108 protein-coding genes, 2 tRNA genes and 1 riboswitch (2 of these 111 running past the window's edge) are annotated in these 115,343 nt (G+C 40.3%); of the genes, 60 read left to right on the forward strand and 50 right to left on the reverse strand.

Going from position 1 to position 115,343, the window contains the following annotated elements; translation table 11 throughout:
* On the forward strand, window positions 1-358 hold the final stretch of the coding sequence (locus tag BM192_RS09050) for a YihY/virulence factor BrkB family protein (protein WP_051759701.1). Its footprint begins 668 nt before the window's first position; 358 of the gene's 1,026 nt are visible here — the last part of the coding sequence; the start codon falls outside the window, past its left edge; it ends in the stop codon at window positions 356-358.
* Between the two features lie 62 nt (window positions 359-420).
* Here BM192_RS09050 and BM192_RS09055 read toward each other — a convergent pair whose 3' ends face one another.
* On the reverse strand, window positions 421-867 hold the full coding sequence (locus BM192_RS09055; protein WP_037439136.1) for a KTSC domain-containing protein: 447 nt from the start codon (window positions 865-867) through the stop codon (window positions 421-423).
* Window positions 868-1,066: 199 nt separating this feature from the next.
* On the opposite strand from BM192_RS09055, the gene BM192_RS09060 reads away from it, so the two are divergent.
* The 8 genes from BM192_RS09060 (at window position 1,067) to BM192_RS09095 (ending at window position 10,127) form a co-directional block, all read left to right on the forward strand.
* Complete coding sequence (locus tag BM192_RS09060) at window positions 1,067-1,228, forward strand: Sec-independent protein translocase subunit TatA/TatB (RefSeq protein WP_170844850.1); 162 nt, start codon at window positions 1,067-1,069, stop codon at window positions 1,226-1,228.
* Window positions 1,229-1,270: 42 nt separating this feature from the next.
* On the forward strand, window positions 1,271-1,948 hold the full coding sequence (locus BM192_RS09065) for a response regulator transcription factor (RefSeq protein WP_037439138.1): 678 nt from the start codon (window positions 1,271-1,273) through the stop codon (window positions 1,946-1,948).
* 5 nt (window positions 1,949-1,953) lie between these two features.
* A complete protein-coding gene (locus BM192_RS09070; RefSeq protein WP_037439139.1) occupies window positions 1,954-3,315 on the forward strand; it encodes a sensor histidine kinase in 1,362 nt (453 codons plus the stop codon).
* Window positions 3,316-3,384: 69 nt separating this feature from the next.
* Window positions 3,385-4,677: a TolC family protein gene (locus BM192_RS09075; protein WP_037439141.1), complete on the forward strand. Its 1,293-nt coding sequence runs from the start codon at window positions 3,385-3,387 to the stop codon at window positions 4,675-4,677.
* Between the two features lies 1 nt (window position 4,678).
* A complete protein-coding gene (locus BM192_RS09080) occupies window positions 4,679-5,785 on the forward strand; it encodes an efflux RND transporter periplasmic adaptor subunit (protein ID WP_074590525.1) in 1,107 nt (368 codons plus the stop codon).
* A 24-nt stretch (window positions 5,786-5,809) separates the two neighbouring features.
* Window positions 5,810-8,959, forward strand: coding sequence for an efflux RND transporter permease subunit (locus BM192_RS09085; RefSeq protein ID WP_051759703.1), 3,150 nt, complete (start codon window positions 5,810-5,812; stop codon window positions 8,957-8,959).
* Window positions 8,960-9,183: 224 nt separating this feature from the next.
* Window positions 9,184-9,432, forward strand: coding sequence for a hypothetical protein (locus BM192_RS09090; protein ID WP_037439143.1), 249 nt, complete (start codon window positions 9,184-9,186; stop codon window positions 9,430-9,432).
* The gene (locus tag BM192_RS09095) at window positions 9,432-10,127 is read left to right on the forward strand and encodes a YgaP-like transmembrane domain (protein WP_037439144.1); all 696 of its coding nucleotides are present in this window, start codon (window positions 9,432-9,434) and stop codon (window positions 10,125-10,127) included. The genes BM192_RS09090 and BM192_RS09095 overlap by 1 nt, the downstream gene beginning before the upstream one ends.
* Here the strand turns inward: BM192_RS09095 and BM192_RS09100 are convergent.
* The gene (locus BM192_RS09100) at window positions 10,124-10,612 is read right to left on the reverse strand and encodes a hypothetical protein (RefSeq protein WP_037439145.1); all 489 of its coding nucleotides are present in this window, start codon (window positions 10,610-10,612) and stop codon (window positions 10,124-10,126) included. The genes BM192_RS09095 and BM192_RS09100 overlap by 4 nt on opposite strands.
* Window positions 10,613-10,735: 123 nt before the next feature.
* Here BM192_RS09100 and ychF point away from each other — a divergent pair, with 123 nt between their 5' ends.
* On the forward strand, window positions 10,736-11,830 hold the full coding sequence (gene ychF / locus BM192_RS09105) for a redox-regulated ATPase YchF (protein ID WP_037439148.1): 1,095 nt from the start codon (window positions 10,736-10,738) through the stop codon (window positions 11,828-11,830).
* Between the two features lie 104 nt (window positions 11,831-11,934).
* Here the strand turns inward: ychF and mgtE are convergent, their stop codons facing one another.
* Both mgtE and BM192_RS09115 read right to left on the reverse strand, forming a co-directional pair.
* Window positions 11,935-13,308, reverse strand: coding sequence for a magnesium transporter (gene mgtE / locus BM192_RS09110; protein WP_037441721.1), 1,374 nt, complete (start codon window positions 13,306-13,308; stop codon window positions 11,935-11,937).
* A 250-nt stretch (window positions 13,309-13,558) separates the two neighbouring features.
* Window positions 13,559-14,095, reverse strand: coding sequence for a ClbS/DfsB family four-helix bundle protein (locus BM192_RS09115; protein ID WP_037441719.1), 537 nt, complete (start codon window positions 14,093-14,095; stop codon window positions 13,559-13,561).
* Between the two features lie 182 nt (window positions 14,096-14,277).
* Here BM192_RS09115 and BM192_RS09120 point away from each other — a divergent pair, with 182 nt between their 5' ends.
* The 6 genes from BM192_RS09120 (at window position 14,278) to BM192_RS09145 (ending at window position 19,413) form a co-directional block, all read left to right on the forward strand.
* Window positions 14,278-14,976, forward strand: coding sequence for a response regulator transcription factor (locus tag BM192_RS09120; RefSeq protein WP_037441728.1), 699 nt, complete (start codon window positions 14,278-14,280; stop codon window positions 14,974-14,976).
* Entirely contained in the window at window positions 14,960-16,321 is a 1,362-nt protein-coding gene (locus BM192_RS09125; protein WP_037441717.1) for a HAMP domain-containing sensor histidine kinase, read from the forward strand. Before BM192_RS09120 ends, BM192_RS09125 begins: the two co-directional genes overlap by 17 nt.
* Window positions 16,322-16,486: 165 nt before the next feature.
* Window positions 16,487-16,978 carry a hypothetical protein gene (locus tag BM192_RS09130; RefSeq protein WP_037441714.1) on the forward strand — a complete coding sequence of 164 codons (492 nt, stop codon included), beginning with the start codon at window positions 16,487-16,489 and terminating at the stop codon, window positions 16,976-16,978.
* Between the two features lie 21 nt (window positions 16,979-16,999).
* On the forward strand, window positions 17,000-17,926 hold the full coding sequence (locus tag BM192_RS09135) for a bestrophin family protein (protein WP_037441711.1): 927 nt from the start codon (window positions 17,000-17,002) through the stop codon (window positions 17,924-17,926).
* A gap of 254 nt (window positions 17,927-18,180) precedes the next feature.
* A tRNA-Arg gene (locus BM192_RS09140) sits at window positions 18,181-18,252 on the forward strand.
* Between the two features lie 621 nt (window positions 18,253-18,873).
* Complete coding sequence (locus tag BM192_RS09145; RefSeq protein WP_139218420.1) at window positions 18,874-19,413, forward strand: hypothetical protein; 540 nt, start codon at window positions 18,874-18,876, stop codon at window positions 19,411-19,413.
* Between the two features lie 437 nt (window positions 19,414-19,850).
* Here the strand turns inward: BM192_RS09145 and BM192_RS09150 are convergent, their stop codons facing one another.
* Complete coding sequence (locus BM192_RS09150; RefSeq protein WP_139218421.1) at window positions 19,851-20,324, reverse strand: hypothetical protein; 474 nt, start codon at window positions 20,322-20,324, stop codon at window positions 19,851-19,853.
* A gap of 151 nt (window positions 20,325-20,475) precedes the next feature.
* A complete protein-coding gene (locus tag BM192_RS09155) occupies window positions 20,476-22,425 on the reverse strand; it encodes an ATP-binding protein (RefSeq protein WP_037441701.1) in 1,950 nt (649 codons plus the stop codon).
* 220 nt (window positions 22,426-22,645) lie between these two features.
* On the opposite strand from BM192_RS09155, the gene BM192_RS09160 reads away from it, so the two are divergent.
* The 3 genes from BM192_RS09160 to BM192_RS09170 all read left to right on the forward strand — a co-directional run bounded on the left by BM192_RS09160 (window position 22,646) and on the right by BM192_RS09170 (window position 24,225).
* Complete coding sequence (locus tag BM192_RS09160; protein ID WP_234797532.1) at window positions 22,646-22,981, forward strand: nucleotidyltransferase family protein; 336 nt, start codon at window positions 22,646-22,648, stop codon at window positions 22,979-22,981.
* Complete coding sequence (locus BM192_RS09165; RefSeq protein WP_037441696.1) at window positions 22,968-23,309, forward strand: HepT-like ribonuclease domain-containing protein; 342 nt, start codon at window positions 22,968-22,970, stop codon at window positions 23,307-23,309. Before BM192_RS09160 ends, BM192_RS09165 begins: the two co-directional genes overlap by 14 nt.
* A gap of 88 nt (window positions 23,310-23,397) precedes the next feature.
* A complete protein-coding gene (locus BM192_RS09170) occupies window positions 23,398-24,225 on the forward strand; it encodes a hypothetical protein (RefSeq protein WP_074963958.1) in 828 nt (275 codons plus the stop codon).
* Between the two features lie 250 nt (window positions 24,226-24,475).
* On the opposite strand, the gene BM192_RS09175 is transcribed toward BM192_RS09170, so the two are convergent.
* The 8 genes from BM192_RS09175 to BM192_RS09210 form a co-directional block, all read right to left on the reverse strand.
* A complete protein-coding gene (locus BM192_RS09175; protein ID WP_074963959.1) occupies window positions 24,476-27,043 on the reverse strand; it encodes a M14 family zinc carboxypeptidase in 2,568 nt (855 codons plus the stop codon).
* Window positions 27,044-27,069: 26 nt separating this feature from the next.
* On the reverse strand, window positions 27,070-28,416 hold the full coding sequence (locus tag BM192_RS09180; protein WP_037441690.1) for a RagB/SusD family nutrient uptake outer membrane protein: 1,347 nt from the start codon (window positions 28,414-28,416) through the stop codon (window positions 27,070-27,072).
* A gap of 15 nt (window positions 28,417-28,431) precedes the next feature.
* Window positions 28,432-31,473 (reverse strand): SusC/RagA family TonB-linked outer membrane protein, encoded by a 3,042-nt coding sequence (locus BM192_RS09185; protein WP_037441688.1) that lies wholly within the window; start codon window positions 31,471-31,473, stop codon window positions 28,432-28,434.
* A 359-nt stretch (window positions 31,474-31,832) separates the two neighbouring features.
* The gene (locus BM192_RS09190) at window positions 31,833-32,825 is read right to left on the reverse strand and encodes a TlpA disulfide reductase family protein (RefSeq protein ID WP_037441686.1); all 993 of its coding nucleotides are present in this window, start codon (window positions 32,823-32,825) and stop codon (window positions 31,833-31,835) included.
* An 84-nt stretch (window positions 32,826-32,909) separates the two neighbouring features.
* Window positions 32,910-33,019: riboswitch (SAM riboswitch) on the reverse strand.
* A 114-nt stretch (window positions 33,020-33,133) separates the two neighbouring features.
* Window positions 33,134-33,859, reverse strand: coding sequence for an MIP/aquaporin family protein (locus BM192_RS09195; RefSeq protein WP_037441682.1), 726 nt, complete (start codon window positions 33,857-33,859; stop codon window positions 33,134-33,136).
* 47 nt (window positions 33,860-33,906) lie between these two features.
* Window positions 33,907-35,415, reverse strand: coding sequence for a glycerol kinase GlpK (gene glpK, locus BM192_RS09200; protein ID WP_037441680.1), 1,509 nt, complete (start codon window positions 35,413-35,415; stop codon window positions 33,907-33,909).
* Between the two features lie 9 nt (window positions 35,416-35,424).
* Complete coding sequence (locus BM192_RS09205; protein ID WP_037441677.1) at window positions 35,425-37,008, reverse strand: glycerol-3-phosphate dehydrogenase/oxidase; 1,584 nt, start codon at window positions 37,006-37,008, stop codon at window positions 35,425-35,427.
* A gap of 29 nt (window positions 37,009-37,037) precedes the next feature.
* Window positions 37,038-37,586 (reverse strand): acyl-CoA thioesterase, encoded by a 549-nt coding sequence (locus BM192_RS09210; RefSeq protein ID WP_074590369.1) that lies wholly within the window; start codon window positions 37,584-37,586, stop codon window positions 37,038-37,040.
* Window positions 37,587-37,704: 118 nt separating this feature from the next.
* Here BM192_RS09210 and BM192_RS09215 point away from each other — a divergent pair, with 118 nt between their 5' ends.
* From BM192_RS09215 to BM192_RS09225, 3 genes are read left to right on the forward strand one after another with little or no spacing between them, the layout of a single operon-like run.
* Window positions 37,705-38,199 (forward strand): TspO/MBR family protein, encoded by a 495-nt coding sequence (locus BM192_RS09215; protein WP_037441675.1) that lies wholly within the window; start codon window positions 37,705-37,707, stop codon window positions 38,197-38,199.
* Window positions 38,200-38,222: 23 nt separating this feature from the next.
* Window positions 38,223-40,541, forward strand: coding sequence for a patatin-like phospholipase family protein (locus BM192_RS09220; RefSeq protein ID WP_280513388.1), 2,319 nt, complete (start codon window positions 38,223-38,225; stop codon window positions 40,539-40,541).
* Between the two features lie 12 nt (window positions 40,542-40,553).
* Window positions 40,554-41,084, forward strand: coding sequence for a hypothetical protein (locus tag BM192_RS09225; RefSeq protein ID WP_037441672.1), 531 nt, complete (start codon window positions 40,554-40,556; stop codon window positions 41,082-41,084).
* Window positions 41,085-41,097: 13 nt separating this feature from the next.
* Here BM192_RS09225 and tamL read toward each other — a convergent pair whose 3' ends face one another.
* Complete coding sequence (tamL, locus tag BM192_RS09230; RefSeq protein WP_074963960.1) at window positions 41,098-43,473, reverse strand: translocation and assembly module lipoprotein TamL; 2,376 nt, start codon at window positions 43,471-43,473, stop codon at window positions 41,098-41,100.
* Between tamL and BM192_RS09235 the strand changes: the two genes are divergently transcribed.
* The 3 genes from BM192_RS09235 (at window position 43,464) to BM192_RS09245 (ending at window position 44,556) form a co-directional block, all read left to right on the forward strand.
* Complete coding sequence (locus BM192_RS09235) at window positions 43,464-44,213, forward strand: TrmH family RNA methyltransferase (RefSeq protein ID WP_037442664.1); 750 nt, start codon at window positions 43,464-43,466, stop codon at window positions 44,211-44,213. The two genes, tamL and BM192_RS09235, sit on opposite strands and share 10 nt — an antisense overlap.
* 48 nt (window positions 44,214-44,261) lie before the next feature.
* Window positions 44,262-44,332: transfer RNA gene (locus BM192_RS09240), tRNA-Cys, on the forward strand.
* Between the two features lie 38 nt (window positions 44,333-44,370).
* A complete protein-coding gene (locus BM192_RS09245) occupies window positions 44,371-44,556 on the forward strand; it encodes a spore protein (RefSeq protein ID WP_074590364.1) in 186 nt (61 codons plus the stop codon).
* Window positions 44,557-44,642: 86 nt separating this feature from the next.
* Here the strand turns inward: BM192_RS09245 and BM192_RS09250 are convergent, their stop codons facing one another.
* Window positions 44,643-45,671 carry a quinone-dependent dihydroorotate dehydrogenase gene (locus BM192_RS09250; RefSeq protein ID WP_037442666.1) on the reverse strand — a complete coding sequence of 343 codons (1,029 nt, stop codon included), beginning with the start codon at window positions 45,669-45,671 and terminating at the stop codon, window positions 44,643-44,645.
* 155 nt (window positions 45,672-45,826) lie between these two features.
* Here BM192_RS09250 and BM192_RS09255 point away from each other — a divergent pair, with 155 nt between their 5' ends.
* Window positions 45,827-47,743 (forward strand): ABC-F family ATP-binding cassette domain-containing protein, encoded by a 1,917-nt coding sequence (locus BM192_RS09255; protein WP_037442668.1) that lies wholly within the window; start codon window positions 45,827-45,829, stop codon window positions 47,741-47,743.
* Between the two features lie 29 nt (window positions 47,744-47,772).
* Here the strand turns inward: BM192_RS09255 and BM192_RS09260 are convergent, their stop codons facing one another.
* Entirely contained in the window at window positions 47,773-49,260 is a 1,488-nt protein-coding gene (locus BM192_RS09260) for an alpha-amylase (RefSeq protein WP_037442670.1), read from the reverse strand.
* Between the two features lie 82 nt (window positions 49,261-49,342).
* Here BM192_RS09260 and BM192_RS09265 point away from each other — a divergent pair, with 82 nt between their 5' ends.
* On the forward strand, window positions 49,343-49,864 hold the full coding sequence (locus tag BM192_RS09265; protein ID WP_051760061.1) for an acyl-CoA thioesterase: 522 nt from the start codon (window positions 49,343-49,345) through the stop codon (window positions 49,862-49,864).
* Window positions 49,865-49,925: 61 nt separating this feature from the next.
* On the opposite strand, the gene BM192_RS09270 is transcribed toward BM192_RS09265, so the two are convergent.
* Window positions 49,926-50,330 (reverse strand): EVE domain-containing protein, encoded by a 405-nt coding sequence (locus BM192_RS09270; protein WP_037442672.1) that lies wholly within the window; start codon window positions 50,328-50,330, stop codon window positions 49,926-49,928.
* A 99-nt stretch (window positions 50,331-50,429) separates the two neighbouring features.
* Window positions 50,430-51,455, reverse strand: a complete 1,026-nt coding sequence (gene holA / locus BM192_RS09275) for a DNA polymerase III subunit delta (protein WP_037442674.1) — start codon at window positions 51,453-51,455, stop codon at window positions 50,430-50,432.
* A 56-nt stretch (window positions 51,456-51,511) separates the two neighbouring features.
* Here holA and BM192_RS09280 point away from each other — a divergent pair, with 56 nt between their 5' ends.
* Window positions 51,512-51,973 (forward strand): type I restriction enzyme HsdR N-terminal domain-containing protein, encoded by a 462-nt coding sequence (locus BM192_RS09280; protein WP_037442676.1) that lies wholly within the window; start codon window positions 51,512-51,514, stop codon window positions 51,971-51,973.
* A 101-nt stretch (window positions 51,974-52,074) separates the two neighbouring features.
* Here BM192_RS09280 and BM192_RS09285 read toward each other — a convergent pair whose 3' ends face one another.
* The 4 genes from BM192_RS09285 to BM192_RS09300 all read right to left on the reverse strand — a co-directional run bounded on the left by BM192_RS09285 (window position 52,075) and on the right by BM192_RS09300 (window position 56,960).
* Window positions 52,075-52,782, reverse strand: coding sequence for a hypothetical protein (locus BM192_RS09285; protein ID WP_037442678.1), 708 nt, complete (start codon window positions 52,780-52,782; stop codon window positions 52,075-52,077).
* Between the two features lie 26 nt (window positions 52,783-52,808).
* The gene (locus BM192_RS09290) at window positions 52,809-53,489 is read right to left on the reverse strand and encodes a hypothetical protein (protein ID WP_139218422.1); all 681 of its coding nucleotides are present in this window, start codon (window positions 53,487-53,489) and stop codon (window positions 52,809-52,811) included.
* 214 nt (window positions 53,490-53,703) lie between these two features.
* Window positions 53,704-56,367, reverse strand: coding sequence for a valine--tRNA ligase (locus BM192_RS09295; RefSeq protein ID WP_037442682.1), 2,664 nt, complete (start codon window positions 56,365-56,367; stop codon window positions 53,704-53,706).
* Between the two features lie 47 nt (window positions 56,368-56,414).
* Window positions 56,415-56,960, reverse strand: coding sequence for a GNAT family N-acetyltransferase (locus tag BM192_RS09300; protein ID WP_037442684.1), 546 nt, complete (start codon window positions 56,958-56,960; stop codon window positions 56,415-56,417).
* Window positions 56,961-57,368: 408 nt separating this feature from the next.
* Here BM192_RS09300 and BM192_RS09305 point away from each other — a divergent pair, with 408 nt between their 5' ends.
* A complete protein-coding gene (locus BM192_RS09305; RefSeq protein WP_037442686.1) occupies window positions 57,369-59,411 on the forward strand; it encodes a M13 family metallopeptidase in 2,043 nt (680 codons plus the stop codon).
* A gap of 45 nt (window positions 59,412-59,456) precedes the next feature.
* Here the strand turns inward: BM192_RS09305 and BM192_RS09310 are convergent, their stop codons facing one another.
* Both BM192_RS09310 and BM192_RS09315 read right to left on the reverse strand, forming a co-directional pair.
* Window positions 59,457-60,146 carry an OmpW/AlkL family protein gene (locus tag BM192_RS09310; RefSeq protein ID WP_037442688.1) on the reverse strand — a complete coding sequence of 230 codons (690 nt, stop codon included), beginning with the start codon at window positions 60,144-60,146 and terminating at the stop codon, window positions 59,457-59,459.
* A gap of 85 nt (window positions 60,147-60,231) precedes the next feature.
* Entirely contained in the window at window positions 60,232-60,573 is a 342-nt protein-coding gene (locus BM192_RS09315; protein ID WP_037442690.1) for an MmcQ/YjbR family DNA-binding protein, read from the reverse strand.
* Between the two features lie 48 nt (window positions 60,574-60,621).
* On the opposite strand from BM192_RS09315, the gene mnmD reads away from it, so the two are divergent.
* The 4 genes from mnmD to mazG all read left to right on the forward strand — a co-directional run bounded on the left by mnmD (window position 60,622) and on the right by mazG (window position 64,472).
* Window positions 60,622-61,293, forward strand: a complete 672-nt coding sequence (mnmD, locus tag BM192_RS09320) for a tRNA (5-methylaminomethyl-2-thiouridine)(34)-methyltransferase MnmC2 (protein WP_037442692.1) — start codon at window positions 60,622-60,624, stop codon at window positions 61,291-61,293.
* A gap of 177 nt (window positions 61,294-61,470) precedes the next feature.
* Complete coding sequence (locus BM192_RS09325; protein ID WP_037442694.1) at window positions 61,471-62,427, forward strand: aldo/keto reductase; 957 nt, start codon at window positions 61,471-61,473, stop codon at window positions 62,425-62,427.
* A 92-nt stretch (window positions 62,428-62,519) separates the two neighbouring features.
* The gene (locus tag BM192_RS09330) at window positions 62,520-63,632 is read left to right on the forward strand and encodes an AI-2E family transporter (protein WP_037442696.1); all 1,113 of its coding nucleotides are present in this window, start codon (window positions 62,520-62,522) and stop codon (window positions 63,630-63,632) included.
* Between the two features lie 24 nt (window positions 63,633-63,656).
* Entirely contained in the window at window positions 63,657-64,472 is an 816-nt protein-coding gene (mazG, locus tag BM192_RS09335; RefSeq protein ID WP_074590340.1) for a nucleoside triphosphate pyrophosphohydrolase, read from the forward strand.
* A 68-nt stretch (window positions 64,473-64,540) separates the two neighbouring features.
* Here mazG and BM192_RS09340 read toward each other — a convergent pair whose 3' ends face one another.
* Window positions 64,541-65,845: a DEAD/DEAH box helicase gene (locus BM192_RS09340; RefSeq protein WP_037442700.1), complete on the reverse strand. Its 1,305-nt coding sequence runs from the start codon at window positions 65,843-65,845 to the stop codon at window positions 64,541-64,543.
* Between the two features lie 235 nt (window positions 65,846-66,080).
* Between BM192_RS09340 and BM192_RS09345 the strand changes: the two genes are divergently transcribed.
* Entirely contained in the window at window positions 66,081-68,489 is a 2,409-nt protein-coding gene (locus BM192_RS09345; RefSeq protein WP_037442702.1) for an alpha/beta hydrolase family protein, read from the forward strand.
* Between the two features lie 66 nt (window positions 68,490-68,555).
* On the opposite strand, the gene BM192_RS09350 is transcribed toward BM192_RS09345, so the two are convergent.
* Together BM192_RS09350 and BM192_RS20935 are read right to left on the reverse strand one after the other, a co-directional pair.
* On the reverse strand, window positions 68,556-69,785 hold the full coding sequence (locus BM192_RS09350) for an ABC transporter permease (protein ID WP_316931009.1): 1,230 nt from the start codon (window positions 69,783-69,785) through the stop codon (window positions 68,556-68,558).
* Between the two features lie 88 nt (window positions 69,786-69,873).
* On the reverse strand, window positions 69,874-70,191 hold the full coding sequence (locus BM192_RS20935) for a helix-turn-helix domain-containing protein (RefSeq protein WP_074590335.1): 318 nt from the start codon (window positions 70,189-70,191) through the stop codon (window positions 69,874-69,876).
* Between the two features lie 104 nt (window positions 70,192-70,295).
* Between BM192_RS20935 and BM192_RS09360 the strand changes: the two genes are divergently transcribed.
* The gene (locus BM192_RS09360; protein ID WP_394358816.1) at window positions 70,296-71,495 is read left to right on the forward strand and encodes an exo-beta-N-acetylmuramidase NamZ family protein; all 1,200 of its coding nucleotides are present in this window, start codon (window positions 70,296-70,298) and stop codon (window positions 71,493-71,495) included.
* An 11-nt stretch (window positions 71,496-71,506) separates the two neighbouring features.
* Entirely contained in the window at window positions 71,507-71,713 is a 207-nt protein-coding gene (locus BM192_RS09365; protein WP_037442707.1) for a hypothetical protein, read from the forward strand.
* Between the two features lie 38 nt (window positions 71,714-71,751).
* On the opposite strand, the gene BM192_RS09370 is transcribed toward BM192_RS09365, so the two are convergent.
* Window positions 71,752-72,807 carry a DNA topoisomerase IB gene (locus BM192_RS09370; RefSeq protein ID WP_037442709.1) on the reverse strand — a complete coding sequence of 352 codons (1,056 nt, stop codon included), beginning with the start codon at window positions 72,805-72,807 and terminating at the stop codon, window positions 71,752-71,754.
* Window positions 72,808-72,919: 112 nt separating this feature from the next.
* Between BM192_RS09370 and fmt the strand changes: the two genes are divergently transcribed.
* The gene (fmt, locus tag BM192_RS09375; protein WP_074963961.1) at window positions 72,920-73,828 is read left to right on the forward strand and encodes a methionyl-tRNA formyltransferase; all 909 of its coding nucleotides are present in this window, start codon (window positions 72,920-72,922) and stop codon (window positions 73,826-73,828) included.
* A 7-nt stretch (window positions 73,829-73,835) separates the two neighbouring features.
* Here fmt and BM192_RS09380 read toward each other — a convergent pair whose 3' ends face one another.
* Window positions 73,836-74,675, reverse strand: a complete 840-nt coding sequence (locus tag BM192_RS09380; protein WP_037442711.1) for an aminotransferase class IV — start codon at window positions 74,673-74,675, stop codon at window positions 73,836-73,838.
* 7 nt (window positions 74,676-74,682) lie between these two features.
* Window positions 74,683-75,711, reverse strand: coding sequence for an RluA family pseudouridine synthase (locus tag BM192_RS09385; RefSeq protein ID WP_037442713.1), 1,029 nt, complete (start codon window positions 75,709-75,711; stop codon window positions 74,683-74,685).
* A 116-nt stretch (window positions 75,712-75,827) separates the two neighbouring features.
* Between BM192_RS09385 and BM192_RS09390 the strand changes: the two genes are divergently transcribed.
* Window positions 75,828-76,742: a 1-aminocyclopropane-1-carboxylate deaminase/D-cysteine desulfhydrase gene (locus tag BM192_RS09390; protein WP_317040248.1), complete on the forward strand. Its 915-nt coding sequence runs from the start codon at window positions 75,828-75,830 to the stop codon at window positions 76,740-76,742.
* On the opposite strand, the gene BM192_RS09395 is transcribed toward BM192_RS09390, so the two are convergent.
* Window positions 76,739-77,194, reverse strand: coding sequence for a VOC family protein (locus BM192_RS09395; protein ID WP_037442717.1), 456 nt, complete (start codon window positions 77,192-77,194; stop codon window positions 76,739-76,741). The genes BM192_RS09390 and BM192_RS09395 overlap by 4 nt on opposite strands.
* Window positions 77,195-77,262: 68 nt before the next feature.
* Between BM192_RS09395 and BM192_RS09400 the strand changes: the two genes are divergently transcribed.
* The 3 genes from BM192_RS09400 (at window position 77,263) to BM192_RS09410 (ending at window position 78,878) form a co-directional block, all read left to right on the forward strand.
* A complete protein-coding gene (locus BM192_RS09400) occupies window positions 77,263-77,622 on the forward strand; it encodes a winged helix-turn-helix transcriptional regulator (protein ID WP_037442719.1) in 360 nt (119 codons plus the stop codon).
* 138 nt (window positions 77,623-77,760) lie between these two features.
* Complete coding sequence (locus BM192_RS09405; protein WP_051760062.1) at window positions 77,761-78,174, forward strand: MauE/DoxX family redox-associated membrane protein; 414 nt, start codon at window positions 77,761-77,763, stop codon at window positions 78,172-78,174.
* Between the two features lie 458 nt (window positions 78,175-78,632).
* Complete coding sequence (locus BM192_RS09410; RefSeq protein ID WP_037442721.1) at window positions 78,633-78,878, forward strand: hypothetical protein; 246 nt, start codon at window positions 78,633-78,635, stop codon at window positions 78,876-78,878.
* 46 nt (window positions 78,879-78,924) lie between these two features.
* Here the strand turns inward: BM192_RS09410 and BM192_RS09415 are convergent, their stop codons facing one another.
* The 10 genes from BM192_RS09415 to BM192_RS09455 all read right to left on the reverse strand — a co-directional run bounded on the left by BM192_RS09415 (window position 78,925) and on the right by BM192_RS09455 (window position 90,631).
* Window positions 78,925-80,331: a hypothetical protein gene (locus BM192_RS09415; RefSeq protein WP_037442723.1), complete on the reverse strand. Its 1,407-nt coding sequence runs from the start codon at window positions 80,329-80,331 to the stop codon at window positions 78,925-78,927.
* A 56-nt stretch (window positions 80,332-80,387) separates the two neighbouring features.
* Window positions 80,388-81,746: a RagB/SusD family nutrient uptake outer membrane protein gene (locus tag BM192_RS09420; RefSeq protein WP_037442725.1), complete on the reverse strand. Its 1,359-nt coding sequence runs from the start codon at window positions 81,744-81,746 to the stop codon at window positions 80,388-80,390.
* Between the two features lie 9 nt (window positions 81,747-81,755).
* On the reverse strand, window positions 81,756-85,310 hold the full coding sequence (locus tag BM192_RS09425) for a SusC/RagA family TonB-linked outer membrane protein (protein ID WP_074963963.1): 3,555 nt from the start codon (window positions 85,308-85,310) through the stop codon (window positions 81,756-81,758).
* Window positions 85,311-85,462: 152 nt separating this feature from the next.
* Window positions 85,463-86,152, reverse strand: coding sequence for a FecR family protein (locus BM192_RS09430; RefSeq protein ID WP_157282889.1), 690 nt, complete (start codon window positions 86,150-86,152; stop codon window positions 85,463-85,465).
* Window positions 86,153-86,251: 99 nt separating this feature from the next.
* Entirely contained in the window at window positions 86,252-86,635 is a 384-nt protein-coding gene (locus BM192_RS09435; protein WP_051760065.1) for a hypothetical protein, read from the reverse strand.
* Window positions 86,636-86,721: 86 nt separating this feature from the next.
* On the reverse strand, window positions 86,722-87,312 hold the full coding sequence (locus tag BM192_RS09440) for an RNA polymerase sigma factor (RefSeq protein WP_051760067.1): 591 nt from the start codon (window positions 87,310-87,312) through the stop codon (window positions 86,722-86,724).
* Window positions 87,313-87,426: 114 nt separating this feature from the next.
* Complete coding sequence (locus tag BM192_RS09445; RefSeq protein WP_074590307.1) at window positions 87,427-88,032, reverse strand: TetR/AcrR family transcriptional regulator; 606 nt, start codon at window positions 88,030-88,032, stop codon at window positions 87,427-87,429.
* 197 nt (window positions 88,033-88,229) lie between these two features.
* Window positions 88,230-88,391: a hypothetical protein gene (locus tag BM192_RS20940; RefSeq protein WP_157282892.1), complete on the reverse strand. Its 162-nt coding sequence runs from the start codon at window positions 88,389-88,391 to the stop codon at window positions 88,230-88,232.
* An 86-nt stretch (window positions 88,392-88,477) separates the two neighbouring features.
* Window positions 88,478-89,695, reverse strand: coding sequence for an FG-GAP repeat domain-containing protein (locus BM192_RS09450; RefSeq protein WP_081857534.1), 1,218 nt, complete (start codon window positions 89,693-89,695; stop codon window positions 88,478-88,480).
* Window positions 89,696-89,806: 111 nt separating this feature from the next.
* Window positions 89,807-90,631 (reverse strand): helix-turn-helix domain-containing protein, encoded by an 825-nt coding sequence (locus BM192_RS09455; protein WP_037442732.1) that lies wholly within the window; start codon window positions 90,629-90,631, stop codon window positions 89,807-89,809.
* Window positions 90,632-90,834: 203 nt separating this feature from the next.
* On the opposite strand from BM192_RS09455, the gene BM192_RS09460 reads away from it, so the two are divergent.
* From BM192_RS09460 to BM192_RS09475, 4 genes are all read left to right on the forward strand, one after another.
* Window positions 90,835-91,347: a papain-like cysteine protease family protein gene (locus BM192_RS09460; protein ID WP_037442734.1), complete on the forward strand. Its 513-nt coding sequence runs from the start codon at window positions 90,835-90,837 to the stop codon at window positions 91,345-91,347.
* A gap of 44 nt (window positions 91,348-91,391) precedes the next feature.
* The gene (locus BM192_RS09465) at window positions 91,392-92,831 is read left to right on the forward strand and encodes a hypothetical protein (RefSeq protein ID WP_037442736.1); all 1,440 of its coding nucleotides are present in this window, start codon (window positions 91,392-91,394) and stop codon (window positions 92,829-92,831) included.
* Window positions 92,832-92,855: 24 nt separating this feature from the next.
* On the forward strand, window positions 92,856-94,385 hold the full coding sequence (locus BM192_RS09470) for a hypothetical protein (RefSeq protein ID WP_037442738.1): 1,530 nt from the start codon (window positions 92,856-92,858) through the stop codon (window positions 94,383-94,385).
* 71 nt (window positions 94,386-94,456) lie between these two features.
* On the forward strand, window positions 94,457-95,035 hold the full coding sequence (locus BM192_RS09475) for a YdeI/OmpD-associated family protein (RefSeq protein ID WP_037442740.1): 579 nt from the start codon (window positions 94,457-94,459) through the stop codon (window positions 95,033-95,035).
* Between the two features lie 5 nt (window positions 95,036-95,040).
* Here BM192_RS09475 and BM192_RS09480 read toward each other — a convergent pair whose 3' ends face one another.
* Window positions 95,041-96,015, reverse strand: coding sequence for an NAD(P)H-quinone oxidoreductase (locus tag BM192_RS09480; RefSeq protein ID WP_037442742.1), 975 nt, complete (start codon window positions 96,013-96,015; stop codon window positions 95,041-95,043).
* A gap of 303 nt (window positions 96,016-96,318) precedes the next feature.
* Between BM192_RS09480 and BM192_RS09485 the strand changes: the two genes are divergently transcribed.
* Both BM192_RS09485 and BM192_RS09490 read left to right on the forward strand, forming a co-directional pair.
* On the forward strand, window positions 96,319-97,212 hold the full coding sequence (locus BM192_RS09485; RefSeq protein ID WP_037442744.1) for an SDR family oxidoreductase: 894 nt from the start codon (window positions 96,319-96,321) through the stop codon (window positions 97,210-97,212).
* Between the two features lie 51 nt (window positions 97,213-97,263).
* Window positions 97,264-98,187, forward strand: a complete 924-nt coding sequence (locus BM192_RS09490) for a helix-turn-helix domain-containing protein (protein WP_037442747.1) — start codon at window positions 97,264-97,266, stop codon at window positions 98,185-98,187.
* A gap of 12 nt (window positions 98,188-98,199) precedes the next feature.
* On the opposite strand, the gene BM192_RS09495 is transcribed toward BM192_RS09490, so the two are convergent.
* On the reverse strand, window positions 98,200-99,096 hold the full coding sequence (locus tag BM192_RS09495) for a helix-turn-helix domain-containing protein (RefSeq protein WP_037442749.1): 897 nt from the start codon (window positions 99,094-99,096) through the stop codon (window positions 98,200-98,202).
* Window positions 99,097-99,492: 396 nt separating this feature from the next.
* Between BM192_RS09495 and BM192_RS09500 the strand changes: the two genes are divergently transcribed.
* From BM192_RS09500 to BM192_RS09520, 5 genes are all read left to right on the forward strand, one after another.
* Complete coding sequence (locus BM192_RS09500; RefSeq protein ID WP_037442751.1) at window positions 99,493-100,035, forward strand: VOC family protein; 543 nt, start codon at window positions 99,493-99,495, stop codon at window positions 100,033-100,035.
* Window positions 100,036-100,393: 358 nt separating this feature from the next.
* The gene (locus BM192_RS09505) at window positions 100,394-100,882 is read left to right on the forward strand and encodes a MarR family winged helix-turn-helix transcriptional regulator (RefSeq protein WP_051760072.1); all 489 of its coding nucleotides are present in this window, start codon (window positions 100,394-100,396) and stop codon (window positions 100,880-100,882) included.
* 6 nt (window positions 100,883-100,888) lie between these two features.
* The gene (gene dapB / locus BM192_RS09510) at window positions 100,889-101,695 is read left to right on the forward strand and encodes a 4-hydroxy-tetrahydrodipicolinate reductase (protein ID WP_170844852.1); all 807 of its coding nucleotides are present in this window, start codon (window positions 100,889-100,891) and stop codon (window positions 101,693-101,695) included.
* 36 nt (window positions 101,696-101,731) lie between these two features.
* Window positions 101,732-102,643 (forward strand): EamA family transporter, encoded by a 912-nt coding sequence (locus BM192_RS09515; RefSeq protein WP_037442755.1) that lies wholly within the window; start codon window positions 101,732-101,734, stop codon window positions 102,641-102,643.
* Window positions 102,644-102,915: 272 nt separating this feature from the next.
* A complete protein-coding gene (locus BM192_RS09520; protein ID WP_139218424.1) occupies window positions 102,916-103,494 on the forward strand; it encodes a hypothetical protein in 579 nt (192 codons plus the stop codon).
* On the opposite strand, the gene BM192_RS09525 is transcribed toward BM192_RS09520, so the two are convergent.
* Window positions 103,470-104,450: a sulfite exporter TauE/SafE family protein gene (locus BM192_RS09525; protein WP_037442759.1), complete on the reverse strand. Its 981-nt coding sequence runs from the start codon at window positions 104,448-104,450 to the stop codon at window positions 103,470-103,472. The two genes, BM192_RS09520 and BM192_RS09525, sit on opposite strands and share 25 nt — an antisense overlap.
* 235 nt (window positions 104,451-104,685) lie before the next feature.
* Here BM192_RS09525 and BM192_RS09530 point away from each other — a divergent pair, with 235 nt between their 5' ends.
* Both BM192_RS09530 and BM192_RS09535 read left to right on the forward strand, forming a co-directional pair.
* On the forward strand, window positions 104,686-105,252 hold the full coding sequence (locus BM192_RS09530; RefSeq protein WP_037442761.1) for a Crp/Fnr family transcriptional regulator: 567 nt from the start codon (window positions 104,686-104,688) through the stop codon (window positions 105,250-105,252).
* A 73-nt stretch (window positions 105,253-105,325) separates the two neighbouring features.
* Window positions 105,326-106,063 carry an SDR family oxidoreductase gene (locus BM192_RS09535; protein ID WP_037442763.1) on the forward strand — a complete coding sequence of 246 codons (738 nt, stop codon included), beginning with the start codon at window positions 105,326-105,328 and terminating at the stop codon, window positions 106,061-106,063.
* Between the two features lie 28 nt (window positions 106,064-106,091).
* On the opposite strand, the gene BM192_RS09540 is transcribed toward BM192_RS09535, so the two are convergent.
* Window positions 106,092-106,772 (reverse strand): hypothetical protein, encoded by a 681-nt coding sequence (locus BM192_RS09540; RefSeq protein WP_037442765.1) that lies wholly within the window; start codon window positions 106,770-106,772, stop codon window positions 106,092-106,094.
* Between the two features lie 211 nt (window positions 106,773-106,983).
* On the opposite strand from BM192_RS09540, the gene lat reads away from it, so the two are divergent.
* The 4 genes from lat to BM192_RS09560 all read left to right on the forward strand — a co-directional run bounded on the left by lat (window position 106,984) and on the right by BM192_RS09560 (window position 109,973).
* A complete protein-coding gene (gene lat / locus BM192_RS09545; RefSeq protein ID WP_037442766.1) occupies window positions 106,984-108,315 on the forward strand; it encodes an L-lysine 6-transaminase in 1,332 nt (443 codons plus the stop codon).
* 3 nt (window positions 108,316-108,318) lie between these two features.
* Window positions 108,319-108,732 carry a hypothetical protein gene (locus BM192_RS09550; RefSeq protein ID WP_037442767.1) on the forward strand — a complete coding sequence of 138 codons (414 nt, stop codon included), beginning with the start codon at window positions 108,319-108,321 and terminating at the stop codon, window positions 108,730-108,732.
* A 173-nt stretch (window positions 108,733-108,905) separates the two neighbouring features.
* Window positions 108,906-109,202: a hypothetical protein gene (locus tag BM192_RS09555; RefSeq protein ID WP_037442768.1), complete on the forward strand. Its 297-nt coding sequence runs from the start codon at window positions 108,906-108,908 to the stop codon at window positions 109,200-109,202.
* Between the two features lie 384 nt (window positions 109,203-109,586).
* On the forward strand, window positions 109,587-109,973 hold the full coding sequence (locus BM192_RS09560; protein WP_037442769.1) for a hypothetical protein: 387 nt from the start codon (window positions 109,587-109,589) through the stop codon (window positions 109,971-109,973).
* A 156-nt stretch (window positions 109,974-110,129) separates the two neighbouring features.
* On the opposite strand, the gene BM192_RS09565 is transcribed toward BM192_RS09560, so the two are convergent.
* On the reverse strand, window positions 110,130-110,579 hold the full coding sequence (locus BM192_RS09565) for an ankyrin repeat domain-containing protein (protein WP_037442770.1): 450 nt from the start codon (window positions 110,577-110,579) through the stop codon (window positions 110,130-110,132).
* A gap of 519 nt (window positions 110,580-111,098) precedes the next feature.
* Here BM192_RS09565 and parS point away from each other — a divergent pair.
* On the forward strand, window positions 111,099-111,557 hold the full coding sequence (parS, locus tag BM192_RS09570; protein ID WP_074590268.1) for a type II RES/Xre toxin-antitoxin system antitoxin: 459 nt from the start codon (window positions 111,099-111,101) through the stop codon (window positions 111,555-111,557).
* The gene (locus BM192_RS09575; RefSeq protein WP_037442771.1) at window positions 111,558-112,016 is read left to right on the forward strand and encodes an RES family NAD+ phosphorylase; all 459 of its coding nucleotides are present in this window, start codon (window positions 111,558-111,560) and stop codon (window positions 112,014-112,016) included.
* 156 nt (window positions 112,017-112,172) lie between these two features.
* Here the strand turns inward: BM192_RS09575 and BM192_RS09580 are convergent, their stop codons facing one another.
* The 3 genes from BM192_RS09580 to bshB1 all read right to left on the reverse strand — a co-directional run.
* Window positions 112,173-113,306 (reverse strand): TlpA disulfide reductase family protein, encoded by a 1,134-nt coding sequence (locus tag BM192_RS09580; protein WP_037442796.1) that lies wholly within the window; start codon window positions 113,304-113,306, stop codon window positions 112,173-112,175.
* Between the two features lie 138 nt (window positions 113,307-113,444).
* Entirely contained in the window at window positions 113,445-114,806 is a 1,362-nt protein-coding gene (locus tag BM192_RS09585; protein WP_037442772.1) for an acyl-CoA dehydrogenase family protein, read from the reverse strand.
* 47 nt (window positions 114,807-114,853) lie between these two features.
* Window positions 114,854-115,343, reverse strand: partial view of a bacillithiol biosynthesis deacetylase BshB1 gene (bshB1, locus tag BM192_RS09590; RefSeq protein ID WP_037442773.1) — the 3' portion only. The gene runs 230 nt beyond the window's last position; only the last 490 of its 720 coding nucleotides appear in the window; the start codon falls outside the window, past its right edge — the gene reads right to left on this strand; it ends in the stop codon at window positions 114,854-114,856.

The following is a 115,343-nucleotide window of genomic DNA, read 5'->3' on the forward strand; positions in this document are numbered from 1 at the left end:
CGGAGCACTGGTCACCGCAGTTCTATTTATGATAGGCAAATTTGCTATCTCAATTTATATCGGTAAAACTGATGTCAGCGGAACTTATGGAACTGCAGGGTCGCTGGTTGTATTGCTGCTCTGGACCTATTATTCTTCAATTATCTTATTCTTTGGCGCAGAGTTCACCAAGGCCTATGCAATCAATTATGGTTCCGAGATTAAACCGAACCATTATGCAGTTACCACGCGTGAAATTGAGGTGGAGACTGGAAATCAATCGATCCAGGAAAATGAAGCGAAGCCAAGCCTGCTCAAAGAAGAGAACGATAAACTTGTTGTTCATCCGGAAGATAAAAAAGATAAACCCATTACCTGAGAAGGTCATGGAAATTCATTAATAACAAAAAAGGCCTCATTTAAAACGAGGCCTTTAATAATTTAGGCTGTTTCCAGCTTTACAATATTCCTGTAAGGGAATGAATTGAAAATATGACGTCTGGCGAAGCGGCCAGGAGAATCTGCATTAACTAATTTAACATAAATCGCCTTAGGCACTTCGAAGTATTCATAAGCACTACCATCCAGGAAGTGAACAGTTAATACCAGGCCAGCCCAGTTATAGTCTGCAATTCCGCAAGATGAAATCGTATTGGTATATTCTTCAATAAAACCTTCTAATGTTTCCGGTGCGATACTTACCAGAAAATGGTATGCTTCAATAATTTCTTTACTTTTTACTTCAGCTGCTGTTTTGGCTTCGTCGCTTTCCTGAAATTTATCCGGATGATATTCCTTCATTAAATTTCTGTAAATCGTTTTTAATTCTTTAAGCTCGGCATCTTTTTGTACTCCCAGCAACTTTCTGTAATCTACAATCTTCTTCATAAAATTCTTTGTGTATTTGTTTGTGATTAACAGACTGAATAACAGGATTGAGCTGCGCCACAGGCAAACATTTTCGCAAAGGTACTATTTTTAAAATAATTTTTAGGTTAAGGAGTGATTAGCTTTATGTAATCATATTTTAATGTCGTTTTAATTTGCCTTTTTATAGATTTACCGCCTCATTAAAAACGGAAGAGAAATGATAAATACAACATTACTTGCTGCATTGGGCACACCAGAAATTTTAGTTATTCTGGTGGTAATTATGTTATTGTTTGGCGGAAAAAAAATACCAGAACTGATGAAAGGACTAGGTCAGGGTATCAAAGAATTTAAAGACGGGCAAAACGGGAAAGAATAGTTCCGGCGGATCTTTATCTTTGTATAAATCAATCGAATTGGTATGTACAGAATAGGGATTGCAGAAGATGACATTAAAATAGCTTCGCTGATTAAATCGGGTCTGGAAGAACATGACTATTCTGTTGAAACTTTCCCCGATGGAATTACTGCTCTCCAGGCTTTTCTGGAAGAAGAGTTCGATCTGATCATTCTGGACGTGATGATGCCGGGTATGAACGGAATGGAGATTTGCCGTAGACTCAGGAAAGTGAATACAGATGTTCCGGTAATGCTGCTGACGGCTCTTGGGACGGTTGACGATAAAGTTGCCGGATTGGAAACCGGAGCAGATGATTATCTGGCTAAACCTTTTCATTTCCGGGAGTTGCTTGCCAGAATCTCTGCCCTGCTCAGAAGAAAAAAATCTGCAGAACCGAAAAAGGCTACTAAATTAAGTTTCGAAGATATCGAGCTGGATCTGGACAGTAAAACTGTACAACGTTCTGGTACGGATATCAGACTAACAGCCAAAGAGTTCGTCCTATTGGAATTATTCCTTAGGAATACCAATAAACTATTGTCCAGACAATACATTGCAGAAAATGCCTGGGATATCAATTTTGATACCGGCACGAATGTTATCGACGTCTATGTGAATTTCCTTCGGAATAAAATAGATAAAGGATTTGAAAGGAAACTGATTCATACCAAAATAGGTATGGGTTATATAATGAAATAAAGCTGATGAAAATCAAAGACCGCCTGGGACTCTATTTCACGCTGATCAGCACATTAACATTATTAGGAGTTCTGACAGTAGTCTATTTCACTTTTCTAAAGGTGATGGAGGCCGAATTCTATGACCGGCTGACTGACCGGACCATGGTTACCGCCAAACTCTATCTAGAAGCAGATGAAATTTCCAGCGACGCTTTAGATAAAGTCCGTGAAAAATACCTGGAAAGCCTCAACAGTGAAGTAATCAGGATCTATAATGACCGTAATAGCGCTTCTTTTATTGGTGATGACGAACAGTTCTGGACCAACAATATCATTAATAAAGTCCGTAAAGCAGGAAAGCTTAGATTTAAAGAAGGTGATCGTCAGGTTGTGGGTATTTTTTATAAAGATAACCAGGGAGATTTCGTAATTCTGGCGTCTGCCATTGACAAGGGCACCGCTATGCGCATTTCAAAACTGCTGAAAGTGATGATCGTTGTGTTCATCATTATTTTTATAGTGTTGCTGTTTTGCGGTCGCTGGATTGCTAAAAGAATGCTTAGCCCGCTGACTATATTTATGGAGCAGGTGAAAATGATTAAATCTAATAATTTGCATTACCGGGTGGCTGAAGGCAGGAATAATGACGAGATCACTTTACTCGCCAGAAGTTTTAACAATCTTATGGAACATCTGGAGCACTCCTTTATCCTGCAAAAAACGTTTGTCGCAAATGCCTCCCATGAATTGAGAACGCCTGTAACGAGAATGGTAATCAGTGCAGAACTGGCTCTCAGCCGGGAAAGGGATATTCCTGCTTATAAAGGCACTTTGAATTCGGTACTGGAGGATGCGGAGAAACTTGACCAGATAATCACAGCACTGCTCAAACTCGCTCAGGCAGATCTGGAATACAGTGCCGCATTAAAGGAAGATGTGCGTATAGACGAACTCCTCTGGCAACTACAATCAGAATGGAACGAGCGCAAGGGAAACGGAAGCCTTCAGATTGAGATGATCAATATGCCGGACACTGTAGAACCACTTACAGTCAACGCCAGCTATACTTTATTACAGATCGCGCTGGACAATATCATAGGAAATGCTTTTAAATTCTCAGCGGATAAAACCGTCACCTGTATTATGGAGGTTAGTCCAGCCGGCATCAAACTGGTAATCAGCGATAAGGGGATGGGAATTTCATTAGAGATCTTACCCGAAATTTTTAAACCATTTTACACCAACAGTGGTAAAAGCGGTCAGGAAGGACATGGCATGGGCTTATATCTGGCGCACAAAATTATTACTCTTTTCGGGGGAACTATCACTGCTTCGTCAAATCCGGGACAAGGAACTTCCTTCACAGTTACATTTCCTGCATTTTAATCTCGTTTTAATCTCACTTTAATTCCCCTTTAATGTACTGCGGATAGCTTTGTTCAAACTAACAAAGAAATGATATCCAATCTGGTTAAAATCTATACTTTGTGTGCCGGGCTACTCCTGCAGGGTGCATCCCTGCGGGCTGGCACACCTATAGTAACCGACACGCTCCATCTTACACTGCCACAGGCAGAAAAACAATTTCTCGAATCCAACCTTCAACTTATCTCCCAGCATTATCAGACCGATCAGGCGAAGACAGACATTATCACTGCCCGGCTGTTTGATAACCCCGAGTTCAGTTTTGAGAATCAACTATACAACCCACAGACCAAGCGTTTTTTTGAGACCTCAAAAACCAATGGACAATACCAGGCTTCAATCTCACAGCTGATTAAATTAGCAGGAAAAAGAAACAAAAATATTCAGCTTGCCCAAACAGGTGTAAAACTCGCAGAATATGAATACTTTGATCTGCTCCGAACCTTACGTTATAAACTGCGTACGGACTTTTACAAGACCTATTATGACCAGCAATCTGCCAAACTTTATGCCAGGCAGATCGCATCCCTTGAACAGCTAACAAATGTATCCGAACAACAACTAAAATCTGGCAATATAGCTGTCAAAGATGTGATCCGGATTAAATCTCTCCTTTACAGTCTCCAATCCGAATTTAATGCACTGCAAAATGGAATTGCCGATACAGAAAGTGAGTTAAAAATCATGACTGGCATTAATGCGGAAGCTGTTATACAACTGATTATGGATCCCGCTGCCGAACAAACTTATCAGCCACAGCAGACTGTGTATATACATCTGCTGGATTCTGCCATGGTGAACCGCGCAGATTTAAAACTTAGTCAGACAGGCATCAGTTACGCAGAACAAAATTTGAGGCTACAAAAAGCCAATGCTGTACCTGATGTAGCTGTATCTCTGGTTTATGATCTGAAATCCTCGTATCCGGACAATTATACCGGCTTGGGTATACATGTTCCCCTTCCCCTTTTTAACCGGAATCAAGGCGAAATTAAAAAAGCAAAGATTGCGATAGACGCAGGCAAAAATCAGCTTAAACAACAGCAGCTTACTTTGGAGAATGAAGTATTCAATAGTTATTCCGCAGCCTTAAGAACAGAAAAACTTTACACCGGGATAGACAAATCTTTTAGTACAGACTTTGACAAACTCATCACAGAAGTGATTAAAAATTTCAAAAACAGGAATCTCAGCCTACTGGAGTTTATGGACTTCTACGAGTCCTATAAAGCTGCCACCTTGCAAATGAATGCACTTAGATACCAGCGCATGGATGACAAGGAAGAAATCAATTACGTTACCGGCTCTCAAATATTCAACTAATATGACCACTATTCAGATTAAACGCCTCAGCAATATGCTGGCTATTTTATTTGCCGTCAGCGTGCTTTTTTGCAGCTGTTCAGAGCAGGAAAAAGAAAAACCAAAAGAATTAAAATTCGAATTAACAGACTCCCTGATCAGCAGGCTTAAAATAGATACAGTCGGAGATCCGAACGGAGAAACCCAGCTCAGCTTTTCGGCAAAGATTACCCCGAACGAAGAAACAACTGCACGCATTTTTCCAATGGTTAGTGGAAATGTTCGTTCTGTGCCCGTAAGATTGGGCGACAGGGTCTCCGCAGGACAGGTTCTGGCGGTTATGGGTAGTCCGGAGATGGCCGGTTACGATAAAGAAGCGATCAGTTCTTCAGCGGAATTGCAAACAGCGTCAAGGAATGTGAAACAGGCGGAAGAAATGTACAAAAGCGGACTGGGTTCTGCGCGTGAGCTCGAAGAAGCCAGGAACGATTTTTTATCTAAACAGGCAGAGAGCACCAGAAGTAAGGCCGTATTACGTCTTAATGGCGGTGGTACGAACGGCAGTTATATTATCAAATCTCCGGTATCCGGTTTCATCATTGAAAAAAACGTAAACAATAACATGCAGCTCAGACAGGATCACAGCACAAGTCTGTTTACAGTAGCAGACCTGAGTCAGGTCTGGGGAATCATTAATATTTATGAGTCTGACATTGCCAGTATTAAAGAGGGAGATGAAGTTAAGATCTCTATCCTCTCCTACCCGGATAAAATTTTTACAGGAAAAATCAATAAGATTTACAATGTCCTGGACGAAGACAGTAAGGTTATGAATGCCAGGGTTATAATTCCGAATCCAGGTTTTCTGCTCAAGCCAGGTATGATGGCGACCGTACAAGTCTCTGCAAAAAATGATATCAGCCTGCCAGCCATAAAAGCAAACAATATCATATTTGATGAGAACAAAAACTACGTGCTGGTACTGGATAAGCAAAAGAAAATCCGCATTCAGGAAATTCAGCTGGAACGCAAATCCGGAGAAATGGCTTATATCAGCAAGGGTCTGAAGGCTGGAGACCGTATCGTTGCCTCCAAACAAGTATTTCTTTACGAGAGCCTGAAAGATTAGTCTGCTCCATTTAATCAAAAGATAATGAACAAATTCATTAAAGCTATTATAGGTTTTTCGCTGAAAAACAAATACATCATTTTCTTTGGTACTTTTTTGTTGGTACTTGCGGGATATCTGAGCTTTAAACACACTACAATAGAAGCTTTCCCTGACGTAACCAATACCAATGTTACTATTATCACCCAATGGCCGGGAAGAAGCGCCGAAGAGGTAGAGAAATTCGTTACGCGTCCTCTGGAAATAGCGATGAACCCAACTGAGCGGAGGACAAGTATCAGATCATCTTCTCTATTTGGGTTATCCATTGTCAAAATTACTTTTGATGACGATATAGACTATGCCTTTGCCAGGGTTCAGATTAACAATCATATTGCAGATGCAGATCTGCCAACTGGTGCCGATCCACAAGTACAGCCACCCTATGGGCCAACGGGTGAGATCTTCAGGTACACTTTAAAGAGTGACCAGAAATCAATCCGGGAGTTAAAAACATTACAGGACTGGGTGGTAGAACGAGAACTGCTTTCTGTTCCCGGCATTGCCGATGTCGTGAGCTTTGGCGGAGAGGTTAAAACTTACCAGATCACGGTCGATCCTCAAAAATCCATTCAATATGGTGTAACTGCTACGGAACTGTTTGACGCAGTATCCAAAAGCAATATTAACGTTGGCGGAGATGTAATCAATCAGGGCGGCCAGGCCTATGTCGTTCGTGGTATTGGGGTGTTGAATAACATTGATGAAATCAAAAATGTAATTGTCGACAACCTGAATGGGACACCTGTATACGTCAAAAATATAGCAGAGGTAACAGAAAGCTCATTACCCAGACTGGGTCAGGTCGGCAGAGATCTGGACCCCGATGTTGTCGAAGGCATCGTTGTGATGCGTAAAGGCGAAAACCCGAGTGAGGTTTTAACCAGACTGAAAGAGAAAATTGCTGACATCAATGAAAATATTCTGCCTGCAGATGTCAAAATCAATACTTTCTATGACCGCGAGAATCTGGTAGACTTCGCCGTTCATACTGTCATGCATAATATGATGGAAGGAATCATCTTTGTAACAGTAATTGTATTCCTGTTCATGGCAGACTGGAGGACGACGCTCATTGTATCCATTATTATTCCGCTAGCCCTTTTATTCGCATTTATTTGCCTGAAGATGAAAGGAATGTCAGCAAACTTACTTTCAATGGGGGCGATTGATTTTGGGATTATCATTGACGGGGCCGTTGTTATGGTCGAGGGAATATTTGTAGCCCTGGACCGTAAATCTCACCAGGTTGGTACAGATAAATTCAATAAACTGAGTAAGCTTGGGATTATCAAAAGAGCATCTCTGGAGAACGGAAAAGGAATTTTCTTTGCCAAACTGATTATTATAACCGGCCTGCTTCCGATTTTCACTTTTGAAAAAGTGGAGGGAAAGATGTTCTCTCCACTGGCATGGACCTTAAGCTTTGCCTTATTAGGTGCATTAATACTCACCTTTACCCTGGTTCCGGCATTGGCCAGCGTGCTGTTAAAAAAGAATGTCCGGGAAAAGGATAATATCTTCTTGCGCACAATTACCAGAGCGACCATGAGCACATATAATTGGTGTTTTAAACGTAGAAAACCCGTATTTATCGCTGCCTTGATTATCCTGGTCCTGGGTATATTCAGTTTCAAATTTCTAGGCACAGAATTTCTGCCCTCATTAGATGAAGGTTCTATTTATGTGAGAGCGAGCGGCCCTTTAAGCATCTCATTGGAAGAGACGACTAAGCTGTCAAATGACATCCGTAAAATATTACTTCATTTTGATGAAGTGAAGCAGGTCTTATCACAAACGGGCCGTCCTAATGATGGAACGGACGCAACAGGCTTTTATAACATGGAATTCATGGTTGATATCTATCCGAAATCTGAATGGAAACGTAAAGAAACCAAGGAACAGCTGGTCGAAAGGATGCAGGAAAAACTCAAAGGTTTTCCTGGTATAAGCCTCAACTTCTCCCAACCTATTTCCGATAATGTGGAAGAAGCAGTATCCGGGGTAAAAGGCTCTATTGTTGTAAAAATGTTTGGTGATGACTTTAACTTCATTGAAAATCAGGAAGAGAAGATTGAGAGCATTCTGAAAACAGTTCAGGGTATTGAAGATCTTGGAATCTTAAGGAACCTGGGGCAACCAGAATTGCAGATCAACCTTGATCAGACTAAAATGGCACTGTATGGAGTTCGTACTGAAGATGCTAATGCTGTTATAGAAATGGCTGTAGGTGGTAAATCGGCAACTCAGATCTACGAAGGGGAAAAGAAATTTGACCTGCGGATCCGTTATCCTGATTCCTTCAGACAAAGTGAGGAATCAATTGGCAAACTCCGTATTCAGAGTCTGTCGGGAGCGAAAGTACCACTGAGTGAGATTTCCACTATCCACAAGGTTACGGGCCCGAGTATTATTTACAGGGACGGTCATAAACGTTACGGTGCTATTAAGTTCTCCATCCGTGGCCGGGATATGGGAAGTACCATTGCTGAAGCGCAGGCAAAAGTTAATGAAGCAATTAAAATGCCTAAAGGTTACCATCTGCAATGGGCCGGAGATTTCGAAAATCAGCAACGTGCAACAGCCAGATTATCTACAGCTGTACCTATCAGCCTGCTGCTAATTTTCTTTATCCTCTTTGTTCTGTTCGGCAATATCAAAGATTCCCTGCTCGTATTGAACAATGTACCTTTTGCGCTGGTAGGCGGGATTCTCGCGCTGCTCATCACAGGAGTGAATTTTAACATTTCTGCAGGGATCGGCTTCATTGCCTTATTTGGGATATGCGTGCAAAATGGCGTGATTTTGCTGACTAGGTTTAAAACTAATATCGCGGAGTTGAAATATCATCCGACCTGGAGCTTCTCAGATGCGCTGCAGGATGGTATCGCAACCAGAATGCGTCCGGTTATTATGACCGCTTTAATGGCTGCAATCGGATTAATGCCCGCAGCATTATCTACCGGAATAGGTTCAGAAGCGTCTAAACCACTGGCAATAGTTGTTATCGGCGGGTTGATTACGAATACGCTTTTCAGCTTGTTCGTCTATCCGATCGTATTTTACTGGTCATACCAGAAAAAAGCGAAGCACCTAACGGACACCAGAGATGAGTTCGGAGTTGCAATACATTAAAAAAGATTTGGTTTGCGTTTGGATATGGGGATATAATGATTGGCAGATTATTGATATCCCAAACAGTAAAAGGGGTTCCCGTTGGAATCCCTTTCTGTATTTAAAAAATTTCATTTTTTGAATTGAAGGCTATCGATGTCCCCTATTTTTTCTGAAACAGAATTAACCTGTTTGCTGTTATTGGATTGTAACAGGTAAATCAACAGACCTTTAAACTCGAGAATATGGCAGATTTAGAAACTAACAATCCCACCTTTGAGATTGCTGTTAAATTGCAGCAGAATGAAAAGCTGATCAAGGTTCAGCAGGATGAAACCAGTGATGGAGTTCCCGTCTTCAAATGCTATTCTGACGGTAAAATGCTAACTGAAATCAGACAGGACCATGAAGGCACCTGGGATCAGTTGTGGGGTGAACTCGAACAGGAAGATATTAACCGGGTTGGTGAATCAATCTTAAACTATTTAGACTAATGGAAACACATCATCAGCTCAAATTACATTCAGGAAAATTCAGCATTGAAAAACAGCATCTGGTAAATATTGGCCTGACTGAACGCTTTGTCTCTGTGCTTGCAGGCGGTGTACTCATTGGCAGCGCACTTTCCCGGCCATTTAAATCACGTTTTTTATACGGCGCTTATCTCGCTTACAGGGGAGTTACCGGACATTGCCTGGTTTATGAACAATTAGGAATTGATTCAAAAAGGCCTCATGCAGTTAATATTCGGGGGGAATTTATTATTGACAGGGAGGCTTCAGATTTATACAATTACTGGAGAAATCTAAATAATCTGCCCGGAAGCCTTAAACATCTCCTGGATGTACAGCAGCTGGATGAAACCACCTCTGCCTGGAAGTCAAAAGTATTGGGCCATGTATTCCCGGTAAGATGGGCCGCTGAGATTGTTAAGGATGAGCCTGGCCGGCTTATTGGCTGGCGGGCGACAAACGACCCGGTCTGGAAGCATGTTGGCCGTGTTGAATTTGAACCGGTTGCCGAGACAGGACAAACCAAACTGAAAATTGTGTTATCTTATCATCCCCCGGCTGGAGGCTTAGGCCTTGGCGTGGCCAGGCTGATCAACCCTTACTTTGAAGGATTGCTCAGCAAGGAAATTATAAATTTCAAACATCATATCGAAAGCCAGCAGAATATCGGGGCTTAAAGCATTGAACTACCTACTCCGACAGCGAGTACCATTAGGATCATCATGATGTAAAATCCAATGACAACCATTGTGATGATTCCACAAAATTTAAAAAAGGACTTCAATTTCCCCATGGCAACACCCAGACTAGGCTGATCGGCGTAAAGCACAGCTGTATTTGCTGCTTTAGAAAACTTAAACAGCATTAGACTTGGATAGAACTGAATAAGAGCGATAAGCAGATAAAAAATAGTGAAACCGGCAGCCCCCATTTTCAACAGCGGGTTTGCCGGGCTAACTGCTGAAAGCGTAGATATAATTGCACCTGCGGAAAATGCAGACATGGCTACCATAGCTGAGAAAACAAAACCGACAATCGAAAGAAACCTTGCCCATTTGGCCATATCATACAGGTAACTTCTGACATCTTCAGTAACCCATATCGCATTCACTTCCTCTTCTTCTTCCTGGTGTTGAGGTTTTATTTCTTCAAAGTTGTCCATAATATTATACTATTGGTAGTTTATTGGATAAACATAAAGAATATTTGAAAGCCCCGCAAGTTTATTAACAGCAGGATTTAAAAAAATTGATACCTTTGCGCCAAATCTAGAAAATTAAAATTCATGGCATTACAATGTGGTATAGTGGGTTTACCAAATGTTGGAAAATCTACCTTATTTAACTGTTTATCAAACGCGAAAGCGCAAGCAGCTAACTTTCCTTTCTGTACTATTGAACCTAATATTGGTGTAATTACTGTTCCTGATGAACGTCTGACCAAGCTCGCTGAGCTGGTTAAACCTAATCGCATTGTGCCAAATACTATCGAAATTGTAGATATCGCAGGTCTGGTTAAAGGAGCTTCCAAAGGTGAAGGATTAGGAAATCAATTCCTGGGAAACATCCGTGCAACTAACGCAATTATCCATGTGCTTCGCTGTTTCGATGACGGAAACGTAATTCACGTTGATGGTTCTGTTGACCCTATCCGCGATAAGGAAATTATTGACACTGAATTACAGCTGAAAGACCTGGATACAGTGGAGAAAAGAATTCAAAAAGTGGAAAAATTAGCTAAGACCGATAAGGATGCTAAAAAGACTTTTGAAATTCTAAGTGTTATTAAACCTCATCTGGAAAGCGGAAAATCTGTACGTTCTGCAGCACTGGAGGCAGAAGACTTTGCTTTTATCCAGGACCTGGGCTTGCTTACACAGAAACCAGTAATGTACGTATGTAATGTCGACGAAAACTCAGTCTTAACAGGTAACGCTTATGTTGACCGTGTGAAGGAAAGTGTAAAAGATGAAAACGCAGAAGTATTGGTTATTTCTGCTAAGATTGAATCTGAAATTGCAGAACTGGAAAGTTATGAAGAACGTCAGGAATTCCTGGGCGATCTTGGTCTTACAGAGTCAGGCGTAAATAAACTGATTGTTGCAGCTTACCGCCTGCTTGATCTATATACCTATTTTACCGCTGGTGTGCAGGAAGTTCGCGCATGGACAATTACCAAAGGATTTACTGCACCTCAGGCAGCAGGTGTAATCCATACAGATTTTGAAAAAGGATTTATCCGTGCAGAAGTTATTAAATATACCGACTTCGTAACCTTAGGTTCAGAAAATGCTTGTAAAGAAGCTGGTAAACTCGGCGTAGAGGGTAAAACATATGTCGTGGAAGATGGTGACATCATGCATTTCCGTTTTAACGTATAACACACCTCGTCAGTACCAGAAAGGTACACATGAGGATATAAAAAAAGAGGATACCATGTGGTATCCTCTTTTTTTATATCCATAATTATAATTTTGATGAATTATCAGAGCAGTACACCACTCAGGAACATCACAGCTACTGAGAAATAAATGATTAGTCCGGTAACATCTACAAGCGTTGCTACAAACGGTGCCGAAGAGGTTGCAGGATCGGCCCCTAATTTTTTCAACAATAAAGGAAGCATAGAACCAGCTAGCGAGCCCCAAAGAACAACTCCGACCAAAGCCACACCGACCGTCATACCGATTAGTGCCCAATGTTCGCCGTACATATCTGTAAACATGGTCCATACGAAAATACGCAGAAAACCAATTGCGCCTAGTACAATACCCAACATTAATCCGGATATGATTTCCCTGCGCATGACGCGCCACCAGTCTCCTATTGTTATCTCACCCAGAGCCATTGCCTGAATGATCAATGTAGAGGCCTGTGAACCACTATTACCACCGCTGGATATGATCAATGGCACGAACATCGCCAAAACCACAGCCTTCGCTATATCGGCTTCAAAATGCGCCATTGCAGTAGCAGTAAGCATCTCACCAAGAAACAAAACAACCAGCCACCCAATTCTTTTACGAAAAAGCCCAAAAATAGGCATATCCAGATATGGTTCATCAAGGGCTTCTGTTCCCCCGATTTTGTGCATATCTTCTGTATATTCTTCATTGGCAATCCACAGGATATCATCTACAGTAACAATCCCCAGCAAAACGTTGTGATCATCTGTTACCGGTAGAGCCACACGATTATTCATCCTGAATACGTTAATCGCTTCTTCCTGCGGATCATTTGCATTCAGCGCGATCAAACGATTATCTGTTAACTCACCGACAGGTACATTAGGATCGGCGAGTAAAATTTCACGGATCCGGATATCATCGATCAGCGTACCATCATTATCAATTACATACACGACATCAATGGTTTCCGAATCTTTACCATATCTTCTGATATGTTCCAGTACAGTTTTAACGGTCCAGTCCTTTTTAACGGCTATATAATCCGGCGTCATCAGACGACCGACACTATCTTCTTTATAGCCTAATAAGGAAAGGGCCTCTACCCTATCTTTAGCGGGTAATAGAATAATCAGCTTTTTAACAGCATCTCCTTTCAACTCAGAAAACAAGGAGGTCCTGTCATCCGGTGGCATGAGATTAATCAGCTGTGCTAGCTTTTCACCAGGAAGTTTTTTAATAATCTTTTCCTGAGTAGGAAAATCAAGGATACGGAATACATTGACCGCCCTTTTTATAGATAAGGTATTGATAAAATGGACTGCGTAGTGTGGAAGCTCATCTATGAGATGTTCGACATCTGAAATATTGAGCGTATCTAAATATTCCCCCAATTTCCCCTCTTCATTAAGCTCAATTAGTCTGGTGACTTCTTCAACTACTTGTTCTTCCATATACAGCCCTCAATTTTACATGTTTATAATTCTAACCTGATTGCAAAAGTGATGTTTTATTTTTAAAAACCGCAGCGGAGCTCACAAAAAATTGTATTTCTGAGAGGAAATATTTTTTAAACTTTTACAACTAAAAAAACGACACTTGAGTCACTGACAATCAAAAACTTACATATCCGTAAAATTTACCCCGAATTCAAACAGCAGCAAACTCGAAGAATGATTCCGGCCCAATTGAACGGCTAAACCTTTAAAGACTGCCGACTTCCAGGTTTCCTGACTCTGCCTGCTGCTTTTTCCATTTCCTTAATCTGCCTCTTGCATTTTTATAAGGCGAGGAACTATTGAACTGAATCATTCTCCCCATGGTCCATTTACCATACCAGCCCTCTCCGTATAATTCCTGATCTGTATGGCGCGAAATTAAAGTCTCTAAAAGAGAGACAGTACTTGCTAATCTTTGGATTAGCTGCGGATAATCCAGGTCTTCGTAATCTTTATAAAATTTACCGGCAAGCCGGCCCAGCTCATTCCACTTATATCCTGTTTCAGGAAAATCTACAACTTGCCCCTTCTGCCGCATACTGTGCCATTTCAGTACAAGCTCTCCCCATCCGATCAGATAAGCAATCAGGTTATTAATTGATATTAAAGTACCCTTAGCGTGTCCATCCATAGATTTTTCCAGCATTTTACCTGGAGGAACTGTGCTCAACTCTTTCTGTAGCAACGTGAAGCTCTGATGAATTTCAGCTAATAAAGCTGCCTTTGTAGTAGGAACTGCCATATAAGTATTATTTAAATCTTAAATTAGTAAAAATAACTAATGAGGCAAATACAGATTTAAACGGTTCATCTATGTAGAGTTATCATTTGATTCAACAGGATCCCGAAAGTCATTTAAGGGTTAAAGTAAATGATATTGAATATATCCTTGACAGGATTTTATATTTTTCCGAAAATAAAAAAATGAAGATCTTACTTATCGAAGATACGCATGACCTGATCTCAGTGATTGTACGTGGATTAAATGATGCAAATATAGAAGTAAGTGTGGCTGTCGATGGTCAGACTGGATTGGAAATGGCACTCAATCATGAATTTGATTTGATTATATTAGATATTATGCTTCCTGGATTAAATGGTATTCAAATTTGCCGGGAGGTTAGAAAAGTAAAAGAAAACGTCCCCATTCTAATGCTGACTGCCCTGGCGAGTACAGAAAATATTGTTACCGGACTTGATAGCGGCGCCGATGACTACATGGTTAAACCTTTTAAATTTGCGGAGCTGGAAGCACGTATCAGAACTCTGGTGCGCAGAGGCAACAGGGATTTAATCAAGTCTGATATGATATCCATATCGGATCTGGAGATTAATACGTCTTCCAAAACTGCATTTAGAAATAAAAATGCAGTCAGCCTGACTTCTACGGAATACAGGCTACTTGAATATCTGGTCAAGAACCAAAATAAAGTGCTGTCCAGAATACAAATTTTGGAAAATGTATGGGATATTGATTTTAATATGGGTACCAATGTGGTCGATGTATATATTAACTATCTGCGCAAAAAAATTGACACCAATTACCCGGACAAATTAATTCATACAGTATTTGGAATGGGCTACATTATGAAAACAGAAAATTTAAATGCGAATTCAGTCTAAAATTACATTACTATTTTTCACAATTGCAACCGCAGGTCTGATCCTGATCAATGCAGTTATTTTCTACTTTGTCTCAGCCTTCAACTTTGATGATTTCTTCAAGCGGCTCGAAGCCAGGGTTAATCTGGCTGCTGAGATCAATGTCCATCCGGATCAAAATTCAGCATCTTACAGAGAAGTAAGAACCCGCTATCTGGAAAAACTGGAAATGGAGCGCGAATACATCGTTAAACTCGAAAATTCCGGTCAATTCAAAAAACCGCTGGAGCTGCCCGCATCATTCTATCAGGATGTAATCCAGAAAGGTAAAGCCCGCTATAACCGTGACAAAGACTTTTTTGCAGGCTCGCTTTTTAAAACCGATCAAGGAGATTACATGGTGATCATTACAGCATCCAATCCATCAGGTTTTGAAGAGCTTACTACTTTAAAAAAAATATTGATTATTGTTTTCTTCATAGCAATCTTCTTAACCTACCTCGTCGGAAAAATTTTCTCTCATTACACGGTTAAGCCCGTAAAAACCGTTATCCGCAGCGTAAATAAGATTTCAGCTGATAATCTGCATATGAGACTGAGTGAGCTGGAGGGAAAAGACGAAATATCTGAACTGGTCCAAACCTTTAATAATATGCTTAACCGACTGGAAACGGCTTTTGCTACACAAAACAACTTCGTTAGTAATGCTTCTCATGAGCTCAAAACACCAATGAGTGTTATAACCAGCGAGTCGGAACTGCTGCTTTCTCAACCGGACCTTTCGGACAAGGCAAGAGCATCGGCGAAAGTAATTCTTTCCCATGCTGAAAAACTTGCCGCTATAACAACCAGCTTACTGGGGCTTGCACAAACCGGTTTTGATGGTAAGAGACAAAACTGGCAAAAGATACGGGTAGATGAATTGGTGATGATGGTTGCAGATTCTGTCAAAAAAATAGATCCTGAAAGTAACGTCCAGATTAATTTTGACACACTTCCCGAAGATGACACTTCCCTTTACACGGATGGTAACATTAATTTATTGCAGCTTGCTTTAAGCAATATCGTACTCAATGCATGTAAGTATTCCAACAATCAGCTAGTGGAAGTCCGGGTTGCTTCTGACAAGGAAAGAATAAGTCTGATCGTGACAGATAAGGGAATCGGTATTCCACAAAATGAGCAGCAGCATATCTTTGAACCTTTCTTCAGGGCTTCCAACACCACAGAGTTTGATGGATTTGGTATAGGCCTGCCGCTGACCCTGAATATTATCCGCATTCATAAGGGTTCGATCGGTATCATATCTGAAGAAAAAATAGGCACAGAAATGCGAATAATCTTGCCCGTCTCCAGTGAATTCTAATCAAATTTTAATAACTCTAAATAATACCCCGCTAAAACGGGGTATTTCTCTTATAAGCCCTCTGTAATCTAATCAAAATCTAATAACTCTCTTATCCCATCTTAATGACTCTGCGGTAAAATTGCATAAGTAATAATTGTTATCCTAAACTTTTAAATAAAACTTATGAAAACCATTTTTATCCCCACCGACTTTAGCCTGAATTCGTTAGACTGTATAACTAACCTTTGTGAACAATATGAAAATGAATCCTTAAACTTCATTTTTGTTCATGCATTCAAGCTTTCTGATTCTATCAGCGAATTGTTGATGTTATCCAGAAGATCCAGAGAATATGATTATATCCCGGACGGTTTTTATGAACGGTGCAATCAGATAAAAGCAGAATGCCCTCAGGTAGTATCTATCAGAACCGAATTCTTCTTTGGTAGTACAATGGCCACATTCAGAAATTTTCTTGAAGCAAACGACGTGACCTGTATCCTCAATCCTAAGGATTGCTCTTATACGAGTCTGAATAAATCCAGCCTGGATCCTTTTGTCCTTACTTCCAAATGCGGGCTGCCGATCGTTTCCGTACTGACAATTAAAAAATTGGTTACCGAACAGGTAGAAAATGCTCCTACCGCAAAGCAGATGATTGCAGAAGCTTATTAAAAACCTTTTAAACTGAACACTATGTTATTAAAAGAGAATATACCCGTAAAATACATTTTCGGAAAAATTATAAAAGAGATAGTTTTCGTTACCCTATACGCTGGACTGATAGCGATTTTATATAATACCTTTCATTTTACCAGAATATCCATACCCATTGCCGTACCGACGATCTTAGGTACAGTTATTTCACTTTTGTTAGCCTTTAAATCTAACCAGGCTTATGACAGATGGTGGGAGGCGCGTACGCTCTGGGGGGCAATTGTCAACGATACACGTACGTTGACCAGACAGCTGATGACTTTTGTCAGCAGTCCTGATACGGAAGATGAAAAAGCATTCTGCATACGCCTGGCTAAAAGACAAATCGCCTGGTGTATCAGCTTAAGCAAACATCTGCGTGACCAAAACCCATTAGCCGGCATTGACCGGTTAATCAGCGCAGAGGACATGGAACACATTAAAAATTATTCTAATGTCCCGCTTGCACTACAGGAACTTCAGGCTATAGATATCCGGAATGCCCATAAACTTGGATGGCTTAATGATTTCCAGCAAATCCAGCTTGACAATACGCTTACTGCCTTTTCAAATGAAATGGGTGGTTGCGAAAGGATCAAGAATACTGTATTCCCGGCAACCTACAGTCACTATATTCATTTCTCACTGGTATTGTTTATCATGTTGCTTCCATTCGGCCTGATTGAATTTTTCGGAGTTATAGAAATCCCACTGGTGATTGCTATTGCCAGTTCATTCTTCCTGATTGAAAAAATGGCTATTCATCTGCAGGATCCGTTTGAGAATAAACCGACAGATACGCCTACTACTGCGATTTGCAGGACAATTGAGCGCGACATTAAGCAAATGCTGAAAGAAAATTACAAGCAGGATGAGAAAATAAGCGGTCCGGCTAGTCAGAAATCTAAAATATTCTACGTGCTATAACAGCTTCCAAAGCTCATTTATAGTTGACCACAAAAACAGTCTTTAATGCCCTGGTAGGTTTCTAACTTGTTGGGGCATTTAAAGGTGTAAGATTGAAAAATGAAGCTTGAACACGTTTCAAAGTTCCCACCAAATGCAAAAAGTGGTATCTGAAGGGCTTAAAAAGCTGAACACCAATGCCCTTATTGAAATTAGTCCAAGTTTGTAAAAATCGACCTCGAAGATTCAATCAATTTTTATATATTTGACCGAATGTTTCCGTAGTTCAATGGATAGAATTTTGGTTTCCGGTACCAAAGATGGGGGTTCGAATCCCTTCGGGAACACAGGTAGTGAACAATGCGGTCTGATTTGAAATACAATCAGGCCGTTTTTTTGTTAAAAAGATTATTTGCTAATATTTTCAGTAAAATTTGTCCGCCATAGTTCGTCATTTATTGACACCATATGTACAACGACATTTAGAATTGCTCTACCTTTTGAAAATCTCATTAAAAATTGTATTGTTCAAAGGCATATTACATGTCGATGGAACACATCCAATTCAACTGCAATATACAGTTAAAGGCAAAGTGAGACGCCGAGGAATCTGAATGTCTAGCTAAAGACTGGGATCCAAAAACCTCTAGGGTAAAAAGAAAAGTTACCAACTCTGCTTACATCAATAATATGCTTTCTGAAAGATACGCAGAAGCGGAACGAAAATTAATTAAAGTGATGAACGGCAAGCAATCTTCATCTGGTTTTTCGACCTGAAGCCAGATCTTACGCTTGATTATCATATATAAGGAATTAGAAAGATTTAAGAACGAGGTTAAAACAGGAGCCAACGCGCGAGTGATGGGATACAAAATTCAGATGTCGAACCTAGAATTACGACATCCCATTAAAAACGTATACCCAGTACAGTTTTTTTGTACTGGGTATTTATTTTATATTCGAATCACATGATGAAATTTAATACTCAAAGGCTAATAATATTATCAATTTTATTTCTATTCTTCACAGCGTGTAAGAAAGAAAAACCGCATCCGAATCATGAATTATTTAAAAAAGCTGCAGGTACTTATAGTATTATTTCAGCGGAAGTTGAAGGTAACTCTGAAATTGACTTGTTTAAAATCAATAACCTCGTTAAAGAAAGCCATATAGACATAATTGTCAATTCCAGCCGTATCTTCAACATATCTTGGCCAGAACAAGAGGTGGATACTAACAATTTGACAAACAATCCGCATGTTGTGAACTTAGTCAAACCTACATTTTATCTTTTTGATGAGTTGAATACTAAAGATGAATTCATATTAAAAAGTAGCGCTAATAATGACAAATATGTCATCCAGCCAAAAGATGTTTTCTTGGTTAATGATGACCAAATTAAGTGTACGCTTGAGAAAAAAATGCTCATAAATGGTGTTTTTAAGTATTTCACCATTCATGCAACTTATAAAAAATCAAATAACCCTCCGTATGATTTTTTTCCTTAATTAGATCGTTTTCAGATTTAAATTGAGAAAACTTTAGAGTTGTATTTCAAAATGTACTGTCTATTCTTTCGCATTAGTACAAAGTAAACCTTGATCGGGTCAACAGTGGTGCGAGTGATAGATACCGTACTAAAGAAACCAATCCAAAAACCAATCTGTTGGCTGTTCTACACTCTTTGAATTCTTAATAGAGCCAATTATGTACGCATAATCAGAAGCTACCTTGATAAGAACTTCTAGGTCATCTTTGGTTTTTTTGTAAGATATTTTGTGTGCATTTAAGTTCGTTAGCTTAATTATATAATGAAAGTCCTTCAAAAAACACAGGTACTTGTAGTCTATGAAGAATTTTGCAAAAAATATATGTAATATAATCCTTTGTCGTCTTCAATGGTGAGATATTTACACTTGGTCATAATTCACATGAGATAATGAAACTAACCTAGATTCAATTCTTTGTAGAGCATTTCGATTAAATCGGACGTTTTGTTCGCCATTTCAAAGTAGTTTTCCTTAAGATTACCATATTCTTTACCGGCTGCTAATCCTAATTCAATATTACACAGCATGGACATATTGTTCATTAATTCTCCCACAGATTGCCTTGATGTTGGTTTAAAGAAAATTCCATTATGCGCAATAGATAATGCAATATCTGTTCTATGTGTCAATGTTCCTTTACCTTCTTCAAGATAAGGAGAAAACTCATTGCCTTCATCGGATGCGACTTTACCTAAGCAATAATTACGGAATGCGGTTAATTCTAAAGACAGCTCTTTGAATGCAGGTATTTTGCTTTGATAAAGGAGATCGTAGCGCTTTCCACGAATGGTAAAAATATAAGTAATTAAACCTCCAAGGGCCGCAGATACAAATGGCGAAATAATCGCTAGCAGTTTAAAAATATCCATAGAATTTTGAAGTTCACCATAATGCATGAACCATAGCTAAGGTACAATTTTATTAAAATTCTTGATATTAGATAATGCTGATTTAATAGTAAGACTAAAATGATTGGGACTTCTTATTTTACTATACCTTATTCAGTTGGAATGGATAATTTTAATTATTGGTACCGTCTTTTTTAAAGTCAACCGTAAGTTGCGGAGGGTATTTTTGATTGAATAGATCCATTCCGGGAATGTCGTCATATCTCTCATTCAACTTTTGCCTTAGACCAAAAAGTCTCCTCTCAGCAGTATCCACAAGCTGGCTGAATGTAGTGATACGTACCTTGCCCAGTTCTATCTTATTTTCATTCTGTACAGTCGAGATCGGTGTAATCTTTTCTGAGAACTGATCTCCGACAACGAAAGCCTCAACATATGGAGATCCAATCAGTGAGCCGCAATTCACAAAATCTTCAACATATCCATGTGCCTGGTTTCTTTCAGCACGTGTTAATTTGAAAGCACCCCGCTTAAGCTCAATAATCAGCACCTTATTAACTGTTGAAAGATTAGAGTCACTGTCGAAAAATTCGGTACCTGTAATTGAGGCAGTAGAATCATTTAGCAGTACAATATCAGGCCTTTGTTTATGATTGTTGAATGCCTCCTTGCTGATCCTTTTTTTGAATACTGTTTGCACCGCTGAGTGTAGCTGTCTGTTAGAAGCATATTCAGCTGACTCGAACTCTGGACCAAAAAGCCATCTCGCCTCTGTGACCAAAGGATGAAGTACGTGCAGTTCGTCAACATTCTCATCCTTTGACAGTTTGCGAATAGCTTCAATAACCGAAAGACGATTATGAATCTCGTCCAGAACTATAAGCGCATCCTTGATCGACCACTTATCCAACAAAGTTTTCAGTCCATCAATATCCGCATCCGACAGCTTTGCAAGCTTTGCCATAAGCTCTTTTCCACTCCTTGTTTTTTCGAGATTGATTACAGCTTCAACTGCAATAGCTAAAGATTCTGGTCGTGCCGTTGGATGAGCTAATGCAATGGCCTCAATTACTTCATCTACCTCAAATTTCCCCAAGGGAGATAAGCTAGCGATTTCTCTTTTAAAGTCATTAGTGACCTGTAACTTAGTTTCCTCAACATTCTCTTTGGCAATCTCCCCCAACATTTTAAAAATATAATCTGAGACAACTTTGTATACTTTATCCATCGGCGCTACCTTTTTGAAGCCCGTCCAATCTTCATAGACATACTCTGCAAGGTCGTTTGTTTTAATCACGACAGTATAACGTTTTGCAAAAGTTGTCCGACCATCAAGCACCGCTTCAAATCCCAATATCCAAGAGGGCTCGCCAACAAGCCTATTGCTTTGCCAGAAAGCGATGCCTTGGTAAGCAGTTGATTTTGAGCTTTTCAATGAGTCAATAAAATGTGCAGTAAGCACAATTTCACCCACTTTCAACTCTGTTGTGTCAATTAAACCCGAATGTTCTTCCAGATTAACGGTCTGCTTGTTGATAGACACTACAAAATTAGGATCATGTAGGAATCGGGCTGAAATGATTCTCAAAATTTTCTCTGCCTTTGGTAGGTTTTTTGTTACCACAACTTCAAGCCTAGTACCAGCGATATTCGAATTGCCATATTTAGCATCCTTTATTACAAATGGCTGCTCCTCATTTAATGTTGTAACGACAAATTTTGATGATTTGCCTTCATGGCTTGTCAGTACTGTATATTCACTACCAAAGCAGAGGAGCCCATGTCTACCTACTCCATTGCGACCGTATGCAATTCTTTTCCCCGATATTCCTGGAGGAAAAATTACATTTTTACCTTGGTGTCTTAAACGGTTATACCCAAGCTTCATCCAGCGTTGCTCAAATTGTTCCTTTGATAGACCAGTACCGTTATCTACTACAACAAGTTTTTGATGGTATTCTTCTGGAATAAAGATATCAACCTTGGTAGCTCCAGCGTCCCAAGCATTGGCAACTAGTTCTGTTAATGCAATATCAGGAGTATGGACGAGCGCACCTAGGGTCCTAACTAAATACCCCTCCTCGAATAGGGATCCTGTAACATAACTAGCTTTTTTTGCCATCTTAATCGGTTAAATACAACTCAAATATATAATACTTTATAGCGTAATTTAACTAGTTCTATTAGTTTTTTATCAATAACTCAGGTTACTTTCACTATCATCATGATTGTTCCTCACCATTGTGTGATCTTAAGAGCTTGCCTGATGTGTAGTTTAGTCCTAACAGAAAGACTAACTATACATTTTAGACCACAAAAAAGGACTACGTGCTAAATAACTATTGTTATTATTAGTATCTTTATTCATGCCAGCTGCTGTTCAAAATAAACATACACTTGTATCATTGCTTAAAGCAAACAGCCAAAAGTTGAGATCTTACGGTGTTTCGAAGGTGAGCATCTTTGGTTCCTTTATAACAGGGAAATTAAATGCCGAAAGTGACGTAGATCTTCTGGTTGACTTCAATCCTGATCAAAAGAGTTATGATAACTTCATGGATCTATCCTTTTTCTTAGAAGATTTATTGGGTAGAAAAGTTGAAGTGGTCACCCCCCAGTCGCTAAGTAAATATATCGGATCTCATATTCTTGAACAAGCGGAAAATGTTGCTATCTAATATTGAACTGCTAAGACACATTCTTGACGAGGTTTCCTTTATTCTTAGTGTAGTCAATGGAAAAAGTAAAGACTTTGTGATTAATGATCCTGTTTTGTCCAGAGCTATTATAAGAAGTCTGGAAATTATTGGTGAAGCGAGTTCGAAAGTTCATCCTGACTTCAAATCTGTGTACTCAAAAATTGAATGGAGAAAAATGTCCGATACACGGAACCGTCTAATTCATAATTATTTTGGAGTAGATTATGACATTGTATGGGACATCATCACATCTAAACTACCTGATTTAGAAGAAGAGATCCAAATCATCATATCGGAAAATGAATAAATTCAATTATATCTCGCCATTATTATTGTTTATTCTTATAGACTAAATGGCATGGTTAGTGACCACCAAGAGATATCAATTAATTTTAATGGAAAACACAACTCAATTAGGCGCTTTTAGCAGCAGACACAGCCCCGCGAAAGGCTTTCTTTACTTCTCTTATTTTATATTCATTTTATTTTCAGGTATTTCCGGTCTGATTTATTTCAAAGGCATCCTCGCAGTAAAAGAAGGACGCATGAACTTTTCCGGAGACATTAATATGCTATATTGGGTTATCGCATTTATTATGGTCCTTGGGCTTATCATTTTATTTTCAGTTTATAAAATGACTCAGGGGAAAACTCATCATTTATATGAGAACGGAATTATCACCGAAGATGACGGACAAAGTAAAACCCTCTTTTTCCGGGATATGGAAGATATTTATCTATTTAGCTCAGGTAAAAGTTTTACGACAAATAACCTTGCGTTCCGCAACCGGTCAGGAGGAGATTGGGAAATATTGACTGTACGCTACAGCAAGGTCTTTAAGGCCATCAATTATATCACTGACCGGCATGCCCATTTGTATGTTGACAAAATTTTAGCGGAGCTTGGAAATAACAAAAGCGTAACTTTTAATTATATCAACTACGGAACCTCTCTGCGAAAAAGGATATTTGCTACTGGCACCAACTCCTTTCTCAAGGTAGAACCTAAGGACATTGTTGTCTATAAAGATCGTTTGATTATCGACTCTAAAACTATCATGATCTCCAATTTGGAACGCTTCTCGGTAAACAACTGGATTAACCAAATCAATCTCTATAATAAACAAAATGAGGTCGTATTCAGTACTGCAACCAATGGAATCTTCAGCGGAAAAAGCTTTATTACATTGATGGACAAACTCATTAACCAGACCAGATCATAAAGCACTGTTAGTCGGGTCTTGTGTCAGTGTTGTTCATTCCTGAAATAAGTAGCCCGGCAATTATACCGGTTAGCTCGCTATACGCTGAAAGGCTATTGAGCCGGTATTGATACGGTGTTCAGTCGGTAATAGGGTATATCAACAGCGACTGAACACCGTATCAATACCCTATCAACACCGTTTTAACCTTTAACAATATCCGGGTTATCATAATGATAATGGCTCTTCGACCTTCAAGGCTAACGGTTGTTTAAAACCTTCCTCCGGAAATCTCGCTTCCGAAGAAGATTGAGTTCAGGAATAACCTGTCTGTACCATGCCAGTAATGTCTGTAATTTGGATCTTCGGCAAATAGAACGACGGTACCTGCCCCTGCAGAGGCAACCAAAATAGCCGCACTATTACTGATCTTAGCTCTATTATCTTTAGACACATAACCGCTCACATAAGCTTCAGGTAGATATTGCGCTACCGTAGCATACCTGTCTTTTGATGGCTGCAGAATAGTCGTACCTGTTTTAGTAAAAAAAACTTTCCTGTCTGTCAGACCGAATGCAATCGGATTACTCAGATCTACATCTGCCAGAAAGATTCCGCCGTTAATTCTTTTAGCTGTTTCTGTCTCTGATTTTGTCACGTAATCTAATCTTTGTGCTGTTCCTTTTTTGGCAGTAGCAGAATCGGTATATAATTTTTCCTGCACAAATTTTTCTTTGATTACCCATTCAGAAGCATTTCTAAAAGTTATTAATGTGCCACCTGCATTTACCCAGTTTCTGATTTTTTCAACGCTGCGTTTATCCAGCGCATCGTAATTTCCAGATACCAGGACCAAAGAACTGTAGCGTGACAGATCAGTTCTACCTAAATTACCGGCTTCCAGTTTAGTTACCGGCAAGTTCAATTGCTGGTTTAATAAGAACCAAACCTCTCCCACCTCACCTGCTGTGATACCCGTTCCGGTGAGTAAAGCCACTTCTGGTTTTTTAACCGTGCGGATGTTATTGCTACCCAAGTCAATGCCCTCCAGACTAAATCCTGTTCCTGTGCTCTGAAATTGTAGCCCAGCAACAACTCCAGCCTGCTGTACGGCCTTATATAAACTGTCTGCTGACACTTCCTGGTTAGCTACCGGTATAACCAATGAACCATAGCTGAAAGTTTGCTTACCAGCTGCGGTATTAACCGTAAATGGCTTATAAGTAGCTTTAACACGAATACCTCTTTTCTGTAAATCATATAAAGCACGAGATGCATTATAGTCAGACCAGTCCAGCAAATAAGCATAAGTGCTTTTTGTCAATGCAGATGCTGTCTTTAACTGTGGAGCCTTGTCAACAGTACTTCCCAAAGCAGGTAACACCTTTAATTTGGCGTATTTCAATCCGTACGCATGAATTACAGACCACGATGTATTATCATAGAAAGCACTGTCTTTCAATTTCGCAGTTTCCTCAAATATAGAGTGAACAATCCGGAAATTAGGTTGTACAGATGGCACAATAAAAGCTTTGCCTTTCTCAAATTTCTTACCATCCACAGTCAGGTCCTGATCAAGTGGATAAACCTTTAAACGGTGCGTTAAAGTCAGATCCAGTAATTTCTGAGTTAAAGAAAGGTCTTTACTATCTCCGAAAATAAATCCTTTAGCCGGGTTAGCCCTTCCCTGATCCAATGCTGTTTGGAAGAATTCTTTCTGTAATTTAAATAAGTTCAGTTTTTCTGCAACAGCACCTTTAACTGTCGACAGTCCGCTTGTCAGCTGGTTCCTGATCGTAAATGGAAAAGTAACCAGGCCATTATCACTTTCCTGTACTATTCCGCGTGAGCTTCCTTGTTCAAAAGTTACACCGACTGCACCAAAGAAATCTGGGTAAGTAGAGCCATAAATTGGTGATACGTTATCAAAAGCCTCCTTGGTAAAATAAAGCGATCCGATTTTATCCAGTGCTTCCACATGATATTTAGCAAGCGTCGCGTTAAAATCATAGGATGCTTTAGGTAAAATCGGACTTTCATGTCCCGCTGGTGAAGGCTCAAAATAATAAGTACTGCCCGTGCCCATCTCATGAAAATCGATATGAACATTTGGATACCATTGGTGAAAAAAAGCCAGTCGGTTCTGACTTTCCACTTGTGCAGCACTTAACCAATCCCGGTTCAAATCTGTAAAGAAGTGATTAGTTCTGCCCGCCGGCCATCCTTCCTGGTGTTCTTTGTCTGCCGGATCAGAAACCGGAGGAAATGATTTATAGGCATTATGCCAGTTTGCAGCCCTGTCTCTTCCGTCAGGATTCAGCGAGGGATCAATTAGCACTACAGCTTCCTGCAACCATTTCGTAGTTTCAGGATTTTGGTTCGCCGCCAGGTAATAAGCAGTTAATAAAGCTGCTTCTCCGCTGGAGGTTTCGTTTCCGTGAACACTATACCCTAATAATACCACAACAGGCGAGCTCGCGCCCAGAATAGTCTTCGCCGGGTCTGCCAGTGTAACGTGTTCTTTGCGAATATCCTCGATTTTACTATAATTAGCAGCCGCAGTAATTGTAGCGATCAGCTGTGGTCTTTCTTCATAGGTCTTTCCGATAAACTGCAGGTGTACACGGTCAGATGTCTTTTCCAGTTCTTTAAAATAGGCGACAACCTGGTCATGGCGTGTATAGTGACTTCCTACCGGATAGCCCAGAAATTGTTCCGGCGTAGGTACTTTAGGGTCAAACTGACCGGCCCCCGGGAAAAAGTATTGCTGCTGAGCCCGGGCCAGCCCGGCCAGAAGAACCAGAGACAGACTTAGTAAAAGTGATTTGTGTAGTTTCATATAATGGTTTGCGTTGATTTTAGAAATTAATAGCCTGGGTTTTGTACAACATCCGGATCAGAAAGAATATCTGAATAAGGGATAGGAAACAGCCAGAAATTCGGATTAGTCACTCCAAGTACCTCGCCTGTTTTTTTGGTTCTGGTCAGATCGAACCAGCGATGAGCTTCGAAAGCAAACTCTAAACTATTCTCATCTGCTATCGCCTGAAGTACTTGTTCTTTATTGCCACCTGTAAGCGGTGCAACTCCAGCTCTTGTTCTGATTACATTTAGATCTGCTCTCGCGCCATCCAGATTTCCTGAATTTGCCCTTGACTCTGCACGGATCAGATATAATTCTGCAATCCGGATCAGGTAAGCAGGGTCTACGCTCACACCAGCGGTATTATACAATACCCCGTAAACTGTAGTTCCAGAACCAGCAACTAAGCTTTTTCTGCTTCCGCCGATTGCCGGATTATTAATTTTGGCAACAAAGCCATCTGAAGGTTTAAGCGTAAACTGTCCGCCGGAAGAACTTGGGTACCACAGATTCCAGAAACTGTTTCTGTCATTTGCAGAAAAACTTAGTTCCAGAACTGATTCGGAGCTTAAAAAAGGACTGGTGAAAAACGTTTTATAATTGTCTACCAGTTTAAATTTAGGCTGATTGATAACCTGGGTTGCATAAGCTTCCGCTTCTGTCCAATTTTCCCTGTACAGATTCAGACGGGCTCGTAAAGCTCTTGCTGTACTTTTTTGAGCCCGGTTACGCGTATTAGCATCGTCAGCAGGTAATAATTCTTCTGCCTTAACCAGATCTGCCAGTACCTGATCGTAAGTCTGGGCTAGCGTACTTCTTTTTACACCTTTCAGCGCATTCAGATCTACAGTTGGATTTAACTGAATTTGGACACCTCCCCATCCTCTGCCCAGATCAAAATATCCAATTGCACGCAGAAAATAAGCTTCTCCAAGTATTTTATTCTTCTCTTCAGGGGTTAATAGCGGATCATTTACTCCGGGAATTCCAGCAATCACACCATTCGCAGAATTTATCATGCGATATATCTTTCTATAAGCAGAAACAGTGATTACATTATCTGTAGGAATCGCGTTCTGATCCAGCTGAAGGTATTCACTCAGCGTGCCATTAAAAATCACATTATCTGCTGTTATTGTACCTAAAGTTGGGTAATCTGCACTGTAGTAATTTTGCAAACCATCATATGTCCCGATAATTGCCGCCCTGGCTGTACCGGCATCAATAATGGCCGATGCTGTTGGCAAGGCATTATTAGGTACCACATCTAAATATTTTTTGCAGGAGCCAAGCAGTAAAGTTAAACTAAACAGGTAGGCTGCGGTAAGAGTTATTTTTTGAGTTCTCATGAGAATATCTTTTAATTATAAGCTGACATTAACGCCTACTTGTATAGTTCGTGATTGCGGTACCGTGGCCCAGTCATACCCGGCAGTATTCTGATTACTACTTTGTGAACTTACTTCTGGATCAAGTCCTTTGTATTTGGTGAAGGTTAAAAGGTTAGAACCTGAAACATAAATCCGTGCTCTGCTGATACCCCATCTCGCACTGGTTACAGTAGGTATAGTATAACCCAATGACACATTTTTTAAACGTATAAATGACCCATCTTCCAGATAACGGCTACTCAGACTGGCTACATTTCCTCCGTAGTTATTTGCAGATCCGCCATTTACAGTGGGGTCTCCGCTGAAAGTGGTCATTCTCGGAATATCTGTTTGTTGTCCTTCATAATGCCATCTCTCCAGTTGTCTTGGCAGGAAACCAATATTACTTTGTGTTCCACCATGAACCAGAAAGAAATCGTTCATGTTCATGATTTTATTTCCCTGCTGAAAGATAAAGAAGACATTCAGATCGAAATTTTTAACCTTAACCGTATTGTTTAATCCTCCTGTATATTTAGGTAAAGCATTACCTACAATCTGTCTGTCAGCGGAAGTGATCAGACCGTCTCCATTTACGTCGTCATAAACAGCATTACCTGTTTTTGGATCTACATATAATTGTTTATACAACTGGAAAGAGTTTACTGCGTAACCTTCTCTCAGGATTGAAATATTTCTTCCTGAGGCGCCTAAAGTAATATCAGAGGCTAATTTTTCGATCTTATTGTTGTTCTTTGACACATTGAATTCTGTAGTCCAGCTGAAATTTTTAGTTTCCACATTTACTGAACTGATGCTTAATTCCAGACCTTTATTTCTAACTGCACCGTAGTTCTGCAGATAAGAGCTAAAACCCGAACGATAAGGCACAGGCACGTTCAGCAACAGATCATAGGTGTATTTATTATAATAATCAAAGGAAACGTTCAGCCTTTTCTTCAAGATGGAGAACTCAGTGCCCAAGTCTATCTGACGGGTAGTCTCCCAGGTTAAGTCCGGGTTAGCCAATTGTGATGGTGCTGTACCAGCTGTCTCCAGGTAATTATACCCTGCCGACCATAAACCGAGTGCTGCATAGTCATCTATACCATTCTGATTACCGGAAAGGCCTATACTACCTCGGAATTTCAGTTCATCAAATATGTTCAGATCTTTGATAAAAGTCTCTTGTCCAGCTCTCCAGGTAAGTCCTCCTGATGGGAAATAACCCCATTGTTTATTGATCCCGAATTTCGAAGAGGCGTCAGCACGAATACTTCCATCAATAGTGTACTTGTTGTCATAGGTATAACTTGCTTTACCAAAAAAAGAAACCATTTTATTCTGCGAGCGGGCTGAAGATCCGGAGCGGATAGCTGCATTATCTATCGACCTCAAAGAATTGGTTGCAAATCCGGTTCCGGAAGCGCTGGTAGTCTCATATAATTTGGAATAAATGGTATTCCCAACCAATGCATTGATATTATGCTTTTTGTTCTCACCGAAGGATTTGATATAGGTTAATACCTGCTCATTTGTTAAGACCAGATTTTTTGTTTCATAGGATGCTGCAGAACCATTAGAGGCAATACCAGCACTAATCAATGTATTACTGTAGCTATTCTCATATACGCTGTTATTATCGATACTCCAGCTGGTTCTCAGCTTTAATTCCGGCAGGATTGTATACTCTCCGAATACATTACCAATCGTACGCCACCCAACCGCATGGTTATCCAGGTTTTCTATCAGTGCCAGGTGGTTATCAAAACTTCCATAACGGGCATACGTTCCATCTGGCTTGTAGATAGGCAAATATGACCTCGGGAAAATGGCTGAGTTAATTACACCAGTCGGATTATTATCACTTCCACTCAATGCTCGTTCAGTCCTGGTAAAATTAAAGCTGGTTCCAATTTTTAATCTATCGGTTAACCGGTTGTCATAATTGAAACGCCCGGTAAATCTTTCAAAATCCGAAGGCTTCACTACACTCTCTTGTTTTAGATAGCCTACACCAGTATAGTAGGTACTTGTTGCAGAACCTCCTTGTGCAGATACTTCGTAATTTGAAGTTTTTGCAGTTCTGAACAGTCCGCTTACACGGTCGTATGTGGGCTGGGAAGTCGGATCTGCGAACGGAAGTACAATAGTGGAAGGATCTTTCTTCTGATCCAGTCCTGTATTCAGCACCGCCTCATTAGCGAGCATCGCTGTCTCAGCGCCACTAACGCTCTTGAATTTATTTACAGCTTCAGACCAGCCCTGATAAGTACTCAGGTTGATTTTCGCTTTAGTGTTTAAACTACCGCGCTTAGTCGTGACCAGCACAACTCCATTAGCGCCCATAGATCCGTAGATGGCTGTTGCACTGGCATCTTTAAGGATAACCAATGATTCGATATCTTCAGGGTTAATATCTGCAAGTGGGTTTGATGCAGTCTGGTTACCCAGACCGGCCCTGATGGAATTGCTACTATTTACAAATACACCATCGATAACATATAATGGTTCTACAGATGCATTTATCGAGTTATTTCCACGAATCCGGAAAGTGATACCTCCACCAGGAACACCGGAGTTGGAAGATACCTGTACGCCGGCAGCTTTACCCTGAATAAGTTGATTGAATCCAGATCCGCCGGTTGCAGTCAGGTCCTCTCCTTTTAATGTGGTAATAGAACCAGCGATAAACTTACGTTCCTGGGTACTGTAGCCTGTTACAACTACTTCGCTAAGTTGCTGAAGATCGGGCTCCAGTGCAATCACTTTACCGATATCCCTAAGCTGAACGGTTTTACCTAAGTATCCGATATAGCTGAATAAAAGACTTTTTTCTGCTTCAGCAACACGAATACTGAATGTCCCGTCAGTATTGGTTAATGTTCCGGACTTCTGCCCTGAAACCCTGATACTCACTCCTGGTAAAGGCTGCTGATCAGTCTGATCAACCACTTTACCAGTAATGGTCCTGTCCTGCGCCTGGACTTCCAGAGCGAATAGGACCCAAATTATAAATAGTAATTTTGTTTTCATTTAAGCTGATTTATAAGAAACAGGTATGAATTCAAACAGGTAGATGGATGGCATAGCAAAGCCACGCTACAGTTCCAACCCGGAATTTTCACACGAAATAATAGATATAGCTATCCCTGGCCCCCTATTTGGGCGCATCATTTTATAGCTGAAATTAGAAATGAAAAGCCGTAATACGGCTTGTATGAGGCAGGATTATGCCATCATACAACATCGCATGGGAGTCATGCAATCAAGAGAAACTGGAGAAAGTGTAATAAGATTAATCGACGTCTGCACAGCAGGGAGAGACCTGGAATTAATTTGGTTCTGAGTCATGTTTATTGAGGTTAATATAAAGGGTGTTTTTTGTGTCTGGATTATTTATCGAAAAGTTCTTTTAGTTTTTGCTGTAATTCTTCTCCGCGAAGGTTTCTGCCAACAATGACACCCTGAGGATCTAACAAGACATTGGAAGGAATGGCTCTTACACCATATAATTTCGCTGGCGCACTATCCCAGAAAGCAAGGTCTGAGACCTGCGTCCATGCTAAATGGTCATCTTTGATAGCCTTTTCCCAGGCTTCTTTGGTTTTGTCCAATGAAACACCTAAAATCTCAAAACCTTTATCATTATACTGTTTATAGGCAGCTACCAGATTTGGATTCTCTTTTCTACATGGAGGACACCAGGCAGCCCAAAAATCTACCAGCACATATTTACCCTGAAAATCGCGCAGATTTACTGTTTTTCCTTCTGGAGTAACCGAATGAAAATCCGGTGCTTTTTTTCCTACACTCACATTTCCCAATACGGTTACCAGCTCATTCAGAACATTTACATAGGGTGTGTTTTTCAGGGAAGGGTCAAGCAGTGCAATATTTGTCTTAATTTCTTCAGGGCTTAATCTATAAGAGAAGTCCCGGTATAAGATATAAGCTGAAACAATCGAAGCGGGATTAGCTTTGATAAACGCTGACACGTCGACATTTCTTTCTTTTTTATAAGCAGCGAACAGGTCTTGTGCGGGTGACCCGGTTACTTTGGATCCTCTGTAATAAGCAGCTGTGTCCAGCTCCACATTTACCGCTCCGCTTTCCAGAAATAAATAAAAAGGACTTTGATCTTTATAAAGCGTTACGCCGTAGAGTTCCGGCAGCTCCAATTGTGTTTTAAACTGGAACTTCCCCTCATTCAGACTCGCCGAATCGATAGTGATAAAAGATTTGTTGTAAAATTTCTGCAGATAGATTTTACCGGATTTCAAACCGGGTACAGTACCTGTAAGCGTTAGTGGTTTTTTATCCGCTGCCTGTAAAGACAAGGTGCTTAGTAGTAAGCCTGCAGTTAAGATTTGTAGCGTTCTTTTCATTTTATCTTCTTTTAAGGTTAACTATACTGTTAAACTCCAGAAAAATAATAATGCTTCATTACCTTCAAACGGGGTAAACTACATTACTTATATTTCTCCTCTCGGAGCTGGAATTAGCACCTTTCATTCCTGCAGCAGGAGCGGAGGTTGCCAAGACGTTACAGGGCCATTCCCTCAGTCTTTCTTTATAAGTATAGCCGGTATTTTTAATTACCGGGTCAAAGATATAAAAATATACTACCAAATCAATAGATATTATTTTAAAATATTGAAAACACTCCAAAAACGCATTTTTTGACCAAAAAAAATCATAAACTGAGATAAAGTAATGCTGCTAATCCTGCCCCGATCATTGGCCCTGCTACCGGAACCCATGCATATGACCAGTCACTTCCGCCTTTATTCTTAATAGGTAATAAAGCATGTATAATTCTTGGCCCAAGATCCCTTACCGGATTGATCGCATAACCAGTAGTTCCACCTAAAGATAATCCAATTGCCCATACCACAAATGCAACTGGAATTGCACCAACAGTACCCAAGCCAATCGCTGTTTTAGTCTCTGTAATCTGCGCCCCGGTGATGTAAAAAACGGTGAAGATCAGAACAAACGCCCCGATAATTTCACTTAATGTATTAGAAAAGTAGTTTCTTATCGCCGGCCCTGTACAGAACACAGCCAGGATTAAAGGTGCCGAATTGGTTCTTTTAAAATGATCTGCGTAGACCACCCACACCAATAATGCACCCGCCATTGCACCCAGCATCTGCGCCGTCATATAACTGAGCACATCAGCCCATGGGAATTTGCCGGCAACCGCGAGTCCGAACGTTACCGCAGGGCTCAGATGTGCTCCGCTATAGGGCCCGGCGATTGTAACCCCTGTGAAAACAGCCAGAGCCCAGGCTGTTGTAATTACAATCCAGCCACTATTCTGGCCTTTCGTATCATTTAAAAGGACATTGGCTACCACGCCATCACCCAGTAATATCAGGACCATTGTCCCTAAAAATTCAGCTGCAAAAGGTGTCATATCTGATTGTATAAATGGAAAATTATATTGCCCGGTTGAAAATTAAATTACACGTCTTCCGGTAATTCATCGTTCCAGCTTTGCGCTGCATGCACAGCTCTCTTCCATCCTTTAATTGCATTTTTAAGCTTATCCGATCCGCCCTGTGGCTCGAATACTTTTTCCGACTGCCATTGCTGACTAATCTCGTCAACGCTTTCCCAGTAGCCTACCGCCAGCCCTGCCAGGTAGGCTGCCCCTAATGCAGTCGTCTCCACTATAGAAGGCCGGATCACATTACAGCCTAGAAGATTTGCCTGGAATTGCATCAGCAAGTCATTAGCTGTTGCACCTCCGTCAACCCGCAATTCCTTTATCGGCATCCCCGAATCTGCTTCCATTGCTTTCAAGACATCCATGGTCTGAAAAGCAATGGATTCTATTGCAGCCCTTGCGATATGGCCTGAAGTAGCGCCCCTGCTTAACCCAACTATGGTTCCCCTGACGTCAGGTTTCCAATACGGCGCTCCCAGTCCCGCAAAGGCGGGTACAAAATACACGCCCCCGTTGTCCTTTACACTCAAAGCCAGTTTCTCTACATCTGCGGAATTCTGGATAATACCGAGCCCATCACGCAGCCATTGAACGACTGCGCCCCCTATAAAAATACTACCCTCAAACGCATACTGGATCTTTCCGTCAATCTTCCAGGCAACAGTGGTCAGCAAGTTATTTTTAGAAGCGATAAACTCCTCACCTATATTCATCAGCATAAAACATCCGGTTCCATAGGTGTTTTTAACCATGGCTTTATCCAGGCACATCTGTCCGAATAATGCGGCATGCTGGTCGCCGGCAATTCCGGCTATTGGGATTTTTGAAGCAAAGATGGTAGTCTTGGTCTCCCCATAAATTTCGCTGCTCTGTTTAACCTCAGGAAGCATAGATGCAGGGATATCAAACAAGTCCAATAGTTCCTGATCCCATTCCTGCGTGCGGATATTAAACAGCATCGTTCTGCTGGCATTGGTAATATCTGTAACATGGACTTCTCCACGTGTAAAATTCCAGACCAGCCAGGTATCTACTGTTCCAAAGACCAGTTCTCCAGCTTCTGCTTTTTCGCGCGCACCAGCGACATTCTCAAGTATCCAGTTAATTTTAGACGCAGAAAAATAGGCATCAATTACTAATCCGGTCTTGTCCCGGACCAGCTCTGTCTTTCCCTGACGCTGCAATGCCTCACAAAAGGGTGCGGTTCTGCGATCCTGCCAGACAATAGCATTATAAATAGGTATACCGGTATTTCTGTCCCATACAATCGTTGTTTCCCGCTGATTGGTAATTCCAATCGCCGCGATTTGCTTTCCATTAATCCCCATTTTTACTGTGGCCTCTGCAGCAACTCCTGCTTGCGTTGCCCAAATTTCCGTAGGGTCATGTTCTACCCAGCCTGATTGCGGGAATATCTGTGTGAATTCCTTCTGGACTACAGACCTTACTTTTCCAGTATGATCGAAAATAATAGCACGTGAACTTGTAGTGCCCTGGTCAAGAGCTAAGATGAATTTTTCCATAAGATGATATTAAGGTTGGTATGGCTCTAATAAATAGTTTTGAGCAAGTTGAACAAACTCCTGCTTTTGCTGGTCTTCCCAGCTCAGATCATAATTCAGCTCTTTTGCCATCAGCGCAGCTACTCCGGCAGCGGAATCTATCGCTGCTCTGGCATCCAGAAACAGCATCCTTATTCTCCTTGCAAGCACATCTTCGACTGTTCTCGCCATTTCATGACGGACAGCCCAGATAACCTGTGCCTGAATAAAGGGTAAACGCGGGTGGATCTGAGTTTTCCATACCGGGTTTTCCTCTGCCAATTTAAGCAGTTGAGGCAGGTCCGTACCATACACCGACAAAGGCTGTGTCACGTCTAATCCAGTCTGACTGCCATGTATAGGCAGATTTTTCGTTTTACAATTCTCCGGAGGTAGCTGAGCGGTCCTGTATATCTGATTGACTGTATCTTCTGCCATCCTCCTGTAAGTAGTCCATTTTCCTCCAGTCATCGTGATCAGTCCTGATTTACTAACCAGTAGCTTATGACTTCTTGAAATTTCTTTGGTTTTAGTCGATCCCTCTTCGGGCGCTGCCAAGGGACGCAGACCTGCAAAAACACTTAGTACATCTTTACGCAGGGGTGCTTTAAGCAGGTAAGTGGCAGTAGTACGCAATACGAAATCTATTTCTTCTTCGAGTGCAACCGGTTCCAACCGGTGTTCATTCAACGGCGTATCGGTTGTACCCAGCACGAGTTTATCATGCCATGGTACCATAAATAATACTCTTCCGTCTTCGGTATGTGGAATCATGATCGCCTGATCTGCAGGCATAAAGCTACGATCAACAACGAGATGGATTCCCTGACTGGATCTGACCAGGGATTTTCGTCCCGGCTGGTCATCCTGCAGCAGCTCGTCAACAAAAACACCTGTGGCATTGACAACAGATCTGCTCTTTAGCGTATACTGCTTTCCTGTTTCGTTATCTGTGGCACGAACGCCTGAAATCTTTCCTTTTACATCCTTAACCAGACCTTCCACCCGGAAATAGTTTAATACAGTTGCCCCTTGCTCCAGTGCTGTCTGGGCCAGGTTTACAGCGAGTCGTGAATCATCAAACTGTCCATCATGATAACTGACTCCGCCATGAAGTTTCTGTTGATTTATTGTTGGAATTGCATTCACTATTTCAGTCCGGGATAAATGACGCGCTCTTCCAAATCCAAGTTTCCCGGCAAGCAGGTCGTATACAGACAAACCAATAGTATAAAAAGGTCCTGACCACCAGGTGTAATTAGGAATTACAAAAACTTCGTTCTTAACCAGATGGGCTGCATTCTTAAGTAGCAAACCTCTCTCATAAAGCGCTTCTCGGACCAGACCGATATTTCCCTGTGCAAGGTATCTGACTCCACCATGCACCAGTTTAGTACTCCGGCTGGAGGTACCCTTCGCAAAATCAGCCTGCTCCAGCAATAGGGTCTTTAGTCCCCTGCTCGCTGCATCAACTGCTGTCCCCAGTCCTGTCGCTCCCCCACCTACGATAATAACGTCCCAAAGTTGCTGCTGGTCATCCAGTATTTCAATCAGTTGTTTCCTGTCAGTTTGCATAGTTTTTATATTCTGTTTATGAAAATAGATTATACTTCAAGTACACACCGTTCCTCCAGCAGCTCTTCCCTGCAGGATACATCATCAAAACCGGCGTGCATGGCCTCTTCTTCTTTTGCAATAATTGCTTTCCTTTTTTTTCGTTTCATCGCCTGAGCGAAACGCCGGATATCGTCCTGACTTTTTAAAATGAGTCCAGGCACCTCTCTGGGTTTATGGTCATCGCCCATTGCAACCATCGTAAAATAACTGGTGTTGGTGTGTTTGATTACCTGTGTTTTGAGATTTTCAGAAATAACCCTGATACCAATTACAATCGAAGTTCTGCCCACATAGTTAACCGATGCCATCAAAGACAGTAACTCCCCAACTTCTACAGGCTCCAGAAAATTTACCACATCTATCGAAGCGGTTATACAATAGCCGTCTGCATGTTTTGCTGCACAGACATAAGCGACTTTATCCATCAGGCTTAAAATTAAACCACCATGTATTTTTCCTCCGAAATTAGAATAAGAGGGGATCATCAATTCTGTTAAAGTTGTTTGAGAGGCCTTTACGGTCTTATATCCTTCCATAGCAATACTTTTATAGGCAATTTATGTTTTTTCTTTATAGTTTTGATTCTAAAACCGATATGTTCTTTTTGAAAGATCCGGATCTGTCTGGTACCTTATAATCTTCAGCTACAATCCTATGAAAAATCAGAACGGCAAGATCCAGTTCATCCCGCTAGTTGTTAATTTGCTCATCACTGTCTCTATTGGATTAGCCGGTGGTCTTCTGACCGTTTCATCTGTCAGAACATGGTATCCGGGTTTAGCTAAACCTGCATTTAATCCGCCCAACTGGCTATTTGGTCCTATTTGGTCGGTATTGTTTATCGCAATTGGTATAGCTGCATACCGGATCTGGATTAAAAGGGAACAGATTGCCCATTTCCCTAGAACTATTGCTATTTATGCTATCCAACTGATACTAAATTTATGCTGGTCGTATCTCTTTTTCTACCACCATTTGATAGGGGCTGCACTTTTCGAGATTGTCGCACTGTTAATCGCCATTCTGGTTAATGGTCTTATTTTCTATAAAATCGACAAAATCGCGGGTTTAATATTTATCCCTTATTTTCTCTGGGTAAGTTTTGCTGCACTGCTGACTTATAATATCTATATTTTGAATTCGTTCTGATTTAAAACCTGTATTTTAGGAATGTGATCCATATAAAGACCATATTACTGCTACTGCTCTGCTTTCTAAGTATCAGCTCACAGGCCCAGAAGGTTGGACTGGTACTCAGTGGTGGTGGTGCAAAAGGACTCGCACATATAGGCGCACTTAAAGCCCTGGAAGAAAATGGCATTCCCATCGACTACATTACCGGCACCTCTATGGGCGGCATAGTGGGGGCTCTCTACGCAGCGGGTTATTCTCCGCTTCAAATCGAAAAAATCGCATTATCCCCAGATTTTCAGGATTGGGTTACCGGCAGGTACAAAAGCGATTACAGCTTTTATTTTCAGAAAAGCAACCCCAACGCTTCTATGCTTGCTGCGAAACTAACAGTAGACACCGCGCTCCGGATCAGCTTCCGCCCTATTTTAATCAATGACATCCCATTAAACTTCGCATTACTGGAAATGTTATCACAGGCTTCAGCAATTTCAAAGGACAATTTTGATAACCTGTTCGTCCCATACCGCTGCATGGTTTCTGATATCTTTTCACAGAGCAGCATTGTAGTAAAAAAAGGAAGTCTTGCCGAAGCCGTCCGTGCAACGATGACCGTCCCATTGATTTACAGACCAATCAAACTGGACAATCAGTATGTCTTTGATGGTGGACTATATAATAATTTTCCTGCTGATGTGATGAAGGATGAATTTAAACCAGATCATATTATTGGTGTTAATGTATCTTCCAAAAACTTTAAGGAATATCCAAAAAATAGTGATGATCGTCTGATGAACAGATTAATGCTCTATATGTTCCTCTCCCGGTCTGACTCAACACTAGTGGGAAAGAATGGTATTTATATACAACCTGAACTCCAGGATTTCACGTCCGGCAATTTCACCCCCGTGTCCGCCCTCATCCAGAAAGGTTATGAAGCTACAATGGCTGATATGCCCCGGTTACTTAAAATGACCAGCCGCCGCACACACCCCGCTGAACTTGCAATCCGCCGGAATGAATTCAATAATAAAAAACCATTACTGGTTTTTGACAAGGTCAAAGTGAGTGGGGTTAACGAGCTGCAGAAAAAATATATTGAGCGTCTTTTCAAAAGAGACAAGCCTACTTTTGACCTTTCAGATATCAAACAGGGCTATTATAAACTGGTAGCAGATGAAACTTTTGAGACTATATATCCAAATATCGTCTATAATCAGGATTCTGACAGTTACACGTTTGAAATCCTTGCCCAGCCTAAAAAAAGCTTCAAGGTAGAGCTGGGCGGGAATATTTCTACCCGGCCGATCAGTAATGTTTTTCTGGGACTGCAATATAACTACCTCGGCCGTAAAGCTTACACCTTCGGTGCGAATTTCTATTCCGGTCGTTTTTATGAGTCTGTTCAGCTAAACGGGAGAATTGATTTCCCCTCCAAACTACCTTTCTTTTTGGCCGGCTCAATGACCTACAACCATTTTAACTACTACAACACCAGCAAGATTTTTATTGAGAATCCGAGTCCGACTTACATTGAACAGTCCGACAGGAATATTCAACTGATGGCAGGAATTCCTTTGAACAGAAATACCAAAATTACTTTAGGCGGTTCCCTGATCAGTAACAATGACCGGTACAGCCCCAATAATACTTTTCAAATAGGTGATGTGCTTGATAAAACTATATTTAACGGCGGCCGCGTCTCCCTTAATTTCGAGCAAATGACCTTTAACCGTAAGCAATATGCTTCAAGCGGCAGAAATTTCCTGATCAGTCTGAATTACTTCACCGGCAAGGAAAGTTACACTCCCGGCAATATTCTAAGCAAACTGTCCAGTGCAGATTTTGAAGAAATACACCGTAGAAACCGGGACTGGCTTAGCATTAAAGTAAGTGACGAAAACTACTTCTTTCATAGCAGGAATTACAGTTTAGGTTATCTGCTTGAGGGCGTACTTTCAACACAGCCATTATTCTCAACCTATTATTCTTCTCTACTGGCTGCCCCGGCCTTCTACCCGCTACAAGATAGCAGATCGTTGTTCCTGGAAAACTTCAGGGCAAGAACTTATTTGGCAGGTGGCCTTAAAAACGTATTTCAGCTCCGTAAAAACTTCAGCTTCAGGGTAGAAGGATTTTTGTTTCTACCCTATCAGGAAATTAAACAGAACGGTCTCCAAAATGCACGTAGTCAGGCACATTTCAGAAATCTGCATTATGCTGGAACTGCAGGTCTGGTTTATCAGTCTCCTGTTGGACCTGTGAGTATCAGCTATAATTTATATGACGATGCGATAAAAAGAAACGGCGTTTTACTACATTTGGGCTATCTTATTTACAACAAGAGAGCAATTGAATAAATAACCTCCTTCATGAAAACACTATTATCCTGCCTGATACTGCTCCTGTTTACAGGCAATGCTTATAGTCAGAAAGCCGAAATCAATAACTTCCTGGTGAAGGAAGGTCTGCTCAAAAATAGTAAACTGGCGATTATTGCTGCCGATTCACTGGACCAGCCTATCGAAAGGATCAACGGATCGTATACTTTCACAGTTAGTGGTTTCACACAGCCTCTAAAATTTAATGAGGGAGTTGCTGTTTTACCAATGCAGCTCGAACGGTCTGCATTTGTATATATCAAGCACGAGAATGAACGTGGAACACACAGTAAATTACTTTATGTTTACAAGAAGGACGGTAATTTGAATCCTATAGCAATTAACAGTATGTGGCTCATATTGATACCGCTATTATTGGTGTTTATCGCATTTGCCTTTCGAAAACTCATCATTTTCGTGGTCATACTCCTACTGGTCTTTATGTATTTCAACCACAGTAACGGACTAAATCTCTCTACTTTTTTCGAAACTGTTTTTGATACGCTAAAAACACTTTTCTAAGCAGTGTCCGGGCTTAAAATGGGAGCCCGATTCCAAAGTTGTACTGCATAAAGTTGTATGTAAACGGTGAGTTATTTAATTTATATTCGGCTTTAAAATCTTTGCCGCCTGTAAGGAATTTCCGGATTACCCATTGCTCTGACGGATCAAACTGCGGATCTCTTAATTTCAAACCAATATCAAAACGGAATACAAAGAAGTCAAGGTCATAACGAAATCCGATCCCTGTTCCAATCCCGAGTTGGTTGCCTAAATTCTTAAAGTCAAAATATTTTTCGGGCTGCGGGTTGCCTGGCGAAATATCCCATACGTTACCCGCATCTAAAAATATAGCACCTTTCAATTTTGCCCCGAAGAAATTGTCAATCATTTTATAGCGGTATTCCAAATTGGCTTCGATATGCATCTGTCCAAGCTGATCAATACCATATAACGTTCTCCTGGCTGCCTCAGTAGGGTTTCTGATCGCACGGTTATAATTACCAGGGCCTAATGTTCTGGCTTGCCATGCCCGTACCCCGTTCGAACCACCCGCGAAGAATAATTTCTCAAAGGGCATTGTTCTGGAATTTCCGTAAGCATAACCAACTCCAGCATTCAACCGCGCAATAAACTGTCTTTCCTGGCTGAGTGATTTATACCACCGGACATCTATTTCCGGTCTGATGTACTGATTATAGGGTAAGCCTAAAAGTTTCGCAAAATCGTCTGCTGCAGGATCATGCTTTCCACCAGATAATTTAGTGATCGCATTAAGCATATTACCCGCAATATCTATGTTCCCCCTGAAATAAATAAAGCTCTTATTCTGAAGCAATTTATTCGCATTCAGGGAATAGGAATATTTCATCCCAATAGTCAGATCCCTTCTCTTCAGCAAAGCCAGATTATAAGAGTTGTTTAAAACTAATTCTTTACCCTCGGCAGTGGTTGTATCCAGCAAAATACCACCAAACCTGTATTCAAAATTTAAAGGCGTAAAGGTGTGTAGCTTTGATTTGGTTTCCACCCATTCATAGGTCATTGAGTTTAAAAAAACCTTCCTGACAAAAAAGTCTCTCTGTAAGGCATAGACATAACTCGTCGAAAATGATGTGTAAGGAATTCCATTTTTACCCATCATCGGGATATCAAACGGCACCATCAGTCTCGGTACGCTTAGTGTGGCACTCATAGAAAAGTCACGTTGATAGATATCTTTAAATAGCCCCCCACCTTGTCCTATCCGCGACTGCAGTCCGCCTTTGATCTGAAATTCAAATCTCTCCGCACCTCTGAAAATATTATTATTGGTATAGGTATTACTAATCGTAAAACCCACTGTCCCCTGGTTAAACGGTATTTCACCTTCCACCCGGTTACTCATGCGCTTCTGTGGAATCATTTGCACCAGAGGCCTTAAAACAGGGGTGCTATCACTTTCTTTGATATATTCGATTTTCACGTTTTTGAAAACGTTCAGCTCGTACAGACGATCATAAGTCAGATTTTCCATCTCACTGCTATATAATTCATCTTTTTTAATAAAATCGTAACGGACAATTGGATTTCTCCGGAACCGTCCTGAAAGATCTGTATATCTGATTGCCCGGAATTTTCTCGGATTAAGCTGAACAGAGTCAGGAAAACCCGCCGTGGTCGGGGCAATTAATATGTTAGTTTCTCCGATCTTATACTGTGTATGTTTGCTTTTATCTTCCGGATTATCAATATACATAACCACATGCGCTGTGCTATTGGAAAAAGCAGAATCGACTGTAAAACGAATGTAAGGCCGGCTAAAATCGTAATAACCATGCTCTTTCATTACCTGATAAACTTTTTCCCGCTCCAGGGAAAGAGAATCGTCATCATATTGCATTCCCTCTTTCAAGTGCGTAAAAGAAGGCCTTAAATCATAGTAAAGTTTTTTAACTGCAGTATCAGGAATCACATAACCTAATTTTTCAACTTTAAAGGCAGGTCCTGTATTGGCTACGAATTCTACGGCCGCACGTTGTCTTTTTACGGCAATAGACGAAGTCACGGTCGCCTTAAAAAAGCCCTTGCTTTGGAGATATTTCTCCACCTGGTTTCTGGATATCTCTACGAGCGTACTATCTAGCACAGGTGCTGGCTTACCTACCGATTTGATTTTAAAAAGCGAGTAGAAAATATTGTACAATCCGACATTTATACCCAGCTTCGACGCTGGCCTTATATCCTTTTGAATATAGTTTACTGCTTCTTCTTTATATTTAGATGGAATACTGTCGATTTCAATTTTTTTCACGATCGCCTGATTATCCTCGATAAACTTAGTCGATGAACATCCGTTCAAAAACACGAGAAATAATAGTAATTTTGCGAAGAAATAAAATCTCGCTTTATAAATAGAATATGCTTTCAAAGTCTCAGATAGGGTTTATAAAATCATTACATCAAAAAAAGTACCGCAAAGAGCATGGGATATTTATTATTGAAGGAATTAAGTCAATTATTGAGTTTATTCCTTCCGGTTTTCAGATCCACAGTATTTATGTTCTGAACGAATATCAGCATTTACTGCCCGAATTACCCTCAAATATAAAGTTATTTGAAATAAACAGTAAGGATCTGGACAAGATAAGCACTTTACAAGCACCACAGGGAATTCTAGCACTCGTTCATATTCCAGTCCAGGAAAAGCTGAATTTAGCAGAGTTGTCAACAGGATTCTCCTTAGTTTTGGACGGCGTACAGGATCCGGGAAATCTGGGAACTATTATTCGCACAGCAGACTGGTTCGGCTTTAAACATATAATTTGTTCGCCGAATACTGTAGAAGTTTATAACCCTAAAACGGTACAATCTACGATGGGCTCCTTATGCCGCGTAAAGGTACTCTATCAGGATCTGCCAGAGCTGATTCAGGAGATCAATATCCCCGTTTTCGGCGCTTTACTTGAAGGTGAGAACATGTATCAGACAAACTGGGGGAAATCCGGCCTAATAGTTTTTGGGAACGAGGGCAAAGGTTTAAGCCCGGAAGTGATAAATTTAATTGATCGTCCGGTAACTATTCCCGGCGCGGGACTCACTGAGTCTTTGAACGTTGCGGTTTCAGCTGCAATTTTCTGTGCAGATATATTCAGAAATTTGCAGAAATAAATTGCAAACTAAGTATTAATTGCTATTTTTGCATCCTGAATTTCAACAGGTCGAGTGGCCGAGTGGCTAGGCAGAGGTCTGCAAAACCTCCTACAGCGGTTCGAATCCGCTCTCGACCTCAGATTTTGAATAAATTAAAAAAATAAAGGTTAAGACCATGGCAGTTACCAGATTAAAAAGAAAAGACAGAAAGAACAAAACGACTTCACGTCTAGAAGTTAAAACTTTGAAATTGGCTACAAACATTGAGTTAGGAAGCCGTTCAAAACAATCTACTAAAGATCAATTAGCTAAAAACAACTTGTTATTAGATCAATTATCTTCAGCTTTAAGAGCTTCATAAGATTTTATTCTTTTAAAAAAGGGGTGCTGTAACAGCACCCCTTTTTTTGTTTCCGGATTTTCTAGCGGAAACAAAAAAAGCATTGGTTAAACCAATGCTTTACAAATATTCTTGACGATCTCAGGTCCTTCATATACAAACCCTGTATAGACCTGTATAAGTGATGCACCAGCTTCGAGTTTATCTTTGGCATCCTGTGCTGAATGTATCCCGCCAACACCAATAATAGGGAATGCTTTCCCTGAACGCTTGGAAAGGTAGCGGATCACCTCTGTAGATCTTTGAGTTAAAGGTTTACCGCTTAGTCCGCCTTGTTCTGCCGCCAGTTCAGCAGGGCTGGTCAATGTACTCTTGTCGACAGTCGTATTTGTTGCGATAACACCAGCGATTTTTGACTCTATCACGATATCAACAATATCGTTCAATTGTTCATCCGTTAAATCCGGTGCAATCTTGAGTAGGATCGGGCGGGAGATTCCATTTTTATGATTAAGTCCCTGTAATGTTTTAAGCAGATCTGTCAATGGCTCTTTCTCCTGTAACTCACGTAAACCAGGCGTATTTGGAGAACTGACGTTTACGACAAAGTAATCTACCACATCAAAAAGGCGTTCGAAACACTTCACATAATCTGATACTGCATCTTCATTTGGAGTAAGCTTATTTTTCCCGATGTTTCCACCAATTACGATCTCCTTATTCTTTACTTTAAGCAGGCGCAATCTCTCAGCAAGTGTATCCACACCTTTATTATTGAACCCCATTCTGTTGATCAGCGCCTGATCTTTTGGTAACCTGAACATTCTTGGCAGATCATTGCCCGGCTGAGGCAGAGGGGTAACAGTTCCAACTTCTATAAATCCGAATCCAAGATCACTCAAAGCTTCGATGTACTCCCCGTTTTTATCAAACCCAGCAGCTAAACCGACGGGGTTTTTAAATTTAATTCCAAAAACTTCCCTTTCCAGACCTTTAATCTGAACATCAAAGCTACTTCTGAGGATTGTTTTGCCAAAAGGGAAATGTGCATGGAACCAGTTGAGTCGTTTAACGACGAAGTGATGTACTTTTTCCGGATCGAACTGAAAAAATACTGGTTTGATAAGACGATACATATGGCGAAGATAGGAACCATTTCAGGTAACACAAAGTTGATTGAATGGTTTTGACCCAAAAAAAAATGCTTTATCACTGATAATCATGTAAAAACTAGACAAGTTAAATCATATTGAAATAAAAATGCGTCTAAAAAACGTACTTTTGCAGCCACATGATTTCGATAAACGACTTAACATTCCTAATAGGTTCCAGGGCTTTATATGACGAAGCGAACTGGCATATTAAACCAGGAGAGAGAATTGGCCTCATCGGTGCCAATGGTACTGGTAAATCTACCCTCTTAAAAATTATTGTTGGAGAATATGCCCCTTCTTCTGGGTCTATCTCTATGTCTAAAGACCTAAAAATAGGTTACTTAAACCAGGATTTACTTTCCTACGAATCTCACCATACTATTCTGCACGTTGCCATGGAAGCATTTGAGCGTCAGAATAAAATACATGATGAAATTGAAGAACTTCTAAAAAAGATAGAAACCGATTATTCTGAAGACGTTTTAAATAAACTGAGCGATAAGCAACAGGAATTTGAAGCTCTTGACGGTTATAATATTGAATATAAAGCAAATGAGATTCTGGCAGGTCTTGGATTCAGCACTGAGGATCAGCACCGTCCGCTGAACACCTTCTCAGGAGGATGGAGAATGCGCGTAATGCTAGCCAAGATCTTATTACAGACACCAGATATCCTTTTACTGGATGAGCCAACCAATCACATGGATTTACCTTCCATTAAATGGCTGGAAACTTATCTGGCAGGGTTTGAAGGCGCAATTGTAATCGTATCACATGATAGGTATTTTCTGGATAAAATCGTCAACCGGATAGTAGAATCCCGCAAAGGAAAACTAACTACTTATGCTGGTAACTATACCTTCTATCTGGAAGAAAAATCACTGCGTGGTGAAATCCAGAAAGGTGAATTTAAAAATCAACAGGCTAAAATTAAGCAGGAAGAAAAGCTGATTGAGCGTTTCAAAGCGAAAGCAAGTAAAGCTAAAATGGCACAATCCAGAATGAAAGCACTGGATAAACTGGAACGTGTCGAAGACGTAGACGACGACAATCCAACTGTAAACTTCAGCTTTAAATTCACTAAACCTTCCGGCCGTCATGTAGTCAGGATTGAAAATGCCACTAAAAAATATCCGAACATAGACATTCTGGAGAATGCAGAAGCTGTGATCGAAAAAGGGGATAAAATTGCTTTAATCGGTGCCAATGGTAAAGGTAAATCTACGTTATTACGTATGGTCGCGAATGTAGAGAAGTTTGAAGGCTCTATAGAAACCGGACACAATGTAACGACGACATTCTTTGCACAGCATCAGCTGGAATCTCTTCATCTTGGGAATACAATCCTGGAAGAGCTGCAGGCATTTGCACCAAAACATACGGACACCGAGCTCCGGTCTATTCTGGGCTGTTTCCTGTTTACCGGTGACGATGTATTTAAAAAGATCAAAGTACTTTCAGGGGGAGAGAAATCAAGGGTTGCACTGGCGAAATCATTAACCACTGACTCTAACTTCCTGATATTGGATGAGCCTACAAATCACTTGGATATTCAATCTGTAAATATTCTGATTCAGGCTTTGAAACAATTTGAAGGTACTTTTATCGCTGTATCCCACGATAGGTATTTCCTGGACAATGTAGCCAACAAAATCTGGTTCATTGAGGAAGAGCAAATCAAACAATACCCCGGAACTTATGCAGAATACGAAGTATGGAATAGTAAAAGGGTAATCCCTCCTGCTAAAAATATTCCTGTTAAACAGGAAAAAGAAGTAAAACCAAAAGCTGAGCCGAAACCAGTAACGGTGAATACACAGCAGCAGTTAAAAAAACTTAACGACCAGTTACAAAAGGTAGAACAGGAAACTGTTGAGCTAGACCAGCAGGTAAAAGCAGTTGAAACGGAGCTTGCGGATGAAAAGGTATATTCAGATCAGACGAAACTTGCAGAAGCTAATAAAAAATATCAGGCCGCAAAGCAAAGGCTTGACGAAGCCCAGCAAAAATGGGAAGATCTGGCTGCAGAAATCATGGAGTTGGAAGATAATTGAATAAAAAAGGGGAGCATTGCTCCCCTTTTTTATTCAACAAATACCCAGACAGAGACACTTCCCGGCTGGCAGTAAAATTCTGCAGCACCGTCATCTCCGATTATAATCTCTTCGGGACAATAGTCAAACACGTCTTTCATTTTTCTACCTGCATGGGCGGCACCTATCTCCATAACTTTTACACCCCGCTCTCCATTGCTCATCAGCACAGCCAACCCTGAATTCTCTTTATCCATCTCCCCTTCCCGGGTCCAGCCTATACAATTAGGATGATCTATATAATCACGTTGTAAGCCATAAGAAAGATCCCTTCGTATTCTGGTCATCAGCGGCAGCTTCTCTATGGTTACCAGCTCTACTTCGGCCGGATTACCATCTGCATCGGTATCCATATAAGATGCACCGTACAAGTCAGGGTAAAAAACGCATGGGATCCCCTGTTCTCTGAGCAGGATCATAGCATAAGCTAATGGCCTGAACCAAAAGTCAACATACGCTTCCAGTGACTGCAGTGGTTGAGAGTCATGATTATCTACAAAGGTTACCGCCAGATGAGGATGAGATTCAATCAATGTATTGCTTAGAATTCCTCTTAGATCGTAGTCCTGTCCTTGCTGGGCAGCCTGATAGAAATTATGATGCAGCATGGAATCAAAAAGCTGCATCTTGCCTTCAGTAAGATCAATATAATCCCGCAGCTTCATTACGTCGTCTAATACCCAATTCTCCGCAACGATAAAAAACTCACGACCATATTTGCCGTTCATATGATTAATCCATTCCAGAAGAAAATCGGTATCGATATGTTTAACTGCATCAAGACGAAAACCGCCCATATTACAGGTCTCAAAATACCATTCTCCCCACCGCTTCAGTTCCTCGCGGACGGCTGGATTCCTAAATTCTATATCGTTAAACATCAGGTAGTCATAGTTCCCCATTTCAGCTGAAGGTACATTTCCCCACACTTGATCGTATTCATGCTGAATAGCAAAAATAGAGGTCTCCTGCAGGTCTTCGGCCCAGTCAATGCCACTAAAACAGGATTTATCCCAAATAAACTCTGAGTATTTGCCTTGCCTGCCTGGAAAATTGAACTTAGTCCATGCATCAATCTCAAATACATCTGATATGAACTGGTTCCTGTCGTCTTCAGCAACCTTCCTTACAGCTACACGCTCGAGTTCATCACCACCAGCTTTATGGTTAAAAACCACATCGGCAATGACCATCATACCTTGTTCATGAATAGCCCGGATGGCATTAATGTATTCGTCTTTGGTCCCGTATTTAGTAGGGATACTGTTTTTCTGATCAAACTCACCTAAGTCGAACAGATCGTAACAGTCATATCCTGTGGAAGCATCTCCTTCGGTGGACTTATAAGCTGGCGGAAACCATACTGCGGTAATACCGCTTTCTTTTAATGCAGAAGCGCGGGATGCCGCCTTTCTCCATAAATTTTCACCATCATTATAATACCAGTGGAAGTATTGGATCAGGGTTTGGTTGGACATATGAAAAATAATATTTTTTTAAATGATGGCTTTACAGTACATATAACATGATGTCTGACTTTTTGTTTACTTTTGCAGCAATATGAGTTCAAATATCAAAAATCCTAAAAATTCATTCACCATTATGAATGAATTGGTATTACCAAATGACACCAATACACTCAATAATCTAATGGGTGGAAGATTACTGCATTGGATGGATATTGCTGCTGCTATTTCTGCTCAAAAACACTGTAATAGGATTGTAGTTACTGCGTCAGTAGACAACGTCTCTTTTAAACAACCTATTAAGCTTGGAGATGTGATTACGATTGAGGCCAAAGTTACAAGAGCATTCCATACTTCGGTAGAGGTACGTCTGGACGTGTGGGCGGAAAACATCCCCTCTGGAAGCCGTGTAAAATCTAATGAAGCTTATTATACTTTCGTTGCAGTTGATCAGAGCGGAAGAACAATTCCGGTACCGGAACTAAAGCCAGAAGATGCAGAAGAGGAAGAATTATATGAGGGTGCGCTGCGCAGAAGACAATTAAGGCTAATACTTGCAGGTAAAATGTTACCAAATGATGCTAAGGAATTAAAGGCATTATTCTTTACTGAATAAAAAGTCAAAATAAAAAGGTGTTGTGATGCGCGATAATTTTGCCGACAACACCTTTTCTATTTTAACTTCCCATTTCCAGGATTTTATCAAATTCTTCTGCTTTTAACTGCATAACGGACAGCCTTCCCTGTCTCACCAGAGAAATATCTTTCAAACTTTCTTCAGCTTTAATCTGTTCAAGTGTAACCGGATTTTTCAAGGTTTCCACCGGAACCAGGTCGACCACTACCCAATTTTCATTATCTGTAGTTGGATCCTGATAAAACTCCCTGACAACCTTCGCTATACCTACAACATGCTTACCTTCATTGCTGTGGTAAAAGAGAACCAGATCTCCCTCCTTCATTAATTTGATATTATTCCTCGCCTGATAGTTGCGGACACCGTCCCAAAAGGTACGGCCATCTTTATTAAACTGTTCCCAGCTATATTTAAACGGTTCTGATTTGACTAAAAAATAATTCACGGATCTTATGTTTGAGATGATTTTATATAATTTGCTAGCCCCGAAATTAATAAAAGCGGCAGGAATTATGTTAACTTAAATGCGAAGGAACTGGTTAAATTAATGTATCACTTTAAATAACAGCTCTTTAAGCAATTCTCCATCGGTAATATTCCCGGTACTGTCTACTCCCTTGCTTTTAAGATCATACTCCCGCAGTAATCCAATAATCTGAAAGACTTTAGTCAGGTTATAAGATCGGGCAGCAGTTTCATAATCCTTCACAAAATACGGATTCACACCAAGCTCCTTTGCTGCGTCACCTTTGTGCTGCAAATAATGATATTTCAGGATTCTGGTGAAATAACTGTTGAGATTTGCCATAATCATAACCATAGGATTCGCCTTCGGATTATTAGCGAAATAGTTTATAATTTGATTACATTTCAACACGTTCCGGACAGCAAGTGCTTTTTGCAATTCGAACACATTATACTCCTTACTAATTCCAATGTTTCGCTGAATATGATCCGTATCTATGGTTGTCCCTTTACTAATATTGAGCAGGAGCTTTTCGAGCTCGTTGGATATTTTAGAAAGATCCGTCCCCAGATACTCAGCCATTAATGCCGCAGCCTGCGGGGCTATTTTAGCGCCTTTCTCCTCCACAAGATCTTCTATCCAGGCAGCAAGCTTATAATCCCTTACAGGGTCTGACTGAAAGATCACACCCTGTTTCCCTATGGATTTATAAATCTTTTTACGTTTATCAAAATTGGCGTATTTATACGCGAGCACCAAAATTGTACTGGGCAGTGGTTTTTCAAAATAATGCTGGACAAACTCAGCTGCCTTACTACTGCCGTCCACTTCCTTCGCCCATTTTAGATCCTGGGCTTCTTTTACAATGATAAGCTGATAGTCTGACATCATAGGATAACGTTTGGCCGCATTCAAAATGGTGGCCATATCAGTATCCTTACCGTACAATACAGTTTGATTAAATCCCTTCTGCATATCATCCAGAACATGTTGTTCCATAAAATGAACAACCTGATCAATATAATAGGATTCTTCGCCGTGAAGAAGATAAACAGGCTTGTATTTTTTAGCTTTGAGGTCTTTAAGAATGTCGGAAGCAGTCATATAATTATCCAAATGTAACCGCTAAAAACTAATTATTAAAGGTTATTTTTGCATTAATGGCATTTACCCCTACCGCATTGAATTTACCGCAGTACCCCTTTCGTATCACCTTAAGGGAAAAGCAACACTTTATATTCGATGAACTAAGAAAGAAGCACCTGGTGTTAACGCCGGAGGAATGGGTGAGACAACATTTTATCCAGTATCTGATCCTGGAAAAGAAATTCCCGAAATCGCTTATTCAACTGGAAGCCGGACTCAACCTCAATCAGCGAATGCAGCGTACAGATATTGTAGTTTTTAATCATTCCGGAGATAGAATAATGGTTATAGAATGTAAGGCGCCGCATATTCAGATCAATCAGCAAGTATTCGATCAGGCAGCACGCTATAATTCTGTGCATAAGGCACGGTGGTTAGTAGTAACAAATGGCCTGAAACATTATTATGCGCAGATTGACCATATCAATCCAGGGTTTTCTTTTCTGGAAGAACTACCTGAATACTGCCATCTGTAAAATAAAAAGCTGCATCATTCCAATTTCGCGGTTCGATGCAGCTTCGGTCGGAAAGCTTCAATATCTTTCCCAGTGGTCAATGCCGGACAAATAGATTCCCGTTAATTAAAAGCGTCTACATAAAGTGAGGTAGAATATCTTGCTTTATTTTCCAGCCGATAGAAGCTGTATGTTGGATATGGGGCAAAGAAAGCTCTGTCACCATTATAAAACACAAGAAAACACGTTATTTCAGATGGAATTTTAAGTGTTACAAATCCCTGCGCATTTGTAATTCCTCTAACAGCCGAATTATTAACCAGTTCGTTAAGATCGCCTGTAAACGTCGCCGGATCAGCTGTTACTGCTGCAATTCTAAAATTATTGACAGGCGTCCTGTGATCCCGTTTTGATATTATTGTGAGATTTAATGAAGCAGAGAAATCAGATGCTTTTGTCTCTTTCTCTTTGACTATTCCTGCCACAACCTGTATATGTTCGCGAATCTTGTAGGTCATCCGATTACTCATTGCTGAATCTGCAATAATCAGATAATTATCGGGACTTAATTCCGAAAATGCCGCCACCCCATTCTGATCAGTTTTAAGTCTGGCTGCCGCTCTTTCAGGATTGAGAAAATTGATGTGTAATAAATGATCAGCTTTATAAAGTAAAACTGTAACCTCTGGCACGCCCAGCCCGGCATAATCAACTATTTTATATTTAAGCTGTCCTGTATCGGGGCTATCAACTAAATTTACGTTTGTAGTTTTCTTACAAGCAAATAGTAGAAATGAAAAAGCTACCAAGCTTATTATTTTGTATGTCATATGATGTTTGGCTAAAATTTGCTGTATTATGGTGTATACACAAACATCCTGACTGTGGTAGTCTCGCCTTTTTTCAACGATATTCCATAAGCAGTATTATAAATTGTATTCGTTTTCAGGTTATAGGTCGCTATGACATAGCTTTTATCAGATGGTACTTTAGATGAAAAAATACCCTTAGAATCTGTTATTCCTTTAGCGTCTGCTCTTGTAAAATAAGACGCCGGATCACCTATGTTACCATATTCATCAGCGGGCACAAGTAACACACCTATATTGTTTAAGCCCAGTCCAGTACTATAATCTTCTACCAAAACATTAAAAGTCCCGGAGTAATCTGACACTTTAATATCACGCTGGCCGGTCTTTCCTGTAAGTACCTGAATATAATCTTCAATAACATATTTCACGTTGTTTACCATCGGTGAGTCGGGAACAATTTTGTAGGTACTGGGATTGAGTTCTCCAAAATCCACTGACCCGTTTCCGTCAGTCTTACGCGTATCCAGCAAAATAGCCGAACCACTATAAATTTGAACAATATCAAATAATGATACATTTACATTGGGGATACCCTTACCAGCGTCGTCCAGAAACCTGTAAGTTAGCTTACCGCTGGTGGACACTGTAACATCAATATTAGAAGTTTTTTTACAAGAGGAGAGCATAACTACTAAAAGTATGCAGAGAGAGAAATTAGATTTCATGAAGTAATAAGATGTTAAAATAAACAAAGGCGCAAATATACCTTTATAAAGTATATTTAAAATTAAATAATTCCTTTACCAGTCTAAACACTAATATATCAATCTAATTTTGCTGAAGCGATCGCGCGGTGTTCATATCCTTCTCACATCATCTGGATATAACACATAAAAAAAGGGCAACTGTATAAATACAGCTGCCCTTCGGTTTTATAGCTTAAAGTGCACTTAAGCTCTCTTGAATAATTGCAATTTTAGATTCAGCATCGGCCTTTTTATTACGCTCGTTCTGAATAATCTCGGGTTTCGCATTCTGCACAAATCGCTCATTACTTAATTTGGCATCAACAGATTTCAGGAAACCCTGGAGATAAACCAGATCTTCATTCAACCTGATTTTCTCTGCTTCCACATCTATAGTTTCATTAAGCTGAACAAAAAACTCATCCTTACCTACCATAAATGCTGCTGCACCGGCAACTTTCTCCTGAACAAAATTCATTTCGGAGATATTCCCTAGCTTTCCAATAACAGGCTCCCATTTAGCATAATCCGTTTCAGAGTTTACACGGATATCCAGCGGTAAAGCTTCTTTTGGAGAAAGCTGTTTGGTATTTCTAATATTTCTTACTTCAGCAACAATACCTTTAACAAGTTCCACCTCTTTTAAAAGAGCCGCATCTGCTGGTCCCGATACCGGATAAGGGGCAACAATAATACAATCCAGTTCACCTTTTTCGCCAAAGATCTCATCATGCCACAATTCTTCTGTCAAAAACGGCATAAACGGATGCAACAGACTTAGAATTTTTTCAAAGTAACCGATAGTCGCTTTCAGAGATGCAGAATCAATTGGCTGCAGATAAACCGGCTTAACCATCTCCAGATACCATGCACAGAAATCATCCCAAACGAGTTTATAAGTTACCATTAAAGCTTCCGATAAACGATACTGTTTAAAGTTACCCTCAATTTCTTCCAATGCCTCATTAAACCTGTTATCGAACCAAGCGATCGCCTGCTCGTTCGGATTAGCTAAGCTTTCATCAACTTCCCAGCCTTTAATCAGACGGAAAGCATTCCAGATCTTATTCGCAAAATTCCTTCCCTGTTCACAATAACTTTCATCGAACATCAGATCATTTCCTGCGGGCGAGCATAGCAACATCCCTACACGTACACCATCCGCGCCATATTTTTCAATCAAACCAATCGGATCAGGAGAGTTACCCAATGATTTAGACATTTTACGACCCAACTTATCCCTTACAATACCAGTCAGATAAACATTAGTGAAAGGTTTCTGGCCACGGAATTCATGTCCTGCCATAATCATCCTGGCTACCCAGAAGAAAAGGATCTCGGGCGCCGTTACTAAGTCATTAGTCGGATAATAATAATTGATATCCTTATTATCCGGATCTTTAAACCCATTAAAAACGGAGATCGGCCATAACCATGAGGAGAACCATGTATCCATTACATCCTCATCCTGTCTCAGGAATGGCGCCAACTGATGCTTAAAGCCATTCGCCTCTTCTTCTGTAAAAGTACTATCAGGATCTTTCTGGCTTAAAAATGCATCCAGCGCTTCTTCCTTGGTTTTGGCAACAACCCAGTTATTTTTATCATCATACCAGGCAGGGATTCTCTGTCCCCACCATAACTGGCGGCTGATACACCAATCTTTCACGTTTTCCATCCAATGACGGTAGGTGTTCGTGAATTTCTCAGGGATCAGATTAATTTCTCCATTCAATACATCCGCAAGAGCAGGTTTTGCCAGCTCATCCATTTTACAGAACCACTGCAGCGATAATTTAGGCTCGATTGCAGCATCGGTACGTTCAGAAAAACCAATTTGCGACTTATAGTCCTCTACCTTATCCAGGTGCCCGGCTTCATCCAGTAATACCGCAATCTTCTTCCTGGCAGCAAAACGGTCTTCGCCAACAAGGATAACCGCCAGCTCATTCAGCGTACCATCGTCGTTCAGAATATCTATAACAGGAAGATTGTGTTTTACGCCAAGCTCATAATCATTCAGGTCATGGGCAGGGGTAACTTTCAAACAGCCTGTACCAAAATCCATTGTAACGTAATCATCTTCAATGATTGGAATTTCCCGGTTAAGCAATGGTATAAAAACATTTTTCCCTTTGAGGTGCGTATAACGCTCATCATTAGGATTAATACAAATAGCTGCATCAGCCATGATAGTTTCAGGCCTGGTCGTGGCTACAGTTAAATAACTGTCCGACTCACCTGCAACTGTATAACGGATATAATATAATTTCTGATTAACTTCTTTACGAATTACTTCTTCGTCAGAAACAGCAGTTTTTCCTGTCGGATCCCAGTTTACCATACGGATTCCGCGGTAAATCCGACCTTTATTATACAGATGTATAAAAGTATCAATAACAGCTTCTGACAGGTCATCCTCCATCGTAAAACGTGTACGCTCCCAGTCACAACTTGCACCAAGTTTCTTTAACTGATCGAGAATGATACCACCGTATTTCTCTTTCCATTCCCAGGCATAAGCCATAAATTCTTCCCTGGTCAGGTCCTTTTTACTGATTCCTCTTTCTTTCAGCATCGCTACGACCTTAGCCTCTGTCGCAATAGAAGCATGATCAGTACCCGGTACCCAGCATGCATTTTTACCCTGCATTCTGGCACGACGGATCATTACATCCTGAATAGTGTTATTCAGCATGTGCCCCATATGCAAAACTCCGGTAACATTAGGCGGAGGTATAACTATGGTATAAGGTTCACGTTCATCAGGTTCGGAATGAAAAAAGTTTTTAGACATCCAGTAGCTGTACCATTTATCTTCGGTAGCAGCTGGATCATATTTAGTGGAAATGCTCATGGCTAAGTACTGGTTAAATTACAAAAATAACGTTTTTACAGCAAAAATCAGCTTATAAACTCTTCATCGAGGATCGCATATTCGAAACTATCCATCCATCCGGTTTTCAAAGGAAGAATCTGTCGTTTTGTCCCTTCCCTGGTCATCCCTGCTTTCTCCAACACTCTTATAGAGGCCAGATTTTCGACAGCACAGCCAGCTTCGATACGATGCAGTTTTAGGCGGTCAAATCCAAATCTGATTACTGCGCGGATGGCTTCGGTAGCAAAACCTTGATTCCAGTGTTCAACATTTATTTTATACCAGATTTCAGCACTGTTAAACTTCTCAGACGAAAGTTTCAAGGAAACAAGGCCGATAAAACCACCTTTTTCCAATTCGACAGCAAACGTGTAATTCCTGATTGTTTTTTTTAGATGGTCATGAATCCAGCCATCCACAATAATATTAGTCTCTTCCAGATCTCTGGGAATTCCCAGCGTGTTATATTGATCAGTCTCTGCCATCTGGTGCAATACGTGTACTGCTTCCAGATCGGCCATCTTTACTAATCTTAATTTTAACCTTTCCGTGAAAAATTTTAGTTCTGCCATATTTATGTATTGAATGCTCTGTAAATGCCTCTGCCGGACCGCAGACACGGCCAAATATAGTAAATCGGAAACTGTCCGGTAATATCGGAAGACGGATTGTGGCATGGATCCTTTCCATATAACATTTATTCTGAAGAACAACACAATAAAAAGTGTTAAAAAATGTTAATGTTGATAGATTAAATATCCAATCATGAAGTCAATTAAATTACTTACACTTCCGGGATTACTCTTCAGAAAACTAGGGATAACTAAGTTATACTACTGGTTCAACAGGTAATATTTTTAATAGAATTTGCTTCTGTCAGCTGTCATTGCGTAATTTGAGCAACATTTGACACCGGTTAATCAGGCGAGTCTGAACCTTCTGCGCAACCTGCGTATACCGGAGCACAATCTATATAGAATATGATAAACATCAAGAACTTTAAAAGTTACTTCGCCGTACTGGGAATTGTAGCCGCGAGCTATTCCTCTTATGCGCAACAAGCACCGAAAAAATTCATCGATCCGGCTAACATGGATTTATCTGTTAAACCAGGAGACGATTTTTACAACTACGCCAATGGTGTATGGATGAAAAACAATCCTGTTCCAGCGAAAGAAACGCGTTGGGGAAGTTTTAACGAATTACGTGACTTTAATATTAATGCTGTAAAAAGCCTGGTTGAAGAAGCTGCTGCAGATAAAACTGCACCTGCAGGTTCTGTAAAAAAACGTGTAGGAGATTTCTATACCGCAGCAATGGACAGTGTGACCATTGAAAAACTAGGCTATTCGCCGATTAAAGCAGACCTGGCCAGAATTACATCACTAAAAGACATTAATGCAGTTATTGACGAGGTGGTAAGAATGAGAACTGCCGGTTCAGGTAACCCCATGTTCAACTTTGGCGTTGCACAGGACAGAAAAAACGTCACTAAATACCTCCCTTCTTTGGGCCAGGGAGGAACTACGCTTCCAGACCGTGATTACTATTTAAAAGATGACAGCAGATCTGTTCAGATCCGTGAAGCTTATCTGAAATACATGACTACTCTATTTGCACTGACGGGAAATACTGAAGCGCAGGCAAAGGAAAAGGCTAAAACAGTTTTAGCTATCGAGAAGGAATTTGCAGCAGCGCAGATGTCCCGTCTGGAGATGCGTGATCCTTATAAAACCTACAATAAATTTACGGTTGCAGATTTCACTAAAACTACGCCGCATATCAACTGGGCAGCTACTTTACCGAAATTAAAGGTTCAGAATCAGGACACTTTATTGGTTGGCGCCCCTAAATTCTTTGAAAATCTGGATCAGATGCTGGGTAAAATCTCCGTTGCTGACTGGAAAACATACCTGCAATGGAATGTATTAAAGAGCTCTGCTCCTTACCTGAGTTCACCATTTGTGAAAGCAAACTTTGCCTTCACACAGGCACAAACAGGACAAAAAGTACAAACTCCAAGATGGCAACGTATGTCATCCCTCACCGATGCGACTATTGGTGAATTGTTAGGTCAACTTTACGTAGCCAAATATTTTAAACCAGAAGCAAAAGCAAGAATGACTGAACTGATCAGCAATCTGCGTAAAGCTTTTGAGATCAGAATTAATAACCTGGATTGGATGAGTCCGGAAACCAAAGTAAAAGCGTTAGCGAAATTGAATGCTTTCGTCCCAAAAATCGGCTATCCCGAAAAATGGAAAACTTATGATGGGCTAACTATCACTAATAATACTTATTTCCAAAACGTCAAAAATTCAGGAGCATGGGCTTACAATGAAATGGTTGGACAATTGGGTAAACCAGTTGATCGTACACGTTTCGGTATGACTCCTCCTACTGTAAATGCATACTACAGTCCAACAATGAACGAGATCGTTTTCCCTGCCGGAATTTTACAGTTTCCTTTCTTCGCAGCTGATGCAGATGATGCAATCAACTACGGCGGAATTGGCGCAGTTATCGGTCATGAAATGTCACATGGTTTTGATGATAGCGGTAGCCAGTATGATAAAGACGGTAACCTGAGAAACTGGTGGACTAGCGAAGACAGGACAAAATTTGACGCTAAAACAAAGGCATTGGGAGAGCAATACGATGCTTATACTGTATTAGATACTATTCATGTGAATGGCAAATTAACAATGGGTGAAAACATTGGTGACCTAGGTGGTCTGAATGCGGCTTATACGGCGTTCAAACTTACAAAACAAGGACAGTCGAATGAGAAAATTGACGGCTTTACACCCGATCAGCGTTTCTTCCTTTCGTGGGCACAGGTATGGAGAGGTAATATTCTTCCTGAAAGTGCAGCTCAGCTGATTAAAACAGATCCACACTCTCCGGGAGAAGCCAGAACTATTGGTGCTCCGGTAAATATGGACGCCTGGTATGAAGCATTTGATGTAAAACCAGGAGACAAATTGTATAAAAAGCCAGAAGACAGAATCAGACTCTGGTAAACATTTAAAACCAAAGGGCATTGCTTATTCGCAATGCCCTTTTTGTTAAAACCGGTAACCAAGGCCCACACCAATAAGCCATGGCCTGATTTTCACATCTGCCTGGATATTGCCTAACACATCTGCTAATTCTGGATTTTCGGAAGGAGTAAGATTAGCGGCATCCACAGTTGCTTTCGTAGACAGGAATATTTTTTTCAGATCTGCATTGATAAACATCCTGTCAGTGATGGCAAAATCCAAACCTGCCTGTGCAGCGAAAGCAAATCTATTTTTATAAGAGATATCCTGCACAACAGGACCCTGATCTGCATTATAAAAAATAGTGTAATTAACACCTGCACCCACATATGGTTTAAACTTTCCTACAGGATAATGATATTGCAAAGTCAACGTAGGCGGGAGCAACCATACTTTACCAAGATTCACCTCTGCCCGATCAGGGCCGCCTATAGCACTCAGGTCAGAACCTGTGGTTTTCACTTTATGCCTGGTCGTTCCGAGAATTAGTTCAGCAGAAAGATTTTTAGTAAAGAAATAGGTGAAGTCAAGCTCCGGTATAAATGATTTTGAAATTTGTGCATCCCCGCCAATTACACCAACCTCAGCACTTTCCTGAGGGATAACATGAAAAGCACGAAGTCTGACTCTCCATTCACCAGGAGCGGGATTTGACTGCGCAAAAGCGCCGAGTCCTAAAAAAAACAGGGATCCGAATACAATTAATCTTTTCATAACATTTGATTTGATACCTCAAATGTATAGCGGACACAGTTTTTAAATAGTGTCAGAAAACACAAAACCCCGTGATTAACGGCACTTATTCCGTGTATTTAGCCTGAATCTTTTTAGGAAGCTTTGATAGTATTATGCCGCGCGATTCGGCAACGCGTTTTTTCAGTTCATTCCAGGGCAGTACTTCCAGATCAGCAATCCCTATCCAGCTACCCTTAGCCATATGATAAGCCTGAGTGATGCCGTCTCTGGAAACCAACTCTTGAAATTCTTCCACATCACACTTGATAGCGAAACTACCCTTAGTCAGTGAATAAATTACATAGATCTTATTTTCAATCAGAAAACAAAGATTTTCCTCCCATTTTACATCTTCTGTAGTCCCTGGAAGACTCAGGCAGTAATGACGAAACATTTCTATATCCATAAGAATTAAATTCCCACTAATTTACGGAATTCAAATACATTTGCACAGATGAATATACTTACGGCAACAGCGGATGGCTCTTTTACGCTATATAACGAGACTATTGGAGAACATTACCATTCCAAACACGGTGCGCTTCAGGAAAGTAAACATGTATTTATAGAAGCAGGGCTAAAAAAAGTTTTTACTGATTATCCTGAGCAGAATATTAATATTCTGGAAGTCGGATTCGGCACGGGGCTTAATTACATATTGAGCCGTTCTTTTGCAGAAAGTATACAGCGTAATTTTAACTATACCGGAATCGAAGCATTTCCCCTCTCGCTTGCAGAACTTCAGTCTACCCAATATCAGCAATATGTTGCGGAACCTTTGTGGAATAAATTCGAACAGGATTATCAGCAAAGCATTAGTCATCCAGCGGAAATCAATACACCTGAGTACTTACAAATTGCACATACAACCCTTCAGGAATTCACAAGCAGGTTTAAATATGATCTTATTTATTTTGACGCATTCTCTGTTCAGCACCAACCTGAGCTCTGGTCAGATGAGATTATAACCAAAGTCTGCACCTTCTTAAAACCAGGCGGTATTTTCGTTACCTATGCAATTACAGGAAAACTTAAAAGAGCATTAAAAAGTTGTGGAATGGAGATAGAGAAACTTCCCGGTGCTCCCGGAAAAAGAGAAATGCTAAGGGCGAGAAAACTTATATAGAATTAATTCCGATTAGGAAGAACAGAAAGGCTCAATCGAAAAAACGATTTCATAATCCATTCAGCATCAATTAAATTGGATATATTGACAAATGAAAGACGCAATTATACAAACTACAATCGCAGATTGCGTGTTAAGCAGTGATTGCGCAGCTGTCATATAAGAATTTAAAAACTAATGGAAAAAAGAAAATTAGGTAACACAGATTTAATCGTTCCCCCACTAACTTTCGGAGGGAATGTTTTCGGATGGACACTAGACGAAGCCCGTTCTTTTGAAATACTTGACGGTTTAATGGATTCAGAACTGAATTTTATTGACACAGCCGATGTTTATTCCAGATGGGTTCCTGGAAACGAAGGTGGCGAGTCAGAAGTCATTCTAGGCAAATGGATGAAATCCAGAAATAACAGGTCAAAAGTTATACTTGCCACGAAAGTAGGCAGTGATATGGATAGCAGCGGTAAAAAAGATTTGTCGGCCAAGCATATCAAAGAAGGTATAGAGGACTCATTAAGAAGGCTGCAAACAGATTATGTAGACTTGTACCAGTCCCACTATGATGACCTAGGTACGCCTGTAGAAGAAACTCTGGAGGCTTACGACCAACTTATCCGCGCTGGAAAAGTTCGCTGGGTTGGAGCTTCCAATTTCAGTCCGGAAAGGCTTAAAGAGTCACTTGAAACCAGTAAAAGATTGAGCTTACCAAAATATCAGACTTTTCAGCCTGAATACAATCTTTATCAACGTGAAGGTTTTGAACGCGAGCTGGAAAAAATCTGTAAGGATAACCAGTTGGGTGTAATTAATTATTACTCCCTGGCAAGTGGTTTTCTAACGGGCAAATATCGTTCAGAAGCAGACCTTGGAAAAAGTGCCAGAGGGTCAGGAATTAAAAACTTTCTAAATGAACGGGGATTTAAGATCCTGAAGGCACTCGATGTTGTAGCCGAGCAATATAACGCTACACCGGCAAGCGTCGCCTTAGCATGGCTTATAGCCAGACCGTCTGTTACTGCTCCGATTGTTAGTGTAACTAGTTTAACGCAGCTGGAAGATCTGAACAGGGCAACTGCACTGAAATTAGATAACGAAGAAGTATCCATTCTGGATGATGCCAGTGCCTGGTCTTAGACCTGAAGCATTTGTATAAGGGTTTAACAAATGTCCTGCTTTTTTTTGGCAGGGCGTTTGTTTAGCCAAAGCAAATCTATTATAAACCAGGTATGAAATATAATACGCTCCCATTTTACGCCAAACTAGCATTAGTTTTAATTGCAATCATCTGTTTGGGGTATCTAGCTATTCTGGGTAAAACCTTACTTGCCCCACTCCTATCCTCCTTTCTTTTAGCCCTGTTATTATTGCCTATGGCGAATTACATGGAAAGAAAACTGAGATTTAAAAGAGCTTTGTCTTCAATGGTGTCAGTGATTGTAATGATTAGCGTTATCTCAGCGATCCTGTTTTTCCTGGTTAATCAACTCAGTGATTTGGGTCAAGACTGGCCTTTGTTGAAACAGCAGGCTATGCATTCATTTGAGGAGCTGCAGCGATGGGTATCCAATACCTTTAACGTGAACGCCCATAAACAGATCGACTATCTTAAAAACAGCGCTACAAGTGCAGTGGCAACGAGTGCAACGCTGGTAGGCACAACTTTAATGACGCTGTCATCTTCACTATTGTTCATGGCATTTCTGTTATTATTTACTTTTTTCATCCTGAATTACAGACGTATTCTTTATAGTTTTCTGAAAAGTGTCTTTAAAGAAGAACATGCAGAGAAAGTAAGTGCAATTGTTAACCAGATCCAGTACATTATTAAAAGGTATATTCTGGGGCTATTCCTCCAGATGTTAATCGTTACAGGGGTTATGATACTCGTACTTAGCTTGCTAGGTGTAAAGTATGCAGTGTTACTGGGTTTAATTACAGGGATATTCAATGTCGTACCTTACATTGGTATTTTCAGCGCTTTACTAATCAGCGTGCTGATTACCTTTGCGACTGCGGGTGCGGCAAAAGTTCTGCTGGTTATTATCAGTTTTGTCGCTGTACATGCACTCGATGGCAATATTCTACTGCCACTGGTTGTCGGTTCAAAAGTAAAAATCAATGCATTGTTCGCTTTTATCGGCATTGTAGTTGGCGAAATGCTCTGGGGTATTTCCGGTATGTTTCTTTGTATACCATACCTGGCCATGCTTAAAATTATCTTCGACAGGATCGATGAGCTTAAGCCCTGGGGCATATTATTAGGAGATGAAGATAAACCAGGTAAGAAGCGTAAAGTTTACCGGATCACCAAGAAAATCACACTCGAAGAACCCGAATAATTTAAATTACTTAAATTCGCCATTATGGCTAATCATATCCCCCCAGCGGCTGCATCAGATCCATCAGCCGCTTTTTTACGTTTACTAACTGTTCTTGATACACTTAGAACAGACTGTCCATGGGACAAGAAACAGACTATGGAGACCCTTCGTCACCTTACCATAGAAGAGACCTATGAGCTGTCTGATGCCATCCTGGAAGGCGATCTAACCGAGGTCAAAAAGGAGCTGGGTGACGTTTTAATGCATCTGGTTTTTTATGCCCGTATTGCCTCAGAGACCAATGATTTTACCATCGTGGACGTCTTAAACAGTGTTTGTGAAAAACTAATTAGCCGCCATCCGCATATTTATGGAGATGTTGAAGTAGAAAATGAAGCCGATGTTAAACGTAACTGGGAACGTCTTAAACTTAAAGAAGGTAATAAATCTGTTTTAGGTGGAGTTCCTGTGTCATTACCTGCACTGGTTAAGGCCAGCCGAATCCAGGAGAAAGCGAGAGGGATCGGTTTTGATTGGGATAACAAACAACAGGTCTGGGAAAAAGTAGAAGAAGAACTGGCAGAATTCAAACAAGAGTTCAATGTTGAAGAGCATGTTGCCATAGATCAGGAAAAGGCAGAATCTGAATTTGGCGACCTCCTGTTCTCACTTGTCAACTACGCGCGATTTATTGGTATTAATCCAGAAAATGCATTGGAAAAGACAAATAAGAAATTTATTAAACGCTTTCAGTATATAGAAACAAAGGCAGCAGAGAACGGTCAGGCGCTGCAGGATATGACGCTTGCCGAAATGGATGTTTATTGGAATGAAGCCAAAAAAATCCTTGCGCATTAGTACAGCAAAATATAGATTATAAAAAAACCGGTCCTATTGAGAGACCGGTTTTTTTTATGGAAATCACACTAGCCGTGTTTTTTCTTCATTGTCATTTTAGCCTTCTGGCCGATGCCATAGTTATAATTCTTAGAATTACTCTCTTTCTTTTCATGGTATGCACCGCCACCGACAGGCTCGTCAGTTTTCTCTTTCACCGGCCTGTTCTTATCAAGACCTTTTGTCCTTAGTGTTTTTTCTGCAACCAGCTCTTCCGGCAATTCAGCCAGCTCCAGCTTACGGCCAATAGATTGCTCAATTTTCTTAACCTGCAATAATTCCATATCTGTCGCAAAAGTAAGCGCCACCACCTCTGTAGGAATTTCTTTGTTTTTGATTACCCTGGTCAGGTAAGTTTCCTTCTCTTCAGGAAGTTCAAAGTGGATTAAGAAAGGAATGCCGCTCAGATCAAGAGATCCTGCACCTTCATTGGCTACAACCAGTACCCTGGCTTCAGGCGTCTCTTTGAAGTCTTCAAAGTTATCAAAACCATCCTCATCAAAATGAAGCGGTCTTAGCATAGATACTTCCATTTCATGTGGCGTGGACAGACTTTTAGCCAGTTTCTGCGCGGTAAGCCTTGAATTCACAAAAACGACTACCTTGTCAAACACCTCAGAGTCACGAAGTAAGTTGTGCAGCAGATTAACTTTTGTCTTATAATTTGGTACGTGATATAACAATTGCTCTACAGTTTCAGTCTGCGTATCACCGAAATCTTCGACCTCGAGTGTCGTCGCGAAACTCATGAACTGATCGGTCATTTTGGTTAATTTTTCATGGATAACCTCTGTAAATACCAGATGCTGACATTTGCCTGCACTTCTGGCGAGCTCGCAAACCGGCAACTGCATTCCTTGTTTAATAATCAGCTCTGCATCATCTACGATAAAAGTCTGCAGCTTGCTTAAGTTTAAACCGAGCTTGAGATAAATAGCTCTTGCCCGCGTCGGCGTGGCAACAACGATATCGATACCCAGCACCAACTCATTAATTTCTGCTTCCATACCACCTGTACCGTACAAACCGACGATATTCAGATCCCTGTTTTTACTCAGTGAAACAAACTGATCGATCACGGCAATAGCCCTTTCCTGATCTGCAACTAAGATCAATACCTTAGGTGCATCATCTTTGGTATATTTTAAACGCATTAAAACGCCAAGAACATAGGTTGTAGTTTTACCGGAACCTTCAGGTCCTACAGCAATCACATCCTGACCACCCAGAATCCTTGACATTGTTTTCGCCTGAATTTCTTTGGGTGTTAAGTAACCTGCATCTGTCATCGCAGTGACAAGGGGCTTACTCAGTTTTAATTTATCTAATGACACAGTATTGATTTAAAAATGTAAGGCTGCAAATTTACGGAAATATGCCCAACATCCGTAATACTCCTGACAATCGGCTATAAATGCTTTTAAACCCCAATTTCGAATACGGAAAAAGGTATTCCATGGACATTGTATCAAGATTTTGATACAATGTCCATGCCTTCAGAAACCAGATTGATTAGCTTTGCCACCGATCGTGCACACCCGTGCATTTTATAAAACACAATTAACACCAATGAAAAAAACGTTATTTAGTTTATTCTTACTTACCGCTTCCATGAGCACATATGCGCAGGATGCTGTAAGTTATCTAACCCCTCCACAGGAAATGGCAGACCTTTTACTGGCCAAACCAACTCCTGCAGTCCTTATTGATGGCAAGACAGAATGGATTCTGCTAAGTGAGAGAAACTCGTACCCTTCTGTAGAAGAGCTGGCTATGCCGGAATTCCGGATAGCAGGAATGCGGATCAATCCATCCAATTATTCGCCAAGCAGACAGATTTTTATTAATGATTTCACCCTCAAAAATCTGAAAACTGGTAAAACAGAAAAGATTAAAGGCTTGCCCACAGCGTTATTTGCGGGGAATGTAGCCTGGAATCCGGGTCAGACAAAAATATCATTTACGCAAACTACTGCCCAGGGAGTGGACCTATATGTAATAGACCTGGCCAGCCTTAGCGCGGTTAAAATCAATACAGAGCCATTAAACGTGGTGATGAGCAATGGTGTCTTCTGGCTTAATGCAGAATCACTGGTTTACCGTACCGCAATTGCTCCGGCCAGCAGCATGCCTGTAAAACCATTAATGCCTAAAGGTCCGGCAGTACAGCAGGCTTTAGGAAAAGCATCTCCAAGCCCAACTTACCAGGATCTGATCAAGTCTCCTTATGACGAACAGCTATTTGAATTCTTTGCCAAGTCGCAATTGAATATCTTTAAAAACGGACAGCAGACGAAAGTAGGAAAACCTGCAATTTATCTGAGTGTGGAGGCTTCACCTGATAAAAAATTCTTACTTCAGCGAGTAATCAACAAACCATTCTCTTATACCGTTCCAGCCAGAGGATTTCCTTCCACGGTTAAAATTACCGACCTGACCGGAACGACTGTAAAATTGCTTGCAGACCTGCCATCATCAGAAGGTACACCTTCAGGTTACGATAATGTTCAGAATGTAGCGAGAGGTTACAGCTGGAGAGCAGACCAGGCTGCAACTGTAATCTGGGCTAAACCACTGGATAGCGGACTAATCAAAAAAGAAGTTCCTTTTCATGACGCCGTATATGCGCTTTCTGCACCTTTTAATGGTACACCCAAAGAACTCTTTAAAACACAGAACCGTTACCGCAATACAGCCTGGGGAAATACCACGCTTGCATTGGTTTATGAAATGTTGAGAAGCAAGCAGACGCAGAAAGTAAGCCGTTACAACCCGCAAGCCGGAACTTTGGAGACTCTATACGAGTTAAATTTAACAGATAAATATAATGATCCCGGAGAACCGGTAACTGAGAAGAATGAATTTGGGCAGCAGGTTGTACAAATCCTGGATAAAGGCACTAAATTACTGTTTAACAATACGACCGGATCCTCTCCAAAAGGCGATTTACCTTTCCTGGCTAAATTCGATCTGAAAACTAAAAAGAATGACATTATATGGCGCAGTGCTCCTGGCACATTTGAGTATGTTTCAGATGTTCTTGACGCGAATAAACTGGTCTTATTAACCCGTAGGGAATCCCAAAAGGACGTACCCAACTATTACCTTAAAAATCTGGTATTACGTGTAGCGGACCATCAGCTTACGGATTTTACAAACCCGTACCCACAGCTTGAAGGCGTAATCAAAGAAAAAATTTCTTATAAACGCGCTGATGGGGTTGATCTGACTGGTGACCTGTATTTACCGAAAGGTTACGATAAAGCTAAAGACGGCCCTTTACCGACACTAATCTGGGCATATCCCCGTGAATTTAACTCCGCGGCAGACGCAGCACAAATCAGGGGCTCAAAAGACCGTTTCACGACAATTAGCTGGGCTTCCCCTATTTATTGGGTAACTCAGGGATATGCTGTATTGGACAATGCAGAAATGCCGATTGTTGCGCGTGACGGCAAAAAACCAAATGACACCTTTGTAGATCAGCTGAAGTTAAATGCAGAAGCAGCGATTAATAAATTGTCAGAGCTGGGGGTCGGCGACCGGAATAGAATGGCTGTCGGCGGACATAGCTATGGTGCATTTATGACAGCCAACCTGCTGGCGCATACCAACTTGTTTAAAGCAGGATTGGCAAGAAGCGGTGCTTACAACCGTACTTTAACTCCGTTTGGATTCCAGAATGAGGATAGAACTTATTGGGACGTACCGGAACTTTACTACCAGATGAGCCCGTTCAGTTATGCTGACAAAATCAAAACCCCACTATTATTAATCCATGGCGATTCAGATGATAATCAGGGAACTTTCCCAATGAATTCAGAACGTCTGTTTAGTGCGATCAAAGGATTTGGTGGTACAACCCGTTTCGTTTTCCTTCCTTATGAAGCACACAGTTATAGAGGAAAAGAAAATATTCTGCATATGCTTGCAGAGATGAATAACTGGTTAGATACTTACGTTAAGAATGCTAAATAATCAAACTTTTGCTGGTTCATAGAACAGCAGTTAAATAAAAATCCCGGCTTAGTAACCGGGATTTTTTTATTTAAATCTTATTGCTTTTAGCGGTGAAATCCTGCTGACCAGCATAGAAGGAATGACAAGTACCACTAAACAAATAATTAGTGTAGCAGCGTTTAACATTAATACATCTGATAAATGAAGTTCAATAGGCACATAATTAAGATAGTATGAAGTCTGATCCAACTTAAATACGTGGGTATATTGCTGCAGAAAAGCTAATCCCAAACCTAAAATATTCCCCAGAATCAGACCTAAACCCACCAGGTAAACCGCGTTATATAAAAACACCTTCATTACATCGGCATCACGCATTCCAAATGCTTTTAACATACCGATCATATTAGTTCTTTCCAGTATCATGATTAATAAGGCCGTAACCATATTAATTACCCCAACTATCATCATCAGCACAAGCAGAACTTTTGTATTCACATCAAGTAAAGACAACCAGGTGAAGATATTTGGGAAATATTCTTCTACCGATTCAGACCTGAGCTTCATGTCCAGCCCCTGGTAAACCTTATCCGAGACAGGTCTTAACCTGGCAAAGTTTTTAATCCTGACCTCTATGCCGCCAACTTCATCACTTTTCCAGTTATTTAGTCGTCTGATAATATTAAGATCACCGAGTGCAAACCCCTTATCTATCTCTTCCACACCAATATCATAGATGCCAACAATCTTAAACGGGCGTTTACGTGGCGGGTCCTGTACGAAATGCATGATAAACTGGTCACCTGTTTTGAGCTTTAACCTGTCAGCAGTATAACTGGAGATCAGGATTTCCCGCATGGCCTGGGCGCTGTCGGCAAAGTTGATCACGCGGCCACTGACTAAATGCTTTTCAATATATGACCAGTTGAAACCCTTTTCAACACCTTTAAAATTAATCCCTTCGACTTCATCATTTGCAGAGATAATGCCTGGTTTGGTAGCATAAGATTGGAAATAATCGATATCGGGGTTATTCTTTAAGGTTTCGATTGTCTGCCCGGAAGGCACAAAAGGTGCGAGTTCAAATGAGTTATTAGTATCCAATTTAAAAATCCGGATATCACCGACATACCCTCTTACCTTCTGCTGAATTTCAGTTTTAAAACCTTTGATAATTGCTACTGAGAGCATCATAACTGCCAGACTAAGCATAACTCCGGCAATAGCAATACGGACTATCAGTTTAGAAAATGTCCTTTTAGATTTTATGGCGATACGCCTTGCTATGAAATAAGATGTATTGATATTTTTCAAGTATAATATTCGTTATAAAAGTCTTTTTTCCTGAGGATCAAGACCGGGCTGTAAAAATGCGAATATTAATTCAGTATGAAAGTTTAAATCAATGGATATTATAATTGACTGCTTCCTGCCAGCTGTCTTCAATTTCCAGTAATTCGGAAGGTTTTATCTGCAGTGCATGTGCAATACTGAAAATCGTTTCTACTGAACAAGCCAGTTTACCTAATTCAATCCTCGACAAATGTGAATAAAAATCGCCGTCCGGATGAACCCTTCCCGCAAGTTCGACGATTGTCATACCTTTCATTTTTCGGTGTTTCCGAATATTATTTCCTAATATTTTTTTTCCGTTTCGCTCAGGCATAAAACAATTTAAAAAAAATTCTAATGCAATATAGCATATATTCTGACCTGTCATGACATAAAACAGACAAATAACTGTATTAACATGAAATGCTTAACTTTGTTTCAAAGCCAAAGCCTATGAAATCTATCCCTCACATACTAAGCTGTTTAATTTTAATGTTCTTTATTACGCAGTCCTGCAAAGCAGATACGGGACAATATCAGACAATGAAAACTGATACGCTTCAGAGCGGCATCCTTACAGGAGCGGAACAGACAGAAAAATATCTGCATTTGCTGCAGGGTAAAAGAGTAGGCATGGTTGTAAATCAGACATCCGTTATTGGAACCCGGACGGTCGTGGACAGTTTGCTGGAACGAGGTGTTAAAATAGTGAAGATATTTGGCCCTGAACATGGCTTTCGGGGAAAAGCAAGTGCAGGTATCGCCGTTGCAGATGATATCGATGAGAAAACCGGTATCAAAGTCGTTTCCCTTTACGGAAAGCATCAGAAACCGAGCACTGCAGAATTGCAGGATGTTGATATTATGATCTTTGATATACAAGATGTAGGTGTCAGATTCTACACCTATATCAACACACTTCAATATGTGATGGAAGCCTGTGCCGAAAATAACAAAGAAGTAATGATTCTGGATCGTCCGAACCCAAATGGCTTCTATATAGACGGGCCGGTTCTGGATTCGAAACTAGTTTCCGGGATAGGTCTTAAACCGATTCCGATCGTACATGGTCTAACAGTTGCGGAATATGCGCAAATGCTTAATGGCGAAGGCTGGCTAAAAAACAAACTGCAATGCAAAATTACGATTGTGCCGGTTGCAAATTATAATCACGATATGCCCTATACCCTACCGGTAAACCCATCCCCTAACCTTAACACACCGGAATCAATTCTGCTTTACCCAACGACATGTTTGTTTGAAGGCACTTATTTAAACCATGGCAGAGGAACCTTATTTCCTTTTACCATTGTCGGTGCACCTGCGCTGAAAGGGAAATTTAAGTTTTCTTATACACCGAAAAGTATTAAAGGGATGGCAGAAACCCCCTTACATATGAACCAGGTTTGTTATGGTCTGGACCTGAGAAACTACGATACTGAAAACATTCGCCGTGATAAAGTGTTAAATCTGCAATGGCTGATAGAACTTTATAAAGCATACCCGGTTAAGGCTGATTTCTTTAACACAAAGCTGAGCAATCAGATGAATAGTATCGATAAACTTGCCGGTGTGTATACATTTAAACAGCAAATTATGGCTGGTAAATCTGAAAAAGAGATCCGTGCCAGCTGGGAACCTGCATTAAGTCAATATAAAACTATGCGCCAGAAATACCTGTTGTACCCTTAAAACAATTGATTATGTCTGAAGAACGCAAAAAGAAAAATGATAATCCGGCAAGTAATTACAAGGAAACTGTTCCTGAAGATAAGGTTGACAAGGGAAATAAAGCTGTAGTTAAACCTGAGGACAAAGATTATCAGAAAGAGGAACCGAAGTTTCCGAATCCGGCAAAAGAAAGAGAAAAAAGCGAGCAGCCACCGACTGCACATAATAACCGCACTTAAGATAACACCCGCCAGCTTTTAAAAGCTGGCGGGTGTTTTTATTTTGATTTCTTCTGTGCCGCACGAAGGAACTGCATTAAAACCTTTTCGTCATGCTCCATTGCCTGGCTGACAGGTCCTTCAGCCGCCCTGTTTATTTTCTTCAGATACGGTAAAAGCGAACCATCTTCAAAGCTCTCCAGCAGCAAAGGATAAACGTATGAGCTCTTGCATACCGCCCGTGTATTTCCAAGTTTGCTGGCCACGCAGTCAAGTACTTCCACTATAATTTTTTTATGCGAACTCTTTTCGTCCTGCCTCGCATTGCAGACCGCCAGCTGCCGCATAGCTTCCAGCGTACCGCCCCAGGTCCGGAAATCTTTCGCAGTAAAATCTCCGCCGGTAATCTCCCGGATATAATTATTGATCTTACCCGAGTCAACTGCGCGATGTTCTTTTCCCTCCGTATAATACTGGAATAGATCCTGACCGGGAATTTCTTTACAACGCAATACCATTTTTGCCAACCCTTTATTACGGAGTGTAACTTCTTGTTTAACCCCCTTTTTCCCTACAAATTTCAGCTTGAGCTGGTTGCCTTCCAGCCTGGCATGCTTATCTTTAAGGGTCGACAAACCATAACTTCCGTATAACTGCGCGTAGGAGTTATTTCCAATACGGATTAAGGTATGCTGCATTACCTCTACACAGATTGCCAGAACTTTTTGCTCATCATAATTCTTACGCCGCAGATGTGCGGCTACCTTTTTCCTGGCAGCGGGCAATGCCTTGCCAAAATCCAGCAGGCGAAAGTACTTACGATCCGACCTGCGGGAAGTCCAGTCATTATGGTAACGATATTGCTTTCTGCCCAGAGCATCAAGCCCGGTTGCTTGCAGATAAGCATTCTTTTTGGGCGCTATCCAAACCTCTGTCCATGCAGGTGGCAACACCAATGCATTTATCCGGGCCACCTGTTTCTCATCGGTAACACGCGATCCATTTTGATTTTCGTAATGAAATTTCCCTGGTTTACCCTTTCTATAAATGCCGGGCATGGTATCAGTCATATACAACAAACCAATTTCTTTTATTTCTTCAGTTGTATCAACCATATAAAGCAGGAAAAAAGATTAAGCTTATTTTTCTAATTTTGTGAAAACAATAGGGTGCTGAAACAAGCAAGCTGCTAGCTTCAGCACCTACGAAAAACAACAACATAACATGATGAAAATAGTTTTCATGGGTACCCCTGATTTTGCAGTTGCTTCTTTAAATGCATTGGCAAACGCCGGATTTGAAATTGCTGCTGTCGTTACGGCAGCAGATAAGCCAGCCGGAAGGGGCCAGAAGATACAAGAAAGTGCAGTTAAACAATATGCAGTTGCACATGACATTAAAGTATTACAACCACTCAAACTTAAAGACCCTGAATTTATTGCAGAACTTGCTGCTTTAAAGGCAGATCTGCATGTCGTTGTAGCTTTCAGAATGCTGCCGGAGGTGGTATGGAATATGCCACCAAAAGGCACAATCAATTTGCATGGCTCACTTTTACCACAATACAGAGGGGCTGCTCCGATCAATCATGCAATTATCAATGGTGAGAAAGAAAGTGGAGTAACTACGTTTTTCCTCAAACACGAAATAGATACAGGCGACATTATTTTCTCTACCAAAGTAGATATCGCTCATGATGCTACCGCCGGAGACCTCCATGACCAGTTGATGGATGCAGGCGCAGCCTTACTTGTTAAAACTGTAAAAGCGATTGAATCCGGAGATTATCAGGAACAGCCGCAGCCACAAAGCGACACACTAAAACATGCACCTAAAATCTTTAAAGAAGACTGTAAAATAGACTGGAATAAATCTGCAGGTGAGGTTTATAATTTAATCCGCGGACTAAGCCCGTATCCAACGGCTTTTACTGTCCTGAACGATAAGACGCTCAAGATCTTCAAAGCAGAACTCGCTGAAAAAGAAGTTAAAGGCACACCTGGAACCTGGTACACGGACGGTAAAACGAAATTAGAATACCAGGCTGCCGATGGTCTGATCTCCTTAATTGACTTACAGTTTGAAGGAAAAAAAAGAATGCAGGTAGGAGAATTTTTAAGAGGAATGCGTTTATAGCCAGAAGCTATAACGCATTCAATAAAGCACTCATGGATTTGGTGATTTCGTTGAAATAACGTTTTCTTCCATATCCCATTACCCAGCGGATACCGGATGAAGCATTGGTTATAAATACTTCATCTGCCGCTTGTAAGACTTCGGGGTTAATCTGGGCTTCGATGATAGAGACATTATTCTCTTTGGCCAGGTTCATGACAGCTTTACGCATTACACCAGCGATGCACCCTTCCGATAAGGCTGGCGTATAAATCTGCTTATCATATACCACAAAGATATTAGAGCTGATACTTTCGCATAAAAATCCATGCTGATTTAAAATAAACGCTTCATCCAACCGGTTTTGCTGTTTAAACAACCCGGCCATTACATATAGCTGTGAATTGCTCGTTTTATAATTGGAAAGCATGTTCACAGGCTTGGCGAGTTCGGAATACACACTAACGATTAAACCCTTTTTATTCAGCTGATAACTGTTATCGGCCATCGGGCTTGCTTCCAATATATAACCAGCTTCGTTACTTTCGGGAGTATATAACCCTTCTCCATCCCGGTAAACCGACAGACGGAAACGCGCATTATCTTTCAGCTTATTTTTCCTGCTGAGCTCTGCCGTTTTTTGTTTCAGAAAGTAGGCGTCAAACAAGACCCCGCCTTCAATTTTCAGGGCCTTCATCCCTGCCTGTAAACGTTCTGCATGCAATTCTGCAAACTTCAATTTCCCGTCGCACATTCTCATCGACTCAAAAAGCCCGTCTCCATAACGAAAACCACGATTCCTTGCTGTGAGAATCTGTTGGTTTGCGTTAAGCAACTGATGGTTATGTATAATATATTCTAATTGCATGAATCTCTTAAGACTGTACTATATAATTTCTCCATTTTTGGAGCACTGCGTCAAAATCTGGTGGCAAAGCAGCTTCGAACTCCATATATTCTCCGGTTCTCGGGTGTATAAATCCTAAAGTCTGTGCATGCAAAGCTTGTCTCGGAAGTAACTCAAAGCAATTAGCTACGTATTGCTTGTACTTAGTAAACGTTGTTCCTTTTAGGATCTTATCCCCTCCGTAATTGGCATCGTTAAATAAAGGATGGCCAATATGCTGCATATGCGCACGGATCTGATGGGTACGTCCGGTTTCAAGCTGACAACTGATCAACGTTACATAGTTTAGCCTCTCCAGCACGTTATAATGCGTTACCGACCACTTCCCTTTCTCTTCTTCGTCGTACACATCCATTACAATTCTGTTCTTCAAACTTCTGCCTATGTAACCTGATATTGTACCATCTTCTGCGATATCTCCCCATGCCAGTGCAATATATTTACGGGTAATAGAGTGATCGTAGAACTGCTTAGCCAATTTGGTCATGGTCATTTCATTCTTACTGATAATCAGCAGGCCGGAAGTATCCTTGTCAATCCTGTGAACCAACCCCGGACGACCTTCGTTGCCCGGTAACTGAGGTAACTGTTCAAAATGAAAAGCCAGTGCATTAACCAGTGTTCCTGTATAATTATTAAATCCAGGATGCACAACCATACCAGCTGCTTTATTTACAATCAGCAGGTCTTCATCTTCATATACAATATCCAGCGGAAGATCTTCCGGATAAACTTCAGTATCCCTTGGCGGATGCGGAAAGACAATACTTATTTCGTCGGCAGGTTTCACTTTATAGCTGGCTTTAATCGTATTCTGATTAACCAGCACGTTACCCGCGTCTATTGCATTCTGTATCCTGTTTCTGGATGCATTCTCCATCCGGTGCATTAGAAACTTATCTATGCGCAGTAAAGACTGGCCTTTATCTACAACGATATTAAAATGTTCGTATAAATCCTGCTCTTCCAGTTCTGTCCCGCTGTTATTGTTCTCCATTCTTGACCTTTATTTGTCTATTCGTATTGTGAATACTTTCCACTTTACAAAACTAATCTTTAACAATTACATTTCCGGAATGAAACAGGCCTGTGAATCAATTTAACTCGTTCTTTTTGAAGAAAACCGCTAAAAAAACGTCTTATATTTGTCAGATGTTTACAGAGATGCACAGTCCGCTGCAACAATTGCCCCATACAAAGCACCCGAAACTATGGATGAAAAGGGATGATCTGATAGATCCCTACATCTCTGGCAACAAATGGCGCAAGCTTAAATATATACTTAAAGCAGCCAGGGCAGCCGGAAAATCTCATCTGGTAACCTATGGGGGCGCATACTCCAATCACCTTGTAGCCACCGCAGCTGCCGCCGCCAGATCAGGCTTAAAATCTTCTGCGTTCGTCCGTGGGGAGGAAGTCAATAATGAGATGCTTATACTTTGTAAATTGTATGGAATGAACCTGATCTTCACCAGCAGGGAAGCCTACCGGGAACCAGCCACCTGCTACAACAAGTTATTTGCTAATAATCCCGATACTTATGCTATACCCGAAGGTGGGGCAAGTGAAGAAGCTGTTCGCGGATGTGCAGAAATCATCGACGAACTCCCGGCAGATACTGCCCATATCATTTGTGCCGCAGGAACCGGCACTACCGCAGCCGGCCTTTTAAAAGGTATTGTGGCTAGCGGACGCCAAATTCAGCTCCATGTTGTCCCGGTATTGAAGGGCGGCGATTTTATCACCACTGAAATTATCCGTTACGAACCTTTCATTAACCAGTTGAGTATGCACCTGGATTACCATTTCGGCGGTTATGCTAAAACTAAACCCGAACTCCTTCAGTATATGCAGCAATTTATTGCAAAAACAGGCATACTTATAGACCCGGTGTATACAGCCAAGATGTGCTTCGCCACGGAAGACCTGATAAAAAAAGGAATTCTCCCTGTAAATGAAAAGGTAATAGCTCTGCACACCGGGGGCTTGCTAGGTATTATGGGGATGAAGGACAAGTTCATATTTTAGTGAAAATCGGCTCTTTCCAGAAACTCAATAACCTCGCCATTCGGGCTGTAAACCAATGAATTTCTTACCCACATTCCATCTGTCCCCAATTGCAGTTCCATAGTCGCCAGGCACGGTATTGCACCCGCGGCTAATGCTTGCTCAAAAGCCTGGTCAGCATCAGTAACTGTAAGACAAATATGCAATAAAGCCGTCTGCACAAACTCCTCATTTTCTGTATGTTTCCGGCCCTGGGCGGGAATATCAGCATTCGCATCGTAGAGTTCAATAAAACCATGCCCATCTGGTGAGCGAAGCATCGCAGCTCGCTTAAGGTTAAACTCCGGTAATGACCAGGAATGGCTGGTTGTAAAACCTAAACTCGTATAAAAGCTTAACGTGTTTTCAAAATCAATTGCCCTGATCGCTATATGGTGCAATCCAATTATTGTATTTTTAGCTGCTGAAGTCATTATATCTAATTTTCAGCAAATTTAGTTACCAATTCCGCTTTTAGACCTCCTTACAAAATTGTAAGCCGATGAGAAAAACCAGCTCTACCAACTACAGCAATGCAAAAGAACTTCATGATTATTGTGAGGCCGCCTATACCCTTTCCCTTATTTCCGGAAGATGGAAGCTCACCATCCTGGTCGAACTGACCAACGGCAATAATCGTTTCTCCTTATTAAAGCAAGTAATACCTGCAATCACAGAAAGGGTACTTGCCCTTCAGCTTGGCCAGATGGAAAAAGACGGACTGATCCTCAAGTCGGCAGTCCAGGAAAAAAACACTCCAAAGAACACATATGTCTATGCCTTAACAGAAAAGGGTATTGAACTGCAAGTAGTAATCAACTCGCTGGAAACCTGGGGCAAAAAGCATCAGCCGGAAACCTAGGCATGTTATCGTCATGGGGGACATTTGACCCTATCTTCCCATCGCTTTTTACAGGGACACATGACCCTGTGATTCAACCGCTAACATCCCGAAATTAGTTTTAACAAAACAAGACATGTTAAACTAAAAAAAAACAGGATGGCAATGCTTATCTCTTATATCATCACGGCGCTCTTCATCATCTTATGGTTGTACGCGGCACTACCTAAACTATGGGGCATCCGGTATTTTCATGAAGTCCTGAAAAGCCAGGCTATCCCAAGGTGGTCTATCGGCTGGATCGCACTGTTTCTGCCGCTTACTGAACTCGCTGCAGCTGGATTATTGCTTTTCCCGTCAACCCGGCTAATTGGCATGTCATTATCGCTATTACTGATGCTCATTTTTTCTATTTATGTCAGCGGAATTATTTTCCAGGTCTACGACAAATACCCTTGCCCTTGCGGCGGCTTATTCACAAGGATGGGCTGGCGAAAGCATTTGAAGGTAAACCTAATATTAACGCTAATTGCATTGGGAGGCGTGATGCTTACACTCGATAATTTTAATTAAAAAAAAATGGATTGGTTTAAATACACAGGTTCAGGATCTATATATGATCCGCTAAACTACATGTTGATTGCAATTCCAAATTGCCCGTCTCCAAAACTAAGATTATGCGCAATTTATGCTAGCCGGCAAATCCTTAATTCAGAGCTCAAACCGGTCTTTACAGGGATGCTCCAGGCTGAAATTGCCACTGTTATCATGACAAAACAGGAGTCTGTCAATGTCTTATTATGTCCGTAGTCCCTCGTTCTTTGAAATAAGCCAGGGTGAAAATTTCACCCTGGCTTCATAACCGGATTCAAAAAAATTGTTTAAACATGTTGCCCCCTGGTATTGCAAGACTAATGGGCAGGAGCAGACCGAAAAGCCTTAAGAGTAGGTAAAGGAAAAGCCGAAAACCTTTAACAGAGTAGGCGAAAATTTAAAGTTTAAGCTTTTTGATTTATAAAAGCACTAATGTTATGGCAAATTCATGGTTTAAATATAGTGGCTCAGGTTCAGTTAACACAGCAACCAATTATTCTGCTGTTTCTGGCACGCCGAATTGTCCTCAGCCAAAGCAGCAACTCTGTGCTATTAATTCCGAGATACAACTGGTTAATGGTGTCCAAAGACCGGTTATTACCGGTACGCTTCAGGCAGAAATCATGGCTGCTGTAAGTAGCGGAGCCGAATCTTCGAACGTCACTTTACAGCCGTTTAATTAGATGTATTGAGTATAGCGTAACGGATGGATTATCGTTTGTTACGCTATTACTTTTTTAATTCGCTAAGCACAAATACTTCAATAGTTCTTTCTTCCTCCTTCAAATCTAAACCATATTTTTGAAGAGCCTTTCTTACCGATTCAATATCCTGCCAGGATTTCAAGCTAAAATTCATTTCCACTCCGCCTTTGTAACCCGTTTCGTCGAACACAGGTGGATTTCCGTAGAACTGATTTAATTTCCATACAATACTATTTTCTAAATCAACGTTCTTGATTAAAACTTCAGGTGCGGTGAGATTAGAAACCTCGTCGCTACTCTTGCCTGTAGACTTAAATTTAGTTGCTCTATCCGTTCGATATAAAATCAAGCATTTCATTCTCCGTTTCTCATACCTACCTTTCAAATCTAATAGGTTGTCTAAGTCTTTGATTATTTTTCTAGATACTTGACTCACTGTTTGCCCGGAATCGGCATATAACGATTCGTAGCAGATATATGTTCGCTGTCTATAGACGTAGTTATATTCTTTGCTGTCTTCTTGTATTATATACTTAGAAGAGTCTTGTACTTCTAGAATGACTCGACTTGGTTCAGGATATCTTTTAATTGACGAATCGAGATTCCATTGTGTGATATATGCATTTATCACTGGCTGATTAATGATAAAATCTCTGCGTGTATGGCTCAACGTATCTATAGTTGAACCCACTTTAGTTATTACCCCATCCTGATACGGTCCGAATACAGCTGTATAAAGATTTATAGGGTTGATTCCAGTAAACCTATTCTTATTCTGCAAAACCAACGGTGTCTTTGCATCCACTGGAGGCAAAAAATCATTTTTAACCGGCAAATCTATTCTTTTATTAGCCAGAACACTTTGTATATTAACTTGATCAACATACCCCTGCTCCGTAATTGCGATCACTATCCCCTTATTAATCCATACGACATGAGAAACCAGCTGGTGGGGAAAGTATTGATTAAGTAACTTGTTTTCAACGACCCAAGGAATTTGAACTTTATTACGGGATAAATAACTCGTTTTATTAGTTAGAAATTTTCTGATAAAGCTTTCGTCTTCTCGTTTCAGCATTCCTGGCGCGTAAGCTTCACCACCCACTACAGCCATTATCTTAATATTATTTCCGAACTGCCTTTGGAGATGTTCTTTTTCAACTAAGCCTGCTAAACAGGCGGTGCATGTAGTGTACATAAAATCCAGAATAAGGAGACGATCATTATAATCAGAAATTTTTTGAGATTTCAACTCTCCGTTCACTTCCAAAACCTTACTTAATAATACGTCAGGAACCTTCTCTCCAATTTTTATTCCTGTAAATTGTTCAGCAAGCACTTGGCCGCTTCTGGCATTTATGTCAGTTACCGTCTGACCTTCTGTGAGGAAAGGCAAAAATAACAGTAGAAGTATATTTATTTTAAAACTCATAATGAATTAATTAGAACTCCCTTTCAAAGAGGATAAGTTCGAGTTATGTAAACCGATTATCTTGGATTCTGAGGAATATCCACTCGTTCTAGAACCTCCCTTGGCACTAATAAAGTGTACCTTAGATCGCGTGGTGGCAGGGTATATTCCTGACCATTCAAGCTTCTAGTAAGAATTTGTGCAAAACGTGAATCTTTATTTAACCTTCTTAAATCCATCCACCGCAAACCGCGGAATAATAATTCACGTCTTCTTTCAGTTAAAACCATTTTTAACACCTCGTCTGCATCATTAGCAGTCAAAGGGACGTATGTAGTATCCCAACGACTCATTCTTAGCGTATTTAAATCAACAAGCGCGTTACTCACCTGACCAGCTCGGGCCGCGCATTCCGCTCGGATTAAGTACATTTCATCTGTGGCAAGACCGTTGAAGATAGTTCCCGGTATATATGTTCCCTTAAATTGATAGGTATCATTTCCCTTATTCCGAAAGAATAGTGTTTTTCTTAAGTCGCCTGATTCATATAAATTGTACAATTCGGGGTTCACAATACCATAGGTAATTGGGACTAACGCATTGCACCCGGTTTCATACAGAACTTCCACATTGAATCTTGGTATTGGATAAGTGGGCTGAGCATTTATAGTTTTATAGTCCATTAAAGTGCCCTTTTCTCGTAAGCTTAAGTCTGCATTTATAAATGCCTGTTCAAAGTTATCCATAACTAGAAATACCCGGGCTAAAGCTGCGTATGCCGCAGCTTTAGCGGGCATCGAAATAGATTTATCTGCCAGGCTAACTATTTGTTTCGATGGCAGTAAGGAAATCGCTTCAGTCATATCTTTTACAATCCTGTCGTAAGTGTCTTGCAGTGTACCGCGATCTGTCTTTTCACCTAAGTTTGGTGTTAACCGGATCGGGATACCATAATTTTGTCTGGCAGTACTGGCTTCGTAAGGTTGTGCAAAGACCTGTGCCAAGCCAAAGAAAGACATTGACCTCAATAGTAAAGCTGCGCCTCTAATACGATTCCATTGCTGCTGTTCATTTTGAGTAGGGACAATTTTATCCAGAACTTCAAGGATTTGATTACAAACTAACACCTTGCTATATGCTGCTGCCCAATCCGTATAAATTACATCAGAATTTTTTAGCCACAAATAAGGCTCTCTTCGATAATTCGGCAAAGATGTCCAGACTTCTGACGTCAGATAATAATCATCTGATGAGATTTCGGCAGTAGAAGGATAAAGAGTATATAATACTCCTGCATTGTTTAACAAAGCCTGACAATCGTCTAATGAAACTGGCACCACCTGACTTTTATCTGGCTTGACGTCAAGATACTTCTTGCAAGAAAAAACTGCGGCAATCGAAACAAACAATAATATATGAGTTATATATCTTTTCATGTTATTTAATTAAAAATTTGAATTAATACCAATTGCAATTGTTCTGGGGTTAGAATAACTATTGTAGTATTCGGGATCTAGCCCAACTTTGTTTTCTTTCCAGATTAAACCTAGATTACTCATATTCAAAAACAATTTGATATTGAGCAATGAGGATACTGGTTTGTTAAGCAAGTAACTTATCGTTATATCCTGAAGCCTGATATGACCTGCGTTGGCAACCAGAACTGATGCCCCTGTATAAAATTCATCGCGCAATGGGTCATTAGGATACTTTAGCGAAGGTACGCTTGTTAATAATTCATCGCCCTTCCTCTGCCATCTCAATGAATAGTCTGAATGCCCTATTACAGGGTTAGTACCACCGTTATTTAACAAATCAGTATAATTGATACTATTTCGCCTGAAAACATAACCCAATTTCGCGATTATGTTAGCTGAGACACTTATATTTTTATACGTAAAAGTATTGCGAAATGAACCTGAATATACAGGTGCCGCGCTCCCATGATACACCAACTGATCCGGATTAATATTAGTCAAAGCTGCATAGTCATTACTCTTTTCCCCATTGAGATATCCGAGTGGATCTCCAGTTTCCGGGTCCAGCCCAGCCCATGGATAAGAAAACACAGACAATACCGGCTTTCCAACCATTAGACCACTAGGTATGGTGAGAACAGGTCCTAGGTAACTATTTACGCTGTTGCTTATCGGTGTATATTTAGTTACTTTGTTGTTATTATAATTAAAGAAAATATCGGTAGCCCATTTAAAACTACCGGTCAGATTATTGGAGTGGAGACTAATATCTACACCGGTGCCTTTTAAATTTGAGCTATTGAAAGTTGCGAAGGAAAATCCAGTAGTGTAATCTAAAGGTGTGCTATTCAGTACGTCTTTAGCAGATCGCGAATAATATTCAATACTACCGGAAATTACCCGGTTCCTCATAGCGAAATCTACCCCTAAATTCAAGGTTCCGACTTTTTCCCATCTTAATTGATCATTAGCCGGATTAATAATATTTGCGTAAGGAAGATTAATTACGAAATCATTGTTTCCTGCATATTTGATTGTACTGTAAGCAGATAAATTTTTATTAGTATTACCTTGATAACCATATGTCGCTCTAAGTTTTAGCTCAGGTATTAAATCAAAATTATAGAATTTTTCCTTCGAAAGATTCCAGCTTAAACCTACCGACCAAAATGGTGCTCCGCGTAAATTGGTAGCTACCCCAAATAAATTAGCTTCATCTTTCCTGGCACTTCCGGAAATTGTATACCGTTGATTGAAAGTATAAGCCGCATTAGCAAAATAGGAGATGAAGCGATAACGCTGTTCGGAAAATGAAACACCACTAGGCATGTTTACAAATGATGACAATGGCGAAATAAACTGCGTGATATTGTCGACATCCGCCGATGTCAAAAGCAAATCGCTATAACCATATACGTTCGAACTGTTCGATCTTTTAACTTGTTCACTCTGCTCTATTCCGATCAGCGCATCTAATTGATGATTTGTACCCCATATTTTATTTGCATTGACCTGACCGCGTACATTATAAGAACTGCCGGCATCTGAATTCCTGGCCATTATCGCTCCTATTGGCAAATTGCGTATCGTCTGATCGCCATTAAATTCTGTAAGCAAATTTATTTGATTCCTTGTATAATAAGATTCGGGGCCCTCCCAGTTTCGATTTTCCGAAATACTTCTGGTATACTGGTGCTTCACACTGGCACTAAAAACTTCGGAAAGCTGATACTTTGCACCAATATTCATTAAAAAATTATATGCATTTACCTGATTAGAACTGGCTTCCAGTTCCGCTAAAGGTCTATACCTCCAGTCTAAATACCGGGGATCGACATTGTCGAGAAATCTGTTGTTAATCTCTTTACCAACGACAACAGGGTTTCCATTATCATCAGCCAATCTAATATAGGGAAGCGTATTAAAAGGAGCATATGTGATGTCACTGTAAGTCCCGGGGCTTTTATCTTTTCCCTGGGTATACATTGTATTGAAATCAAATTCCAATTTTTTAATAGGTCTGTAGGTAAAACCCGTACGCAGCGTAATTCTTTCGCTCCTATTTTGAACTACATCAAACCTGTTTCTGTCATACCCTCCAGAAATTTGATAACTGAACGTATCGCCACCGCCATTAATATTTAACGCGTATTGTTGTGCAATACTCCTGCGATAAATGTATTTCATATAGTCCCGCCGTACGTCCTGATTACGGAATGCATCAATTTGCTTATCTGCTTCTGCCTGTGAGATAGTTGCTCCTGGTTGTCTTGCCTGAAGCATTAATTCCACGACAGGAGATAGGTAAGGTTGGGTCCAGATGTTTTCAATATTTGAATCATAAAACCCCTTGTTAAACAGAAGTTTTTCCAGGTCGATATAATCATTACTGCTCATGGTATTGAGCTTAAACAGATTCGGTTTATCCTGAATAGTGACATTACTGGTAAAAGAAACGGCCGCAGCTTTATTGTACTGCCCCTTCTTTGTCGTAATAACAATAACCCCATTAGCAGCTCTCGCACCCCAGATCGAAGCCGCAGCTGCATCCTTTAAAATAGTCACACTTTCTACATCGTTTGGATTGATATTATTCAAATCGCCCTCATATGGAAAATTATCCAGAATCAATAAGGGAGACGCCATAGATTGCGTAAGCGTACTCAGACCACGTATAGTTACCTGCCCAAGCCCAGGTGCCCTGGTAGAATTCTGTCTCCTGTCTATCAATAAACCAGGTGTTACATTTTCCAGCCGGCTTAGAATATTGACACCTGTACTCCGGTTTAATAAAGCATTGTCTATTTTCTCAAAAGAGCCTGTCGCTCTCTCTTTTGGCAGATCCTGATAACCGGTACTAACAACGGTTACACCCTGAAGTTCTCCAGAAGCTTGCTCCAGTTTAATGACCAGATTAACATCTGCTCCAGAAATACTCACCTCCTTGGTTTGATAGCCGATATATGAAATGATAAGGACTGCATTTTCGCCAGGTACATTCACCGAGAAATTACCGTCTCCAGATGTAGTAATCGCTATTTTAGATTCGCTGCCTTTTAATTTTATAGTAGCTCCGGGCAAGCCATTTCCCTTCTCATCCACAACTTTTCCGCTGACAATAATGTCTTTATCGGCTTTCCAGAAAATCGGGTACTCATTTCTGATGGAGATAATTACACTCTTTTCCTCCAGTACAAAATCGAGTGGAGTTCCGGTGAAAATTTGTTTCAGCGCTTCGGATAATTCAACATTTTTTACGTTTATAGTAACCGGCCTGGCATTGCGGAGTGCTCCCGCTGTGACCATAAAGTCGAAACCAGTTTGCAACCTGATCTCTTTAATTACCTGCACTAGTGGCTTATTGCGCGCGGAAAGGCTAATTTTCTGTGCAAAAGAGTTTGCACTCACCTGCACTATAAAAGTAATAAGCAGCAAAGTGGTGAGGTTAATCCCGCGAATTAACCTCCTTATAATCCTGTTGCGCAGAGGCATGACAGGATCTTTACGATAAAATCTGTACATTCGTTTAGTTTGGATTGATGCGTTGAGCCAGTCATTTCTAGGTGGTTCAGCTCTTCGCAATAATGAAATATTTAATATTTTTCTATCCAGGCTATACCATCCCAATTAGCGTTGGGGTGGTTTTTACAATATGGATTATATGCAGGGTATGGTTATTTCATAATCAGGACCCTCCTTCCTTCAACCTTAAAGTGAACACTTTTTGTTTTTTCCAGGACATTCAGTACCTGTTTGATATTTTTACTTCTTGAGATTGTACCGTAAAACTTTTCATCAGTTAATTCTCCCTGATATATGATGTCTACATCATACCATCTGGAAATCTGACGCATAATACTTGCGATACCCACATTATTAAAATAGAAGTCTCCATTTTTCCAGGCCATGTCTTCGCTGAGATCTGCTTCGGAAACTTTAATCTGGTTCCCTGTCCGCACAGCACGCTCTCCCGGTTTAAGAACTTTAACTTCTCCATTTCCTGAGATCTGTACAGAACCTTCCAGTAAAGTCGTTATGGCATCTGGCTCGTCACTATAACTGCTGACATTAAAATGTGTCCCAAGAACTTTAACTTCCTGTCCGTCAGCCTGTACAACAAAAGGTTGTTTCTTGTTTTTGGCAACCTCAAAATAAGCTTCACCGGATAATTCTACCCTGCGCTCCTTGAGGGTGTTGAAAGAAGATGGATATTTCAACTCAGATGCCGCATTAAGCCAGACCAATGAAGAATCGGGCAGGCGAACCTGATACTGTTCACCCCTTGCGGTAGAAAGCGTATTATAGGAACTTTTTGGTTTAGCCACTACTTTATTTCCCTCAGTATTCCGAACGCTATATATCAAAGCTCCAGCTGCATTTTTGGATATCACTACACCAGATTCATTCGCCAGCTCGCCCTTTAATGCCTCCGAAAGTAAGATCTTACGCCCATCGGCCAGGATTCAGGTTGCTCCCTCTTTCCCAGGAGTAATTTCATGGGTAACCGTTGTATTTTTTGTTTCCTGTGTATTGGGCTTATTAATCAAAAGCAGGCTTCCTCCGATAACTAGCATGGCAGCCGCTGCACTCCACATGAACTTTAATTTGGCAATTCGTTGCGGCGTGATGGGGTCTTTAATCTTATCGAATATTAAAGCAGCTCTTTCTGGAGACAGATCCTTATATCTTTCCAAGGGTAAATGATAATATGCATCCGTCAATGCGACCTTCAAAAACTCTTCAGCCTCACTGTCCAGCAGCAACGCCTCAAATTCCATCAGTTCCGCCCGCGTAGCTTCCAGATTCAAATAACCCGCACATAAATAAGCGACTCTCTCTCTATCCATCTAAGATTAATTTATCCGGCAACGGAAAGAATTCCTATGCATTTATGAGGTAGACGGGCGCAAAAGATAAAGGGGGGTACTGAGGTCTAAAATAATTTTAAAATGATTGCCATGATAATAATGTCGGTGTTCTTGTCCATATATTCCCGTATAGCACGCAATGCTATTTTCATATATGATTGTACCGTTAGGGGTGAGAGATTCATAATTTTAGCAACTTCATCATATTTTAAACCCTGCTGTTTACACAGCTCATAAACCTGCTTTTGCTGTGGAGGTAGTTGTGCAATCGCTTCAGAAAGTATCAACCGGGTATCTTTTAAGATGATCTGCTCCTCAGTTTCGTTGGTACTAAATTCAAAAGTTTTTTTAAGAGTTTGGTCCTTTCGGTACCGGAGCGCTGACTGGCGCAGAATGTCCAGTGAACGATTTCTGGCGATAGTGACGAGATAACTTTCCAGATTAAGTATTTCGGGCAGCCGGATTCTGTTTATCCATATTTTCAAAAAAGTTTCCTGTATAATTTCTTCGGCAAGCGATTCAGATTTTAACAGGTGCAGTGCGTATTTGTATATTGATTGATAATAGAAATCATATACCTCCCGGAATGCCTGGTGATCCCCTGCTGCAATCTTTATCAAGACAGATTGCTCATTTGGAAATGGATTGACGCGCATAAAAATTTGCTGTTCTTATAGAACGGATCAATTATATATAAAATATATTATAATATATAAATTGAGATAGCAAATAAACTTAGAAGGAAATGGAGGAACACTAATAATGAAAATTTATCGTGCTAATAAGATTCCGTCACATAACTTTTTAAGGTAAGCAACTACGTCGTTAATCTCTGCTTCTGAATAGGCAGTTTGATTACCGGAAACCGCTTTGTGATCGGATCGGGTACGGATGAGGTACTGCTGTACCGTTCCGATTATAGAAAGATAAAGGAACCCCGGATCAGTATCGGATGCGAAAATCAGTTTTTGCTTTCCCGAATCAATAATTTCGGTAAAATACTTTCGGTTTGCGTCGTCGAGATTTTGCAGTGCCTTTATGTTTTCAACATAACTACTCATTAGCTGCTCTTGAAATAAGATCCTTGATACTTCATCATTTCCAAGAATATAAAAAGCATATATTTCAATCAGGCTATGGATCTTGTCCAGTTCAGAAATCTCCAGCTCCACCACATCTTTTATTTTTTCAATCAGATCGCTGGTATTGGATGCCACAATATTTTCCAATAATTTTTCCTTACTGCTAAAATAGTAATTGATCATTGACAAATTTACCCCTGCCATTAATGCAATCTCTCTGGTTGAACTAGCCATATACCCTTTTTGTGCAAAAAGGCGGATAGCAACATTCATTATTTCATACTTTACACTCATATTTTCCCTCCGTAACATCTAGGTATCGATGCAGAAAATGAACTGACCGACCCTAAAAATGTCAAACGTCGTAAATTACAAAAGAAAAATATTAAATCAGCCCCCAGATGCGCTGGAACGGTCAGGCAACTAACATATTTAACTTACACAGCCTTTTCTACCGTTGGTGTATCGATTGGTCTTACATGCCGGCATGATTAAACTGCTTTTAAAGTCAGATAATCATGCAGACTGGGTGTATCCGGATCAACAATAACTTTTTCAGTCTCTTCAGGATAATAGATCTGATCGTCACTCCTGTATGGATCGGTATACAACGGATAATGTTCGATGGCGGGGAATTCCAGATAAATTGACATCACATAAAATTTATGTTAAACCATACACTAATTAGCTCTAATATAGGCATAATAAATAAAGTCTACAAAATAAGTAGTCTTTATGATTACTTCCCTAAAAGTAGCCGTGCCTGTGTGCCCCACTGTCCAATAAAAATATCCGGCTTACCGTCTCCGTTTACATCCCCAACAGCAATCCCCCAGCTCCTGCCTACAGTAGAAGCAGGAATCACCTGATCAGTAACCAATTTAAAATTCCCTTTACCGTCATTCTGTAATGCCTGCACCTGCATTGCCTCGAATGGAGGTATTTTGATCGCACTTAAGATAATATCCGGGGAACCGTCGTGATTGAAGTCAAAAATTGCACCTGCATAACTCGAATAAGTTTGTTTAGGTATTCTTTTTGCCGTTTCATCTTTAAAATTCCCTTTACCATCATTAATCAGCAGACGGGTGGTGGGATCCTTCTCAAACTTACCGCCGTTGCTTGTAAGGTTTAAAAACAAGATATCGGGGTGCCCATCGCCATTGGCGTCGAAAGTTAGAACTTCCCTGGTATGTAACGGGGCCAGTAAATCCAGCTTTTCCGGATGTTCAGTAAAATGTCCTTTTCCATCGTTAAAAAACAAACGATTGGGAGGAACTTCGTTCCCCGCTATCAGATCCAGAAAGCCGTCTCCATTCAAATCTGATAACTTTACGGACTGTGTTTCTGTGCGGATTGCAGGTAAACCTTTCCTGGTATAATCTATAAAGTTACCCGGTTTTTCGGGATTATTGATCCATAAAAAATTTTGCGGTGTTGGCCCTGTATTTCCAACGATAATGTCTAACAGACCATCTCCGTTCACATCTCCGATATCCAAACCATTCGCTTCACTTTTCGCTGGCAGTCGTTCGCTTACATTTCTAAAGGTTCCGTCTCCATTACCCAGATAGAATTCATGATTCTGATCATCTTCTGCGACGAAAATAATATCTAAGTGTCCGTCTTTGTCAAAATCTCCTGCACGCACATGCTCGGTATCGTGCGACTTTTCGGCAAAAACGCCCTTTTTCCAAATAAATTTCCCCGTACCATCATTCAGATACAGCCGGTTAGGCAAAGACTCTAAGGCCAGTATAGCGTCTAAATGACCATCTCCATTCACATCTGCCAATACTACATCTAAAGTATGTGCATCTGCATCTATGGGTAAATGAGTTGTTGTAACGTCATTGAAATATTTTGTTTCTGTACTTTGCGAAATGGCATTATGCATTACAACCAAACACAAGGTAGCTGTGATCGTACAGAATTTTCGAAATAGAGAATGCTGCATAAGCTGAAGATCTAGTGGTTCATAAACGATAGTATCCTACAAGATAAGAATTTACAGTAAATAAAGAAATAATTTATAATATTAATTAAAGAAGCATCGGGTATTACCAGATTAGTTTGCGAGGGTTTGAAAGCGTACGGATGTGGCTAAATCTTCTTTCTTTAGCAAATGCGGGATAAACCCTGCGAAATATTTGAAATCGCGGATAAAATGCATCTGATCGAAATAACCAAAGCGGTATGCAATTTCATTCCAGGTAATATGAGGGAAGTCTTCCTTAAATCTATAAGCATTCGTAAAACGGATCATACGGGCATACAATTTTGGAGGAAGCCCTATACGTTCCAGTGATTTCCGTTCGAATTGCCTTACACTGAGACATGATTGTGAAGCCAGATAATCCATAGACAAACTCCCCATAGCATTCACCTGCTGTAACATTGCCCGATCAAAAGGCAGGGCGGGTTTAAGCTCGGAGAGCTTACAAAGAAAGTAATTCTGAACCACTTCGTTTTTATCCTGATCAGTTCTGGCCTCCATCAACTTTTCCAGGACTTCATCAATTTCACGCCCCAAAATAAGTCTGGCATCAAAATCCCTGTCTACGATTTCCTCCAGCGGCACTCCAAGCAGGCGATACATGCTACAGGGCTTTAAAACGACGATTACAGTCTGATGCTTTTTACCTAAATCCAGTGTAACAGGCGTTAGTTGCGGCCCTATAATTATTGCACGTTCACGGGCAATAAATTCACCATTCTGCTTTCTCACTTTGACCTGATCATGCAAATAAAAACAGATGAAACGCGTATGGGATGGAACAAAGGTATAGATTGGTGAAAGGCTCCCGGGCAAAGTAAAATCTATATCAAGCACGAAAACCCCACTGATATACTCCTGTAAGGCAGGTTGAGGTTCATAAAATGTATGGTACATAACTACATAATGAATACTACTGATAATAAACAAGTTACGAAACAAATAATTAAAAGTAACCAAAAAAACACCGCCATCTTCCTAAAGACTCCTCCTTAGATAAGATGTCGCATTTGTACTATGTTTCAGGTTACATAAGCAACTAAATTTGAATTAGTTATCTCAAAAATCCATAAAACAATCAACCTTTAACACCTTCAACTATGTCAACCACGATCAACAATTATCAGGTGGAGGGATATATCTCTCCCATTCAGCAGCCAAACGGAATGGCCTGCTGGGCTACTGTTGCAACCATGCTCCTGTCATGGAGGGATCAGCAAAGCTATACAATTGAAACAGCAATGGACATTGCAGGTCAGAAGTACCGGGACCTCTTTGATAACCGGGAAGGACTTTCCGCAGAAGACCATGAAGATTTCGCTTCGGCCAGTGGAATGACGATAGAATATCCTCAATGTTATTCTCCGGAAGGAATCTACAATTTACTGGTCAGCTACGGCCCCGTCATCGCTATTGACGATGAGGATGAAAGTGAATTTTTCGCCATTCACGCCCGCGTCATTAATGGTATCGAAACTGATGGATTCGGAAATGTCTCACTAAATATCATTGACCCTGGCACCGGAAGTGAATACAGCGAATCCTTTGAAAGTTTTGCTTCAAAGTTTGAGGCAGTCGATGGTGCACCCCGTATCCAGGTGATGCACTTTTAACTTCCGATCCCAACTAACCGAATATACACTTAACAAAAAGCAAAATGGCAATTTTTAATAGTGATGATTTAATCAAGGCAACACTTGGAAAACTTAATGAAATAATCACCGGTGGTGATGATTATGCTCCTGCAAACAGAAATAATTTCGTGTCCTGGATTATGCCGGGAATGCCTTTTTCAGAGAGTGATTTTGAATTTTTAGAAAAAGGGTTTAACGGAAAAGATGCCACCGAAGTTCGTAAACTGGTTATGCAGGCGGCAGATTTCGCTATGTTTTCTGACCTGGTACCCGATCCTACCGCAATTTACGATGCAGATCAGAGCCAGACTATGGATCGTAACAGTCAGGAAAGGCTGAGTAAAATCTATGGAAATATTTTAAAGTTCGCCAAGGTCACCAATCTCTCGCCCACTGACACAGAAAAGGAAAAGATGGATAAGTTTAAAAAACTGCTTTACACCATCAAAGAGGAGAAGAACCTGGTTACAGATGAAGTAAAAAGCAGTGTTGTTGAAGGACCTGTTCTTCAAGCCTATACCGAAAAAATGTATGCATATGAGGAAGCTGCACTTTTATATAATTTAAAACGTATAAATGCGGCTACAAGCGATGACAAAACGGCTGTAATGGATTTCTCGGTTAATGCACCAATCTACCGGAACAAGGTTAAAGCATCCATGAACAGCTGGACAGGTGCCGGATATAAAAATGAGGTAGAAGACATGCAGGCCTATATCGCTCAGGTTACAGGACGGAGTATGGCATCGTGGTTTGCAGAGTTACGGGATGTTTACGAACGGGCGGCTTTCACAGAATCTATGATTGACTTTACTTTCCACCCTGTACGTTTATACCCCGCTAATTTTTATAAACAAAGCTGGATGGATTTTTCATTTTCAGAGAATGAATATACAAGTCATTCCGATAAGACGACCACCGCCTGGAATGTTGGCGGAGGTGCGAACTTTGGTCTTTGGGGTGCAAAAGCCTCGGCCGACCGTAAAACTGAAAAGACACATAACAGTGTTGAGACTTCTCATTATTCAATGAAATTTGGATTGACCCAGGTAAAAATAATGCGGCCGTGGTTCGGTACAGAACTTTTTTCCTGCCGGGGATGGAAACTCGATCCGGGAACCTGGTCATTTGGAAACCCACAGCTATCTGATGGAGGAAATCCTCCAAACGGAAGTTTTATAGCCTACTCTACAAATGCCATTTTTGCAAAGGATCTTGAAATTACCTTTGACAAAAGTGCCTGGGAAGGAAGTAGTTTTCGCAGTCAGTTTAATGCAAGCGCGTCTGCAGGCTGGGGTCCGCTCCGATTAAAAGGCGGTTACTCCCGTGGCGAAGAAGTCCATGATTTTCATTCGGAGGATACCGGCCAGGGTATTTCTTGCAAAGGCATACAATTACTGGGTTTCGTCAACCGCCTGGTAGGCACATGTCCTAATCCCGACCCTAATGCCAAATTTGATTAGCAATATTTATCAAAACGATATCATATGACACCGATTGTAGCAATTGCATTAATTACAAAATTGAAGTTGATCTTTGAAACAGACAAACAAGGGAATAAAGAAACAAACAAATTTCTGGCTTTTCAGAATGGATCATTTCCAGTGGCGAAAGAAAACTTTTATTTTATGCAGCCGGATAAGTATGGTATCGGTCCTATTGATACAGCGATCAAAATGTTTGATTTTGCTAATACTTTTAATTTTGTTTCTGAAGTCGATGATTTTATAAAACCTAGTTCAGCCGCTCTGGAGGACGTATACTATGACACGCTGAAATACGCGATACCCGCGAATAATACACGCGGGCCGGAACAGGAAGAACGATTTCTGAAAGCGATAGCATTTTTAAATCAGGCCATAGAACTTGAAAGTGGTGAGCAAACCACTTATCTGGCCAACTACGACAAGTATGAACAGCTTTATAAAATTGCAATCAGCGAATATAAAAACCGGGAATTAGCCTATAAAAACGCAACCGGAGACGGTGCAGAAGAGCTCAAAACAAAATGGATCAATGAGGAATCAACGCTAAAAACGGATATTGAAAGAAACCTTTTAAACTGGGAAACCGCAGGTAAAAGGTCTCAGGTGGAAAAATACCTTGGTGATTTTCTTGCTCTTTCTGCGGCATCACCAACTAAAACAATTGCGGATCTGAAATTGGAATATGAACTTTTCACCAAAGCGACGTCAATCGATCACCTGGCAAATGAATTAAATTACATACCGACATATTTTTCTCCAGTCAACTTTTTCGAAGATGAAACAGGATGGCATGAAATAAGTTTAGACAGATCTGAAGTGCAGTCTTTAGTCCGACAAGCTCCGGAAAGACTTAAAAACTTATACGAAATAAATGATGAACACATTGACATCAGTACCGTCCGTTTTGAATACACTGTTGTGGATATTATCCGCGAATGGCTGCATTATAATGACTTTTTATTGCAGCCATTCTGGAAACTCCCGGCAGCATCGCCTCCCCTTTCCGATGGGACGGGAGGTGGTAATTTACCAGCCTTTCCGCAAAAAATAATTTTCATAAGAAAACTAAGTGTCGAAACACAAAGTACGGCGCCGATAGAACCCGGAGGCAAAATAAGACTATTTGATTTCCTATTTCAAAAACTTAAGCCCTCCGTAAGGACGACCATGCTGGTACAAACTGACTTGATTACTAAAAAGAGGAATGAACAGCTTTTTAAAACAAAAGAAATACTGTTAAAAGAAAGAACCCTTCCTGATGAAAGCAGATTAATATCAGCTCAAAAAATCATGTTTAATTCCCGGTTCATGAAGACGGCAAATTTAGCTAAACCAGCCATATCAAGATTTTACAAAGCTCAGTGGTCACCCAAAACTATCGCATCGATCGGTATTAAAATGCCAGAAAATACTGCACCAGCTCCACCGGTCACAATTGCCACCAGTTCAGAAATTGAGCTTCTTGCTTTTATATGCAATAAAGTTCCGGGATGTCCGGCTCCCGACCCAACATTGTCTTGGGACAACTGAGCTAATTTTTGTGCTGATTATCGTATATTAGTATCAGGCTGGCACAAAACCACTTCATTTAATAAAGGAATATGAATCCTAAAGTTGATTTTTATTTTAATAAGGCAAAAAAATGGAAGGAAGAACAGGAGCAATTGAGAATGATTGCACTCGACTGCCAACTAACCGAGGAATTAAAATGGGGCGTTCCATGTTATACGTTTCAGAATAACAACATCGTCCTGATTCATGCTTTTAAAGAATACTGTGCTTTTTTGTTCTTCAAGGGTGTATTGTTAAATGATGAGAAAGGTATTCTAATCCAGCAAACACAAAATACGCAGTCGGCCCGGCAGATCCGCTTTAGCGATGTCCGGGAAATAGTCGAGCTAAAAAGTATGCTGAAGGCGTATATTTTTGAAGCTATAGAAGTTGAAAAGTCCGGTTTAAAAGTAATTTTTAATCCGAAAGAAGAATTCGTTATCCCTCATGAGTTTCAAAGTAAATTAGATACGATCCCTGCTTTAAAAGCAGCATTCAATGCATTAACTCCGGGAAGGCAAAAGGCTTATCTGCTACACTTCTCCGCAGCAAAACAGCCCAAAACCCGTGAGGCAAGAGTTGAGAAATATATACCTCAAATTCTCAGCGGTAAAGGGTTAAACGATTAACCCTTTCAGTCAGCCAGGTTAGTTAATACAATTTTCCCTGTATGCTCGCCACTTTCCATTAAACGGTGAGCATCTGCTGCATCGGAAATAAGGAAAGTTTTAAATATTGCGGGAACGAATTTACCTGATTCGATAACCGGCCATACATTTTTATAGATTTCCCCGGCCAGTTTTTTCTTAAATTCGTATGGTCTGCTTCGAAGTGTGCTACCAGTTATAATTAAGCGTTTAACCATCACCTTTGCAAGGTCTAAAACTCCCTCACCTTTTATCGAATTAATATACACCACCCGCCCGTCTGGATTTAGAATATTCACATTCTTATTCAGATAATCTCCGCCAACCATATCCAGGATCACATCAATACCCTCCTGCGCATATTCGACAGCAAAATCCTGCGTTTTATAATTGACAAAACGAATTGCTCCTTTACTTAAACATTCCTGCCCTTTTTCCTCACTGCCCACCGTAACATAAACTTTAAAACCCAAAGCAGTTGCCAGCTGGATACTTGTGATCCCGATTCCACTGCTGCCACCGTGAATTAATAATTTCTCTCCCGGCTGAAGATTTCCTCTCTCAAAAATATTAGACCAAACGGTAAACAGCGTCTCTGGCAGACTGGCTGCCTGAATAAAATCGAGCCCTTTAGGTTTTGGAAGACACTGACGTTCCCTGGCAATTGCATATTCTGCATACCCTCCGCCATTTAACAAGGCACAGACTTCATCACCTAATTTCCATTCTTTTACAGAGGGGCCGCAGCCGACAACGATTCCAGCCACTTCAAGACCCGGAATATTCGCAGGAGCACCTGCCGGTGCAGGATAACCTCCCTTACGCTGGAAGACATCGGGACGGTTAACTCCGGCCGCTCTAACGTGGATAAGCACTTCATCTGCATGAGGTACTGGCGTTGGGTATTCATTCCAATCCAGAACTTCAGGACCACCGGTCTGCTCATATACGATTGCTTTCATATCAGGTATTTTTTAAATTAATGCTAAATAAAAATGTGATCTTACCTATCAGAAACAGCCACTCAAAAATACTGTTTCAATTTAAATTCATTTTGACTCGATAAGAACCATTTTGCAATTAAGAAAGGAAAATTGGGCCCCTCACCAATTATAATTATCTAACACAATAATATGGTAGTTTTATCCATAAATGACAGCATTAACATCATTTATGTTTTTGGCTACAAGATGCCGGGATTTGGCTAACCCTGACGTTTAATTGATCCGGATATTTGTATCATCATCTCAAATAAATAATTATCTATGAAAGTTTTTGTAACAGGAGCTACCGGCTTTGTAGGATCGGCCGTCGTTCAGGAATTAATCAAAAAAGGCCATCAGGTTATCGGTCTTTCTAAAAATGAAGAATCAGATAAAGCTTTAGCCGCTGTCGGTGTTCAGTCCCATCGTGGTAATCTGACAGACCTGAAAAGTCTGAAAAATGGAGCAGCCGCTGCAGATGGTTTAATCCATACAGCTTTCAACCATGACTTTTCTAAATTTAAAGAAAGTTCGGAAAATGACCGCAAGATAATTGAAGCTTTCGGCGATGTCTACGCCGGTTCGCAGAGGCCCATGATCATTACCTCAGCAATTGGATTACTTACCCGCGGTCGTTTAGTGGATGAAACAGAAATACCAGCAGCGGGACAAAACCCGCGTATTGCTACCGAGCGGGCTGTAGATGCTGTGGCTGCCCGGGGCGTCAACGTTTCAATAGTTCGCCTGTCTCCGTCAGTGCATGGTGAAGGCGATCATGCTTTCATTCCTATGCTTATAAAGATTGCACGTCAAAAGGGTATTTCCGTTTATACAGAAGAAGGAAGCAATCGCTGGCCGGCAGTTCACCGTTTGGATGCTGCAAAATTATTTGTGCTGGCACTTGAAAAGACTGCCAAAGGCGGTACCCGTTATCATGGCGTAAGTGAAGAAGGTATCTTGTTTAAGGACATCGCAGAGGCAATTGGCAAAGGACTGAATGTTCCGGTAGTATCGAAAAACAAAGAAGAATCAGCAACTCATTTTGAAACTTTTGCGCACTTCGCAGCTATGGACATTCATGCTTCAAGCAAGATAACACAGGAATCATTAGGGTGGCAGCCGGTTATGCCAGGACTTATTGCCAATCTTAATGGAGACATTTATTTTAACTCATGATTTCAATCCGATCAATTATGAAAATAGTATTGATAATAAAAGGGCCGAATTATGTTAAATAAACAAATTACCAGAATCAAATCTATTCAGGAATATCACCGCCTTAGGGGATTACCTAAACCAGAACATCCTTTGGTCAGCCTTTTTGATTATTCATTGATTAAATTTTCTCCTGAAAATAATGATATTGTCTGGGTAAATGATTTCTATTTCATTGCATTAAAAAGGAATCTGGATGCAAAAATCATTTACGGGCAACAAGACTATGATTTCGATGAGGGTACGATGTTTTTTATTTCTCCGGGACAGGCTTTCAGAATCGAATCGAAAAATGAAAATGCTGAAAAATCGGGCATGATCTTGCTGGTACACCCAGATTTTTTATGGAACATGGCATTGGCGAAGACAATAAAACGTCACGAATTTTTCGGATATTCTGTTCGGGAAGCACTTTTCTTATCGCAAAAAGAAGAAGAAATTATACTGGGCACCATGCAAAATATACGTCAGGAATGCCAACAGAATATTGACAAATTCAGTCAGCAAATAGTGGTATCTTATATTGAAGTGCTGCTAAATTATGCTGATAGATTTTATAACCGCCAATTTATCACCCGTAAAATGGGTAATTATCAAATACTTGATCAATTGGAGGTGTTGTTAGAAGATCATTTCAATGGTCGGGCTGCTGCCAGAGGCCTGCCTACAGTACATCACTTAGCGGAAAGATTGCATTTATCGTCTGACTATCTCAGTACACTTCTAAAGTTGATGACCGGCTTAAATACCCAGCAGCACATTCATGAGAAACTGATAGCGAAAGCTAAAGAGAAGCTGGGTTCTACTAATATGTCCATCAGTGAGATCGCTTACGAATTAGGTTTCGAACATTCACAATCATTTAGCAAATTATTCAAATTAAAAACAAAATTATCGCCCCTCAAATTCAGAGAATTTCACACCCCCATTGACTGAGGTGCTAACTAATTAAACCCTGAAGGTTTTAGGGGAAGATCCCGTTTGCCTTTTAAAAAAATGGTTAAAGTGAGTAGTGTTAGTGAAGCCCAGACTATAACTTATTTCTGAAATGTTATACTGACTGTGCTTTAATAATATTCTTGCCTCAACCGCCATCTTCTCTGAAATATGCTGGGATGTGGTTTTTCCTGTAGTAAGTTTTAAAACGCGGTTAAGATGATTTACATGAACGTTTAACTTTTGCGCATAATCACCGGGCGACCTCATTTCAAAGCGCAGTTTGAATGGTGGTTCTATTGGAAACTGACGTTCCAAAAGTTCTGTGAATACTGCTGTTAGCCGGACATTTGCGTCTACATGTTCAAGTGCACTATGCCCCGGCGTAAGCTTTAAAGCCATATGTAAGAGTTCTGCGATATGTTGCCTGATCAGGTCATGTTTAAAAATATAGTCAGAAGCGAGTTCCTGTTGCATTTCTTCAAAATGCATAGCGACTTTTTTCTCTTGCGCATCGTCTAAAGCAAAAGCACCGTTATGCGTACGGCTGAAAAATGGAAAATCTTTGATGTTCCTCCTAAAATATTCGCTAAAATATCTTTCCCTGAAAATGAAATACCGGCTGTTTTTTTCGCAGTAGTTCGGGCTTTCGATAGTATAGGGTATTTCTGGACTAAAGAAGACCATTGTTGGCCCATTCACTTCGTAACTTCTGTCACTGTGATGAATGATGTGGTGTCCGGTAGTATAAGTTACTTTAAAATAATCGCGACGCCTGTATCTGATATTTTTCTCAAGACAGTCGGCAAAAGTCAATAAGTTAAACTGAACTTCATCCGACGACAGAGAACAGACATCGCGTTTAAGTTTTTCCTCAAAAAAATCTTCGAGGGTTTCCCGTTGTTTCATAAGGCATTGATATTACGTATTATTCAGGTGGCAATTTAGTTACGGATACCTGTTTGCAAAACATTGTAATCAAGAATTTTTAACATCCGGACGTCTGCCAGTTTTACGCCTGGGCGTATCTATAAAACACTAATAATCAACAAGTAATTTAGTGATTTCTTAGTATAAACAGGAACAACTGGTTTTAACTAATTCAGATTATTATCTGGAGCAAATTACAGATATAATGCTTACTCAATTCATATTGATAAATGTTTATAGCCACTAGTGTAAATACAAACTAAATCTTTAATAGAATATTTGATTCTATCAATAAATTGTTTGAATCAGACAATATTATAATTTTTACCGGTGTAGGTTGATGGGTAAATTGCATAATATTTAAACATCATACTTATGAAAAACGACTTAATGCCCATTACGGACATCTGGGCGAAAACATTCCAAATGTGCTGGGTAACCAATGATTTTGACAAGGCTAAAGATTTATTAAAGGCAAAATTTGACATTCCAAAATTCATGGTAATACGTGACCTTGTACCAATTGACCAGGTCTTTGAAGGACAAACCACAACCGATTGCAAATTCCATGCGGCCTGGGCAAATGGCGGTAACTTCGATCTGGAGATTATCCAGCCAACAGGAGGTCCGCTTTTAGAGTTTTATGGTGAAAAATTATCAAAGGATAAATTTGATTTGCAATTTCACCATGTTGGAGTGCGTTACGATGATGATTTAGACGGTTATAACAATGCTATAGCGGCACTTGAGTCCAAAGGTTTTGAAGTGAGAATGTCAGCCGGGATAAAAGATTTAACCAAGTATTGTTATGTCGACATGCGCGAAATGCTAGGTCATTACCTGGAGATCATTTATTTCAATAAAGCAGGTGTTGACCTGATGGCGACCTTGGTCACCAACGATTTTGACGGCGAATAATAAAAGATACTGCCTGAATTCGAAAACTTATCGAAGACATATTGAAGAACCAGTTTTTATCTTTTTTATTTTCTCAGAAATTTTCACTGGCCGTTACTAATTTGACATTATCATTGTTCCCCATTTTGATAATAAAAATACCCGGAAACTAGGGTACGCAAGGGTGTGAACTCTGTATTCCCGAAAAATGACCGTTTTTTTTAGGGCTTTCGAATAAAGATATTCATATAGGCGAATGAATAAGAAAATCATTTTATTCTTCTTTCACTCATCTGAAAAAACTCTAAAGATTAAACCAGTAAACATGTAACCAGTTATACATTTATTTTATACATTTGTATAACCAGTTATATATTTTATGATTAAGAATGACTTTTTATCGGAGATCAAATATGCAGGGTTAACCAGCAGACTGAAAAGGCTTAGTGACTTGCTCTTATATAGCACTAAAGATTTCTATAAATCTGTAGGCGTAGATATTGAACCTAATTGGCACCTTATTTTTTTATTGCTAAAAGAACATGAGGCATTGAATATTAAAGAAATTTCAGACCGAGTACAGTTATCCCATCCTGCTATTATAAAAATCCTCAATAATATGAAGCAGAAGGGATATGTAGTGGCTAAAACAGACGATATAGATTCCCGAAAACAAATTCTGACTCTTTCTGCAAAAGCATATGATGCATTGCCATTATTAGAGGAGTATTGGGAAGCATGTATTCAAACTATGAAAGAAGTTTTAGAAGACAGCCCCGAATTTCTAACTGCATTGGGTAGTATTGAACAAAAGTTTAAAGAAAGCAGCTATAAAGACAGAACGTTAAGAAACTTAAAAACTAACTAAGACATCATGATTAAAGTATTCATAGCGGGAGGAACGGGCTGGGCCGGCTCCGAACTAAGCAAAGGGGTGTTCAGGCATCCAAATATGCAATTGACAGGTGTGTTATCCCGTACTCATGCGGGCAAAAATCTAGCAGAAATTCTTGATTTAGGCGAAGCACATATTCCAATTTTTGATAATATTGAAACAGCACTTAATGAGATCGAATTTGACGTTCTTGTAGAATATACCAAACCGGAGGCCGCTAAAATCAATATAGCAGCAGCAATAAAGAAAGGGAAAAGCGTAGTTATAGGAACGTCAGGATTGACTGCCGATGACTATTTAAAGATTAAGAAAGCAACTGAAGAAAATAATACTTCTGTATTGGCCGTAGGAAATTTTGCAATTACTGTTGTCCTATTGCAGAAATTTGCGGAAATCGCAGCCAATTATATCCCTAATTTCGAAATTCTTGATTATGCCCACGAAGACAAAATTGATTCTCCAAGCGGTACGGCGAGGGAATTAGCACATCGTTTATCTGAAAAACGCAGACCGAATGTCCATGTTTCCGAAGACAAATTGGTTGGAGAGAAAGCAAGCCGGGGCGCTGATCTGGACGGAGTGCAAGTGCATTCCATCAGGCTTCCAGGGCATGTTATATCCATTGAAGCTATTTTTGGATTAAAAGATGAAAAATTAACTATAAGACATGATTCGGGTGCCGGTGCAGAACCTTATGTGAAAGGTGCACTAATTGCAATTGAAAAAGTTAGCACTTTCAAAGGCTTTAAAAGAGGACTTGATTCAGTAATGGATTTAAAATTATAGAATTAAGATTAAACTAATCTAGCTAGGGCGATATAAATGAATAAATACGCATTAATGGTTTTGGGCGGTGCTATGAGCTTTGGTATACTCACATCCTTTGTAAAGCTAGCTTACAACCGTGGATTTAATGCCGCTGAAATTTCTTTTATCCAGGCATTTCTTGGAGCAGTTGTTCTATGGGTAATCGTTTGCCTTTCGAAAAGAAATCCTGTTAAAAGAATTGAACTTCCTAAGTTGCTTTTCACCGGTGCTGCGATTGGTATTTCGACCTTTTTATATTATGTATCTGTCAAATACATTCCGGCTTCCGTTGCTATTGTAATACTAATGCAGTTTACCTGGTTGAGTTTACTTATTGAATGGGTTATTTTCAAAAAACAACCAACTGTATTAGAAATCACAATAACCATTATTATTCTACTAGGAACAATGTTTGCAAGTGGATTGGCAACTCAGCAGGATGTTACATTGTCCATATTAGGGGTTTTATATGTTTCTGCAGCTTCTTTAATTTATGCTGTATATATCGTTGCTAATAGCCGGTTCGGAAAACAGATCAGCTGGAAAAATAAAAGTGCCTGGGTCATGACAGGCTCAGCAATTTCTATATTATTACTCAACTTTGCAACCTTAGTATCTGATAATCATTTTGGAATGGAACTATTAGGATGGGGGTTTTTCCTGGCATTTTTTGGTACAATCCTGCCCCCCGTCTTATTTGCAATTGGCATGCCTAAAATTGGAGCACCGACAAGTGGACTTTTAATGACCGTTGAGCTACCGGTAGCTATCCTAGCGGCTCATTTAATTTTGGGAGAGAATATTTCCATTAAGCAACTGATAGGTATAACAGTTATGCTTTCTGCAATTATCTGGATGAATTTTGTGAAACAGAACAGATTGAAAAACAACCTACAGAATTCATCGTCATCTGATCAGGCAGTTTAATTATCCTTTATTACCTTCTATTTTGGCAATCGCTTGCGATCAGAATCATCATCATATAATCATTCCACTAATCAAAATTTCTTTGTCTTGATTAGTGGAATTTTTTGATAATAAAAATACCAGGAAATAGGTAAGGCAAGGGTTGTAAAACGGGAAGCATTAATCTTTCGCATTAAAACAAGCTCAGCAGCTGCAATTCAAAATTAATTTTGGATTCTTGTAATTTTTGTTCCTATCATTTGACTTATTGCATAAATAAAGACTAAATGATTATGGAAACGACAGACATTTTAGATGACTTACAAAAAAAATCGGCTTATTGGAGTAACTCTAATAAGACTACATTCCAGATGCTGAAGGGGCTGACTATCCCCTTTTTATTGCTGATGATAGTCAAAATATCTTTTATGCCCAATAAAATCAGTTCTGATGGAGCGGCTCTATCTAATGTAGCTACATCAGCGGCTTATATGGCAGTTATAGTGATTTATTGCCTTGTAACTGTACGGGTATTAAAACGGCAATTGCAGATATTTACGCTAGACAACAATGGGAATCTGAAAGAAAAGCTTACCAATACGATCATCGACTTTAAAAAATTTTATGTTACATTTAATCTCACTTACCTGTTCCTTTATCCCATATTTTATTATGCGGTAATTAAGTTAATGATTATTAACGGGGCCACTTCCCTGGATAATACATTGCTAATCTGTGGGCTATTAACTATCGCCTCACTAGCATTGGGACATCTATATTACAAAATACAGTATTTAAGTAAAATAAAACTCCTGGAAGCTCACTTAAAACAATTGGAAGAGGACGGTTATAATTTTCCTAATACCCTGTAAAGCGTAAACAAACTGGAAGCTATAACAAGTGATCCAACTGCGATTAGCATCACCTTAGAATTCAGTTTTCCTGCAAGTCTTGCTGCAATGGGAGCAGCAAGCAAACCACCTATAATCAGGCCGGCAATAGTCTGGATATGACTGGTTCCAAGTAATAAAAAGAAAGTAAGTGCGCTACCTAAGGTGACAAAGAACTCTGTCAAACTTACGGTACCAATGATATACCTGGGGGTTTTACCTTTTGCGATCAACGTACTCGTAACGAGTGGCCCCCACCCGCCGCCGCCAAAAGAATCCAGAAATCCTCCAGCTCCTGCAAGCCAACCTGCATTTTTCACCTTTCTTGAAGCTTGCTTTTTCTTGAATGCATTAAACAATATCCTTGCACCCAGCAATAAAGTATAAACTGACAGCACTGGCCGCAGCCAACTTCCATAAGTCTCTCCTAAATATACCAGCAAGGTTGCTCCGATGATCGCACCGAGTACGCCCGGTACCAAAAGAGTCTTAAATAATTTTTTATTGATGTTTCCGAACTTATAGTGGCTGAATCCAGAGGCTCCACTGGAAAACATCTCTGCAGTATGTATACTTCCGCTGATCGCTGCAGGATTTACACCTGTAGATAACAGTACAGTAGTAGAGATGACCCCGTACCCCATTCCTAAGGCGCCGTCAACCATCTGTGCAACAAAACCAGCAAGGAGCATCCAGCCGAAACCCGCTTGAAGATTTAGGCCCAAATAAACAGATTTTGACAGGTCGAAGAGGTTAGTCAGTGGATAAATTGATGCGATCACATGACCAACAAAGATAAAACCCAGCGCAAATAAACATCTGCTCGCGACTCTTTTCCAATATAAACCAGCCGATCTACTTGATTTCCCATCATCATTAACATCAATATCGTTTTTTAACGGTGCAGCTGCTTTCGGCTCAGTTTCTAATGTATTCATTCGCTTAAAAGTGGGTAAGATCAGTATCGAATGAGATGAGGAAACCTTAAGACTTCAATACCAGCGCATTCAATGAAAGCAAATATATAAATAAAGAATACTAATACAGTAGACTTTATTTATATCATCTCTATCTGCCAGGTTTAAAAGTGGTAAAATGGTTAGAAGCCGCTCTTCTCAATTCTTTTTACCAAATGGTAAATTCATCCAAATTTTGTTTCCTTAACTTGCAGCTATGCAGGAGTTGACAGATTATATTTTACAGATCGGTAATATTAACAAACAACAAATCGAACTTGTTGAATCGAAAACTGCTATTTTAGACCTTAAAAAAGACGCCTATTTTTCCGAAGCAGGATTAATTCCAAAACGGGTTGGCTTTGTTTTAGAGGGAGTAATGCGGGGTTGCTATTACAACAACAAAGGCGAAGAAATTACCCGTTGTTTTATTGGCAAAGGCAACCTTGTGGTTGATTATCCGAACTTTGAAGCAAATACAGCTTCATCAGAGTATCTGCAAGCCTGTACTGACTGCAAAATAATAGTTTTCTCAAAAACAGATTGGGAAGAGCTCTCTAATACAATTGTTGGCTGGGACGTAATTAAAAATAAGATGGTTCAGCAGTGTTTGTATCAAAAGTCCAGAAAGAGCCCCGTGATTTCACAAGATGCGACAACACGTTACCTGGCATTTCTGAAAAACTATCCGTCATTCGCGAATCGTATCCCTTTGGCTTATATAGCCTCATTTTTGGGTGTCACGCAACAATCATTAAGCAGAATAAGAAAAAACATTCGCTAGACCAGTTTTTACCATATGGTAAATGATGTCTCTTCCATAAACATCAGTTTTGTATTATACAAAAAACGAAAAGATGAAGTCGGTATTAATTACAGGAGCCAATAAAGGAATTGGTTTAGAAACAGCAAAGGAACTCTCCAAAGAAGGACTGTTCATTTATCTGGGAAGCAGGGATCTTGAAAAAGGAAATGACATTGTGGAAGAATTGAGTAAAAATGGCTACGAAAATATCAAAGCGATCGAAATTGATGTTACCCAACCAAACACCATTTTATCTGCAAAAAAGATTATCGAAGAAGAACAGGGACATCTGGACATTCTAATAAACAATGCAGGTATCAGCGGAATCGTCACACAAAGCGCACTCGAAACTTCGGCGGAGAATTATAGCGAAGTATTTGACGTCAATGTATATGGTGTGGTGCGCGTCACCCAATCTTTCATTGAATTATTGAAAAAATCGACTGAACCCAGAATAGTAAATGTAAGTACCAGTGTAGGGTCTCTGACACTGCAAAGCGATCCGCATTGGCCTGCGTATGATTACGGAAAATATGTTATTTATGCATCCTCGAAAGCAGCAATGAATATGTACACTGTTCACCTGGCTTATGAGTTACGTGCCACAGCTTTTAAAATAAACGCAGTGTGTCCTGGTTATACAAAAACCGACTTCACTAATTACAAAGGAGGCGAAGTTAAAGACGCGGCCAAACGTATCATTAAATATGCGCTGCTGGATCATAATGGTCCAACCGGAAAATTTTTCAGTGAGGAAAGTAACCCGGAAACTGGAGAAATAGCCTGGTAACACGGCAAAAAAGACTTAACAGCAAACATTAAAGTTTATCCACGTAGTACTTATTTACGTAGTCGGTATAAAACTTTAATGTTTCCTTTTTAAAGTATTTCTCTAAGAGCGCCTGTTTTTCTTCATTCCCGGCCTGCTTATATGACAAGATAAATTGATGTAGAGCGTCACCTGCCCTTTCCCACTCCTTCACTAACGAAATCACGTTTTCCTTGTAAGACTGAGATGCATTCAAGTTAGCTCCCATTTCCAAAGCGAGATCGTTGACAGAAGATGCTAAAATTGATGAAGAATTCTGGTCGTCATCCGGATAAGTTTTAGCATACCAGCCAAATACAGGAATTTTACCCTCCCAGGAACAACTAGTTTGGGTTAAAAATGCAAAAATAAAGGGCTTAATCTCCACTACTCTATCCAGAATTATAGCGGTATCCTTGACACGTCCGATAAGATTGAAATAAGCAGGATAGTCTATAGAATAATCATTTATTAGCGTGAAGTCTATTATCCAGCTTTTCTCAAACAATTCGTTTCTATAATACATTTCGCTAATGAGCATTTCGCATTGAAACCTCAGGTTTTCATACAGTGGAGTTCCTTTGCTCTTGCTGTATAAAGTGTATACTTCGTCTAAATATACCAATGCATAACCAGACAAGATTATTTTATATCCTAAGGCTTCAAATTCATTGTGAATTTCGTTTTCCATTGTTATTCCTAATATAATCAATAATTACATGTAACAATCGGTTAGCCACACAATAATCACCTGGTTGCATATCAGACCAAATCTGTTTCCATTTCAAAATCACACTTTAAACAGTTTAAACTACGATTATCTGATTTTTTCGTCAAAAACCCACTAGATTTGATAAATAAGGGCATTTTAGTACATTTGAGATAAACCAAAACCATTGATTATGTACCAACTTACAGTAGCTCCGGATCAGGTAAATGAAACCCTAGGCCAGCATATTTTAGCAGATGGATATGAATTAACCTATGATATGGTTCAAAGCCAGGGCGCTTATATCTACGACTCCAGAAAGAACAGGAAATTACTGGATTTCTTTACTTGTTTCGCATCCGTTCCATTAGGATATAATCACCCGAAAATGATCAATGATGAAGCTTTCAAAGATAACCTGCTTCAGGCTGCTTTGGCAAATCCATCAAATTCCGATGTTTATACACAGCAGTACGCACAATTTGTAAAAACATTCGGTGAGATTGGCATCCCTGACTATTTGCCGCATGCTTTTTTCATTGCAGGTGGTGGTCTTGCTATCGAAAACGCACTTAAAGTGGCAATGGACTGGAAAGTACAGAAGAACTTCGCCAAAGGATATAAAGAAGAGAAAGGTTTTAAAGTTCTGCACTTTGAACATGCTTTTCATGGACGTACCGGTTATACTTTAAGCCTCACTAATACTTCTCCGGATAAGACCAAATGGTTTGCCAAATTTGACTGGCCGAGAGTGAGTACCCCTGTGGTTAAGTTTCCGCTGGAGAAGGAGAATCTGGATACGGCAATACAGACCGAAGAAACTTCCATTCAGCAGGTTAAAGATGCTTTTGCAAAATATAAAGATGAAATTTGTGCGATTATTATCGAACCCGTTCAATCCGAAGGCGGAGACAATCATTTACGTGAAGAGTTTTTGATTCAGTTACGTGAATTAGCCGATGAGAATGAAGCCTTTTTAATCTATGATGAAGTACAGACGGGCGTCGGACTTACGGGTAAATTCTGGTGTCACCAGCATTTCAGCGAAAAAGCGAGACCCGACATCCTGGCATTTGGAAAGAAAATGCAGGTCTGCGGGATTCTGGTTGGTAATAAAGTCGATGAAGTAGAACGCAATGTGTTTCGGGTATCCTCAAGAATCAATTCCACCTGGGGTGGTAATCTTGTCGATATGGTCCGGGCCACACAGATCCTGCAAATTGTAAAAGAAGACGACCTGTGTGCGAAAGCGGCAAAAAGCGGACGTTATTTACAAGACCGTTTACACGATTTATCTGCCAAATTCGGCCAGATGACTAATATCCGTGGAAAAGGCTTGTTAACAGCCTTCGATTTTCCGGATACAGAAATGCGTAATACTTTCATTAAAAAAGGAATGGATAATAATGTGATGTTTTTAGGTTGCGGCTCCCATACCATTCGCTTCCGTCCGGCGTTGATTATTGAAAATTCCCATATTGACGAAGGAGTTGAGGTGATGACAAAAATTTTAAACACATTCTGATAAATGAAAACCAGCAAAACGAATATTTTCCTGATCCTGCTTTCCGTGGTCCTTTTTGGCTGGTTGCTAAAAGGCACTTTTTTTCAACCTGGTGCAGATGACCTGAAGGCGGGATTTACAGAAAAAGCAAAATACAGAAATGAAAATAATACCGGCCCTATACAATACGTATTTTCTGTAACAGTGAAGGATTCCATCTGGAAGGATATGGAGATATTCGGTAACTTTAAACCTCACCATAAAGGGGGTGTAACTAAAGTTTATTTTTTTATGGAAGGCAGTAAATTTCCTACTGACCTAAGCCCGGGTAATGTAAATTTTGACCCTGCATATAATGCCTCCTGTGTCGCTGTCTACGAGAAGAGCCCAATCGGCAATGTAAGCCTGATTAAATATCCGTTCAGGAACCAAAGTTAGTTTTCTGGAAATACAACTTGCTGAAAGCCCCTATTTTTCTTTTGTTACGGAAGGTAGGGGTTTTCCGGTTTCAGCTTGTTTTGCTTATCCATTCCTGAAATGAGTTTACATAAGAAAGTTTTTCATCGCAGAAAAATGAGTAAAGAAAACGAACGTCCAATTAAAGGAAGAGTATGGTACAGATCTTAAAAAAAAGCTGCTATCAAGTGATCCTGAAACTTAAGGGTACGCGCAAATATTATAGTATTGATAACCTTTGCGCGTCATTTGGTTATACCCGACAGGCTTGGTATAGTCATTTAAGAAGTGTTCGACTACACTTTATAGAGGAGCAGATTGTGCTGGAGAGAATCATAGATATTAGAAAAGAACTTTCTAAAACTGGCTGCATTAAGCTTTACAAAGAGCTGAATAATGGTTTCCTGCAAGGCCATGGGATATCGATGGGCATCCAGTATAGGGCACTTTGATGTTAAAAGCATATTGAGAGGGTATTGATACGGTATTGAGTCGGTGTTGATATACCCGCTAACCGACTCAACACCGTATCAACACCCGCTCAACACCGTATCAACGAAAACGATCATAAGACCTAGTGTATAACTTTTTCAGTCAGGAAAAACTTGATGATAAATTGCATGATTTTTCAAACGCATTTTGCCACCTTATAGATTTTAATTCTTACAAAACGACCGTTATTTAATAATTACACATCAAGTTTCCAAAATCTCATTGTTATACTCAATCAGGGCACTGGAACGTTCTCGTCAAATACTACTATATTGAAAATTAATCTCATAGTTTCCTGTGACAAGGAGATATTGAAGATCAAAAAATTAGTAAAGTATATCGTCATGAATTCATCAATTATAAATAAATTAATTAAAGGTCAAGTGTCTGGTGTAGATGTCCAGAAAAATATTGAGATGGAAGTTGATGACTATTTGCGGTTGATGAAAAAGGTCGGAGCAACTGTAAACTTGCATTTTCATGAGGATGAAAGAATATTGCTCGACAGCAATGCCGCCATTAAATTGTTAAGTGAAGTCTTGATCGGAAATATTTCTTCACCCGCCTTAGCTTATATTTGTGATTGCTTTACCTTAAGTGAAAGGATCGAGTTTCAAAATGAGTTAATAAAAGACATTGTTTTTGAAATCGCGGATCCAGAGATCAATGGAGGGTATAAGTCTAAAGCGGAAATTGAGGATTTTCTGCATAACTTAATTCCTAATATTTAATTGCAAATATTTAGCGTTGATTAAAATTCCACCGTATAATGATACTTCTGCTTTTGAGAAAAACCATAGTAATAATATTCTTTATTAGCCCTAAATATAATCTTAAGATGCAAAATATGTCGGAATCAAACACAAGCTAAGGCTATCTAAAAACAGTTAATCAATTTTGCTTACAACTTGATCTGTGTTTCGGTTAGATGATGCCCCTAACTTTTTGATTAAATTTGCAACTTTAGTATTATGATTTGTTAATGCGAAATCTAGAGGCGTCCAACCGTAAATATCAACTGGGTTAACATTACATTCTTTTTCCGCGAGAAAGGATACAACTTCATATCTGAGAAATGTTACCGCGTGGAAGAAAGCCGTTCGGTTTCTTAAATCTCTAATTTCCTTATTAGCTCCGGCGTCAATTAGTGCTTTCACTACTTGAAGATGCCCTTTACGGCAGGCCCAAATTAGTGGCGTGAATTGATACTGATCCTTCCCGTTAACCAATGTACTATCTTGTATTAGTATTATAACTCTGTCGATATCACCTTTACTCGATGCCCGAATTAATCTAATAATAGATTTATTAATATCATGTGTTTCAGGCTGCAGCATATGTTTATCGCTTAGAGAGGAATAGTGTAGCTTTTATCAAAAATAACTCAAATTAGCCATCATTACAACAAAAGTAATATTAGTAAAATTGGGTTTTTTGTGTATTGCCTAGTTTTCGATCACTATTCCCTCCTTTTTTGATAATTTTTCTCTACCATAAACTGATGCCTTTAAAAAAATCAAACCTATCCTCACTAACCCTGAAATATCTTTTCTCTTTTTGCCGATTATCATAAACCTATTCCGTAAACCGAAATGTTTTTTATATTTTGATTAATGAGTTTTTGATAATAAAAATTATATGAAAATAGGCTACGCAAGGGTAAGGACTGCAGATCAAAATTTAGATCTTCAATTTCAGAGATAGCCAAAAGATTACATCTACCAATTGCTACATGTTACCGTTACATAAAGATTGCAAATAAAGTGCTGAAATAAATCGGTCCCTTCAATATAAAAAGCTATTTAACAATTGGATATAGCGACAATAATAATTACTTTTGATAAAAATGTCGCAACATGGATTTAGCTCACAAAAAAAAAATACGCACTCCTGGAATTAGCGACCTACTTGGTGGGGCATTATCGTTGGGTATTTCGATAAAGAACTATTACGACCTCATATTACTCTCAAGAACTGGCATAAGTAAGGCTTCAGCGGAGTCGGTAATCAGTTTTACGGGGATGTCCAAAAAACGCTTCGTAGAGGATATTTTGAACTTATCAATAAAAACGCTTGAAAGGAAACAAGCCGACGATAAACTCGATAAAAGGACATCATCTTTGGTAATCGAGGTTGCAAGGGTTCTGGAGCATACCTATCAAGTATTTGATGATAAGGAAAAAGTCCAAAGATGGCTTTCTAAACCTAACAATGCGCTTCATGGCGAAACCCCCTTATCTCTTTTTTCTACTCCGACAGGAATAGGTATGGTCGAAGATGTCTTGACACGGATAGAGGAAGGGGTCTACTCCTAGGTGCATGTTTATAGAATAGTAAAGTCCGAAAAAAGGATTAAAGACTTATCCGGCATGGGAGCCTTCCGAGCGGGTGGACGATGGAACGATAAGGGGACTTATGTACTTTACACCTCCGAAAACTCGTCCTTGGCATTTTTGGAAAATCTTGTACACTTTGATCTGGAAGAAACTCCAGAGGATCTATATATTATAGAAATTAGTGTTAACAAAGACGATTTGATATATCAAATTCCCGAGTCTGACTATCCAAAAGATTGGCTCGATAAAGATAACTTAGCATGTAAAATTATAGGAGACCAACTATTTTCCGATCATAAATTATTCGGAATTAAGGTTAAGTCGGCGGTCAATCAATCAGAGTATAACATATTATTGGATCCTCTATTCCCCGGATATCACGATCTGATTGAGGTAATTAACGTGATTAAGATACCCGTTGATAGACGTCTAATTTAAAATCTGTTTTATATCAGTGTTTTTTTTTAAGCATTAACAATAAAAAGTAGATCTATACTCTATCAATTAATGAGGGAATAGTTAGAGATGTACCGGCAAAAAAAAGGGCTGATCTATGAAATACAGATCAGCCCTTCAGCAAAAATATTATTATGATTATTTGATCAGCTCAGCAAGCTTGGCATGCAATTCTTCACCCCTCAGGTTCGCTGCAACGATCTTACCCGCAGGGTCGATCAGGAAGTTCTGAGGAATCGCTTTAACGCCGTAGAGCTGCGCTGCTTCGTTATCCCAGTATTTCAGATCGGATACCTGTGTCCAGGTTAATCCATCTTTCTGAATAGCGCCTAACCAGGCTTCTTTGCTACCCGGACGATCCAGGGAGACACCTAAAACGGTGAAGCCCTTATCTTTGAATTTATTATACGCCGCAACTACATTCGGGTTTTCATGGCGGCATGGAGCACACCAGGAAGCCCAAAAATCGAGCAGTACATATTTTCCACGGAAGCTGGATAAGCTAACCGGTTTATCATTCACATCATTCTGTGTAAAATCAGGTGCAGTTACGCCTACCGAAGTAGATCTGGCTGCATCAATTTGTTTAGCGAAATCAAGACCAGCCTGAGAGTTTCTTACATCTTCGGATAAACCTTTAAATACCGGTTCAACTTCTGCCACATTGATTGGCTGTCCGGTTACTTCACGCAACGCAAGTAAACTAAAAAAGGAATTCGGATTAGCTTTGATGTAAGCTCTCTGAACCACTTTCATATCTTCTTCTGCTTTCTCGAAACGTGCGCCCATTGCATTCCGGTAAGCCTCATCTTTTTGCTTCTCTTCCGGAGATGAGGTGAACTCAGCGTCAACAGCTTTCATCACGCTTAAAGGAGCTTCAATAGCTTTCAAATAAACCTTATTCTCGTCATTCAGCTTCGAACCTGTTACAGTTACATTTTTTACTGAATCTTTCGAAGCAATGCTGATATTGGCTGCCTCCAGATATACGATAGCATTATCTGCAGAGCGGTCCAGCTGTTGTAGGCCAACTCCTTTATGGTCAATAATAATCCGGGCCATCGTCGGTCCGTTTACCTTGCCGCTGAACGCAAAAGATCCTTTGGAGATAATTGCAGAATCTATAACAGGAGCTCCCTCATTGATATAAGTCAGGTATGCTTTGGCAGGTGCGTTTAAAGTACCTAGTTTGCCATTCAGTTTGAATTCGCCCTGCTGCGCAAATGCAAAAGCCGGAGCGGTCAGTAATAGCGATAAAAAAAGTTTATTCATCAGGTTTGTAAAATTATTCCGGAGGATTAAAAACATATTCCGGATTATATATATAAATAACGATAATGCAAGGTATAAATTACTGACGGCAAAATTGTCTTTGCTGCTTGATAAGCCTGTTATATAATATATACGTTACTATACAAACGCAGAAAACCCGGTAATTGCCCTGCCCACAATTAATGAATTAATCTCTTTGGTTCCTTCATAGGAATAGATGGCTTCGGCATCAGCAACAAACCTCGCCACATCATATTCCAGCAATATTCCGTTTCCACCCATTACTTCTCTGGCTCTGCTTACCACATCGCGTGTTCGTAATGAGCAAAAGACTTTGGCGAGCGAAGCATGTTCGTCGGTTAATAAACCCTGATCCTGTAACTGGGAAAGACGGAAACACAAAGTTTGCATAGCCGTGAGGTTGGAAAGCATTTCGACCAGATGATTCTGGATAAGCTGAAAAGAGGCAATCGGTTTACCAAACTGCTTTCTGGTACGGGTATAAGCCAATGCACTTTCGTATGCTCCTCTCGCACAACCTACGGCCTGCCATGCCACCCCAGCCCTGGTCATTCGCAGCACCTTGGCTGTATCCTTAAAGGAATTCGCACCCTGCAGCCTGTCTGCTTCTTCGACAACGCAGTTTTCTAGTGTAATGAGCCCATTTTGCACAATCCTCAAGGCCATTTTATCTTCCATTTTTTTAACAGTGAAGCCCGGGTTTCCTTTTCTGACCAAAAATCCTTTCACCTGATTATCATCAAGATCTTTCGCCCAAATGATCAGTACGTCCGCAAAGGTTGCATTTCCAATCCATTTCTTCTGACCGTTTAATACCCAACTATCTCCCTGGCGTTTTGCAGTGGTCGTTAATCCTCCGGCAGTAGCAGAGCCGACTTCAGGTTCAGTCAGACCGAATGACCCTATTTTCTTGAACTGCTGCAGGTCTGGCAACCATTCCTGTTTTTGCGCTTCGGAACCCAGCAGGTAGATTGATCCCATTACCAGGCCACTCTGCACACCAAAAAAAGTGGACATAGAGGTATCTACCCGGGCCATTTCCATAGCGAGCATTCCTTCCAGTAAATTAGATTTACCGGGGCAGCCATATCCCTGGTAGGTTAGGCCGCAAATATTAAGTTCTGCAATTTTAGGAACCAGCTCATGCGGGAATTCCGCACGAAGCCAGTAGGCATTGACAACAGGTTTAACCTCTTTTTCCAGAAAGGCCCTTACTTTTAGCTGAACTTCCCGGTCACTTTCATCCAGTGCAGCAGCACCCAAATGATAAAAATCACCATTGATCGGGGGAAGTTCTTTTTTATGATTGCCTGAACTGACCATTTTCATCAGGCCTGCAAGCTTTGTTTCATCCAGACCGGCAACGGCCTTGACGAGTTTACTGAGATCGGTTTTTTGAGAAAGCGCCTGAAGCTGGTCGAAGTCTACACTCTGAAAAAGCGTATAAGCATTTCTAATTTTGGAGAATATTCCTGACATAATCTGCTGTTTATAAAGAATAAACAGCAGATTGGCTTTTTTGTTCCCTACCGGAGCTGGAAGAGGTTATCTGTACCCAGTAATTTACGGGATGTAAATCCTTCTCCATAGGTTGTACCAATGGCTTTTCCAAACTCTCTCGCCCTTCCTATAACAGACTCGAAAAATTCAGGAGATGAAATATAGGTAGCCGGCCCGCCCGCCACCTCGGCATTGAAAAACTGGGTCTTAAAGGCCTGTATGGATTTAATTTTAGCTTCCATATATGGGGTGATATCAACAATGATATCTGGTTTAATATACCTGTCCTGAATATACTGAAAAACCAGTCTCGGTCTCCAGGCTTCCTGAACAATACCATCTAAACTGGTCTCTACTTTGGGCAATCCGGAAAGGAAACAACTCGTTTCAGAAAGGTCTCCGGCCCGGCCATGATCGGGGTGGCGGTCATGCAGTGCATTGCTCAATACTATTTCTGGCTGGTACTTGCGAATCATTTTAACGACTTCGAGCTGATGGGCTTCGTCATTCTGAAAG

Source organism: Pedobacter antarcticus (genome assembly GCF_900112985.1).
In the GTDB taxonomy this organism is placed as follows: domain Bacteria; phylum Bacteroidota; class Bacteroidia; order Sphingobacteriales; family Sphingobacteriaceae; genus Pedobacter; species Pedobacter antarcticus.

What these genes read in the sequence shown, in the direction of transcription:
- BM192_RS09055 (WP_037439136.1), bottom strand. Translation starts at nt 867, where the DNA reads ATGAAGAAGATTGTAGATTACAGAAAGTTGCTGGGAGTACAAAAAGAT.
- BM192_RS09465 (WP_037442736.1), top strand. Translation starts at nt 91,392, where the DNA reads ATGGCAATTTTTAATAGTGATGATTTAATCAAGGCAACACTTGGAAAA.
- BM192_RS09190 (WP_037441686.1), bottom strand. Translation starts at nt 32,825, where the DNA reads ATGAAAAGAACGCTACAAATCTTAACTGCAGGCTTACTACTAAGCACC.
- BM192_RS09435 (WP_051760065.1), bottom strand. Translation starts at nt 86,635, where the DNA reads ATGGATAGAGAGAGAGTCGCTTATTTATGTGCGGGTTATTTGAATCTG.
- BM192_RS09100 (WP_037439145.1), bottom strand. Translation starts at nt 10,612, where the DNA reads ATGGACAACTTTGAAGAAATAAAACCTCAACACCAGGAAGAAGAAGAG.
- BM192_RS09505 (WP_051760072.1), top strand. Translation starts at nt 100,394, where the DNA reads ATGATTAAGAATGACTTTTTATCGGAGATCAAATATGCAGGGTTAACC.
- BM192_RS09175 (WP_074963959.1), bottom strand. Translation starts at nt 27,043, where the DNA reads ATGAAACTACACAAATCACTTTTACTAAGTCTGTCTCTGGTTCTTCTG.
- BM192_RS09485 (WP_037442744.1), top strand. Translation starts at nt 96,319, where the DNA reads ATGAAAGTTTTTGTAACAGGAGCTACCGGCTTTGTAGGATCGGCCGTC.
- BM192_RS09290 (WP_139218422.1), bottom strand. Translation starts at nt 53,489, where the DNA reads ATGAAATCTAATTTCTCTCTCTGCATACTTTTAGTAGTTATGCTCTCC.
- BM192_RS09585 (WP_037442772.1), bottom strand. Translation starts at nt 114,806, where the DNA reads ATGTCAGGAATATTCTCCAAAATTAGAAATGCTTATACGCTTTTTCAG.
- BM192_RS09385 (WP_037442713.1), bottom strand. Translation starts at nt 75,711, where the DNA reads ATGGAGAACAATAACAGCGGGACAGAACTGGAAGAGCAGGATTTATAC.
- BM192_RS09075 (WP_037439141.1), top strand. Translation starts at nt 3,385, where the DNA reads ATGATATCCAATCTGGTTAAAATCTATACTTTGTGTGCCGGGCTACTC.
- BM192_RS09325 (WP_037442694.1), top strand. Translation starts at nt 61,471, where the DNA reads ATGGAAAAAAGAAAATTAGGTAACACAGATTTAATCGTTCCCCCACTA.
- parS (WP_074590268.1), top strand. Translation starts at nt 111,099, where the DNA reads ATGGATTTAGCTCACAAAAAAAAAATACGCACTCCTGGAATTAGCGAC.
- BM192_RS09380 (WP_037442711.1), bottom strand. Translation starts at nt 74,675, where the DNA reads ATGCAATTAGAATATATTATACATAACCATCAGTTGCTTAACGCAAAC.
- mazG (WP_074590340.1), top strand. Translation starts at nt 63,657, where the DNA reads ATGGCTAATCATATCCCCCCAGCGGCTGCATCAGATCCATCAGCCGCT.
- BM192_RS09165 (WP_037441696.1), top strand. Translation starts at nt 22,968, where the DNA reads ATGTTGCTATCTAATATTGAACTGCTAAGACACATTCTTGACGAGGTT.
- glpK (WP_037441680.1), bottom strand. Translation starts at nt 35,415, where the DNA reads ATGGAAAAATTCATCTTAGCTCTTGACCAGGGCACTACAAGTTCACGT.
- BM192_RS09365 (WP_037442707.1), top strand. Translation starts at nt 71,507, where the DNA reads ATGTCTGAAGAACGCAAAAAGAAAAATGATAATCCGGCAAGTAATTAC.
- BM192_RS20940 (WP_157282892.1), bottom strand. Translation starts at nt 88,391, where the DNA reads ATGTCAATTTATCTGGAATTCCCCGCCATCGAACATTATCCGTTGTAT.
- BM192_RS09170 (WP_074963958.1), top strand. Translation starts at nt 23,398, where the DNA reads ATGGAAAACACAACTCAATTAGGCGCTTTTAGCAGCAGACACAGCCCC.
- BM192_RS09315 (WP_037442690.1), bottom strand. Translation starts at nt 60,573, where the DNA reads ATGGATATAGAAATGTTTCGTCATTACTGCCTGAGTCTTCCAGGGACT.
- BM192_RS09475 (WP_037442740.1), top strand. Translation starts at nt 94,457, where the DNA reads ATGAATCCTAAAGTTGATTTTTATTTTAATAAGGCAAAAAAATGGAAG.
- holA (WP_037442674.1), bottom strand. Translation starts at nt 51,455, where the DNA reads ATGACTGCTTCCGACATTCTTAAAGACCTCAAAGCTAAAAAATACAAG.
- BM192_RS09400 (WP_037442719.1), top strand. Translation starts at nt 77,263, where the DNA reads ATGAGAAAAACCAGCTCTACCAACTACAGCAATGCAAAAGAACTTCAT.
- mgtE (WP_037441721.1), bottom strand. Translation starts at nt 13,308, where the DNA reads ATGGAAGAACAAGTAGTTGAAGAAGTCACCAGACTAATTGAGCTTAAT.
- BM192_RS09420 (WP_037442725.1), bottom strand. Translation starts at nt 81,746, where the DNA reads ATGAAAAGATATATAACTCATATATTATTGTTTGTTTCGATTGCCGCA.
- BM192_RS09460 (WP_037442734.1), top strand. Translation starts at nt 90,835, where the DNA reads ATGTCAACCACGATCAACAATTATCAGGTGGAGGGATATATCTCTCCC.
- BM192_RS09480 (WP_037442742.1), bottom strand. Translation starts at nt 96,015, where the DNA reads ATGAAAGCAATCGTATATGAGCAGACCGGTGGTCCTGAAGTTCTGGAT.
- BM192_RS09560 (WP_037442769.1), top strand. Translation starts at nt 109,587, where the DNA reads ATGAATTCATCAATTATAAATAAATTAATTAAAGGTCAAGTGTCTGGT.
- BM192_RS09535 (WP_037442763.1), top strand. Translation starts at nt 105,326, where the DNA reads ATGAAGTCGGTATTAATTACAGGAGCCAATAAAGGAATTGGTTTAGAA.
- BM192_RS09115 (WP_037441719.1), bottom strand. Translation starts at nt 14,095, where the DNA reads ATGGCAGTTCCTACTACAAAGGCAGCTTTATTAGCTGAAATTCATCAG.
- BM192_RS09195 (WP_037441682.1), bottom strand. Translation starts at nt 33,859, where the DNA reads ATGACACCTTTTGCAGCTGAATTTTTAGGGACAATGGTCCTGATATTA.
- BM192_RS09305 (WP_037442686.1), top strand. Translation starts at nt 57,369, where the DNA reads ATGATAAACATCAAGAACTTTAAAAGTTACTTCGCCGTACTGGGAATT.
- BM192_RS09205 (WP_037441677.1), bottom strand. Translation starts at nt 37,008, where the DNA reads ATGCAAACTGACAGGAAACAACTGATTGAAATACTGGATGACCAGCAG.
- BM192_RS09450 (WP_081857534.1), bottom strand. Translation starts at nt 89,695, where the DNA reads ATGCAGCATTCTCTATTTCGAAAATTCTGTACGATCACAGCTACCTTG.
- BM192_RS09415 (WP_037442723.1), bottom strand. Translation starts at nt 80,331, where the DNA reads ATGAGTTTTAAAATAAATATACTTCTACTGTTATTTTTGCCTTTCCTC.
- BM192_RS09345 (WP_037442702.1), top strand. Translation starts at nt 66,081, where the DNA reads ATGAAAAAAACGTTATTTAGTTTATTCTTACTTACCGCTTCCATGAGC.
- BM192_RS09090 (WP_037439143.1), top strand. Translation starts at nt 9,184, where the DNA reads ATGGCAGATTTAGAAACTAACAATCCCACCTTTGAGATTGCTGTTAAA.
- BM192_RS20935 (WP_074590335.1), bottom strand. Translation starts at nt 70,191, where the DNA reads ATGACAGGTCAGAATATATGCTATATTGCATTAGAATTTTTTTTAAAT.
- BM192_RS09330 (WP_037442696.1), top strand. Translation starts at nt 62,520, where the DNA reads ATGAAATATAATACGCTCCCATTTTACGCCAAACTAGCATTAGTTTTA.
- BM192_RS09180 (WP_037441690.1), bottom strand. Translation starts at nt 28,416, where the DNA reads ATGAGAACTCAAAAAATAACTCTTACCGCAGCCTACCTGTTTAGTTTA.
- mnmD (WP_037442692.1), top strand. Translation starts at nt 60,622, where the DNA reads ATGAATATACTTACGGCAACAGCGGATGGCTCTTTTACGCTATATAAC.
- BM192_RS09445 (WP_074590307.1), bottom strand. Translation starts at nt 88,032, where the DNA reads ATGAGTGTAAAGTATGAAATAATGAATGTTGCTATCCGCCTTTTTGCA.
- BM192_RS09565 (WP_037442770.1), bottom strand. Translation starts at nt 110,579, where the DNA reads ATGCTGCAGCCTGAAACACATGATATTAATAAATCTATTATTAGATTA.
- BM192_RS09500 (WP_037442751.1), top strand. Translation starts at nt 99,493, where the DNA reads ATGAAAAACGACTTAATGCCCATTACGGACATCTGGGCGAAAACATTC.
- BM192_RS09405 (WP_051760062.1), top strand. Translation starts at nt 77,761, where the DNA reads ATGGCAATGCTTATCTCTTATATCATCACGGCGCTCTTCATCATCTTA.
- BM192_RS09130 (WP_037441714.1), top strand. Translation starts at nt 16,487, where the DNA reads ATGAAAACCATTTTTATCCCCACCGACTTTAGCCTGAATTCGTTAGAC.
- lat (WP_037442766.1), top strand. Translation starts at nt 106,984, where the DNA reads ATGTACCAACTTACAGTAGCTCCGGATCAGGTAAATGAAACCCTAGGC.
- BM192_RS09060 (WP_170844850.1), top strand. Translation starts at nt 1,067, where the DNA reads ATGATAAATACAACATTACTTGCTGCATTGGGCACACCAGAAATTTTA.
- BM192_RS09555 (WP_037442768.1), top strand. Translation starts at nt 108,906, where the DNA reads ATGGTACAGATCTTAAAAAAAAGCTGCTATCAAGTGATCCTGAAACTT.
- BM192_RS09280 (WP_037442676.1), top strand. Translation starts at nt 51,512, where the DNA reads ATGGCATTTACCCCTACCGCATTGAATTTACCGCAGTACCCCTTTCGT.
- BM192_RS09080 (WP_074590525.1), top strand. Translation starts at nt 4,679, where the DNA reads ATGACCACTATTCAGATTAAACGCCTCAGCAATATGCTGGCTATTTTA.
- fmt (WP_074963961.1), top strand. Translation starts at nt 72,920, where the DNA reads ATGAAAATAGTTTTCATGGGTACCCCTGATTTTGCAGTTGCTTCTTTA.
- BM192_RS09245 (WP_074590364.1), top strand. Translation starts at nt 44,371, where the DNA reads ATGGCAGTTACCAGATTAAAAAGAAAAGACAGAAAGAACAAAACGACT.
- BM192_RS09095 (WP_037439144.1), top strand. Translation starts at nt 9,432, where the DNA reads ATGGAAACACATCATCAGCTCAAATTACATTCAGGAAAATTCAGCATT.
- BM192_RS09360 (WP_394358816.1), top strand. Translation starts at nt 70,296, where the DNA reads ATGTTCTTTATTACGCAGTCCTGCAAAGCAGATACGGGACAATATCAG.
- BM192_RS09515 (WP_037442755.1), top strand. Translation starts at nt 101,732, where the DNA reads ATGAATAAATACGCATTAATGGTTTTGGGCGGTGCTATGAGCTTTGGT.
- BM192_RS09085 (WP_051759703.1), top strand. Translation starts at nt 5,810, where the DNA reads ATGAACAAATTCATTAAAGCTATTATAGGTTTTTCGCTGAAAAACAAA.
- BM192_RS09150 (WP_139218421.1), bottom strand. Translation starts at nt 20,324, where the DNA reads ATGGATATTTTTAAACTGCTAGCGATTATTTCGCCATTTGTATCTGCG.
- BM192_RS09250 (WP_037442666.1), bottom strand. Translation starts at nt 45,671, where the DNA reads ATGTATCGTCTTATCAAACCAGTATTTTTTCAGTTCGATCCGGAAAAA.
- BM192_RS09260 (WP_037442670.1), bottom strand. Translation starts at nt 49,260, where the DNA reads ATGTCCAACCAAACCCTGATCCAATACTTCCACTGGTATTATAATGAT.
- BM192_RS09580 (WP_037442796.1), bottom strand. Translation starts at nt 113,306, where the DNA reads ATGAATAAACTTTTTTTATCGCTATTACTGACCGCTCCGGCTTTTGCA.
- ychF (WP_037439148.1), top strand. Translation starts at nt 10,736, where the DNA reads ATGGCATTACAATGTGGTATAGTGGGTTTACCAAATGTTGGAAAATCT.
- BM192_RS09215 (WP_037441675.1), top strand. Translation starts at nt 37,705, where the DNA reads ATGAAAAATCAGAACGGCAAGATCCAGTTCATCCCGCTAGTTGTTAAT.
- BM192_RS09310 (WP_037442688.1), bottom strand. Translation starts at nt 60,146, where the DNA reads ATGAAAAGATTAATTGTATTCGGATCCCTGTTTTTTTTAGGACTCGGC.
- BM192_RS09210 (WP_074590369.1), bottom strand. Translation starts at nt 37,586, where the DNA reads ATGGAAGGATATAAGACCGTAAAGGCCTCTCAAACAACTTTAACAGAA.
- BM192_RS09520 (WP_139218424.1), top strand. Translation starts at nt 102,916, where the DNA reads ATGGAAACGACAGACATTTTAGATGACTTACAAAAAAAATCGGCTTAT.
- BM192_RS09440 (WP_051760067.1), bottom strand. Translation starts at nt 87,312, where the DNA reads ATGCGCGTCAATCCATTTCCAAATGAGCAATCTGTCTTGATAAAGATT.
- BM192_RS09225 (WP_037441672.1), top strand. Translation starts at nt 40,554, where the DNA reads ATGAAAACACTATTATCCTGCCTGATACTGCTCCTGTTTACAGGCAAT.
- BM192_RS09285 (WP_037442678.1), bottom strand. Translation starts at nt 52,782, where the DNA reads ATGACATACAAAATAATAAGCTTGGTAGCTTTTTCATTTCTACTATTT.
- BM192_RS09125 (WP_037441717.1), top strand. Translation starts at nt 14,960, where the DNA reads ATGCGAATTCAGTCTAAAATTACATTACTATTTTTCACAATTGCAACC.
- BM192_RS09295 (WP_037442682.1), bottom strand. Translation starts at nt 56,367, where the DNA reads ATGAGCATTTCCACTAAATATGATCCAGCTGCTACCGAAGATAAATGG.
- BM192_RS09185 (WP_037441688.1), bottom strand. Translation starts at nt 31,473, where the DNA reads ATGAAAACAAAATTACTATTTATAATTTGGGTCCTATTCGCTCTGGAA.
- BM192_RS09455 (WP_037442732.1), bottom strand. Translation starts at nt 90,631, where the DNA reads ATGTACCATACATTTTATGAACCTCAACCTGCCTTACAGGAGTATATC.
- BM192_RS09495 (WP_037442749.1), bottom strand. Translation starts at nt 99,096, where the DNA reads ATGAAACAACGGGAAACCCTCGAAGATTTTTTTGAGGAAAAACTTAAA.
- BM192_RS09120 (WP_037441728.1), top strand. Translation starts at nt 14,278, where the DNA reads ATGAAGATCTTACTTATCGAAGATACGCATGACCTGATCTCAGTGATT.
- BM192_RS09145 (WP_139218420.1), top strand. Translation starts at nt 18,874, where the DNA reads ATGATGAAATTTAATACTCAAAGGCTAATAATATTATCAATTTTATTT.
- BM192_RS09410 (WP_037442721.1), top strand. Translation starts at nt 78,633, where the DNA reads ATGGCAAATTCATGGTTTAAATATAGTGGCTCAGGTTCAGTTAACACA.
- BM192_RS09530 (WP_037442761.1), top strand. Translation starts at nt 104,686, where the DNA reads ATGCAGGAGTTGACAGATTATATTTTACAGATCGGTAATATTAACAAA.
- BM192_RS09155 (WP_037441701.1), bottom strand. Translation starts at nt 22,425, where the DNA reads ATGGCAAAAAAAGCTAGTTATGTTACAGGATCCCTATTCGAGGAGGGG.
- BM192_RS09065 (WP_037439138.1), top strand. Translation starts at nt 1,271, where the DNA reads ATGTACAGAATAGGGATTGCAGAAGATGACATTAAAATAGCTTCGCTG.
- BM192_RS09395 (WP_037442717.1), bottom strand. Translation starts at nt 77,194, where the DNA reads ATGACTTCAGCAGCTAAAAATACAATAATTGGATTGCACCATATAGCG.
- BM192_RS09525 (WP_037442759.1), bottom strand. Translation starts at nt 104,450, where the DNA reads ATGAATACATTAGAAACTGAGCCGAAAGCAGCTGCACCGTTAAAAAAC.
- BM192_RS09490 (WP_037442747.1), top strand. Translation starts at nt 97,264, where the DNA reads ATGTTAAATAAACAAATTACCAGAATCAAATCTATTCAGGAATATCAC.
- BM192_RS09135 (WP_037441711.1), top strand. Translation starts at nt 17,000, where the DNA reads ATGTTATTAAAAGAGAATATACCCGTAAAATACATTTTCGGAAAAATT.
- BM192_RS09470 (WP_037442738.1), top strand. Translation starts at nt 92,856, where the DNA reads ATGACACCGATTGTAGCAATTGCATTAATTACAAAATTGAAGTTGATC.
- BM192_RS09235 (WP_037442664.1), top strand. Translation starts at nt 43,464, where the DNA reads ATGCTTTCAAAGTCTCAGATAGGGTTTATAAAATCATTACATCAAAAA.
- BM192_RS09540 (WP_037442765.1), bottom strand. Translation starts at nt 106,772, where the DNA reads ATGGAAAACGAAATTCACAATGAATTTGAAGCCTTAGGATATAAAATA.
- BM192_RS09265 (WP_051760061.1), top strand. Translation starts at nt 49,343, where the DNA reads ATGAGTTCAAATATCAAAAATCCTAAAAATTCATTCACCATTATGAAT.
- BM192_RS09425 (WP_074963963.1), bottom strand. Translation starts at nt 85,310, where the DNA reads ATGTACAGATTTTATCGTAAAGATCCTGTCATGCCTCTGCGCAACAGG.
- BM192_RS09255 (WP_037442668.1), top strand. Translation starts at nt 45,827, where the DNA reads ATGATTTCGATAAACGACTTAACATTCCTAATAGGTTCCAGGGCTTTA.
- dapB (WP_170844852.1), top strand. Translation starts at nt 100,889, where the DNA reads ATGATTAAAGTATTCATAGCGGGAGGAACGGGCTGGGCCGGCTCCGAA.
- BM192_RS09550 (WP_037442767.1), top strand. Translation starts at nt 108,319, where the DNA reads ATGAAAACCAGCAAAACGAATATTTTCCTGATCCTGCTTTCCGTGGTC.
- BM192_RS09370 (WP_037442709.1), bottom strand. Translation starts at nt 72,807, where the DNA reads ATGGTTGATACAACTGAAGAAATAAAAGAAATTGGTTTGTTGTATATG.
- BM192_RS09300 (WP_037442684.1), bottom strand. Translation starts at nt 56,960, where the DNA reads ATGGCAGAACTAAAATTTTTCACGGAAAGGTTAAAATTAAGATTAGTA.
- BM192_RS09070 (WP_037439139.1), top strand. Translation starts at nt 1,954, where the DNA reads ATGAAAATCAAAGACCGCCTGGGACTCTATTTCACGCTGATCAGCACA.